This window comes from Pimelobacter simplex (genome assembly GCF_900114845.1).
In the GTDB taxonomy this organism is placed as follows: domain Bacteria; phylum Actinomycetota; class Actinomycetes; order Propionibacteriales; family Nocardioidaceae; genus Nocardioides; species Nocardioides simplex.
In genome coordinates this window covers 947193-1058433 of the sequence record NZ_FOUK01000001.1, presented here as the reverse complement: position 1 = coordinate 1058433, position 111241 = coordinate 947193, and the positions used below count along the sequence as shown (strand labels likewise).

Sequence of the window (111241 nt, the reverse complement as noted above, 5' to 3'; positions counted from 1 at the left end):
TGATGTCGGCGCCCACGCCGGACTCGACCCGCATGCCCTGCGTCAGGTCCTTCGGCGCCACGATGTAGCGCTTCTCGCCGTCGGCGTAGTGCAGCAGCGCGATGCGCGCGGTGCGGTTGGGGTCGTACTCGATGTGCGCGACCTTGGCCGGCACGCCGTCCTTGTCGTAGCGACGGAAGTCGATGACGCGGTAGGCACGCTTGTGACCGCCACCGTGGTGCCGGGTCGTGATCCGGCCCTGGTTGTTGCGGCCGCCCTTCTTGGGCAGCGGGCGGGTCAGCGACTTCTCCGGCGTGGTGCGGGTGATCTCGGCGAAGTCGGCCACCGAGGAGCCACGACGGCCCGGGGTGGTCGGCTTGTACTTGCGGATAGCCATGTCAGATTCCTCTACCTAGCCCGGTCAGGAGACCGGACCTCCGAAGATGTCGATGCGGTGACCCTCAGCCAGGCTCACGATGGCGCGCTTGGTGTCCTTGCGCTTGCCCATGCCGTGCTTGGTCCGGCGGACCTTGCCCGGGCGGTTGAGGGTGTTGACCGAGGTGACCTTGACGCCGAACACCTTCTCGACCGCGATCTTGATCTCGGTCTTGTTGGCGTCGGGGCGCACCAGGAACGTGTACTTGTTGTTGTCGAGAAGGCTGTAGCTCTTCTCGGACACCACCGGCGCGATCAGGACGTCGCGGTGGTCCTTGTGCAGGGTGCTCATCAGTTCTCCTCCTCGGCGTTGCCACCGACGAGGCGGTCGAACGCGGCCTTGCTGAACACCACGTCGTCGCTCACGAGGACGTCGCGGGTGTTGAGCTGGTCGACCGCCACGATGTGGACCTCGGGCGCGTTGCGCAGCGAGAGCCAGGTGAGGCTGTCGGCGCGCTCGAGCACGACGAGGAACTTGCGGCGGGGGGTCAGCTCGAAGAGCGAGGCGAGCGCGGCCTTGGTCGAGGGCTTGTCGCCGGCCACGAGGGCCTCGACGACGTGGATCCGCTCGTTGCGCGCCCGGTCGGAGAGGGCGGCGCGCAGGGCGGCAGCCTTCATCTTCTTGGGGGTGCGCTGGCTGTAGTCACGCGGCTGCGGGCCGTGGACGATGCCACCGCCGGCGAACTGCGGCGCGCGGGTCGAGCCCTGGCGGGCGCGGCCGGTGCCCTTCTGCTTGTAGGGCTTCTTGCCACCGCCGCGGACCTCGCCGCGACGCTTGGTGGCGTGGGTGCCCTGGCGCGCCGCGGCCTGCTGGGCGACGACGACCTGGTGGATCAGCGGGATGTTGACCTCGACGCCGAAGATCTCGGCGGGCAGGTCGACGGAAACGGTCTTGGCCATGGTGCTCAGCCCTTCTTCGCAGCCGTGCGGAGAACGACGAGGCCGCCCTTGGGGCCGGGGACGGCGCCCTTGATCAGGACGATGCCCTTCTCGACGTCGACGGCGTGGACGGTGACGTTCTGGGTGGTGACGGTGTCGGTACCCATGCGGCCGGCCATGCGCAGACCCTTGAACACGCGACCCGGCGTGGCGCAGGCGCCGATCGAGCCCGGCTTGCGGTGGTTGCGGTGGGCACCGTGCGAGGCGCTGACGCCCGCGAAGCCGTGCCGCTTCATGACACCGGCGAAGCCCTTGCCCTTGCTGGTGCCGGTCACGTCGATGGCCTGGCCGGCCTCGAACGTGTCGACGGGCAGCTCCTGGCCGACGGTGTACTCGGAGGCGTCCGCGGTGCGGATCTCGACCACGTGCCGGCGCGGCGTGGTGCCGGCCTTGGCGAAGTGGCCCGCCTGCGGCTTGTTGACCTTGCGGCCCTCGATCTCGCCGTAGCCGATCTGGATGGCGTTGTAGCCGTCCGGCTGGGGCTGGCGGACCTGGGTGACCACGTTGGTGCCCGCGGCGACCACGGTCACCGGGATGACCCGGTTGTTCTCGTCCCAGAGCTGGGTCATGCCGAGCTTGGTGCCCAGCAGGCCCTTCACGTTGCGCTCAATAGTCATGTCTCGAACCTCAGAGCTTGATCTCGATGTCGACACCGGCCGGCAGGTCGAGACGCATGAGGCTGTCGACCGTCTTCGGCGTGGGGTCGATGATGTCGATGAGACGCTTGTGCGTACGCATCTCGAAGTGCTCGCGCGAGTCCTTGTACTTGTGCGGCGAGCGAATGACACAGAAAACGTTCTTCTCCGTCGGCAGCGGCACCGGGCCAGCGACCTTCGCGCCCGTACGGGTGACCGTGTCAACGATCTTGCGCGCCGAGGTGTCGATCACCTCGTGGTCATAGGCCTTGAGCCTGATGCGGATCTTCTGTCCCGCCATAGGTCTCTCTCGTCCTTACTCGTCGTACGACTCTGGGTCCTTCAGCTCCGACCCCCGAGGTCGGGCGTGTCGCACTTGGTAGTGGGCACACACGTCTCCCTGGAGGGGAAGTGGAGCTGTTGTTCTCGGCTGCTTCGGGTCTCACCGCCGGCCTCTCGAGAGAGATCCGGTGGCGTGCGGTGCGACTGGAACATCGACGACCGAGCACGCTCGCCGCGGCGCGGATCCGGGCGAACCCGAACGCTCCGCGGGGGAGACACGATTCAGTAGTCAAGGTCTAGCGCGCACCCCGACGACACGTCGGAGCAACCGGAACATCTTGGCAGAGTTCCGGGCGGCCACCAAATTGCCAACGCGGTTCGTCCCCGAGGGCGGGATGCAAGGATGGGCGCACCCCCGAGCCAGACCCGTCCGACCCGAGGAGAACGATGACCGACGGCGCCTCCCCGCAGTTCCCGCCGCCGGGCGCCCCGCCCCCGCAGGAACCCGCGCGAGGAGGCTTCGCGCCGCCCGGTGCGCCGCCTCCGCCGGGCACGCCGGGTACGCCGGGGGCTCCTCCCCTGCCGCCGCCCGGCTGGGCGGCGTACGGTCCTGGCCCGGGGCCGGGACAGGCACCGCGACCGGGCCTCATGCTCGGGGCCGCGCACAAGCCCGGCGCGCTGCCGCTGCGGCCGCTCACCCTCGGCAACATGTACGACGGCGCCTTCCGGATCATCCGGTTCAACCCGAAGGCGACGGTCGGCGCGGCGGTGATGGTGACCGCCGTGGCGATGCTGATCCCGGTGGTGGTGACCACCGTCCTCACCTTCACCGCGGGGCTCGCGGTCGACAGCTCCGGTGAGCTGCCCGCCGACGCCACCCTCGGCGACGCCCTGGGCGCGCTCGCGGCGTACGGCTCGCTGCTCGCCTCGATGTTCCTCGCCCAGATCGGGGTGGTGTTCGTGACGGGGATGATCGCCCACGTGACCCGGGCCGCGGCGGTCGGGCGCCGGCTCAGCCTCGGCGAGGCGTGGGCCGCGACCCACGGCAAGCGCTGGCGGCTGCTCGGGCTGACCCTGCTGCTCAACGGCGCCCTCACGGCGCTCCTGGTCATCTACGTCGGCCTGTGGGTCGTGGTGGTGCTCGTGACCCAGGACCCGCTGCCCATCGTGCTCTGGGGTCTGGTCACGGTCCCGGCCGTGCTCGCCCTGTGCGCCTGGCTGTGGATCCGCCTCTACTACCTGCCCGTCCCGGCGCTCATGCTCGAGCCGGTCGGCGTCTTCGGCGCGCTGGGGCGGGGATGGACGCTGACCGCCCGGCAGTTCTGGCGCACGTTCGGCATCGCGCTGCTCACCGTGATCATCGCCAACTTCGCCGGCAGCCTGCTCTCCACGCCGTTCAGCCTGATCGGCAACCTCGGCGCGCTGGCGGTCCCCGAGTACACCACGCTCTTCCTGGTCCTCACCCAGGCGGTCGCGCTGCTGGTCAGCAATGCCTTCGCCGCGCCCTTCCAGGCCACCGTCGCCTCCGTCCAGTACGTCGACCTGCGCATGCGCAAGGAGGCCTTCGACGTGGAGCTCATGCGTGAGGCGGGGATCGTCCCCGCATGATCCTGCCGGCCACCGCGCTGACCCTCGTCGGGTCGCGCCTCGACCCACCGCTCGACCCGAGCGGCGACGAGGCGCGCGGTGAGCTGCGCCGCGAGCTGGCCCGTCCCGAGTACCACGACACCGACCTGCTCGACCGGCTCGACCGCTGGCTCGGGCGGTTGGTCGACGACACCGTCGGCGCCGCCTCCGGCTCCTCGCCGGTGATGGTCATCGTCGCGACGGTCGTGGTGCTCGCGATCGCGGGCGCCGTCGCCTTCCTGGTCAGCCGGGCCAAGGCGACCGCCCGGGGCACGGCCGAGGCCCGCCCCGCGCTGGGCGACGAGGCGATCAGCGCCGACGCGCTGCGCGCCCGTGCCGAGGCGGCGCTCGCCGCCGGGGACACCGCCGCCGCACTGGTCGACGCCTTCCGCGCGGTCGCGGTCCGCCAGGTCGAGCGGGGCCGGATCGACGACCTCCCCCAGGCCACCGCCCACGAGCTCGCCGCCGCGCTGGGCAGCGTCTTCCCCGAGCGCCGCGGAGCAGTGCTGCGCGGAGCCGATCTCTTCGACGAGGTGCTCTACGGCGAGCGGCCGGCGAGTGCCGACCAGACCCGCGACCTGCTCGCGCTCGACGACGCGCTCGGCGGACGGTCGGTGCGGCGATGAGCGCGCCCGCCCCCACCCTCGCTCCCCCGGCCGCGGGTGCCCGCCGGCGCCGGCCGCCCGCCTGGGTCGCCGTCACCGTGGCCGTCGTCCTCGCGCTCGTGGTCGGCGCCTGGCTCTCCCGCGACAGCGAGGAGTTCCCCGGCCTGGCCGACCCGCGCAACCCCAGCCCCGACGGCGCCCAGGCGCTCGCGAAGGTGCTCGCCGACCAGGGCGTCGAGGTCACGATCGTGCGCTCCGCGGACGCGCTCGACGACACCGACGTCCGGCGCCGGGCCACGGTCGTGGTCACCGCGACCGACGGGCTCACCCGAAGCACGCTCGAGCGGCTGCGCCGGCACGTGGGTCCGGCGCGCGTGGTGCTGGTCGAGCCGTCGTACGCGCTGGTGCAGGAGATCGACGCCGACCTCACCACGCTGCCGGTCCGGCCCGGCACCGGGCACGCGATCGAGGCCGACTGCGGACCGCTCACCGGGATCGATCTGGCCGGTCTGCGGCTCGAGGTCGACGGCGCCACGGCCTACAACGGCACGGGCTGCTTCACCCGCGAGCTCGGCCCGGTGCTGCGCACGGTGCGTGACGACGACGGCGAGCTCGTGCTCCTCGGCGCCGCGCAGGCACTGACCAACGACCAGATCACCCGGGCCGACAACGCCGCCATCGCGCTGCGCCTGCTCGGCCACGACCAGCAGCTCGTCTGGTACGTCCCCGACCCCGCGGACGCCGCACCAGGCGACGCGGTCACCCTCGGCTCGCTGCTGCCCGACTGGCTCGTGCCGGCGCTGTGGACCGTCCTCCTGGCCGGGATCGGGCTCGTCCTGTGGCGCTTCCGCCGGCTCGGCCCGCTGTCGACCGAGCCGCTGCCGGTCGTCGTCCGGGCCGTCGAGACCACCCGCAGCCGCGGCCGGATGTATCGCCGCAGCGGCGACCGCGCCCACGCCGCGCACGCCCTGCGCCGCGCCGCGCGCACCGACCTGGCCGGCCTGCTGCGGCTCGACCGGCGGGCCGCGCCGGCGGCCGTCGTCGAGGCCACCGCGCGCCACCTCGGCGCGCCCGTCGAGAGCGTCGCCGCGCTGCTCGACGACGACCGACCACCCCCGGCGAACGACCAGGAGCTGGTCCGGCTCGCCCAGGACCTGGCCCGACTGAGGAGAGAGGTACGACGCGCATGACCCAGACCGCCCACTACGGAGCCGTCGACCCCCAGGCTCGCGCGCGGCTGCTCGCCGTCCGCGACGAGGTCGCCAAGGCCGTCGTCGGCCAGGAGGCTGCCGTCTCCGGCCTGCTCGTCGCCCTGCTCTGCGGCGGCCACGTGCTCATGGAGGGCGTGCCCGGCACCGCCAAGACGCTCCTCGTGCGCACCCTGGCCGCGAGCCTCGACGTGCAGACCCGGCGGGTTCAGTTCACCCCCGACCTGATGCCCGGCGACATCACCGGCTCGCTCGTCATCGACTCCGCGGCCGGACGGGTCGGTGAGCTGAGCTTCCGCGAGGGGCCGATCTTCACCAACCTGCTGCTCGCCGACGAGATCAACCGGACGCCCCCCAAGACCCAGTCCGCGCTGCTCGAGGCGATGGAGGAGGGCCAGGTCTCCGCCGACGGCGTGACCCGCCCGCTCCCCCGCCCGTTCCTCGTCGCCGCCACCCAGAACCCCGTCGAGTTCGAGGGCACCTATCCCCTGCCCGAGGCCCAGCTCGACCGGTTCCTGCTCAAGGTCGTGCTCCCGGTCCCGCCGCGCGACGACGAGATCACGATCCTGACCCGGCACGCCGGCGGCTTCGACCCCCGCGACGTCGCGGGCGCCGGGGTCCGGGCCGTCGCGGCCGGGGCGGACATCGAGGCCGGGCAGGTCGCCGTGCGCGGGGTCCAGGTGTCGCCCGAGGTGGCCGGCTACATCGTCGACATCGCCCGCGCGACCCGCCAGTCGCCGTCCCTCTCGCTGGGCGTCAGCCCCCGCGGCGCGACCGCCCTGCTCCGCGCCGCCCGCGCCTGGGCCTGGCTCTCGGGCCGCGACTTCGTGACCCCCGACGACGTCAAGGCGCTCACCCAGGCGACGCTGGCCCACCGGCTCGGCGTCCGCCCGGAGGCCGAGCTCGAGGGCGTCGACGTCGCCCAGGTGCTCGCGTCGGCGGTCGCCTCCGTGCCCGTCCCCCGCTGAGGCGCCACGACCGATGACGATCTCCGGCCGGGTACCGCTGCTGCTCCTCCTCGGGGTGGCGGCGGTCGTGCTGCGCCCCTCGGGGAGCACGGTGCTGCTCTGGCTGCTGGGCGTACTCCTCCTGGCCGGGCTCGACCTGCTGCTCACGCCGTCCCCGGGCACCATCGGGCTGAGCCGGCGCCCGCCCGGCACGGTGCGTCTCGGCGATCCCGCCGCCTCCGTGCTCGTCGTCGCCAACCCCGGCCCGCGCCGGGTCCACCTCCAGGTCCGCGACGCCTGGCAGCCCTCGGCCGGCGCCGGCAGCAACCGGTTCCGGCTGCACCTGCGCGGCGGCGACCAGCGCCGGGTCACCACCCCGCTGCTCCCCCGTCGCCGCGGCGACCTGCGCGCGGCCGGCGTCACGGTGCGCTCCTGGGGGCCGCTCGGGCTCGTCGCCCGCCAGCGCACGTACGCCGTCCCGGGGTCGGTGCGGGCGCTGCCCCCCTTCGACTCCCGCAAGCACCTGCCCTCCCGCCTCGCCCGGCTGCGCGAGCTCGACGGGCGGGCCGCTGTCCGGGTGCGGGGGCAGGGCACCGAGTTCGACTCGCTGCGCGAGTACGTCCGCGGGGACGACGTCCGCTCGATCGACTGGCGGGCGTCGGCCCGGCAGTCGCACGTCGTCGTCCGGACCTGGCAGCCGGAGCGCGACCGCCGCGTCGTCCTGGTGCTCGACACGTCGCGCACCTCGGCCGGTCGGGTCGCCCGGGTGGCCGGCGAGGACGAGACCGACGGCATGCCCCGCCTCGACGCCGCCATGGACGCCGCCCTCCTCCTCGGCGCCCTCGCCTCGCGCGCCGGCGACCGGATCGACTTCGCCGCCGGCGACCGCCGGGTCCGCGCCCGCCAGCGCCTGCACGGCGTCCGCGACGTCGCGGCCCGGCTCCAGGAGCAGATGGCCGACCTCGACCCCACCCTGGTCGAGGCCGACTGGGACGTCCTGGCCGGCGCGGTCCAGGGCTTCGGGCGGCAGCGCGCGCTCGTCGTCCTGCTGACGGCGCTGGAGCCCTCCGCCATCGCCGACGGTCTCCTCCCCGTGTTGCCCGCCCTCACCCGGCACCACCGCGTCGTCCTCGCCTCGGTCCGCGACCCCGAGCTCACCCGCCTCGCCGAGGCCGCCGCCGACCCGGACGTCGTGCCGACCGCCGACACGGCGTACGACGCCGCGGCGGCCGCCCAGGAGCTGCACCGCCGCGACCGGATGCGCGAGGTCCTCCAGCGCCTCGGCGTCGACGTCGTGGACACCGACGCCGACACCCTCCCCCCGGCCCTCGCCGACCACTACCTCGCCCTCAAGGCACAGGGACTGCTCTGACCCCACGAAGTGCCCGGGTTGCGGGCGCGAAGTGGGGAGGTTGCGGGGTCGAGGTGCGGCGGATGCCGCCGCACCGGCGTACTTCGGACCCGCAAGCGGCGTACTTCGTGCCCGCAACCCGCGCACTTCGGCAGGAGGTCAGGCCTGCGTGGCGGCGCGGTCCTCGAGCAGGGTGGCGGAGACGTCGCCGGTCTCGCCGCGGGAGGCCGCGGCGCGGCCGACCACGAAGACGTAGGCGAGGAAGACCACCTCGGCGAGGACGCCGATCGCGATCCGGGCCCACGTCGGCAGGGGGGACGGCGTCACGAAGGCCTCGATCACACCACTGATCGCGAGCACCACGGCGAGGCCGAGGGCGACGGTGACGGCGGTCCGGCCGGCGCGGGCCAGGGCGGCGGCGCGGGAGAGGGCGCCGGGCTCGATCCAGGACCAGAACAGCCGCAGACCGATGCCGCCGGCGACGAAGACGCAGGTGAGCTCGAGCAGGCCGTGCGGGAGGATCAGGCCCCAGAACAGGTCGCCGCGGTCGTGGCGGACCATGATCGAGCCGACGATGGCGAGGTTGGCGACGTTCTGGAAGAGCAGCCAGAGCACGGGCAGGCCGAGGATGCCGAGGGCGATGCACAGGGCGCTCACCCAGGCGTTGTTGAGCCAGACGTGGGCGGCGAAGGCGCCGGCGGCGTTCTCGCTGTAGTAGCTCTCGAAGTCGTTGTTGACGAGCTGGTCGACCTGCTCGGGCGAGAGCAGGTTCTGCTCGACGGCCGGGTGCTGGGCGAGCCAGATCATCATGATCCCGGTGACGAGGACGTTGCCGGCCAGGCAGCCGAGCCACCACCAGCGCAGGCGGTAGAGCGCGGCGGGGAACTGCTCGGTGAAGAACCGGGCCACCCCGCGCCAGCTCGGGACCCGGGCGGCGAGCATCGAGATCCGGGCCCGGCCGAGCAGCGAGGACAGGTGCGCGACGAGCTCGCCGTCCGGCGCCGACGTCCGTACGACGGACAGGTGGGTCGCGACCTGCTGGTAGCGGTCGACGAGCTCGTCCGCCTCGGCCCCGGTGCGCCGGCGCTGCTTGACGAGCTCCTCGAGCCGCACCCACGAGCGCGCGTTGGCAGCGACGTAGGCGTCGAGATCGATCCGCGGCACGCGCACAGCGTACGGGGCGCGCGCCCGTGTGGCAGGCTGCCACCGATGCCCGCCGCCGACTTCGCCACCGTCACCGCCGATGACCTCGTCACCGGCGAGGGCGTCGCGCTCGACCTCCCGGCCGCGTCGCTGGGGCTGCGGATGGCGAGCGGGCTGATCGACGTGGTGGTCACGATGGTGACGTTCGTCGTCGCCTACCTTCTGCTCGTCATCGCCGCGGTGCTGACCAACGACGCGGCGGCCGTGGGCTTCGCGATCGTGCTGACGTCGGTGCTCGTGTTCCTCGCCCTGCCGACGGCGCTCGAGACGTTCACCCGCGGGCGCACGATCGGCAAGCTCGCGCTGGGCCTGCGCACCGTCCGCGACGACGGCGGACCGATCAGCTTCCAGCACGCGCTGGTGCGCGCGCTCATCGGGTTCGTCGAGATCTACGCGTTCTCGGGGGTTCCGGCGTTCTTCTCGATCATGCTCAGCACCCGCGGCAAGCGGCTGGGCGACTACGCCGCCGGCACGTACGTCGTCCGGGAGCGGGTGCCGCTGCGGCTGCCTCCCCCTCCGCCGATGCCGCCGCAGCTCGCGGCGTGGGCGCGCAGCACCGACCTCGCCACGCTGCCCACCGGCACCGCGCTGGCGGTGCGCCAGTACCTCGGCCGGCTCGGCACCCTCGACCCGGTCTCGCGCGAGCGGATCGGCCGCCTGCTGCTCTCCGACGTCCTCCCCTATGTCGCGCCCGCCCCGCCGCCGGGCGCGCCCGCCGAGATGGTGCTCGGCGCGATCATCGCCGAGCGGCGCGAGCGCGACCTGGTCCGGCTGCGCCGCGACGACGAGCTGAGGGCCCGGCTGCTCACCGAGGGGTGAACGCGGCCCTCCTGGGTAGATTCGGCGGCATGACCCCTGCGACCGCCGTCCGGCGCACGCCCGACGACCCGAGCACGCCCCTCACGGCGGCCGAGCTGACCCGGGCCTCTGAGGCGATCGAGAAGGTCTCCGCGTCGTTCTCCAGCCGGGTCGTCGGCCAGCGCCGGGTCCGCACGGCGCTGCTGGTGACGCTGCTGTCCGAGGGGCACATCCTGCTCGAGAGCGTCCCCGGCCTGGCCAAGACGCTGGCCGCGTCGACGCTCGCCCACGCGGTGAGCGCCCGGTTCACCCGGATCCAGTGCACGCCCGACCTGCTGCCCGCCGACATCATCGGCACCCAGGTCTACGACCCGCGCCGGCACGAGTTCGAGACCCAGCTCGGCCCGGTCCACGCCAACATCGTGCTCCTCGACGAGATCAACCGGGCCAGCGCCAAGACCCAGTCGGCACTGCTCGAGGCGATGCAGGAGCGGCAGACGTCGATCGCCGGCACCGTGCACCCGCTGCCCGACCCGTTCATGGTGATGGCCACCCAGAACCCCATCGAGGAAGAGGGCACCTACGTCCTCCCCCACGCCCAGATGGACCGCTTCCTGCTCAAGGAGGTCGTCGACTACCCCACCGAGGACGACGAGCTGATGGTCCTCGAGCGCATCGACGACGGCACGCTCGGCCAGCACATGACCGACGTCGAGCCCGTCGTCACCACCGCCGAGGTCGCCGAGCTCCAGGAGCTCGTCCGCCGCGTGTACGTCGACCCGGCGATCCGCCGCTACGTCGTGTCCCTGGTCCGCGCGACCCGCGACGTGACCGGCGTCCTCGGCGCCGAGCTCGGCAACTACGTCGAGATCGGGGCGAGCCCGCGCGGCTCGATCGCGTTCTTCCAGGCGGCGCGCGCCATGGCCGTCGTCCAGGGCCGTCACTACGTCATCCCCGAGGACATCCGCGAGCTGCGCCACAGCGTCCTGCGCCACCGGATCCACCTCAGCTTCGAGGCGCTCGCCGACCGGGTCCGGCCGGAGACCGTCATCGACGCGGTGTTCCGGGCGGTCCCCACCCCGTGAGTCCCGCATGACGGCCCACCTCACCCGCATCCGCAGCCGGCTCGCGATCCACGCGCACCGCAAGGTCCGCGGCCTGCTCGAGGGCGAGTACGCCGCCATCCACGCCGGGCGCGGCATCGACTTCAACGACCTGCGCGAGTACGTGCGCGGCGACGACGTCAAGGACATCGACTGGAAGGCCTCGGCCCGCAGCCGCCAGCTCCTGGTCAAGCGCTACGTCGCCGAGCGCAAGCACACCGTGCTCCTCTGCGTCTCGACCGGACGCAGCATGGCGGCGATGAACGACGCCGCGGTCGCCAAGCGCGAGCTCGCCGTGACGGTGGCCGGCGTGATGGGCCACCTCGCCGTCCAGCACGGCGACCTGGTCGCGCTCGTCCACGGCAACGCGGAGTCCTGCCACTCCGAGCGGCCCGGCGGTGGCGACCTCCACCTCGAGCGGCTGCTCGGCTCGGCGTACGACGCGATCCGGCCCGACGGCCCGCCGGGCGACCTGGCCACGCTGCTGCGCCACGTCGTGCGGACCGTGCGCCGCCGCACGATCCTGGTCGTCGTCACCGACGAGACCGCGCTGGCCGACGACGCGATCGCGCTGCTGCGCCGGCTGACCGTCCAGCACGAGGTGCTCTTCGTGACCCTCGGCGACCTCGACCCGACCCTGCCCGCCGTCGCCGACCGGCGCCTGGTCGACATCGACGCCGGCTCCGAGGTGCCCGGCTGGCTCCGTCGCGACGAGCGGCTGCGCCGCGAGTACGCCGCCCTGGTCGACGACGAGGCCCAGAAGCTGCGGCGCCGGCTCGACCAGCTCGGCATCGCCCAGGAGATGGTCCGCGACCACGACGACGCGATCACCGCCGTGTTCCGGCTGCTCGAGAGGCACAGGCATGCTCGCCGCCGCTGAGCTCCCCGACGAGTTCACCGGCCCCGTCGCGTACGACGACCGCTGGCTCTGGATCGCGGTCGCGCTCGGCGCCGCGGTGGTCCTCTACTACCTGCTCGTCTGGTGGCTCACCCGACGCCCGCGGGTGCCGCGGCTGGAGCGCGTGGCCGCCGACGTGCCTGACGTGCGCCGGACCCACCTCGACCTGATCGACCGGATCGACGCCCGGGTGCGCGCCGGCGAGCTGGAGCCGCGGGCGGGCCACCAGCAGCTGAGCGAGGTGGTGCGCTCCTACGTCGCCGCGGTGACCACGCTGCCGGCGCGGACCATGGCGCTGGCCGACTTCCGGGCCCGCGCGCCCCACGAGCTGGTCGCGGTGATCGAGCTCGTCTACCCGCCGGAGTTCGCCCCCGACGACGCGATCGCGCGCGAGCTGTTCGACACCGCCGTGGTCCGGGCCCGCGGGCTCGTGGCCGACTGGAGCGCGGCCTGATGTGGACGCGTGAGGACACCGGCTTCCAGTGGCCCTGGCTCGTGGTGGCGCTCGCCGCCGCGGTCGTGGTGCTGCTCGTCGTGTGGCTGGCCCTCTGGCGCGGACGGCGCCCTGCCGCCGGCAGCGCGTCGTACGTCGCCCATGCCGGCCGGCTGCGCGCCCTGCCCCGCTACCGCACGCTCGTCCGGCGCCAGGTCGCGCTGGGCGCGTGCCTCACCCTGGCCGCCCTGGTCGCGGCGAGCGGGGCGATCGTCGTCGCCGGCCGGGTCCAGGAGCGGCAGACGCTCGTCCAGTCCGACCGGACCCGCGACATCGTGCTGTGCCTCGACGCTTCGGGGTCGATGGCGGAGGTCGACCGCCAGGTGCTGCGCGAGTTCCGCACGATCGTCGACGGCCTGCAGGGCGAGCGGGTGGGGCTGACGATCTGGAGCGGTGCGGCCATCACGATCTTCCCCCTCACCGACGACTACCAGTACGTCGTCGACCAGCTCTACGAGGCCGAGAAGGCGTTCCGCGACGGCACCGTGATCAGCGACGACTACGCGGTGTTCACCGCCGGCACGGTCGTCGACTGGGACATCCAGTCGCAGCTCGGCGACGGCCTCGCCTCGTGCGTCCAGCGGTTCGACCGCCGCGACGAGGACCGGACCCGCGCGATCGTGCTCGCCTCCGACAACGAGCCGGTCGGCACGGGCATCTACAGCGTCCCCGAGGCCGCGCAGTACGCCGCCGACGAGAACGTCGTCGTGCACGGCATCGCCGCGCCGCGGACCGCCGACCGGCCGCCCGCCGTCCGGGAGTTCCGGTCCGCGATGGCCAGAACCGGGGGCACCTTCTCGCTGCTCGGCGACGACAGCAGCGCCGGCGCCGTGGTCCGCGCGATCGACAGCCTGGAGGCGACGCCCATCGACCGTCCGCCCGTGGTGCAGGTCTTCGACCGGCCCCGGCTCGGGACGACGCTCGCCGGGATCGGCCTGGCCGGCCTGGCGCTGGTGTGGGCGGTCCAGGGCGGGCTCGCCCTGCGCGACCGGCGCGGAGGTGCCCGGTGAGCCCCGCGACCGCCGGCGTCCTCGTCGTCCTGCGGCGGGTCGGGATCGCGCTGGCGTTCGTCGCCGTGCTGCTGCGCCCCGACGTCGGCCAGACGTCGGTGAGCGAGCAGCTCTCCGACCTCGACGTGCTGGTCGTCGTCGACCGGACCCGCTCGATGGCCGCCCTCGACTACGACGGCCGCACGCCGCGGATCACCGGCGTCCAGGCCGATCTCACCGCGCTCGCCAAGGCACTGCCCGGCGCCCGCTTCGGGCTGCTCGCGTTCGGCGCCGAGACCCGGCTGGTGATGCCGTTCAGCTCCGACACCACCGCCTTCGACGCCGCCGTCGAGACGCTCTACCTCGAGGGCCCCAAGGACGGCGCCGGCTCGGCCGCCGACCGACCGGTGCCCGAGCTGACCGCGGTGCTCGAGCGGGCCGAGGACCAGAGCCCCGACCGGCGCCGGATCGTGGTCTACGCCGGCGACGGCGAGAACACCACCGGCTCCGACGAGGACCCGCAGTCGTTCGAGGACGTCCGCGACCTCGTCGCCGGCGGCGCCGTGCTCGGCTACGGCACCTCCGAGGGCGGCCCGATGCCCGAGTCCGACGACCTCGACGGCGCGCTGGGCTACGTGCGCGACCCCGAGACCGCCGAGACCGCGATCTCCCGTGCCGACCTCGGCAACCTCGAGAAGATCGCCGACCAGCTCGACGTCCCGTTCGAGCACCGCACCGCGCCGGGCGGCCTCGCGCCGCTGGCGAAGTCGTTCGCGGCGTCGTACTCCGACGGGCAGGGCGGCCACGAGCGGCCCGCGAAGCACGACCTGACCTGGTTGGCCGCCCTGGTGCTGCTCGGCCTGGTGCTGCTCGAGCTGCGCGCCGGCTGGCGCGCGGTGTGGACCTCGCGCGACGCGCTGCTCCCCGCGCGGCCGAAGGGAGCCCGCCGATGAGCGCCGGACGTCCTCCGCACCCGCGGGCCCGGCTGCGCCGGGTGCTGCTGCTCGCCGGCCTGCTGCCCGCCCTCCTCGTCGCGGCGTACGCCGTCAAGGTGGGCCTGATGCTCCACGACAACGCCGCCGGGCGCGACGCCTTCGTGCGCGGCGACACCGACGGTGCGGCCGCGGAGTTCGGGGGGACCCGCTCGCTCAACTGGTTCGAGCCCTGGATCGCCCCCTTCGACGAGGGCGCCTCCTGGCACGCCGAGGGCAACTACCCGGCGGCCGTCTCGTCGTACCTCGCGGCGCTGGACCACGTGCCCGAGCGCGAGGAGTGCACGGTCCGGATCAACCTGGCGCTCGCCTACGAGGCGATCGGCGACCAGGCCCAGGAGGCCGGGGCGGCCACCCGCGCCGACGAGGCCTGGCAGGCCGGCATCGACGCGCTCGCCGCGGGCGACTGCCCCACCGACGCCGGCCGCGGGGCCGAGCAGCGCGCCGACGCGGGCGCGGTCGACGAGCGGCTCAAGGCCAAGCAGCAGCAGAACCAGCAGCAGCCCCAGCCGGAGCCCCAGCAGAAGCCCGAGGACAAGCCGAAGGACGAGCCCGACCCCAAGCGCGAGCGGCTCGAGGACAACAACCAGCGCGGGCTCGGGCAGCGCCACGAGGACCAGGACCTCTACCAGGACGACGACGTCACCAAGCCCGACACCTGGTAGCCCTCCTCAGCCGGGCTCAGCGGCGACGCCTCCGCCGCCGGCGCAGCGCGGCCAGGCCGACGAGGACGGCGAGCGCCGCCGCGATCTGCTTCCCGTAGCTCTTCAGCAGCACCGGCAGCACCGCCGCGCCGAGGTCGAGCGCACCGTCGTCGGCCGCGGGTGCCGGCGCGGGTGCCGGCGCCGGGGCCCGCTCCGGTGCCGGTGCGGCGGCCGGATCGGCCGCGGGCTCGGGCCCGGGCTCCGGTGCGGGCGCGCTCTCGGCCGCGAGCCGCTGCTCCAGGCAGGCGACGAACTGCCCGAGCAGCTTGTCCGAGACGTCCTGCATCACTCCGCGGCCGAACTGCGCCGGCTTGCCGGTGATGGCCAGGTCGGTCACCACGTCGACCTGCGTCGCGCCGTCGCCGGCGTCCGCCATGGTCACGGTGACCGTGGCGCCCGCCGTCCCGTTGCCGCGCTTGTCGCGGCCCTTGGCGTCGACGACGAAGCGCCGGCCGGCCTCGTCGCGCTCGACGAACTTGCCGGAGCCGGCGTAGACGAGGGCGATCGGGCCGAGCTTGACCTTGCAGGTCCCCTCGAAGGTCGGCGCGCCGTCGTCGTCGGTGCCGACCGCGGTGACCTGGGCGCCCGGGAAGCACTCGGCGAGCGCGCCGATGTCCTGGAAGTGGTCCCAGGTGGCCGCGACCGAGGTCGGGACGGTGAAGGAGTGGGAGAGGTCCATCGGCGCCCGTCAGCTCCTTCCGGCGGCGGCGAGCACGGCCCGCCGGGTGAGGACGGTGGCGAGGTGCCGGCGGTAGTCGGCGTCGCCGTTGAGGTCGCTGGGCGGAGTGGTGCCGTCGGCGGCGAGGGCCGCGGCGGCGGCCACGCCCTCCTCGGTCGCCGGCTGCCCGGCCAGCATCTGCTCGGTCGCTCGCGCCCGGACCGGGGTCGAGCCCATGTTGGTCAGCCCGATCCGGGCCTCGGCGATGGTGTCGCCCTCCATCCGGACGGTCGCGGCGACCGCCACGATCGGCCACTGGTGGGCGATCCGCACGAACTTCTCGTACGACGCACCCCAGCCGGCCCGCTTCGGGAGGCACACCTCGACGAGGATCTCGTCGTCGGAGATCGCCGTCTCGAAGAGGTCGACGAAGAAGTCGGCCGCGGCGACCTCGCGCGTCCCCCCAGGCCCCTGGACGACGAACGTCGCGTCGAGCGCGAGCGCCGGCGCCCCGAGGTCGCCAGCCGGGTCGGCGTGGGCGAGCGCACCGCCGAACGTGCCGCGGTGCCGGACCTGGGCGTCGGCGAGGTGCGTGATCGCCTTGCTGACCAGCAGCGCGTGCTCGTGCACGAGCGGGTCCTGGCCGACGTCGTGGTGGGTGGTCATCGCGCCGATGGCGAGGTGGTCGCCGCCGTCGCGCACGCCGCGCAGGCTGTCGATCCGGCCCAGGTCGATCACCCACTCGGGGGCGTTGAGCCGCATCCGGAGCACCGGCAGCAGGCTCTGGCCGCCGGCGATGATCTTCGCGTCGTCGCCGTGCTCGGCGAGCGCTGCCAGCGCCTCCTCGACCGAGGCCGGGGCGACGTACTCGAAGGCTGCGGGGATCACTGGACCCCTCCTTCCGTCTCGTCGAAGTGGGGCATGGCGGCCTCCGTGGTCGCGCCTCCCGAGGAGCCGTCGGCGATCGCGCGCCAGACCCGCTCGGGGGTGCAGGGCATCGTGATGTCGGAGACGCCGAGGTGGCGGACCGCGTCGACGACCGCGTTGACCACGGCCGGCGTCGAGGCGATGGTGCCGGCCTCGCCGACCCCCTTGGTGCCGAGCGAGTTGGTGGTCGCCGGCGAGGTGGTGTGGTCGATCTCGAAGCTGATCGTGTCGGCCGCGGTGGGCAGCAGGTAGTCGACGAACGACCCGGTGACGAGGGTGCCGTTCTCGTCGTAGACCGCCTCCTCCCAGAGCGCCTGCGCGATGCCCTGGACCAGGCCGCCGTGCACCTGCCCGGAGACGATCAGCGGGTTGATGACGACGCCGATGTCGTCGCAGCAGACGTACTTGCGGAGCTTGACCTGGCCGGTCTCGGTGTCGACCTCGACCGCGCACAGGTGCGTGCCGTGGGGGTAGTTGAAGTTGACCGGGTCGTAGGTCGCCTCGGAGTCGAGCGAGGGCTCCATGCCGTCGGGCAGGTTGTGCGCGGCGAAGACGGCGGTGGCGATCTCGGTGATCGCCATCCCCTGGTCGGTCCCCTTGACGGTGAACCGGCCGCCGCTGAACTCCAGGTCGTCGGCGGAGGCCTCGAGCAGGTGGGCCGCGACCGGCCGCGCCTTCTCGATCACCTTGTCGAGAGCCCGCACCAGGGCCTCTCCGCCGACGACCAGGCTGCGGGAGCCGTAGGTGTCGAGGCCCTTGTGGGAGATCTGGGTGTCGCCGTGGAGCACCTCGATGTCCTCGAACGGGACGCCGAGCCGGTCGGCCGCGATCTGGCTGAACGCGGTCTCGTGGCCCTGGCCGTGGGCGGACGCCCCGGTGACGATCTCGACCTTGCCGGTCGCGAGCATCCGCACCTCGGCGTGCTCCCAGCCGCCCGCGCCGTAGTTGAGCGAGCCGAGCACCCGCGAGGGCGCCAGGCCGCACATCTCGGTGAAGGTCGAGACGCCGAGCCCGAGCTGCACCTTGTCGCCACGGGCCCGCCGCTCGGCCTGCTCGGCGCGGAGCTCGTCGTACCCGAACATCTCCTTGGCGCGCGCGGTGGCGGCCTCGTAGTTGCCGGAGTCGTACTCGAGGCCGGCCACCGTGGTGAACGGAAACTCCTCGTGCTTGATCCAGTTCATCTCGCGGACCTCGAGCGGGTCCTTGCCGAGCTCGGTGGCGAGCTCGTCCATCAGCCGCTCGATCGCGAACGTCGCCTCGGGCCGGCCGGCGCCGCGGTAGGCGTCGGTCCAGGTCTTGTTGGTGAGCACGTTAGTGGTCTGGAACTGGTAGGCGGGGAACTTGTAGATCGCGTTGAACATGAACGCCCCGAGCACCGGGACGCCACCGCCGACGATGGCGACGTACGCGCCGAGGTCGGCGAGCAGGTCGACCTTGAGGCCGGTGACGTGACCGTCCTTGGTCGCGGCGAGCGTCAGCCGCTGCCACTGGTCGCGGCCGTGGTGGGCGGTGAGGAGCGACTCGCTCCGGGTCTCGGTGAACTTGACCGGCTTGCCGAGCTTGCGGGCGACCGCGAAGGCGATCATCTCCTCGGGCGTCTGCTGCAGCTTGCCGCCGAAGCCGCCGCCCACGTCGGGCGCGATCACCCGGATCTTGGACTCGGGCACGCCGGTGGTGGCCGCCATCGCGAACCGCAGGATGTGGGGCACCTGGGTCGCCGACCACACGGTGATCTGCTCGCCGGTGGGGTCGACGACGACGCTGCGCGGCTCCATGAACGCCGGGATCAGCCGCTGCTGGCGGTACTCCCGCTCGATCACGATGCCGTTCTCGCGCGCCTCGGCGATGGCCTGCTCGACGTCCCCGCCGGTGCCGGCCTCGGCGGAGTCGAAGCGCCACACGGCACTGACGTTGGTGCCGAGGTCGGGGTGCGCGAGGACCGTGTTCTCGGCCGCCTCCTTGAGGTCGAGCGCGGCCGGCAGCTCCTCGTAGTCGACCTCGACCAGCTCGGCGGCGTCGCGGGCCTCGGCGGCGCTGCGCGCCACCACGACGGCGACGGTCTCGCCCGCGAAGGCGACCCGGTCGGTCGGCATCGGCAGGTGCGCCGGCGTCACCTGGTCGGTGACGACCGGCCAGGCGTTGATGCAGGCCCCCTGGCCCTCGCCGAGGTCGGCACCGGTCAGCACCGCGACCACGTTGGTCGCGCTCCTGGCGGCCTCGGTGTCGATGCCGGTGATCCGCGCGTGCGGGAACGGGCTGCGCACCATCGCGAGGTGCAGCATCCCGGGCAGCGTGATGTTGTCGGTCCACCGGGTGCGGCCGGTGATGAGGCGCTGGTCCTCCTTGCGCCGGCGGTCGCGACCGATCTCGGCGCCGGCCGTGGGCTCCTGGGTCGCGGTCATGCCGGTGCCCCCTCGGTCGCGTCCGTCGTACCAGCGGCGTGCTGCACGGCCCGCACGATGTTGTGGTAGCCGGTGCACCGGCAGAGGTTGCCCTCGAGGCCGAGCCGGATCGCCTCCTCGGACGGGCTGGGGTTCTCGTTGAGGAGGTCGACGGTCTGCATGATCATGCCGGGGGTGCAGAACCCGCACTGCAGGCCGTGGCACTCCCGGAAGGCCTCCTGCACCCGGTGCAGCTGACCGTCGTCGCCGGCCAGCCCCTCGATCGTCGTGACCTCGCTGCCGTCGGCCTGGACCGCCAGCACGTTGCAGGACTTCACGCTCCTGCCGTCGAGGTGGACGGTGCACGCACCGCAGCTGCTGGTGTCGCAGCCGACGACGGTGCCGGTCTTGCCGAGCTTCTCGCGCAGGTACTGCACCAGCAGCATCCGCGGTTCGACGTCGTCGGCGACCTGCTGGCCGTCGACGTTGAGACTGATCCGGGTCATGACTCTCCCAAGGGCGCGTGCGGGAACGTGACCTGGCTCACGCTAGGAGGGGGTGGTTGGTGAGTGGTTGGCGCGCGGAACACCGGGGTTGCCCACTACTGCGCATGGGAGATCGGGGCCGGCTGATGTGCGCCAGGTGAGCAGTGAAGCGGCTCGCGTCCCACCGGGACCTCGCGGCGCTCGCCATCGCGATCGCCCTCGCGGTGGGCTTCTTCGCCTGGCGGTGCTGGCCGGCGAGCGTGTTCGGCACGGCCGACCCGGACGACGGCGAGGGTGATAGGTGCGGGTTCGGCATCGTCGCCGAGACCGCCGACCCTGACGCGCTCGTGGCGACCCCGGGCGCGCTCGAGCCCGGCCAGTACTTCGACGTACGACGGGCCGACGGACGGGTCAGCGACCTCGGCGACCTCCTGCTCCACGGCGACGAGGAGTCGGGTTGTCTCACCTACTCGCTGATCGCCGGCGGCAGCGGGCCGACCTGGATCGACGTCACGGGACAGACCCAGATCTTCACGGTGCGCGAGGTCGAGCCGCCGATCCGGACCGTTGAGCACGTGGTTCCGGAGACCGCAGGCGTGGGGCAGTACCTCGCGTGCGCGGTCTACGAGGATCGCGGTCCGGAGTGTGCAGAGGTCACCGTCAGTCGTTGACTGCCGGATGGCTCGGGGTCGTCGTCCTCACCGGAATGGTCGACGGGATGGGTGCCGCGGTGGGTCACCTGGAAGTGGAAGCCTGCTGGGCTTCGCCATAAGTAGGTCCCGATCTGCGTGATCTGGTAGCGCCACTCGCCGTGGGTCTTCGCGCGGTGGTGGCGTCGGCACAACGGGACGAGGTTGCACGAGCAGGTCGGTCGCCTCGGGCGTGGGGTCGGGCGTGGTCGAGGTCGCAACGGGTTGCTGGCCGGTTGCAGTAGGGGAAGCGGCAGGTGTGGTCCCGCATCTCAACCTGCTGCCGGTGGCGGTCGGGGATCTCGTACGCCGTCACGGGGATGTGCTCGGCGAGGTCGATGACGGGGCGGACGGTGACGCTGGTGCCGGGCTGGGCGAGCCATTCGCGGATCTGCTCACTGCTGACCGGGCTCTGGTCCCAGCGTCCGACTGGGTTGTCGCCGGTGAGGGTTGGTGTCGGTGATGTGGAGGTTGAGGACGGCTTTGCGGCCCGGCGAGCCCTCGAGGTCCAGCGTGAGGTCGTTCCTCGCGAGGTCGCCCAGGGCTTGGGAGCGGCGCACGTCGAGGGAGTTCTTGTTGCCGAGCTTTCCGAGCAGGGTCGCGCGGCGGCTCAGGGCGTCGTCGAGGTCTCGGCCGTCCGCGGCGTCGAGGACCGCGTCGAGGCGGACCAGGCCGTTGCCGTCCGGGTCGTCGATCTCCACGAACCGACCATCGGTCGCCGCCGCGCGCTCGGCCTCGGCGCGCTCGGGGTCGAACCGGATGATCGCCTCCGCGATCAGCCGCTCCAGCTGCGCCCAACCCACACCCGTCGCGCTGAACAGCTACCGGTCCACGAACGCCGCAGCATCCGCGGACAGCGGCCGGGTCGCTTCGGCGATCCGCTCAGCCCGCCAGGGAGCGAGCCGTCCAGCGACCACCGACGCGTAGACCTGGGGCAGCCGCCAAGCGCACTTCAGCACCCTACCGACGTACAGCCGCCCGCCGTCGGGCGAGCGACCCAAGACGGCGACCAGCTCCATCAGCGCGAACTCCGAGACCAACGGCGCACCCTCACCGGCAATCGGCACACCGGTGTCGACGTACCCGTCCCGGATGGTTGCGGCTCCCTCTGAACCCGCAACCGTGTTGCCGGCGGCCCACTCGACAATGCCCGCCCACTCCTCGACCACCGACTCCTCCCGCACCTGCACACCCGCACGCAAGCGCGAGAGCAACCGGGTCGAGGCGGTCCGAGAAGCCATACCCGTATTCCAACACAAGGGTCCGACACAACCCCGCGAGTTCAGCCCAGGATCCCCCGCTCGTACGCCACCGCGACCGCGGCCGCGCGATCGGTGACCCCGAGCTTGTCGTAGACGTGCGCCAGGTGTGTCTTGACCGTCGCCTCGCTGACGAACAGCTCGCGGGCGATCGCCCGGTTGGCAGCGGGCGGCGCGGGCGTCATCCGTTGGGATGATGGGCAACCCACACCGACGTGCCGATGATGACCCCGACCCAGCCTGCACCCGACCCCGCGGCCCACAGCGGCCCGTCGCCGTCCGGCACCGCCACCCGCGCCCACCCGCCGTCCTCGGCGGCGTCCGGGAACCACAGCGCGTTGCCGTCGACAGACGCGGTGACCATCGCCGGCATGTCGTCCAGCCGGTCTGGCTCGAGCAGGAGGACCCGCGGCCCCGCCGCGTCCGGGCGCAGCCTCGTCACCGGCGCGGGTACGACCTCCGGCTCGGTTCCCCGGCCGTGCCGGACCAGCACCGGACGGTCGCCGTCGGCGCCCGGCGCCCAGCCACCCAGCCAGCCCTTCATGCCGACCGCGGCGTACGTCGCGACCATGCCCGCCGGCAGGTCCACGTCGCTCCAGTGGACCTCATCCTGCATCTCGTCGAGCAGCCACGGATCGCTCCAGCAGACCCCTGCGTCGGTGACGACCCAGACCGGCTGCTTCGCGCGGTGCGCGACCACGGGCCGGCCACCGAGCAGGCCGGGCGCCGCGGGGTGCCGGTGCTGGTCGAGGACCGGCAGGTCGAGGGCGTAGAGCACCCGGACCTCGACCTGTGTCGTCTCGGCGCGACCGGTCATCGCGAGCATGAAGTCATCGCGCTCCGTCGCCACCGACGCGGCCCAGGTGTAGTGCTCCGGCAGCTCGATCTCCTCGATCAACGGCTCCTCGTCGTCCAGCTCGCCGGCCGCGAGGTCCTGCGCGTTGACGTAGAACTCCTCGACGGACCACATCCGCAGCGTCCCTTCCGGGTCGCGCCCGGTCAGGAACGTGGTCTCGATCCCGCCGACGGCGAGGACCCCGTCCGCGTCGAGCCGGATCTCGTCGAGCACGAGCGCATCGCCGGCGTCGATCAGACCCGCGATGAATCCGGATCCGTCGTCGGTCACGCCGGCCACGACGGGTCCGTTCATCGCCGTCACCCGGCCGGGATAGGTCCCTCTCCTCCACTCCATGCCGCGAGGCTAAGGGGCACCACGGCAGCGCCGCAGGACTTCAGCCGTCCGCGACCGCCAGCCGCGCCTTGAGCAGCGGGATCGCCGGGTGCTTGGCCCGGCCGTCGCGGTCGAGCTGGACGAGGCAGGCCTCGAGCACCGCCGTGTCGTACGGCGCCAGCTCGCTGTAGTGCAGGACCGCGTCGGGCTGGGGGTCGGCGAGCAGGGCCTCGCGGACGGCGACGGCGACGTACTCGCCCATCTCGACCAGGGCCGGGCTCTCGGTGCCGGGCAGCAGGTCGCCGCCGTAGGCGTCGACCGCGGCCGCGACCTGACCGCGGCGCAGGAGCCCAAGGACGTGGTCGACGTCGGTGGCGATCGGCATGAGGAGGCGGTAGGGGCGCGAGGCGAGCTGGCCGGCGAGGGCGTGGCGCAGGTGGGAGACCTCGGCCTTGAGGGTGGAGAAGGTGACCGCGTGGTCGCCGTAGAGCATCGCGTGGAGCTGGTCGAGGGACAGGCCGTCGGGGTGCAGCGCGAGCAGCGCGAGGATCTCGTTCTGGCGCCGGTTGAGCAGCAGGCGCTGGCCGTCGACCCGGGCCTCGGCGGTGCCGAGGAGGCTGAGGACGAGGCCGGGCTCGGCCAGCTCGTCGCCGAGGACGCCCGCCCCGGCGGCGGCCGCGTCGTCGGCGTGCTGGTGGGAGCGCGGCAGCGCCTGCTCGACGAGGCGGGCCAGGACCCGGGCGGTGGCCAGGCCGATGGGGTGGGTGCGGTCCCAGGTCGTGGAGAGGTCGAGGACGCCGAGCCGGGCGCCGGTCACCGGGTCGTGCACGGGCGCGGCCCAGCAGACCCAGTTGTGCACGATGGGGGCGTAGTGCTCGGCGCTGAACACCATCGCGGGCCGGTCGAGGCGGTTGGCGAGGTCGAGCGCGTTGGTGCCCACCGAGCGGTCGTCCCAGCGGCCGCCGAGCACGAAGTTGACCGACTCGGCCTTGCGGCGCATCACCCGGCCGCCGTAGGTCCACAGGACGCGGGTGTCGGGGTCGGTGACGGCGACGACGAGGTCGCCGTCCTCGGCGGTGCGGCGCAGCTCCTCCTCGACCCGCTCGACGGCGATCTGGAGCGGCGAGCCCTGCCAGAACGAGCGGGTCTCGGACTCGTCGGCGAGCGGCGCCTCGACGACGTCGCGGGCGACGGTGGCGCCGGAGCGGTTCCAGCTGTCGAGGATCTCGGGCCGGACCAGTGGCGTCGCCGGGTCACCCTCCTCGACGAAGGTGGTCCACGCGCGCAGCGCCGCGCGCCGCCGCTGGTCGAGGTCGCCCATGGCGTGCACAGTACCGCGCACTGTGACGCCGATCACCCCCGAACGGAGGTGACTCTCAGGCGTGGATCCGACCCGACCGGGTGGCGAGCGGCTCGCCCGAGCCGCCCCAGCGGCCGGCGACGATCTCGGCGGCGATGCTGATCGCGGTCTCCTCCGGCGTGCGGGCGCCGAGGTCGAGCCCGATCGGGCTGTGCAGCATCGCGAGCTCGGCCTCGGTCAGGCCGGCCTCGCGGAGCCGGTCCATCCGGTCGTCGTGGGTGCGCCGGGAGCCCATCGCGCCGACGTAGCCGACCTCGGGCAGGCGCAGGGCCACCTCGAGCAGCGGGACGTCGAACTTCGGGTCGTGCGTCAGCACGGTGATCACCGTCCGCCGGTCGACCCGGCCCGCCTCCTGCTCGGCCGCCAGGTAGCGGTGCGGCCACTCGACGACGACCTCGTCGGCGCCGGGGAACCGGCTGGTCGTGGCGAACACGGGCCGGGCGTCGCACACGGTGACGTGGTAGCCGAGGAAGCCGCCGACCCGGGCCACCGCGGCGGCGAAGTCGATGGCGCCGAACACGAGCATCCGCGGCGCCGGCGCGAACGCCCACACGAAGACGCGCATCCCCTCGCCGCGGCGCTCGCCGTCGGGGCCGTAGGAGAGCGTGCCGTTGTGGCCGGTGGCGAGGAGGCCCATCGCGTCGTCCCGGACGGCGTCGTCGATGCGCGGGCTGCCGAGCGACCCGGTCGCCGGCTCGTCGGGCCGCAGCACCACCCGGCGTCCGACGTACGACGGGTCCGGGTGGTCGACCACGGTGGCCACGGCGACCGGGCGGCCGGCCTCGATGTCGGCGGCGATCTCGCCCAGCTCGGGGAAGGTCGTCCGGCTGACCTTCTCGACGTACACGTCGAGGATGCCGCCGCAGGTGAGCCCGACCGCGAACGCGTCGTCGTCGGAGACGCCGTAGCGCTGCAGCCGCGGGGTGCCCGAGCCGGCGACCTCCTGGGCGAGGTCGTAGACGGCGCCCTCGACGCACCCGCCGGAGACCGAGCCGACGGCGGAGGCGTCCGGCCCGACCAGCATCGACGCACCCGGGGGGCGCGGGGCGGAGCGGAAGGTCGCGACGACCGTCCCCATGCCGACGGTCTCGCCGGCCTCCCACCACTGGAGCAGCTGGGTCAGCACCTCACGCATCTGGCGTCATCTCCCGATCTCTTCGAGCAGCTCGGCGAAGGTCGCCAGCGAGTGGCCGGCGACGAACGCGTCGACATGGGGCAGGACGGCGACCACCCCTTGCTGCACGGGTGCGTAGCCGTCCTTGCCGCGGTGGGGGTTCACCCAGATCACCTTGTGCGCGAGCCGCCGCAGCCGGGCGGCCTGCTCGCCGAGCAGCTGGGTGTCGCCACGCTCCCAGCCGTCGCTGAACACGACGACGACCGCGCCGCGCGCCATCCCGCGCCGCCCCCACCGGTCGAGGAAGGCCTGCAGGGTCTCCCCCAGCCGGGTGCCCCCGGACCAGTCCGGGACGGTGTCGCCGGCCGCGGCGATCGCCCGGTCGGGATCGCGGCGGCGGAGCGCGCGGGTCAGGTGGGTGAGCCGGGTGCCGAGGCTGAACACCTCGACGGAGTCGCGGCTGCCGCCGCTCGCCGCTCCCGCGACCACGATCCGGTGGGCGAGGCGGAGCAGCGCGTCGGCGTACCCGCTCATCGAGCCGGACACGTCGATCAGCAGCACCACGCGGCGCGGCCGGATGCCGCGCCGGCGGTAGTGGATCCGGGCCGGCTCGCCCATCTGGCGCAGGCTCGCCCGCAGCGTCCGGGACGCGTCGACGGCACCCCGCCGGTGCGGCGTACGACGGGCGGTCGGGCGGGTCGGCAGGCGCACGGCCAACGACGCGAACATCGCCGCCAGCCGGACCCGCTCGGCCGGGTCGAGCGTCGCCACGTCGCGGTGGCGCAGGATGTCGGCGCCGCTCGCCTTGGCCTTGACCGGGTCGTCGTCCTCGTCGGGACCGCCCGTGCCGGCGGCGTCGTCGTCGGGGAGCAGCGCGGCGGCCGGCTGCTGCTGGGCGTGCCGGGGCCGGACGACCGGCGTCGTGTTGTCGCGCGAGAACCACTCGTCGAACACCCGGTCGTGCCGCTCGAGGTCCTCGGGCGTCGCGCAGAGCGTCGCCCGCCCGGCGGTGCGGGTGGCCTCCCGGTCGCCGAGGCCGACGAGCGCGACGGCGTCGAGGTAGCTGCGGGTGCGGTCCTGGGTCACCGCCACCCCGGCCGCCCGCAGCGCGGTCGCGAAGCCGAGCAGCACCTCGTCGGGCCGGTGCAGCAGGGTGGTCATGGGCGGGTCATCTCGCGAGCATCCGGTCGAGCGCCGCGCGCACCCGCTCGGCGTCGTCACGGTACTTCACCAGTGCCCCGAGCGTGCGCGCCGCGGTCTCGACGTCCAGCTCGGTGGTGCCCAGGTGGTGCAGCGCCCGCGCCCAGTCGAGCGTCTCGGCGACTCCCGGCGGCTTGAGCAGGTCGGACCCACCCCGCAGCTGCTGGACGACGTCCACCACCTGCCGGGCGAGCGTCTCGCCCACCTCGGGTGCCCGCGAGCGGACGATCGCCACCTCGCGGTCGAGCCCCGGGTGGTCGATCCAGTGGTAGAGGCAGCGCCGCTTGAGCGCGTCGTGCAGCTCGCGGGTCCGGTTGGACGTCAGCACCACCGTCGGCGGCGTCGCCGCCTGGACCGTGCCCAGCTCGGGGATCGTCACCTGGAACGTCGACAGCACCTCGAGCAGGAACGCCTCGAACTCGTCGTCGGCCCGGTCGACCTCGTCGATGAGCAGCACCGCCGGGCTCTGCTGGAGTGCGGCCAGCACCGGCCGGGCGAGGAGGAAGCGCTCGTCGTACAGGCTCTTCTCGGCCTCCTCGACGTCCCCCTTGTTGGCGTCGGACAGCGCCTCGAGCGCCCGCAGGTGCAGGATCTGACGCGGGAAGTCCCAGTCGTAGAGCGCCTGCGTCGCGTCGATGCCCTCGTAGCACTGCAGCCGGATCAGCGGCTGGTCGAGCGCCTCGGCGATGGCCTCGGCCAGCGCGGTCTTGCCGGTGCCCGGCTCACCCTCGAGGAGCAGCGGGCGGCGCATCTCGAGCGACAGGAAGAGCACCGTCGCGAGCTCGTCGTCGCAGAGGTAGCCGGTCTCCTCGAGACGGCTGGCGAGGTCGGCGACGCGGGTGTCCATGTCACCAAGGCTAGGCCGTGGTCGTTGGCGCGAGGTTGGCAAGTCTTGCCAACGTCAGCGCGGGGCGTACAGCCGCCGCAGGACCGTCCGGCTGAGCAGGTAGCCGCCGGCCATGCCGACCACCTGGACCGGGATCGTGACCAGGCCGGGCGCGGAGGTCTCCGCGACCAGCACCGCCGCGGGGACGCCGCCCAGGAGCAGGCACGTGATGACGACCAGACCGGCCAGCCAGGGCGGCACGTTCCGGATCTCGGCGCGCGGGGAGCTCACGCCGGCATCATCGCCGATCGACGTCCGCCCCCGTGGCGAGATCGCCTCACTCGGCCGGCGCCACCCCGCTGTAACACGCTGTCCACCGTGCTGGACGGCGGTTGTCGGTGCTTCGGCCACGCTGCAACGGCGTGGAAGCAACGACAAGCGCCGCGAAGCACGGTGGACAGCGTGTTACCCCACCCGGCCGGACGGCGAGCGACCCGAGGCTCATCGCCGGTCGACGTCGGCCCCCGTGGCGAGATCGCGGCACTCGACCAGGACCACCTCGTCCGCGTGGGCGGCGAGGTAGTCCCGGGCGCCCCGGTCCCCCACCGCGGCCGCGGCGACGGCCGCCCAGTGGGCGCGGCCCAGGAGGACGGGGTGCCCCGGCTTCCCGTCGTACGCCGCCCGGGCGAGCGGCGCGCCGTCCGCCTGGGCGAGGACGCGGCGGACGACGGAGGCGGTGACGTCCGGCAGGTCGACGAGGTGGACCAGAGCCGCAGCGTCGTCCGCGGAGACAGCGGACGCCGCGGCGAGCGCCTCGAGGCCCGCGCGGAGGGAGGCGCCCATCCCGGAGGCCCAGTCGGCGCAGCGCACGACGGCGAGCGCCGGGTCGTCCGCGAGCAGGGAGGCGGCCTCGTCGGCGGAGGCGCCGAGCACGACGGTCACCTCCGAGCAGCCCCCGGCGCGCAGCACCTCGACCGACCGGGTCAGCCACGGGATGCCGGAGGCGTCGCGGACCAGCGCCTTGGGCAGGCCCATCCGGGTGCCCGCGCCGGCGGCGAGCAGCAGGCCGTGGGTGCTCACGTCGAGACGGTCAGCAGGACGGCGGCGTCGCTCATCGCCTCGAGGTCGTGGCGCTGCGGCGGGATGACGATGTGGTCGCCCGTCCGGCCGTTCCAGAGCTGGGAGCCGGCGTGGAGGGCGACGTCGCCCTCGACGACCTGGAGGGTCGCCTCCTCCGGGGCGTCGTGCTCGCCGAGGCGGGTGCCGGCGCGCAGCGCGATGAGGGTCTGGCGCAGGCGGTGCTCGTGGCCGCCGTACAGGGTGACGGCGGCGCGGCCGCTGCTGGCCTCGCGCGCCGCGTCGATCTGCTCGCGGGCCAGTGCGGTCAGGTTCGTGGACTCCATGGCGTGCTCCTTCCGGGCTGCGCGTCGCGGCTCCGGTCGACGATAGGCGGCTCCGCACGGGGACGCGAGTCGCGAGGTGGCCGGCATCTCGGCCGAAAGGACGAGGACGACCTCCTGCGAACGGCCGGTCCGGCTCCGGCCTCGCGGCCGATACGCCCTGGCCGCCGGCGCGACATCGTGGACCCATCGATCCCCACCACATCCAAGGAGTCACCCCATGAGGTCATCGCGGAGCAGCGATCGCGCGCCGGAGGCCCGGCGCGAGCGCGTCGTGGGCGCGACGGCGATCGCGTTGGCGGCGTCCGTGGCAGTCCAGAACGCCGTGGTGATCTGGACCGGAGCGCCGAGCTACGCCGACCCGATCGAGAAGGTGCTCGCCTACCACGCGGAGCACCGGGGCGCCGTCGCGATCGCCGTCGGCCTGGAGGCGCTGAACATCCCGTTGCTGCTCGGGTTCCTGACCGGTCTCCACGGACGCGTCGGGCGCCGCGGGGGCGCGGGTGCGGACTGGTCACGTCTCGCGGTCGCCGCGGGCGCCACCCTCTCGGCGGTCTTCGCGTTGTACGCCGTCTCGTGGAACGTGGTCGTGCTGTCCGCAGGCGAGCTGACCGAGCCGAGCCCCGAGCTCGAGCTCGCCTGGCAGCTGCACGCAGGAGCGTTCGCGCTGGCTCTGCCTGCGCTCGGCACCACCTTCGTCGGCGCGGCACTGGCGGCGGGCGCGAGCGGGCTGACCCGGCCGTGGCCGCGTCTGCTCGGTGTGGCCGGAGGAGTCCTGCTGATCGCCGCCGGGACGGCGAACCTCGCGATCGCGGACGGTTCGTCGCTCCTGCTCGTGGGGATGCCCGGCTACGCCGCCTGGCTCGTGTGGCTCGTGGTGACCGGCGTGGGGCTGGTGCGCGCACGACCGGCCGGCACAGCAACATAGCCCCAGCAACGCCACAGGGCCCCCGCCGAAGCGGGGGCCCTGCAGGTGGTGCTGGGTGCCGGGTGGCGCGGGACTCAGAAGTCCATGCCGCCCATGCCGCCGGTCGGGTCGCCGCCACCAGCGGCAGCCTTCTCCGGCTTGTCGGCCACGACGGCCTCGGTGGTGAGGAACAGCGCGGCGATCGACGCGGCGTTCTGCAGCGCGGAGCGCGTCACCTTGGCCGGGTCGATGATGCCCGCGGCCAGCAGGTCGACGTACTCGCCGGTCGCGGCGTTGAGGCCCTGGCCGGCCGGAAGGTTCGCGACCTTCTCGGAGACGACGCCACCCTCGAGGCCCGCGTTGACGGCGATCTGCTTGAGCGGAGCGGAGAGCGCGACCTTGACGATGTTGGCGCCGGTGGCCTCGTCACCCTCGAGCTCGAGCTTGTCGAACGCGGAGGCGCCGGCCTGGACCAGCGCGACACCGCCACCGGGGAGGATGCCCTCCTCGACGGCCGCCTTGGCGTTGCGGACGGCGTCCTCGATGCGGTGCTTGCGCTCCTTGAGCTCGACCTCGGTGGCCGCGCCGACCTTGATGACGGCCACGCCGCCGGCCAGCTTGGCGAGGCGCTCCTGGAGCTTCTCGCGGTCGTAGTCGGAGTCCGAGCTCTCGATCTCGGCGCGGATCTGGTTGACCCGGCCCTCGATCTGGGCCTGGTCGCCGGCACCCTCGACGATGGTGGTCTCGTCCTTGGTGATGACGACCTTGCGGGCCTGGCCCAGCAGCTCGACACCGGCGGTCTCGAGCTTGAGGCCGACCTCCTCGGAGATGACCTGGCCGCCGGTCAGGATCGCGATGTCCTGCAGCATGGCCTTGCGGCGGTCGCCGAAGCCCGGCGCCTTGACGGCGACGGACTTGAAGGTGCCGCGGATCTTGTTGACGACCAGGGTCGACAGCGCCTCGCCGTCGACGTCCTCGGCCAGGATGACGAGCGGCTTGCCCGACTGCATGACCTTCTCGAGCAGCGGGAGGAGGTCCTTGACGTTGCTGATCTTGGAGTTGGCGATCAGCACGTAGGCGTCCTCGAGGACGGTCTCCATGCGCTCGGGGTCGGTGACGAAGTAGGCCGAGATGTAGCCCTTGTCGAACCGCATTCCCTCGGTGAGCTCGAGGTCGATGCCGAACGTGTTCGACTCCTCGACCGTGATCACGCCCTCCTTGCCGACCTTGTCCATCGCCTCGGCGATGGCGTCGCCGACCGTGGTGTCGCCACCGGCGGAGATGGTCGCGGTCGCGGCGATCTGCTCGCGGGTCTCGACCTCCTTGGCCAGGCCGAGGAGCTGCTCGGAGACAGCCGTCACGGCGGCCTCGATGCCGCGCTTGAGACCCATCGGGTTCGCGCCGGCGGCCACGTTGCGGAGGCCCTCCTTGACGAGCGCCTGGGCGAGCACGGTGGCCGTCGTCGTGCCGTCACCGGCGACGTCGTCGGTCTTCTTCGCGACCTCCTTGACCAGCTCGGCGCCGATCTTCTCGTAGGGGTCCTCGAGGTCGATCTCCTTGGCGATGGAGACACCGTCGTTGGTGATCGTGGGGGCGCCCCACTTCTTCTCCAGGACGACGTTGCGGCCCTTGGGGCCCAGGGTGACCTTGACGGCGTCCGCGAGCGTGTTCATGCCACGCTCGAGACCGCGGCGGGCCTCCTCGTTGAAAGCAATCAGCTTCGACATAACTCCTGCGATTCCTTCGCGATGTCCGTTGTCACTCTCAAGGCGAGAGTGCCAGCATCATGTTTAGCACTCGCCCATGGCGAGTGCAAGGAGCAGCCCGGCTCCCGGCCGCCTCAGGAGCGCCCCAGCCGGCTCGCCACGAGGTCCGCGAAGCGGTCGGCGTTGGCCGGGTCGACGTCGAGGTAGAGGCCGGGCTCGATCAGCTCGAGCTCGCTGACGACCCAGGCGCCCTCCCACACCATCAGGTCGACGCGCGCGTAGGCGAGGTCGGCACCACGTCGGTCCGCCGCCGCGCGGACGGCGTCCGCGGCCACCGCGGCGCGCGCCGCGTCGAGCGGGACGGGACGGCTGGAGCCGCCGTACAGCTCGTGGACGCGGACCTCGCCGTCGGCCGCCACCTTGTCGACCTGGGCGACGGCGGCGCCGCCGAAGACGTAGACCGACGACTCGCCCGTCGTCCGCACGGACGCGACGAGCGGCTGGGCGATCCAGGGGCCGGCGACGAGTCCCTCGAGCCGCGGGTCGTCGAGGCGCTCGGCCACGACCACCCCGACGCCGCCGGCGCCGGTGCGCGGCTTGACGACCACGCTCCCCCAGCGATCGAGCGCCTCGGCCAGCCCGCCGGCCAGGTCGGTGTCGTCGAGGAGCATCGTCGGCACCACCGGTACGACGTCCGCGAGCTCGGCGAGGTAGGCCTTGTCGGCATTCCAGGCGAACACCTCGGCCCCGTTGAGCAGGCGCGTCGCGGCCTCGACCTCGCGCGCCCAGGCCAGGAAGGCGGGCAGCCGCCGGTGGTAGTCCCAGGTCGCGCGGACCGCCACGAGGTCGGCACCGGCCCAGTCGACCTGCGGGTCGTCCCAGCACACCCACCGGCTCTCGATCCCGCGCGCGTCGAGGGCCGCGGTGAGGGCGCCGGCGCCCGGCTCTCCGTCGGGCATGAGGTCGAAGGTGGCGAGGAGGACGGAGGTCATGCGCCCACGTTAGGAGGACGGTGCCCGAACGGCACCGGGAGGTCGTGCCCCAGCGCGGCGAGCACCGACGGCAGCAGAGCCTTGGCCGTGCGCTTGTAGCCGAGCGCGCTCGGGTGGAACCGGTCGAGGCTGAACATCTCGTCCGGGTTGGTGATGAAGAACGGGCCGACGACATGGGCCAGCGACACCGCGTGCGCCCCATTGCGGACGGCGACCTCCGCCTGCGCGCTCGCCAGCTGCCGCGACATCCGGGAGCCGAGCGAGCGCAGCGGCTGCGGGACCGGCCGCAGCGCACCGAGGTCCGGGCAGGTCCCGACGACGACACTGGTCCCCTGCTCCCGCAGCCGCACCACCGCGTCCTCGAGGTGCTGCGCGGACGTCGCCACCGGCACCCGGTGCGTGACGTCGTTCCCGCCGACCACGACGACGGCCACGTCGGCCCGGTAGGTCGCCGGCAGCGCGTCGAGCTGGCCGGCCAGCGCCGAGCTCTCGGACCCGACCACCGCGGCGGTCCGCAGCGCGACCGGGCGGCGCAGCTCGGCCGCGAGCCCGCGCGCGATCCGGGCCCCGAGGGTGTCCTTGGGCCGCTCGGCCCCGAGCCCGGCGGCGATCGAGTCGCCGAGGACGAGCAGACGCAGGGGCGTGCCGTCGTACGACTTGCGCTTCCAGACCTTGTCGGCGGGGATCGCCTCCTCCCCCAGCGGCTTGCCGATCCGGGCCCGGGCGATCGCCGCCTGCCGGCGCAGCAGCTCGCGCCCGCCCCCCGTCGTCACGCCGATGCCGGCGAGCGCGACGCCGGCGGCGACCAGGGCCTTGCGGGTACGACTCATGGCTGCTTTGAACCAGACCCCGCTGAACGGATCGTGGCCCCTCGCCAAACGCCGGACGACGGCGCGGGCGCGGACCTACGATGCGGCCATGCTGCTGCGTCACCTGATCACGCTCGTGGCCGGTGCCGCCCTGCTCGCCGGCTGCTCGGCCGAGCCCGTGGCCGACGAGGACAAGATCCGGATCCCGACCGTCTCCACCCCGCTCGGCCCCGAGGCCGCCGGCAACCAGCCGGCGAAGGACGCGAAGGACGGGAAGCCGGCCAAGCCGCGCAAGCGCAAGCAGCCGAGGCCCACGGTGGTGGTCGCCGACCAGTCCGGTATCCGGTTCACGCTGCCGCGGGGCTGGACGGTGCTCGGCTCGGGTCAGGTCGACTACGCCGCCGAGGGCGACCACATCGCCGGCATCGCCGCGCAGGCCGGGATGTCGACCGAGGACTTCCGCACGATGATGAAGAGCCTCGACGTGTACGCGATCGGCTTCTCCGGCAGCCTCAACGTGGTGGTGGCCGCGCACACGAGCACCCTGCCGTCGAGCGCCGAGCTGGAGTCCGCGATGTCCCAGGTGGGCGCCGTCAGCGGCGTCCGCGACGTCCGCACGCCCCTGGGGACCGGCCGGGCGATCACCTACACGCTGAACGTGTCGACCCCCGCCAACCAGGGCTCGGCGCTGTTCGTCAGCACCGGCGGCCGGATCGTCCAGATCACGGTTTCCACGACCGACGCCGGCCAGACCCGTTCGGTCGTCGACGGCGTCGCGCGCAGCCTGGGCCGCGCCTAGCCGGCGACCTCGATCACCGGCTCGTGCCCGACCGGGAAGCTCACCGACGCCGCGATGAAGCAGTTCTCGCTCGCCTCGGCGTGGATCGCGCGGGCGACGTCGACCATCGTGGCGTCGGCGACGGTGACCCGCGGGCGCAGCGTGACGGAGGTGAACCGGCCGCCCTGGCCGGACTGCGTCATGGTGCCGACCGGGCTGTCGTCGTACGCGGTGACGACGACGCCGTGGTTGACCGCCGAGTGGAGGTACGACAGCAGGTGGCACTGGGCGAGCGCGGCGAGGAGCAGCTCCTCGGGGTTCCAGCGGGCGGCGTCGCCGCGGAAGGTCGGGTCGGCGGACCCGAGGAGGTCCGGCTTGCCGGCCGCGGTGAGCAGCACGGTGCGGTCGTAGTCGCGGTAGCCGCTCGTGCCGGAGCCGCGGTTGCCCTGCCAGACGAGGTCGAGCGCGTAGTGGTGGTCGGTCACCGGACCATCATGCCGAAACGGACTGGGACGAACGCTGGCGAGAACTTGTTCTAGTTTGACACTCTTCTCCCTGTGACCCCCACCACACCGGCCACCGCCCCCACGACGCCCGACGCCCGCCCCCTCAACCTCGCCGACGTCCTCGAGGCGATGGCCGACGGGATCCCCGACCGCGCCGCCGTCCACACCGGTGACCGGGTGTGGACCTTCGCCGAGATCGACGAGCGCGCCACCCGCCTCGCCAACCACCTGATCGGGCTGGGCGTCCGGCCGGGCGAGCACGTCGCGGTCCACTCGACCAACCGGATCGAGTGGGTCGACGCCCTCTACGGCTGCCTCAAGGCGCGCGCGGTGCCGATCAACATCAACTACAAGTACCTGCGCGACGAGCTGGCGTACCTCTACGACAACGCCGACTGCGTGGCGGCGATCGTCGCGCCCGAGCACGTCGACGCGGTGGCCGAGCTCGCCGTCCCCTCGCTGCGGCACACGATCGTCCTGGGCGACGAGTACGACGCGGCGCTGGCCGCCGCGTCCACCGAGAGGCCGGTCAACGGACGCAGCGCCGACGATCACTACGTCCTCTACACCGGCGGCACGACCGGCTACCCGAAGGGCGTCGTGTGGCGCAACGAGGACCTCCTGCGCGCCGCCCTCAACGCCGCCCGGTACGGCGCCCCGCTCGACTCGATCGACCAGCTCGTCGCCGAGGCCCAGGCCGTGGAGAACCCGATGGTGCTGCTCGCCTGCGGCCCGATGATGCACGGCGGCAGCCAGTGGATCCTCGGCAACGGCCACGTCGCCGGCCAGACCGTCGCGCTCTTCACCGAGCCGCACTTCGACCCGGAGCGGATCCTCGACCTGGTCGAGAAGGCCAAGGTCGTGTCGATGACCTTCCTGGGCGACGCGATGGGCCGCCCCGTCGCCGAGGCGATCCTCGCCGAGCCGGACCGCTGGGACCTCTCCAGCCTCGCCGCCGTCTCGAACGGCGCGGCGCCCCTGTCCGACGGCGTCCGCGAGGAGATCCGCCAGGCACTGCCGGGCCGCTTCATCCTCGACTCGTACGGCGCCTCGGAGTCCGGCGCGACCGGCTCCCGCATCGACGACGGCTCCGAGGGCGGCTCCGCCGCGCCGCGCTTCACCGTCACCGACCAGGTCGAGGTCTTCGACCCCGACCTCAAGCCCTGCCCCGTCGGCGTCGACGGCATGCTCGGCCGCTCCGGCCCCGTCCCCCTCGGCTACTACAAGGACCCGGTCAAGACGGCCGCGACCTTCAAGGTGATCGACGGCGTCCGCTGGGCCATCCCCGGCGACTTCGCGCGCCGCGAGGAGGACGGCACCGTGACCGTCCTCGGCCGCGGCTCGGTGTGCATCAACACCGGCGGCGAGAAGGTGCACCCCGAGGAGGTCGAGGCCGTCCTGCTGCGCCACGAGGACGTCTTCGACGCCGTCGTCGTCGGGACGCCGCACGAGCGCTGGGGCCAGCAGGTCACCGCACTGGTGCAGCGCCGCGACGGCGTCGTCCTCACCGCGGACGACGTGCGCGAGCACTGCCGCTCGCTGATCTCCAACTACAAGGTCCCCAAGACGGTGCTGTTCGTCGACCAGGTCCCGCGGACGCCGGTGAGTAAGGTCGACTACCCTGCGAGCGCCGCGCTCGCGGCACAGCTGCTGGGCTGACCAGCCACCGTCACCCCGGAGAGCCCGTGCGCCGTCTGCTGATCCTGCTGGGCACCGCCGCGCTCGGCCTCTCCGTCCTCGGGGTGCTGCCCGCGCCGGCACTGGCCGCGACCACGTGGCTCTCCGTCTCCACCGACGATCCCCTGCTCAACGAGAACGGCGACGGGCTCTGGGAGTCCGCCACCGTCGACGTGAGGACCGACGCCGGCACGGCGCACTGGGCTCTGACGAAGGACGGCCAGGGCGCGGTCGTCGCCGAGGCCGAGCTCACGACGGCACAGCGGTCGGGCGAGCCCCTGTCGGTGAGCTCGGCGACGGCGGGTGGCCCGCTGGCGGCAGGCACCTACACGCTCACGGTGACCGCCACCGCGGTCGGCAAGGCACCGGCCACCAAGGACGCGAAGATCTACGTCAGCACGGGGCCCGCGCTGACCGCTCTCGCGCCCAGCGCCGCGATGATCTATCCGCAGGACTACTACCCCGGCGTGGCCCACGACGTGAGCTTCCGGCACGGACTCGACGCGACGATCGTCCAGCAGGCCGCACCCATGTTCGAGGTGGTGGGTGCCGGACGCACGATCGGTCCGTGGAACCTCGACCCGGGCGTGCCCCTGCTGCGCTGGGACGGGCGCGGCAACCCGTTGAACGACGTGGTGCCGGGCACCTACCGGGTGCGCCTGCTGGTGCGCGACGACGGACGGCAGACCTACGGGCCGCTGTCACAGCCGTTCCGGGTCTCCCGGGGTCACCGGGAGCTGGTGAGCGCCGGCACCTTCCAGAAGGCGAACGCCACCCGCACCGCGACCCTGACCAAGCGGCTCGCCCGGCTCCGGATCGTGAACGGCAGCCTCCGCTACCGCGCGTTCCACAGGTATGCGCTGCGTGACCCCCTGATCCGCACGGCGCACCGGGTGCGCATCCCGGTCGACCGGGCGGCCGGCGCGCCGGTCCACCTCGTGGTGAACGGTCGCCAGGAGGACGAGATCAACCTCGACCTCGAGGTCGTGCTCCCGGACGGCCGCGTCCGCAACATCGACAACTACTCCGGCGCGTCGGAGCACTCGCTCGCGTACACGATTCCGCGTCGCCTCATCCGGCCCGACGGCACCGTGCGGTTCCGCCTGCTGTGGACCCCGCACCCGGGCGAAGGTGACGGCCCCGGCGCCGGCCGGGTGGACACCGTCAGCGTGCGCGTGAACAAGTACGTCTGGCGCGACCTCGACTGAGAACTCCCCGCGGCCTGTCGAAAGGCCCGTGGCTCGCCCGTCATCGGGGTGACAGACTCACCACCACCCTGAGGAGATGCCATGACCACGTACGTCGTCCTGCTGACCGGAGACGAGCGCACCTGGGAGGACGCGAGTCCCGAGGAGCGGGCGTCGATGTACGCCCGCCACGACGAGTTCAGCCGGCTGCTCGAGGAGCGCGGTCACCAGGTGACCGGGGGCGCCGAGCTGGCGCACTCGCGGACCGCCAAGGTGGTCCGCAAGGCGGCGGCCGACGGTGACGCGATCACCGTCACCGACGGCCCGTACCTGGAGTCCGTCGAGCAGGTGGGCGGCTTCTACGTCGTGGAGAGCGACGACCTCGACGACCTGCTCGAGGTGTGCGGGGTGCTCGCCTCGCTCGAGGACGGCGTCGAGGTGCGCGCCACCGTCGCCCACGACGCCTAGCAACCGCGCGGATGGAGCCGCTCGAGCGCGTGCTGCGCGAGGAGTGGGGCCGGCTGCTGGCCCTGCTCGTCGCGTGGTGCCGCCGGGTGGACCTGGCCGAGGACGGGCTGGCCGATGCGTTCGAGGCGGCGGCCCGGACCTGGCCGGAGGCCGGCGTCCCGGCCCGTCCCGCGGCCTGGCTGCTCACCGCGGCCCGGCGGCGGATCACCGACGCGCTGCGCCACGAGGTCGTCGCGGCGGGCAAGGTGCCGCTGCTCGAGGTCGATGCGTCCGTCCAGCAGCACGCGCAGCGGGTGCTCGCCGCGCCACCGGAGGGAGAGGCCGTGACGGACGAACGGCTGCGCCTCGTGCTGCTGTGCGCGCACCCGGCGCTGTCCCGGGAGGCCGCCGCGGCGCTCACCCTGCGGCTCGTCCTGGGCGTGCCGACCGAGGACGTCGCCCGGCTGTTCCTGGTGCCGACGCCGACCATGGCGGCCCGGCTGACCCGGGCCCGGCGCAAGCTCGCGGGCGCGCGGTTCGCCGTACCGCCGCCGGACGAGCTGGCGGCGCGCATCGACGTGGTCGCGGACGTCGCCTACCTGGCGTTCACGACCGGCTACGCGCCCGGGTCGGGCTCCGACGTGCTGCGGGCCGACGTCGCGGGTGAGGCGGTCCGGTTGGTCCGGGTGCTGCGCTCGGTGCTGCCGCCGGAGGCCCGCACGACCGAGCTCGACGCGCTGCTCGCGCTCATGGTGCTGCAGCACGCGCGCCGCGACGCCCGCGTGGTCGACGGGCGGCTCGTGCTGCTCCCCGACCAGGACCGGCGCCGCTGGCACCACGACGAGGCGCTGGAGGCGCTCGACCTGCTCCGCCCGCTGGTCGGCGCTCCCCCGGCGCCGTACCTGCTGCAGGCACTGGTGGCCGCCGAGCACGCGATCGCGCCGACCGCGGCCGCCACCCGGTGGGACCGCGTCGTCGACCGGTACGACGAGCTGCTGGCCCTGCGCGACTCCCCCGTCGTCCGGCTCAACCGGGCGGTGGCCCTGGCCGAGCGGGACGGCCCGGAGGCCGGGCTCGCCGCGCTCGCCGGGGTCGCCCTGCCGGGACACCGGCTCCCCTCCGTGCGGGCCGAGCTGCTGGCCCGGCTGGAGCGGTGGGACGAGGCGCGACTGGCCTACGACACCGCGCTCGCGCTGTGCCGCAACGAGGCCGAGTCCGCGCACCTGCGGGCCCGGCGCGGGCTCACGCGTGGGGGACGATCATCGGCGTCCCCGTGATGGGGTCGGGCACCACGTCGCAGGCCAGGCCGAAGACCTGCTCGACCAGCGCCGCGTCGACGACGTCGGCAGGCGCCCCGGTCGCCACCACGGCGCCGTCGCGCATCGCGACGACGTGGTCGGCGAAGCGGCAGGCCTGGTTGAGGTCGTGGAGCACCGCGACGACGGTGCGGCCGTCGTCGACGAGCCGGCGCAGCAGCCGCAGGAGCTCGTACTGGTGGGCGATGTCGAGGAAGGTCGTCGGCTCGTCGAGCAGCAGGTAGGGCGTCTCCTGGGCGAGCACCATCGCGATCCACACCCGCTGCCGCTGACCTCCGGAGAGCGCGGAGACCCGGCGCTGGGCCAGGTCCGCGACACCGGCGGCATCGAGTGCGGCCGCCACGGCGGCGTCGTCGGCCCGGGTCCAGGTGCCGATCGCGGGCTGCCGGGCGTAGCGACCCCGCCGGACCAGGCCGACCACGCGGATGCCGTCGGGCGTCGTCGTCCCCTGGGGCAGGAAGCCCAGCTCGCGGGCGACCGCCTTGGGCCGCCAGGTCGCGATCGTCCGGCCGTCGAGGACGACGCTGCCCGCCTCGGGCCTCAGCAGCCGCACGAGCGAGCGCAGCAGCGTCGACTTGCCGCAGGCGTTGGGCCCGACGATCGCGGTGAACACGCCGTCGGGCACGGTCAGGTCGAGGTGCTCGACCACCGTGCGCTCGCCGTACCCGAGGCGCAGGCCCTCGGTCCGCAACCGGCTCATCGTCCGACCTCCTTGAACAGCAACCACAACAGGTAGACGCCGCCGATGGCGCCGGTGACCACGCCGACCGGGAGCTGCACCGGCGCGACGACCTGGGCGAGCAGGTCCGCCGTACCGAGCAGCAGGGCTCCGGTGAGCGCCGAGGGCAGGAGCGCGATGCCCGCCGTACCGGCCAGGCGTCGGCCGATCTGCGGCGCCATCAGCGCGACGAAGACGATGGGGCCCGCGGTCGCGGCGACGATCGCGGTGCAGCCGACGCCGACTGCGGCGATCGCCAGCCGGAGCCGGTCGAGCCGGATCCCGGTGGTCACCGCGACGTCGTCGCCGAGCGCGAGCTGCTGGACCGGCCGGGCGAGGCACGCGGCCGCGACCGCGAGCCCCGCGAGACCGGCGAGGGGCACCACGAGGTCCGACCAGTCGGTGCCGTTGAGGTTGCCGGCCGACCAGCTGGCAGCGGCCATCGCGACCTCCAGGTCGGCGCGCAGGATCAACCACGAGTTGGCCGCGGTGAGCACCGCGTTGACCGCGATGCCGATGACGATGAGCCGGTAGCCGGTGTAGCCGCTGCCCATCGCGAGCAGCGCCACGATGCCCGCCGCGAGCAGCCCGCCCGCCAGCGCGGCACCGGCCAGGCCGAGCGCGAAGCCCCCACCGTTGTCGGCCGCAGCCGCGAAGTGGGCGCCACCGGCGACGGTGAGGACAAGCAGGACGCCGGTGTAGGCGCCCTGGTCGAGGCCGATCACGTCGGGCGCGCCGAGAGGGTTGCGGGTGAGGTTCTGGAAGAGCGCGCCGGCCAGGCCGAGCGCCAGCCCGAAGACGACCGCCGCCGTCACCCGCGGCATCCGCCACTCCAGCACCCGTCCGGCGAGCGGCCCGTCGCCGCGCAGCCCGTCCAGGACCCGGCCCGGCGACGACCAGCCGTCGCCGTAGCAGAGCGCGACGAGCGAGACCGCGAGCGTCGCGACGGCGACGAGCACGACCGCGAGGACGGTACGCCGCTCCGGGCGCAGGAAGGTCAGGGTCGTCACGACGCCGCCTCCGCACCCTGCCGGCGCACGACCCACGCCAGCAGCGGGCCGCCCAGCACACCCGTCACGATCGCGACCGGGGCGTCCCCGACGGGCAGCACCAGGCGGCCGACGGTGTCGGCGGCGACGAGCAGCACCGGGCCTCCGGCGAGCGAGAGGACGATGAGCCAGCCGACCGAGCCGTGCGCGAACCGGCGGACCAGGTGCGGCACGATCAGGCCGGCGAAGGCGATGGGCCCGGCGATCGCGGTCGCGACCCCGGCGAGCACCGTCGCCACGACCAGGACGCCGGTGCGGGTCGCACCGACCCGGACGCCGAGCCCGTGCGCGACGTCGTCCCCCATCTCCAGCGCGGACAGCGGCCGGACCAGCACGAGCGCGACCACCACGGCGACGACGACCACGATCGTCGGCAGCGTCAGCGGCTGCTGGTCACGGCCGGCGAGCGAGCCGACCGCCCAGAACCGGTGGTCGTCGAACGCGTCGGGATCGAGCAGCCGGATGCCGAGCGAGAGGCTCGCGACGAGCGCGCTGAACGCCGTGCCCGCGAGGAGCAGGCGCAGCGGATCAGCCCGCCCGACGGCGTACACGACGGCCGTGGCGAGCGCCGCGCCCAATGTCGCGACGACCATCTGCATGCCCTGCCCGGCGGCCACACCGAGCGCGGTGGCCACGACGACGGCGAAGGAAGCGCCGAAGGTTACGCCCAGGACGCCCGGCTCGGCCAGCGGGTTGCGGGTCAGCGCCTGGACCAGGGCGCCCGCCAGCGCGAGCGCGGCGCCGACCAGGATCGCCAGCAGGGTCCGGGGCAACCGGACCTGGCGCACGATGATGTGCGCGGCGTCGTGGTCGTCGTACCGGAGCAGAGCGGGGAGCACCGACCCGGACGGCAGGTCACCCTTGCCGATGGACAGGCTCCACACGACCGCACCGAAGAGGGCCGCACCCAGCGCGACGAGCGCGACCAGGGGGCCGGGGTGACGCAGGGTCAATCGTCCAACCCCGCGACGCCGCGCTTCCAGTAGCCGGTGATGCTCGCCGGCAGGTCCCGCTGGGCCACCCAGCGGCGTACGTCCTTGAGGTCCTCGGCCTCGCCCGCACCGAAGACGAACGTGTCGTCCGGTACGTCGAGCGCCCGCACCTGCGCGCCGAGCTGCGACCCCTCGGCGCGGGAGAGCCAGCGCACCTCGACGCCGGCGCGCTGCTGCAGCGGGTAGCCGGTCTCGTCCTCGTGGTCGTGCTCGACCAGGACCTGCGCGGTCGCACCGGCGGCCTCCAGCCAGTCCGCCTCGTCCAGCCAGCGCGCGACGGCGGGCAGGCCGGTCACGTCGACGGCGAGCACGTAGTGCCGGTGGGTGTGCGCGAACGCCTTGGCTCCCGGCGGGCCGGCGATCACGGCCGGGTCGCCGATCGCGGCGGCCTCGGCCCAATCGCCGGCCAGACCGCCGGAGTGGAGCACGAAGTCGAGGTCGACCTCACGCGCGGCGAGGTCGACACGACGGATCGTGTAGGTCCGCGTCGGCGGGAGCGGCTTGGGCCAGTCGAGCAGCTGCTGATCGTTGGGCACCGGGTCGGTCCGCGTGCCGTCGGCGTGCGGGAAGACGATCTTGACGTGGTCGTCGGCGACGTAGCTGTGGAAGCCGGCGAGCTCGTCGCCGGTGAGCGTGAGCCGCAGCATCCGTGGCGTGACCAGCTCGCGCCGGGCGACCGTCGTCCGGCAGATGCCGATCGGGTAGCCGATCCGCTGCATCCCCCGCCCGGCGCCGTGGTGCTCGGCGACGCGCTCGGCAGGACGGTCGCGCTGGCCGATCACTTGAGCTCGTCCGCGAACGCCTCGGCGAACGCGCGGTCGATCTCGTCGAGCGCCCGCTCGGCGGTCGGGTAGGTCGCCGCCTCGGTGTAGCGCAGCGGGATGACCGCGCCGTCGCGCACGGCGGGCAGCGTCTTCCAGAGGTCGTGGTCGAGCACGTACTGGACCGACTCGGACGGCTTGCCCTCGTCGTCGACCGTGTAGGTGATCACGTCGGCGTCCGCCAGGCTCTGCGGGAGCTCCTCGATCGAGGGGTACTCCGAGAACGCCGCCGAGCCCTTGCCCGGCTCGACCGGTCCGCCGTAGTAGGTCGCGCCCACGTCGGTGGCGATGTTGGTGCCCCAGGCGCCGGCGTACTCGCGGTTGAAGTTGCCCGCGCTCACGTCGCCGTAGGCGCCGACGTGGCCGAAGCAGTGCTCGCCGAGGACCTTCGCGTACTTCTCGGTCAGCGCCGCCGCCTTCGCGTCGTACGACGCCTTGGCGGCCTCGTAGTAGTCGACGACGCCGGCCGCGTCGGCCTGCCGCGCGGAGAGGTTCTTCCAGCCGTCGGGCCGGTCCGGGCCGAGGACGACGACGGGCGCGATCGACTCCAGTCGCTTCAGGTCGACGTCGCCGAGCACCGGCAGCGGGACGCCGAGCATGATCAGGTCCGGCTTCAGGTTGGCGATCGCCTCGTAGTCGGTGCTCGCGGCGGTCTCGCCGGCGACCTTCTTCAGCGCCTGGTAGTCGGCGAGGTCCTCGTCGGTCATCAGCGCGGTGCCGCGGCCCCACTCGGAGATGCCCACGACGTCGGCGTCGGCCTCGAGGAGCACCGGGACGGCGTACCCGGTCGCGACGATGCGCTGCGGGTCGGTCGGGATCTCGACGGTGCCGTTGTCGGCCTCGAAGGAGCGGGTCTTCGACGCCGGGTCGAACGCCGCGACCGGCGCCGCGGCGGGCAGCGCCGGGGTGGCGGGCTCGCACGCGGCGGCGGTCGTCTTCTCCTTGCCCGCCTTGCCGTCGTCCTCGCTGCCGCACGCCGCGAACGTCGCCCCGAGCAGGGCGGTGGCGGACAGGGCGGCGAGGGCGCGGGCCGGCCGGAGGTTGAGCTGCATGGGGTGGTCCTTCACGTCGGGGAATCGGCGCGCGAGGTCACCCGAGACAGCGCGTCCGACCAAGTGAGGCTAGCCTTACCAACGAGCGTGCCGGTGTCGCGAAGGAGTCAGATGATGACGCGCAGAGGACAGGAACCCGCCGCCGCGCGGCCCGGCCCCGCGGTCACCGCGACCCAGGCCGGCGGCGCGGTGGTCGAGGAGTTCCCCTACGGACTGGGCCCGCCGGACGGCATCCTCGCCCTGCGCTACCCGCCCACCGGCGGCGTGGTCACCGACTTCCCCGAGTCGCGCAACGACTTCGTGCACCAGGTCTACTGGTCACCCGACGGCGTCCTCGCCGTCGGGCGTGGCGGCACCGCCGCCTTCGCCGGCCCCACCAGCGCGGTCTGGGTGCGCCAGGGCGTGGTCGCCGAGGTGACCGCGCTCGAGGTCCAGACCGTCGTCCGCCTGTGCGTGCGGCGCGCGCCCGACGAGCTGGTCCGGCACGAGGCGACCGTGCTGGCGATCTCGCCCGCCGCGGTCGAGGCGGTCACCCGGCTGGTCCGCCCCGGCACCGACGAGCGCGCCGGCCTCGCGGCGCGCGCCGTGCTGCTCGGCGAGCTGGCCGCCTCCCCCGCCGACCCGATCGGCTTCGGCGCGGCCGAGCTCGGCCCGGCCGGCGCGGTGGCCCGGGCCCTGACCCTCGACCCGGCCGACCGGACCAGCCTGCCCGGCTGGGCCGAGCGGCTGCACGTCAGTCCCAAGACCCTCCAGCGCGAGTTCGAGCGGGTCTACGGGATGTCCTTCTCGACCTGGCGCACCCGGACCCGGCTCCAGGCCTCGCGCGCGATGCTGAGCAGGTGGTCGGTCACCGAGACCGCCCACCGCGTGGGCTACGCGACCGCGTCGTCGTACGTCGCCGCGTTCACCCGCGAGTACGGCGAACCGCCCGGGCGCCATGCGCACCGGGCGGTCGACGCTCAGGCCAGCTGAGCCCCCTCCACGAAGTGCGCGGGTTGCGGGGTCGAAGTGCGAGGGTTGCTGGATCTCGACCCCGCAAGTGCCGCACTTCGGGGCCGCAACCGGCCCACTTCGTCGGGGGTTCAGCAGCCGCCGGCGACCGCGGGGATCACCGAGACCTCGGCGCCGTCGGGCGTCGGGGTGGCGAGGTCCTGCTCGAAGCGGACGTCGTCGTTGTTGACGTAGACGTTGACGAAGCGGCGCAGCTTGCCGTCCTCGTCGAGGATCCGGCCCTTGATGCCCGCGAAGCTCGCGTCGAGGTTGTCGAGCACCTCGGCGAGGGTGGCGCCCTCGGCGGTGACCTCGGAGTCACCACCGGTGTAGGTGCGGAGGATGGTGGGGATCCGGACGCGGACGCTCATGCGGGGCTCTCTTCTACTGCTCGGGTAGCGGTGTCGGTGGTGGTGCGGCTCAGAGGCCCGTGGCCTTGAAGGCGTCGTAGCTCGGAGCGATGGTCGCGGCCGGGCCGACCTGGCCGGAGATCGAGTCGAGGGTCTTGAGGCCGTGACCGGTGTTGATGATGACGGTCTCGAGGCTCGGGTCGAGCTGGCCGGTCTCGACGAGCTTCTTGGTGACCGCGGTCGTCGTACCGCCGGCGGTCTCGGTGAAGATGCCCTCCGTGCGGGCGAGCAGGACGATGCCCTCGCGGATCTCGTCGTCGGTGACCTCCTCGACGGAGCCGCCCGTACGACGGGCGATGTCGAGGACGTAGATGCCGTCGGCCGGGTTGCCGATCGCGAGGCTCTTGGCGATCGTGTCGGGCTTGACCGGGCGGATCGCGTCGGTGCCGGCCTTGTAGGCGGTGGCGACGGGACCGCAGCCGGTGGCCTGGGCGCCGAAGATCCGGTACGCCTTGTCCTCGACGAGGCCGAGCTTGATGAGCTCCTGGAAGGCCTTGTCGACCTTGGTCAGCTGGGAGCCGGAGGCGACCGGGATGACGACCTGGTCGGGCAGCCGCCACCCGAGCTGCTCGGCGATCTCGTAGCCCAGCGTCTTGGAGCCCTCGGCGTAGTACGGCCGGACGTTGACGTTGACGAACGCCCAGCCCTCCTCCTCGCCGGCGATCTCGGAGGCGAGCTTGTTGACGTCGTCGTAGTTGCCGTCGACGGCGACCAGGTTCTCGGTGAAGATCGCGGAGTTGACCTGCTTGGGCGTCTCGAGGTTGCTCGGGATGAAGACGACGGTCTTGATCCCGGCCCGGGCACCCGCCGCGGCGACCGCGTTGGCGAGGTTGCCGGTCGAGGGGCAGGCGAACGTCGTCGCGCCCAGCTCGCGGGCGGCGCTCAGCGCGCAGGCGACGACCCGGTCCTTGAAGGAGTTGGTCGGGTTCGTCGAGTCGTCCTTGACCCAGAGCTTGGCGATGCCCAGCTCGGCGGCGAGGTTCTTCGCCTCGAGCAGGCGGGTGAAGCCCGGCTCGGTGTTGGGGCTGGTCTCGATGTCGGTGGGGACCGGCAGCAGCGCCTTGTAGCGCCAGATGTTGCGCGGCCCGGCCTCGATCTCCTCGCGGGTCACCTGCGGGAACTCGTAGGTGATCTCCAGCGGGCCGAAGCACTCCGGACAGGCGTAGAACGGGCCCAGCGCGACCAGGTGCCCGCACTCGCGGCAGGACAGCGAGGTGGCATTGCCGAACGCGCCCTCGCGCAGTCCCGGCTGGGTCGTCGTCTCAGGTGCCTCGGTCACAACGGCGCTCATGGGTCCTCCTTCTCATCTGTCCCGGCGGCTCTCGCACGGGTCGGATTTGGCACCGTTTCCGCGACGCCGGCTCCTGCGTGATGCAGGCGCTGACGGGAGTTCGCGGCGGTTGCCGGGACTTCTCAGGGCCGTTCCCTCAGTCCCTCTGGATGAGCACGGACAGCCTAGGGGTGGGTCGGGCCCGACTCCCAATCGAGATTCCGGATGATGAGACGAATGTCCAGTTGATGAGACCTGCGCGTCTGCGGCGGAGGGCAGTTTCACCGCCTAGGCGGTGAAACTGCCGCTAGCCGAGCCGGCGGACCCGGGCGTCGCCGGCGAGTGTCCGCAGCAGGTCGAGGACGCCGTCCGGGCCGCGCACCACGACGTCCGAGAGGTCGATGAGGGCGCTCTGCTCGTTGGAGGCCGAGCAGACCCGCAGCGTGGCCAGCCCCTGCTCCCCCAGCGCGGCGACCGCTTCGAACGCCTCGACGTCGCCGAGGTCGTCGCCGGCGAACACGAAGCCCTCGGCGTCGAGCACCGCGGCCAGCCGGTCGACGACCAGTCCCTTGTGGGAGCCCGGCGAGCGCACCTCGATCACGGCCCGCCCCGGCTCCAGCACCAGCCCGTGCCGGTGCGCGAGCTCGCGCAGCGGCGGCAGCAGCCGGTCGAAGGCGCCGTCGGGATCGGCCAGCCGCCGGGTGTGCACGGCGACGGCGAGTCCCTTGTCCTCGACGTACGCGTCAGCGGCCCCGGCGGTGCGCAGCGCCCGCGGCAGGTCGCGCTCGAACGTCGCCAGCCCCCGCGGCGGCCGCCCGCCCATGATCCGGCGCCGGCCCGAACTCCACCGCTCGTTGCCGTACTGCCCGAAGACGAACAGCTCCTTGCCGGCCGCCTCCAGCGCGTCCCCGACCTCCTCGAGGCCGCCGAGGTCGAGGGCCTGCCGGGCCGGCCGCCCGGTGATCACCGCGATCGCGGCGACCTCCTGGGCCAGCTCGACCAGCACCTGCGCCGCATCGGGGTGGATGTGCGCCTGCGCCGGGTCCTCCACGATCGGCGACAGCGTGCCGTCGAAGTCGAGTCCGACGACCGTGCGTGGCGCGACGCGGACGATCGCGTCGTACCGGTCCTGGCCCTCGCGCGTCGGGAACCTCACGCCTCCATCCCATCACGCCGCCCGTGACGGCAGGTGACGGGGACGTGAACGGTCACGCTCGCGGCCGAACCCGGACCACCGGCCGGCAGCGCGGCGGGAGCCGCGTCCGGGGGCAGCTCGCTGCCTGTTCCCGCGGCGAAGACGCGCTCGGCCCAGACCACCGGCCGGCAGCGCGGCGGGAGCCGCGTCCGGGGGCAGCTTGCTGCCGGTTCCCGCGGCGAAGACGCGCTCGGCCAAACGAACTCAGTCGAGCTCGCCGGTGAGGATCAGGGTGAGGTTCGTGTCGCTCATGTCGCTGTCGGTGTCGGCCGGCAGCACCCGGGCGACGCCGAGGTCGAGCGCGAGCTGGCGCCCGGCGGCCTTCTTGCCGGCCGGGTAGTAGACGGTCGTGCCGGGCACGGTGCCGTACCAGTTGTCGGCGGCGGCGACGGTCCAGCCGGCTTCCTTGACCCGCTCGGAGACGCGGCCGGCGAGGCCGCGGATGCGGGTGTTGTTGAAGACGACGACCTGGTGGTCGGCCCGGACGACGGGCTTGGGCGTCGCCTTCTTGGTCGGCTGGTCCGAGGGGTCGGAGGCGCCCTCGGAGGCACCGGTCGAGCCGGAGGCCTGGTCGGAGGGCGTCGCGGCCGCCTTCGTGGCGGTGATGTCGCGCTCGGGCGCCTGGTCGCCGCGGGTGGCGACGAAGGCGATCGCGGCGAGCGCGACGGCGACGATGCTGAGGAGCACCACGGGCGACGGCAGGACGGCGCCGCGCTGGTTCGGGGTGCGAGCGGAGGGCCAGGTGGGGAAGGTCATGGCCGCCTCTCTCTGTGTGGGCCGGGCGGGGTCAGATCTCGAAGCCCAGGCGCCGGGCGGACCGCTGCCGCTGGCGCTGGGAACGGAGGCGGCGCAGCCGGCGGACCAGCAGCGGGTCGGCCGCGAGCGCCTCGGGACGGTCGATCAGGGCGTTGAGCACCTGGTAGTAGCGGGTGGCGCTCATGTCGAACTGCTCGCGCACCGCGCTCTCCTTGGCGCCGGCGTACTTCCACCACTGGCGCTCGAACTCGAGGATGGCGCGGTCGCGGTCGCTCAGGCTTGCGGGAGCGGCCGCGCTGGCGGTGCCCTCCTGCGGGCTGCGCTCGGCGTTCATCCGGTCTCCTCGACGCTACGGTGGCGATCTCGACATCTCTGCAGGTCACACTCTAACCCGCGAATCACATCGATGTCATTCGGCGCGCAGGAAGCGCAGCACGGCCAGCACGCGGCGGTGCGACTGGTCGTCGTCGGGCGGGAGGCCGAGCTTGGCGAAGATCCGCTGGGTGTGCTTCTCGACCGCGCCGAGGCTCACCGTCATCGCGTCGGCGACGGCGGCGTTGGAGCGTCCCTCCGCCATCAGGGTGAGGACGTCGCGCTCGCGGGGCGTCAGCGCGCGCACCGGGTCGCCGCGCCGCTCCACGAGCTGCCGGACGACGAGCGGGTCGAGCGCCGTCCCGCCGGCGGCGACCTCGGCGAGCGAGGCGAGGAACTCCCCGACCTCGCTGACCCGGTCCTTGAGCAGGTAGCCGACCCCCTCCTCGCCCGTCGCGAGCAGGTCGTCGGCGTACGACACGACGACGTACTGCGACAGGACGAGCACCCGGGCCTGCGGCCACGCCTGCCGGACGGCGACCGCGGCGCGCAGCCCCTCGTCGGTGTGGCTGGGCGGCATCCGGACGTCGACGATGCCGAGGTCCGGGCGGTGCGCCAGCATCGCCTCGACGTACGACGGCCCGTCGGCCACCGCCGCGACCACCTCGTGGCCGGCCTCGGCGAGCAGGAGCTGGAGGCCCTCGCGCAGGAGCACGGAGTCGTCGGCGACCACGATCCTCATGTCACGACAGTGGCACGGTGGCGAGCAGCCGCGTCGGACCGCCCTCCGGCGAGGCGACCTCGAGGTGTCCCTCGACACCCGCGAGCCGCTCCCGCAGCCCGGCCAGCCCGCGGCCCGGCGCCAGCGAGGCACCGCCGCGCCCGTCGTCGTCCACGGTGACCACGAGGACGCCGTCCTGCTGGTGCACCGCGACCTGCGCCCGGGTCGCCTGGCTGTGCTTCGCGACGTTCGTGAGCGCCTCGGCGACCACGAAGTAGGCCGCCGTCTCGGCCGCGACCGGCAGCTCGCGCGGGACGTCGACCGCGACGCCCACCGGGAACGCCTGCCCGGCCGCCATCTCCTCGACGGCGGCAGCGAGACGGCGGTCGACCAGCAGCGGCGGGGCGATCCCGCGGGAGAGGGCGCGCAGCTCCTCGACCGCCTCGCGGGTCTGGGCGACCGCGGAGTCGATCGTCGCGGCCGCCGTCGCGGGGTCGTCGGCGAGCTGGTGCCGGGCCCGGCCGAGGTCCATGCCGAGCCGGATCAGCCGCTGCTGCGGGCCGTCGTGGATGTCGCGCTCGAGACGGCGCAGCGACTGCGCCTCGGCCCGGTGCGCCGAGGCCCGGCTCTCCTCGATGACCTCCATCCGGTCGAGCAGCTCGGCCCGGCTGCACAGCAGCACCCGCGCCGTGCCGGCATGGACCGCCGCCCCGAGCCGCAGCACGAACGGCAGCGCGACCAGCGCCACGACCCCCAGTCCCAGGTAGAGCAGGGACTCCGGCGTCCGGCCGTGCCCGAGCCCGAGGATCTCGGCCAGCGTCACGTTGTCGGCGTCGTCGAACGGGATGTAGCGCTGCCAGAACCAGTAGGTCAGCCCACCCAGCACCGCCGCCCAGGCCGCCACCGCCAGCGCGGCCGCGAAGCACGCGGTGGCGAGGCCGACGACGGCCCACAGGATGTCCAGCCAGGACTGGGTGTCGCGCAGCGGCGCCAGGAAGCGCCGCACCCCGCCGTCGTCCGCCCGGCCCCGCAGGTACGTCGGCTGCGGGGCCTCGACCCCGAGCATCCCCACGAGCCGGACCCGCTCGACGTGCGCGAACCCGCGGGCGGCGTACGCCGTGCCGACGAGGATCGCGAGCCCGAGGCCGGCCACCACCATCGAGCCCAGGCCGGCGGCGATCCCGGCGACGACGAACGCGAAGGCGGGGATCGCGAGCAGGAACGCCGAGAGCGAGTACGCGGTGTCGACGAAGACGCGACGCAGGGGGTTCATGGCGACCACGCTAGGGAGGTGGGAGCGCCGCGGCCATCCAGCCAGCCCGACAGTCGAGAGTGCTGCGTAGTCGGGGTGGTCGGCGAGGGAGAGGGTAAGCACCTCGAACAGCTCTACTGTGTGCTCGATCGGGAACGGATGCGCGAGTTCCTCACGGAGACGGGCCGGCCGAGGTCAAATGCGAGCAGGTACGGCAGGTCTGTACTGGCCGGTCTTCTCCTCTCGGCGCCCGGGGTCGCTTCGTGCTGCAGGCCATCGCCGTCGCGGCCATCAACGAGTTCAAGGCGGGCGGCACTTCACCGGGAGCAATCTCCGCGACGATGGTGACAAAGGCGGCGCCTGCCACGGTCATGAGTCAAGCGAGACCACGGTCAGCGCCTGTTGACCGCCTCATTGAGTCGAGCGACTTGGGTGTCGAGTGTGTCCACCCGGATGTAGAGTCCGACGTCGTCTGGTTCGCATCCTCCCACGCCCGCGCTCGTGATCCCTACAAGGAGCGGCTTGGCCTGGGAGACGTCGAAAAGGCCGCCGCCGGAGTCGCCTCTGCAGGTGTTCTGGTCCGAGGTGGGAAGTGCGCAGAGCTGCCAGCGGCGTGCCTGACGGGGAAGGTGCGAGATGGCCCTCGCGCAATCAGCCGCTGGCGCGAAGGAGAGGCCGGTGGCCGAGCGCTGGCAGGGCGCGGTCGTTGCTTGCCGTCCCCATCCGACGGCCACCAGTTGTGCTCGTGCGTCGGGCAAGACCGAGGCGATACGGGCAGGGCTGGTAGTAGCGCTGCTGCGCATCACCACGACAGCCAGGTCGATATCTGCGGTCGGGCGAATTTCCCGGATCGGGCTCCGCATCTCGTTCTCAGGATCCGGCCCGCAGAGATCGACTGGATTGACGACGACGTCCAGTTGATCGGCGCTCAGTCCGGCCACGCAATGGCGCGCCGTCAAGACCACCGTTGGAGCAACCAGCACTCCTGCACAGCGAAAACCGCCAAAGAGATCCCGTGCTGGCGTGGCGTGACTGACGAGTGCGACAACTGCCGAGGAAGCCTCTGTTTCCTCGGCAGTTGTCTGGTGTCTGTTTCTGGCGGAGGTGGGATCGGATGCACAGCCTGCTAGAAGTGCGATCGAAAGGAGAGCGGTAAGAACCCGGATCTCGGTTTTCAGCATCTGCCTAGCAAGGATCTTCGACGGTGAATCCGATGTTCGTCTGCCAAGCGTGCTCCTTGCCTTCGGTGGCGTAGGTGAAGCGAATCCCTGCTGCTGCAGGGAATCGACTGGTGGCGGCCACCTGGAGGATGAGGTTGTAGCGAACGTTTGGTTCTGCGGTAGCACCCGGAAGGGCGGCGCGGCTAGCCCAGTCAAGATCGGAGGCCCTCATCGCCTTTCGGGTCGGTGGGAATCTGCTGTGGTTGCCGATTGCAGCATCCGTGACCGCGACCCATGCCTTCGTGATCGAGAGATCGTGGGCGTCGAGGAGCTCGACCTGGCCGATCTCTGCAGGCTCGGTGCCCTTGTTGATCACGATGTTGAACCCGAGTGTGAAGTCGTGCGGCTCTCCAGAGCGGACCTGAAGGCAGACAGATCCAATGTCGGGGCTCGATCCGATCGGCCCACCGATTTCGGGTGGGCCATCGGTGCTAGGCGAGGCGGAGCAGGCAACGAGGAAGGTGAGAGCGCCGATGGTGACGGCGCCCCCACGAACCGCGCGACTAGGACGGACGGTTCTTGCGAGCAATGAGAGTCCTCGGGGTGTCGCCCGGGTCGCCCTGAGTGCCACAGATCCAACCGGCCTTCGTGTACTCGAACTTGATCTTGGCGGTCTTGGAGTAGCCAGTTCGCGAGGAGAGATCGACGCCCAACACGTTCTTGAGGGCGACGCCGTTGGACCAGGTGGTCGCCGTCGAGCTGTTCCGGGAGAACCGGCTTCCGGCTTCCTGAGGTGCACAGTTGGCTCGTGGCGGCGTGGGCGGCGTCCCCACTCCCACCGTCGTCGCGCCGCCAACGAAGTTGCTGGGGCGCGCCTCGTAACGGACCGTCCGCTTGACCACACCGTAGGCGGAGTACCAACACTCGATCTTGTAGGACTTGTAGCGGAAGTACGTCTTGCGGTGCCAGTACCCGGTGCTCTTGACCGGGAAGCCCACCGTGCTCGTCGAGTCCACCTGCTTCTGCAAGGACGACGAGCCGCCAGCCGACCAACTCCCCATGGTGCCGTTCATGGAGACAGCAACTCCGAGAGTCGACGTCGCCCCGTTGGTGTACTCGAAGTCGGTCGTTGCACCCGCCCAGCCGACGCCGGCTGCGTTCACCTCGGTAACCCGCTGGCCGAGATCCTTCGCCACAGTGGTCGAACAATTCTTAGGAACGATGGCGTCCTCCTCGATCGGCACGACCTCGTCCTCGGGCAGGAGATTCTCCGGAACCGTTTCACTCGGCAGAACGTCCTGGAGCCTGCCGCCCAACGCATTCTCCCCCAAGACGAGGCCTGTCAGCGGCACAACCACTTGCTGGGTCAGATCAGCAATGAGGTCGCTGATCAGGTCCGAAGGCATCTCTGGATCGACTGCCGCCTCGATGGTGAGGCCCAAGACGTCGGTGTTCACCAGGCGCCGCGAGAAGGCGAAGCTGCTCGATGTACCGTCCGGAGTCGTAGTCGTGAGAGACATATCAACGATGTTGTCCCCGTCGGCGCCCGACTGCAGATCCGCCATGCTCGGGAGCTTCAACTTGGAAGTTGCCGACCGCGTCCGTGCTGGCCGACGCGACGGTGACCAGGTTGACCGGATCGCCTTCTCCAGCAGCTGCCAGCGTGTCATTGCTCGGCCACATCTGCAGCGCAACCTCCGCCTGCGGAACGGCGACGCCACGAGCATCCAGCACCTTGCCGGTGGCGATGACGAGACCAGGACCAGGAGCAGCTGAAGCAGGAGACACCGAGGGTGCAACCGCCAGGGTGCTCGCCACAAGGCCGATAGTTGCGGCCACCCGGCGGATCATCGGGCGCGCTCACATCGATGGCTGGAATACGTACACGGCATAGCAACTCCGAACTCTGTGGGTACCCGAAAGGGCGGCGCACCAGCACCCCCTACAGGTGATCGCCTCCGAAGGGGATCCCGGAGAAGCATCGGTCTTGGCGAGCTCTTCGCCAATGGGCGCCGCGGAGTGCGTGCGCGAAACGACGATTTCGCGCGCAGGCCCGCCGGCTGGGCGCCCGGCGGACCGAGACCGTCGTGCTCGCGAGCAACACCGACGGGGTCCGGTTCGCGCCCGACGAGGCGTGATCGCCCCGAGGTACGTCGCTTTCCGCGGCCGAGTGGGCCGGACCCCCTAGGGTGGTCTCGTGGGCCATGACCTCGTGATCGTCGCCAACCGCCTGCCCGTCGACCGCGTCACCGACGCCAGGGGGAGGAGCACCTGGCGCCGCTCCCCCGGCGGTCTCGTCTCGGCCATCGAGCCCGTGATGCGGGCCCACGACGGCGTGTGGATCGGGTGGCCGGGTGGGACCCAGAAGTTCAAGCCGTTCAAGGTCGACGGCCTCGACCTGGTGCCGCTGGCGATGTCGGCGGAGGAGATCGAGGAGCACTACGAGGGCTTCTCCAACGGAACCCTGTGGCCGCTGTACCACGACGTCGTGGCCAAGCCGGAGTTCCACCGCGAGTGGTGGGACACCTACGTCCGGGTCAACCGCCGCTTCGCCGAGCGCGCCGCCGAGCTGGCCGCCGAGGGCGCGACCGTGTGGGTGCACGACTACCAGCTGCAGCTGGTGCCCCAGATGCTGCGCGAGCTGCGCCCGGACCTGCGGATCGGCTTCTACCTGCACATCCCGTTCCCGCCGGCCGAGCTCTTCCAGCAGCTGCCGTGGCGCCGCCAGATCCTCGAGGGGCTGCTCGGTGCCGACCTGGTGGGCTTCCAGCTGCCGGGCGCGGCACAGAACTTCATCCGCCTGGTCCGCCAGCGGGTCGGCCACAAGACGCACCGCGACCTGGTCTACCTCCCGGACGGCCGGACCGTCCGGGCCGCCGCCTTCCCCATCTCGATCGACGCCGGCGGCTTCGCCGAGCTCGCGGCGTCCGACGCCGTCGCCGAGCGCGCCGCCGCGATCCGCGAGGCGCTCGGCAACCCGCGCCGGATCTTCCTCGGCATCGACCGCCTCGACTACACCAAGGGCATCTACGCGCGGTTGCGCGCGTTCGGCGAGCTCATCAGCGACGGCGCGCTCACCGTCGAGGACGCCGTGTTCGTCCAGGTCGCCGTCCCCTCCCGCGAGCGGGTCGAGCACTACCGCAACCTCCGCGACGACATCGAGCGCCTCGTCGGGCGCATCAACGGCGACCTCGGGCGGATCGGCCGGCCGGCGGTCAGCTACCTCCACACGTCGTACCCGCGCGAGGAGATGGCCGCGCTCTACCGCGCCGCCGACATCATGGTCGTCACGCCCTACCGCGACGGCATGAACCTCGTCGCCAAGGAGTACGTCGCCTGCCGCACCGACGAGGACGGCGCCCTGGTCCTCAGCGAGTTCGCCGGCGCCGCCGACGAGCTGCGCCAGGCCTGGCTGGTCAACCCCTACGACATGAACGGCATGAAGGCCGCGCTGCTCGAGGCCTACCACGCGGAGCCCAAGGAGCTCAGCCGCCGGATGCGCGCGATGCGCAAGCAGATCGCGCAGCACGACGTGAAGGCGTGGGCCGACAGCTTCATGACCGAGCTCGAGGACGACGCCGCGCACAGCCACTCCAAGACGGTGCGACCAGCAACACGCTCCTGAACCCGCTACCGCGCGGTAGCGTTCGCCCATGGATCTGGTGCCCCTGCGCTCCGTGCCCGGAGCCGGCCTGCTCCCCGCCCCGGACCAGGTCGTGGCCGCCGCGAGCAATGTCGCCCACAAGGTTCTCTACGGCGGCGTGGCCGACCTGCGGCCGATGCCGCGCACGCTCATCGACGACGGCACGCTGCGCGAGGTCTACCACTACCGCCCGGCCGGGCACGTCCAGGAGCAGGGCGACCCGGTCCTGCTGGTGACGCCGCTCGCCGCGCCGTCGAGCTGCTACGACCTGCGCCGCGGGTGCTCGCTGGTCGAGCACTTCGTGACCGAGGGCCGTCCCACCTACCTCGTCGAGTACGGCGAGGTGTCGTTCCGCGACCGCAACCTCGGCATGGAGCACTGGATCGACGAGGTCGTGCCGACCGCGATCCGCGAGGTGTCGAAGCACGCGGGCGACCGCCCGGTGCACGTGATCGGCTGGTCGCTGGGCGGCATCTTCTCGATGCTGACGCTCGCCGACAAGCGCTCCGGCGACCTGCCGGTGGCGTCGCTGACGGTGGTCGGCTCGCCGATCGACGTCGCCCTCGTGCCGCTGCTCGCGCCGTTCCGCCCGCTGCTCAACCTGTTCAACGGCAACGGCCCGATCACCAAGGGCTACCAGATGCTCGGCGGGGCGCCGAAGCCCCTGGTGAAGTGGGCCTTCCAGCTCACCGCCTTCCAGAAGCTGGTCACCAAGCCGCTGGCGCTGGCAACCCACGTCGACGACCGCGAGTTCCTCGCGCAGGTCGAGGCGGTCGACGCCTTCACGTCCAACATGATCGCCTACCCGGGCCGCACGTTCGGGCAGCTCTACCACCGCTTCGCCAAGGGCAACCAGCTCGCCACGGGCACCTTCGAGCTCGACGACCGGACCATCGACCTGGCCGACATCGCCGTCCCGGTGCTGGTCTTCGGTGGGGCTGCCGACGGCATCGCGCCCGTCCCGGCGGTCCACGCGGTCGTGCCGCTGCTGAAGGGGTCGCCCGAGGTCCGCTTCGAGGTCGTGCCGGGCGGCCACCTCGGGATGCTCACCGGCCGCGCCGCGCGTCGTACGACGTGGCTGGCGATGGACGAGTGGATCACCCAGTGGTCGGGCGGCGAGCAGCCCACCGAGGCGATCGGCACGAGCCGCAAGCGGCGACACTCCTCGGCAGCGTCCCGGGCGCTCTCCAAGTGACCCTCCCCCGCAGCGTCCGGGTCGGGTACGGCGCCGGCTCGGTCGCCACGGGCGCGTTCGGCACCGTGCCCGGGCTGATGCTGCTGCCCTACCTGACCGACACCCTGGCCGTGCCCGCCCTCGCGGCCGGCGCGATCGTCTTCCTGCCCAAGGCCTGGGACGTCGTGCTCAACCCCGTCGCCGGGCGGATCAGCGACCGCACCGTCGATCCCCGCGGACCGCGCCGTCCGTGGCTGCTGCGGGCGGGGCTCGTGCTGGCCGTCTGCTTCGCCCTGCTCTTCGCCGCGCCGGACCTGGGCTCCCAGGCGGTCGACGCCGCCTGGGTGCTCGTCGCCTTCCTCGCCTGCGCGACGGCGTACGCCTTCTTCCAGGTGCCGTACGTCGCGATGCCCGCCGAGCTGACCGACTCCTACGACGAGCGCACCCGGCTGATGACCTGGCGGGTCGCGATCCTCGCGTTCACGATCCTGCTCGCGGGCGCGAGCGCGCCGGCGATCCGGGACGCGATCGGCGGCCGCGACGGCTACCGCGTCATGGGCCTGGCGATGGCCGCGATCATCCTGACCGGTGCGCTGCTCGCCTACCGCGGCACCCGCGGCGCGCGGATCGGTGTCGTCGAGCCGAGCCCCGGCACGCTGCGCGACCAGCTCCGCCTGGTCGCCGCGGCCCGCGACTTCCGGCTGCTGCTCGTGACGTTCGTGCTCCAGGCACTGGCCACCGGCTGCATGCTCGCGGGCGTCGACTACCTGGCCGGCGACGTGCTCGAGCGCAAGGGCGCCGCCACCGTCCTGTTCGTCTGCTTCGTCGGGCCGGCGCTGCTGCTCACCCCCGCGTGGGCGGCGATCGGGCGGCGGATCGGCAAGAAGCGCGGCTACGTCGCGTCCTCGCTCGTCCTGGCGACCGGGGCGGCGCTGGCCGTGCTCGCCGGGCACGCGCCGGCTCCCGTGATGTTCGCCGCGGTCGGCCTGGTCGGCGTCGGGTACGCCGGCGTGCAGGTCTTCCCCATGGCGATGCTCCCCGACGCGGCGGCGGTCGACGCCCGTCGTACCGGCTCGTCGCGGGTCGGCGTCTACACCGGCGTGTGGACGGCCGGCGAGACGCTCGGGCTCGCCCTCGGGCCGGGCCTGTTCGCCGTCGTCCTCGCGCTCGGCTCCTACCGCTCCAGCGACTCCGGCGGCGCCGTCCAGCCGGACTCCGCGGTCACCGCGATCACCCTCGGGTTCTCGCTGCTGCCCGCCCTGCTCGTGCTCGCCAGCCTGTGGTGGCTGCGCGGCTACGCCCTCGACGAGAAGGAGGTCGATCGGCCCGATGTCGCAGCCGACGCCTGACCAGATCCGCGCGCGCCTCGCCGCGCTCCAGGCCGACGACCTGCCCGTGCACGGCGGTCGCACCCTCGCCTACGTGTACGACGCCGGCCTGGCCGACGTCGACGCGCTCGCCCGCGACGCGGTGGCCGCGTTCGCCGGCAGCAACGGCCTGGACCCCACCGCCTTCCCGAGCCTGCTGACGATGGAGAACGACCTCGTCGCGTTCGCCCGCGAGCTCGTCGACGGACCCGACTCGATGGTCGGCACGATCACCTCCGGCGGCACCGAGTCCTGCCTGCTCGCGGTGCTCGGCGCCCGGGACGCGCGGCCCGAGATCGACTCCCCCTCCATCGTGGTCGCCGACACCGTGCACGCCGCCTTCCACAAGGCCGGGCACTACTTCGGGGTGCGCGTGATCGTGGTCCCCACCGGCCCCGACCACCGCGCCGACCCGGAGGCGATGGCCGCGGCCATCGACGACACCACGGTGCTCGTCGTGGCCAGCGCGCCGTCGTACGCGCACGGGGTGGTCGACCCGGTCCCCGCCATCGCCGCGGCGGCCGCCGCCCGCGGCGTGCGCTGCCACGTCGACGCCTGCATCGGCGGCTGGATCCTCCCCTATGGCGCGCGGCTGGGCCGCCCCGTCGCCCCGTGGACGTTCGCGGTCGACGGCGTCACGTCGATCTCGACCGACCTGCACAAGTACGCCTACGCCCCCAAGGGCGCCTCGCTGCTGCTCCACCGCGACCCCGCCCTGCGCCGTCCGCAGTACTTCGCGCACGCCGGCTGGCCCGGCTACACGATGCTCAACTCGACGCTGCAGTCCACCCGCTCCGGCGGACCGGTCGCGGGCGCCTGGGCGACGGTGCGCGCGATCGGCCACGACGGCTACCTCGACCTGACCCGGCGCGCGCTCGACGCGACCGACGCCGTCGCGGCCGGGATCGAGGCCATCGACGGGCTCGCCCTGGTCGCCTTGCCGGAGTCGACGCTCGTGGCGGCCGTCGCCGACGGGCCGCTCGACGTCTTCACCGTGTGCGACGAGATGGCCGAGCGCGACTGGTTCGTCCAGCCCCAGCTCTCCTACGAGGGGCAGCCACCGTCGCTGCACGTCGCGATCAGCGCCGCGACCGACGCCGCCGCCTTCGTCGCGGCGCTCGGCGAGGCGGTCGCCGCGGCCCGCGCCGCCGGACCGGTCGTCGTCGATCCCGGCGTCGTCGACCTGCTGCGGTCCGTCGACCCTGCCACCCTGGGGGACGACGAGTTCGACATGCTGCTCGCCGCCGGCGGGCTCGCGGACGGCGAGGGCGACCTGGGCCTGCCCGACCGGATGGCGTCGGTCAACGCACTGCTCGACGTCGCTCCCCCGGCCCTGCGCGAGGCGGTGCTCGTCGCCTTCCTCGACCGGCTCGCCCGGCCCCCGGCCGAGCCGTTCGCCACCGGGACATAGTCCCAAAGGACTAGCGGGTCCCGGCCGCGTTCCCGATTCCCGGGCCTGCCCCGGCTCCGTAGATTCTTCCTCACCGACGCGGACCTCGAAGATCCGTTGGAGGGAGCCCCACCGGGACCGGCACCCCAAGCCGGGTGCCCCCGGAGGACCAGCAGGGCTCGAGATCCGCGTCGGAGCCACGCCACAGCCGGTGGTGGCGCCCCTTGGAGGGAGAGGGGCGCCCCCGGTCGGTGGCGGGCAGGGAGCAGCACCACGGCCGGCCTCTCGCACGGGAGGGTGGGTCTGGGGGGACCATGCGCCGCAGAGCGCATTAGAGTCCGGCCGTGGATGCTCTCACCAAGCTCGTCGACCAGGGCCTGATGGCCGCCGACTGGGCCGAGGCGCTCGCACCGGTCGAGGACCGCGTCGCCGCGCTCGGCCAGTTCCTCCGCGCGGAGCTCGCCGCGGGCCGGTCCTACCTGCCGGCCGGCGACCGCGTCTTCCACGCCTTCCGGCGCCCGCTCGCCGACGTGCGCGTGCTCCTCGTGGGCCAGGACCCGTACCCGACGCCCGGGCACCCCATCGGGCTGAGCTTCGCGGTCGAGCGCGACGTGCGGCCGATCCCGCGCAGCCTCGCGAACATCTACCAGGAGCTGGCCAACGACGTCGGCTTCGTCCCACCGCCCCACGGCGACCTGACGCCCTGGGCGGACCAGGGCGTGATGCTGCTCAACCGGGTGCTCACCGTGCGGCCCGGCGAGTCGGCGTCCCACCGCAACCAGGGCTGGGAGCACGTGACGGCGTGCGCGATCCAGGCCGTCGTACGGCGGGCGGAGGCGGGGGCACCCGTCGCGGCGATCCTCTGGGGCCGCGACGCGCAGACGCTCAAGGCGCACCTCGGCCCGATCCCGTGGGTGGAGTCCGCGCACCCCTCGCCGCTGTCGGCCTCGCGCGGCTTCTTCGGCTCGCGCCCCTTCAGCCGGGTCAACGCCCTGCTCGCCGAGCGCGGCGGGGAGCCGGTCGACTGGACGTTGCCTGCCTGACCCCTTCCGCTCCGGCGTTCCTCGGAATATAGTTGAACTCTCAACTATTGAGGTAGGCATGACGATGACCGACACCACCACCAGCGACCGGATGCCGGCCCTCTACATCGGGCACGGCGCTCCCCCGCTCCTCGACGACCCGCTGTGGTCGAGCCAGCTCGCCGCCTGGGCCGGCGACCTGCCACGCCCGAAGGCGATCCTCATCGTCAGCGCGCACTGGGAGTCGGCGCCCCTCTCGCTCACCGCGAGCGGCGCACCCCTGGTCTACGACTTCGGCGGCTTCGCGCCGAAGTACTACCAGATGACCTACGAGACCCCCGACGCCTCGCACCTCGCCGCCCGGGTCGCCGCGATGATGCCGCGCACCGAGCCGGTCCACCAGCACACCTCGCGCGGCCTCGACCACGGCGCCTGGGTGCCCCTCAAGATCATGTACCCCGGCGCGGACATCCCCGTGCTCCAGATGTCGATGCCGACCCACGACCCGGGCCGCCTCATGGAGATCGGCCGCCGGCTCAAGCCCCTGCGCGACGAGGGCGTCCTCATCATCGGCTCCGGCTTCCTCACCCACGGCCTGCCCTTCCTCACCTCCTGGCAGATCGACGCCGACGCCCCCGGCTGGTCCACCGACTTCGACGCCTGGGCCGGCGAGGCCATGGCCCGCGGCGACGTCGACGAGCTGGCGTCGTACCGGTCGAAGGCGCCGGGCATGCCCTACGCCCACCCGACCGTCGAGCACTACACGCCGCTCTTCGTCACGCTCGGTGCGGCCAGCGACCCGACCGAGCCGGGCGCGCAGGTCATCGACGGGTTCTGGATGGGGTTGTCGAAGCGGTCTCTTCAGGTCGCCTGAGCCAGCCGCGCCCGCAGCCGGGCCAGCTCGGCCTCCAGCTCGAGGACGCGCGCGATCCCGGCGAGGTTGAGCCCCTCGGCCAGCAGGTCGCGGATGCGGTGGAGGGTCTCGATGTCGGCGCGGCTGTAGAGGCGGGTGCCGCCCTCGCTGCGCTGCGGCGCGAGCAGTCCCCTGCGCTCGTAGACGCGCAGGTTCTGGATCTGCATCGAGGTCATCTCGGCCGCGACGGAGATCGCGAAGACCCCGCGGACCCGGTCCCGCTCTCCTTCTCGATCTCGGCCTTGATTCACGGCCACAGATTATCTATAACGGTTGATGCAGATCAATGACCGGCCCGGGCGGCCGGCACATCCCGAAGGAGGACATGTCATGTTGCTGCGCACCACCGATCCGTTCCGCGACCTCGACCGGCTCACCAGCCAGCTCCTCGGCGGCGGTGCGCCGGGCACCACCAATCGCCCGGCCGTCATGCCGATGGACGCGTGGCGCCAGGGCGACCGGTTCGTCGTCGAGTTCGACCTGCCCGGCGCCAGCTCCGAGAGCATCGACATCGACGTCGAGCGCAACGTGCTCACCGTCCGCGCCGAGCGCGTCGCCGGCAACGGCGACTGGCAGCGTCTCGCCTCCGAGCGGACGCACGGCCAGTTCTCCCGCCAGCTCGTGCTCGGGGACAACCTCGACCTCGAGCGCATCGAGGCCGGCTACGACAACGGCGTCCTGCGCCTGGTGATCCCCGTCGCCGAGAAGGCCAAGCCCCGCAAGATCCAGATCGCCGGCGGCGCGCCCGCCGTCGAGCACGAGGCCATCGAGGCGTGAGCCGAGGAGGCTCCGCGGTCCGCGGACACGCTCAGCGGACGCGGAGCCTCCGCATCAGCTTGAGCGAGCTCAGCATCTGCTTCACGTAGGCGTCGTAGCCCTGCCCGGGCCGCGGGCCCATGACCTGCTTCTTGAGCACCGCGACGTTCTTGGCGTCGGTGTACTTCAGCAGGCCCTGGTCGCCGTGCCGCGCACCGACGCCGGACTTCTTGACGCCGCCCGACGGCGACCCCTTCGAGGCGTACGCCGTCGCGAGGGCGTCGTTGATGTTGACGTTGCCGGACTCGATCCGCTCGGCGACCGCCTCGGCCCGGGCGAGATCGCCGCTCCACACCGAGGCGTTGAGGCCGTAGTCGGTGTCGTTGGCGAGGTGGATCGCCTCGTCGACGGTGCGGTACGGGTAGAGCGCGACGACCGGGCCGAACGTCTCGGTGTGGCCGGCGAGCATGTCCTTGGTGACGCCCTCGAGAACGGTCGGCTCGAAGAACGCGGGGCCGATGTCGGGGCGGGCCCGGCCACCGGTGAGCACGGTCGCGCCCTTGGCGACGGCGTCCTCGACGTGGGAGGCCACGCGGTCGCGGTGCTCGGGGCTGACCAGCGAACCGATCTCGGGCCCGAAGTCGTACGCCGCCCCGATGCTGAGGTTCGCGGCCCGCTCGACGAAGGCGGACTTGAGCTCGTCGTACCGGCTCTCGGGGAGGTAGATCCGCTCGATGTGCATGCAGATCTGGCCGGTGTTGCCGAAGACGCCGAAGGTGGTGCCCTCGACCCACTCGGCGACGTCGACGTCGTCCAGCACGATCATCGGGTTCTTGCCGCCGAGCTCGAGGCAGCAGCCGATCAGGTTGCGCCCCGCACGCTCGCCGATCACCCGTCCGGTGGCGGTGGAGCCGGTGAACATCACGTAGTCGGCGTTGTCGATCAGCGTCGGGCCGATGTCGGGCCCCTCGCCGCACACGACCTGGAAGAGGCCCTTCGGGAGGCCCGCCTCCTCGAGCAGCGAGATGCCGAAGAGCGGCGACAGCGCGGTCTTGTTGTCCGGCTTCACGACGACGGCGTTGCCCGCCATCAGCGCGGGGATCGCGTCGGAGAGTCCCGTCGCGAACGGGAAGTTCCACGGCGCGATGATGCCGACGACACCTTTGGGGACCCGCACCTCGGTGGAGCCCGACACGACCGGGACCGGGCCGCCGTGCTTCTTCGGGGCGAGCAGCTTCTTGGCGCGCTTGAGGTAGTACGACATCACCATCGGCGGGTCGCAGGTCTCCTCGATCGCCATCCGCCGGTTCTTGCCGCTCTCGACCTGGATCAGGTCGGCGGTGCGGTGCGCGTTGTCGACGAGCAGCGTGTGCGCCCGGTCGAAGACCTCGAGCCGCTTGGCGACGGGCCACTGGGCCCACAGGGCCTGGGCGGCCCGCGCCTTCGCGAAGGCGTCCTCGATGTCCTCGGGCGTCGACTGCGGCAGCTCGACGAGGACCTCGCCGGTGTAGACCTCGGTCAGCTTCCAGGTCGCGCCGGAGCGTCCCGGCACCCGCGCGACGAGACGCTCGAGCAGCTCGTCGGTGACCGAGGCGGGACGCGTCGCGCTCACCACTTCACGCCGCCCAGGATGATCTCGGCCGCCTTCTCGCCGATCATGTAGCAGGGCGCGTTGGTGTTGCCGCCGGTGATGCTCGGCATGATCGAGGCGTCCGCGACGCGCAGGCCCTCGATGCCGCGGACCTTGAGGTCCGGCGTGACGACGGCGCGCTCGTCGACGCCCATCCGGCAGGTGCCCACGCCGTGGTAGACGGACGTCGAGCGGTTCTTGAGCGCGACCCGCAGCTCCTTGCCGTTGGGGATCGACGGCCCGGGGTGGATCTCCTCCTTGACCCCGCCGCCGAAGGCGGCCGAGGCCATGATCTCGCGGATCATCTCGGTGCCCTCGGCGAGCACCTCGACGTCGGCGGGGTCCGTGAAGAAGCCGTAGTCGATGAGCGGCGCGGCCGTCGGGTCGGCCGAGGCGAGGCGGAGCGTGCCGCGGCTCTGGGGGTAGATCAGCGTCGAGAACACCGTCAGGGACGGACGCCCGTCGGGGATGTGCCGGATCGGCTCGTCCTGGTTGGGGCTCGGGTAGGCCCACGGCAGCATGTGCAGCTGGAGGTTCGGGATGTCGGTGGCGGCCGACGTGCGCACGAAGCCGACCGACTCGAAGACCGAGTTGTCGAGGAACGAGCCCCCGCGGGTGAGGTCCTTGGCCATCCCCTTGAAGAACGTCCAGGCGTTGCCGCGGTACTGGACGCTCGGCACGTGGAACGACATCGGGTGGAACAGGTGGTCGTGCAGGTTGTCGCCCACCGGCAGGTCCGCCACGCAGTCGATGCCGACGCTGGCGAGGTGGTCGGCGTGACCGACGCCCGAGAGCATGAGCAGCTGGGGGGTGTTGGCGAAGCCGGCGGAGAGCACGACCTCCTTGCCGGCCCTGATGAACCGGCGGGTGCCGCCGCCCTTGCCCTGGTCGATGACCTCGACGCCGGTGGCGCGGCCGTTCTCGATGACGACCTTCGCGACGTGGACCTCGGTCTGCAGCTCGAGCGTGCGCGGGGCGAGGTGGTGGACGTACCCGCGCGAGGACGAGTAGCGGAGCCCGTCAGCAGTGTTCTGCTGCATCCGGGCGATGCCCTCCTGCTCGGCGGCGTTGTAGTCGTCGAGGACCTTGACGCCGAGGGTGTCGGCGGTGGCCTGGATGAACTGGAGGGTGCCCTCCTGCAGCGTCTTGTTGCGGGTGATCTTGATCGGGCCGCCGGCGCCGCGGTAGGCGTTCTCGCCGTCCTCGAAGTCCTCGTAGCGCTTGAACGCGGCGTTGACGCTGTCGGCGTCCCAGCCGGTGTTGCCCTCGGCGGCCCACGAGTCGTAGTTGGCGCGGTTGCCCCGGACGTAGACCATGCCGTTGACCGAGCTCGAGCCACCGACGACCTTGCCGCGGGGGGCGGGCATCCGGCGGCCGTCGAGGCCAGGCTGCGGCACGGAGCGGTAGCCCCAGTCGAAGAGCCTCTCGAGCTTCGGCTCGGAGTGCATCGGCCCGATCATGCCGGGCTTCTTGGTGAAGTAGCCGTGCATGCCCTTGTCGTCGGACTTGCCGGCCTCGATGAGGATCACGCTCGCGCCGGACTGGGCGAGCCGCCCGGCGACGATCGACCCGGAGCTGCCCGAGCCGACCACCACGTAGTCGGCCTCGTTGCTGTACGGCGCGCGCTTCGCCATCGCTTCCCATCCTTCGTCCTCGGGGTCCGGGCGGTCAGGGGGACACCCGGCGACGTCACTGTAACGCGTTCTAGTTTCGTTACGAAAGGGTTTCGTGTTCGCTGTCTTCGTCCCTCGCTTCCCGGACTGCGAAGATGGGTCGGTGCGGATCCTCTCCATCCAGTCCTCCGTCGCGTACGGCCACGTCGGCAACTCCGCGGCGGTCTTCCCGCTGCAGCGCCTGGGCCACGAGGTGTGGCCGGTGTTCACGGTCCACTTCTCCAACCACACCGGGTACGGCGCCTGGCGCGGTCCGCTGCTCGACCCGGCCGACGTGCGCGACGTGATCACCGGGATCGAGGAGCGCGGCGTGCTCGCGACCTGCGACGCGGTGCTCTCGGGCTACCAGGGCTCCCCCGCCGTCGCGTCCGTGATCGTCGACGCCGTGCAGCGGGTCAAGGCGGCCAACCCGGCGGCGACCTACACCTGCGACCCGGTGATGGGCAACGCGAAGTCGGGCTGCTTCGTGAACCCGGAGATCCCGCCGATCATCCGCGAGCAGGTCGTGCCGGTCGCCGACATCCTCACGCCCAACCAGTTCGAGCTCGGCTTCCTCACCGGGCGCGACGCGCTCAGCGAGCCGGCGCCGCTCGACGCCATCCTCGACGCGGCCGACGCCGCCCGCGCGATGGGGCCCTCGACCGTGCTCGTCACGTCCGTCGAGCAGGCCGGCGCGCCCGACGACGTCATCGAGATGATCGCGGTCACCGGCGAGGGCGCCTGGTCGGTGCGCACGCCGCGGCTGCCGATGAAGGCCAACGGCTCCGGCGACATCACCGCGGCGCTCTTCACCGCCCACCTGCACGACTCCGGCTCGCCGGCCCTGGCGCTGGCGCGGACGACGGCGTCGGTGTTCGACGTCCTGCAGGCGACGCTCGACTCGGGCGAGCGCGAGCTGCGGCTGATCGCGGCCCAGGAGGCGATCGCGCACCCGGACGAGCGCTTCGAGGTCACCCGCCTGCGCTGAGCGGTCATCGGGACGACAGGTCACGGAATATTCTTAGAACCTTCACAGGTTCACTACGTGCCCGGTCAGGACACAATATGTTACATGGACGTCCTACCTGAACTCGCGGAGCTCAGCCGCACGATCGACCCGGTCCTCCTGGGCAGACGGATCCGGGCCGCGCGGGTCGCCGCCGGCCTGACCCAGGGGCAGCTCGCCTCGCCCGAGGCGTCGACGGCGTACCTGTCCCGGATCGAGTCCGGTGAGCGCCGGCCCGACCTCCGGCTGATCGTCGCCTTCGCCGCCAAGGTCGACGTGACGCTCGAGCAGCTGCTGCTCGGGCTGAGCCGGGACCGGTACGCCGAGCTGCGGATCCGGCTCGACCATGCCGCCTGGGAGATCCAGCACGGCGACGCCGCCACCGCGCTCGGCATGCTCGACGAGGCGGGCCAGGCGCTCGACGACAGCACCGGCTCCGAGGTCGCCGCCAAGATCCGCTACCTCACCGCGCTCGCCGAGCACGCCCGCGGCGACCTCGCCAAGGCGATCGCCGGCCTCGAGGTCATCGTCGACGGCGACGTCACCGCCCGGCGCTGGCTCGACGCCGCCGTCGCCCTCACCGGCCTGTACGTCGAGGCGGGCGACGCCGCGCGCGCCGTCGAGCTCGGCGAGAAGGCGCTCGCCGTCCTCGAGGACGACGACGTGGTCCAGGGGCACCACGCGCTCGGGCTCGCCACCTCGCTCGCCCTCGCCCACCGCGCCCGCGGCGACCAGGCCCGCGCCGTCGCCACCTGTCGCCGCGTCTCCCCCATCGCCGACGACGCCGGCATCGCCCTGGCCTCCGTCTACTACCGGGCCAGCGCCGCCGCCCTGGAGAAGAAGAACGTCAACCTCGCCGCCGCCTACGCCTCCAGCGCCCGCCGGGTCAGCGAGGCCGCCGACCAGCAGATCACCGCCGCCCGCTACCACGCCACGACCGGCCACCTCCTCCTCGCGGCCGAGCGCCCCGACCTGCCCACGGCGCGCGCCTCCCTCGAGACCGCGACCCGGATGCTCACCACCGCCGGCGCCGACCGCAACGAGGCGGCCGCCGTCCGGTTCTCGCTGGCAAGGGCCCTCCTCCTCGACGCCGAGCTCGACACCGCGCTCGCCCTCCTCGACCCCGACGAGGAGCTCGACCCGGTGCCCTCCGCGACCCGCCACCTCCTCATCGGCGAGATCCGCCTGCGCACCCAGCAGAACGACGCCGCGCACGCCGCCATCACCCGCGCCGCCGACGCCCTCCAGGCCGCGGGCGACCCGGCCGGCACCGCCCAGCTGTGGTTCGAGCTCGGCTCCATGCTCGAGGAGCTCGGCGACAGCGACGCCTCCCGCGACGCCTACCGGCACGCCGCCACCGCCACCGGGCTCGCCCCCTTCCACCACCTGCCCACCGGGCCGGTGGGGCCCACCGGGCCGCGCGCTCCGGCCTGAGCCGGCTCCGGGCCCGCGAAAATCCGGACGTACGTCCGGATCTTTGCTGAGAGGCCTCGCCACTTTCGAGATGGGCCGAAAATGGTCGGACGTACCCGGCACGATGGTGCCGTGGCGCCTGAGCAGACAGAGCTCCTCCGACTGGTCGACCCCGCAGCCCTGGGCCGGCGGGTTCGCGCTGCCCGCGAGACGGCCGGGCTCGACCTTCCGGGCCTCGCCGCCCTGGCCGGCCTGCGCGCGACGCACCTCGCCGACATCGAGGCGGGCCGCGCGCGGCCCACGCTGCTCGTGCTCAGCGCTGTCGCCGAGCACACCTGCACCTGCGCCGACGTCCTGCTCCTCGGCCTGCCCGCCGACCTGGTGCCCGAGCTCTACCGCCGGCTCGACGACGCGGCGCTCGGGCTGACGGCCGGCACCGCGGCTCCCGCGCTCCGCACCGCCGACCAGGTCCTCGACCTGCTCGCGGCCGCCTCGCTCCCCTTCCTCGAGCTGGCCGCCCGCCGGCTGCGCGCCAGCGCGCTCGAGAGCCTGGGCGACCTGGCCGGCGCGGTCGCCGAGCTGCGCCGGGCGACCGCCGTACCGGTGGCGGAGGTGGCGTGGATCCGCGACCTCATCTCGCTCAGCCGGTGCCACCGCGAGCTCGGCGAGCTCGACGAGGCGATCGCCGCCGGCGAGGACGCCACGACCACCATCCGCCAGCTGGGGCTGGCCGAGACGACCGAGGCGATCCAGCTCACCGTGACCGTCGCCGCCGCCTACCTCGTCCGCGGCGACGTGCGCCACGGCGCGCGGCTGTGCCGGCGGGCGGCCGACCGGGCCGACGCCTACGGCCTGCCGGTGGCCAAGGCCTCGGCGATGTGGAACGCCAGCTGCGCGCTCGACGCCGGTGGCGACCCGGCCGCCGGTCTCGCCCTCGCCCTCGAAGCGCTCGCGATCTACGAGCGGCTGGGCGAGACCCGGCTGGTGGCGCGGCTCCGGGTCGACGTCGTGACCCTGCAGCTCAAGACCCCGTCCCCCGACCTCGACGGCGCGCTGGCGATGCTCGACCGCGCGCGCGTCGAGCTCGAGGCGACCCCCTCGACCCACCTCGACGCCGCCCGGCACCGGCTGTGCGCCGCCCGGGTCCGGCACAGCCTCGGCGACCACGAGCGCGCCGCCGACCTGCTCCGCGAGAGCGAGGCGCTCGCCCCCGCCGGGGCCGCCGACCTGCGCGCCTGGCAGTCGGCGCTGCGCGGCCGGCTGGCCGCCGGCCGTGGCGACGCGCACCGCGCCCGCGAGCACTTCCTCACCGCCGTCCACACCCTGGTCGGCAACGGGGCCGACAAGGACGCGGCCCAGCTGTGGTTCGAGCTCGGCGACACCCTCACCACGCTCGGCGAGGACGAGCTCGCGCTCCAGGCGTTCCGCAGCGCGGGCGCCTCCCAGGGGCTGCGGGCGCCGGTCCTCACCACGCTCCCGAGGATGTCGTGACGCCCCTGCCGCCCGACCTGAGCACGCTCCTCGCCCAGGTCGGCCCCGCCGTCGTCGGCGACCGGATCCGGGCGGCGCGACGCGACGCCCGGCTCTCCCTCGACGACGTCGCCCGACTCCTGCCGGACCTCGACGTCCTGACCCGGACCGCCGCGGCGACCGGCACCACGGCCGACGTCCTGGTCACCGGCCTGAGCGGCGACCTCGCGGCCCACCTCCGCGGCGGTCTCGACCTCGCCGGGCTGGGGCTCTCGACCCACCACTCGGGGACCGCGCTCGCCACCGCGGACGACGTCCTCGACCAGCTCGCCACGACCGGCGCCACCGCACCCCACCTCGAGCGCGCCGCACGCCGGCTGCGCGCCACCGCCCGCGAGGCGGCCGGTGACCTCACCGGCGCCATCGCCGACCTGACCGACCTGACCGCCGTACCGGTGGCCGAGCTGGGGTGGGTCCAGGACCTCATCTCGCTCAGCCGGTGCCACCGCAACGCCGGCCACCTCGACCGGGCCATCGCGACCGGCGAGGACGCCCGGCCCACCATCCGCGACCTCGGGCTGGCCACCACCGACGAGGCCTTCCAGCTCACCATCACCGTCGCGGCGGCGTACCTCAGCCGCGGCGACCTGGGGCACGCGACCCGGATCTGCAAGCGCGCGGCCGACGAGGCCGCCCAGCTCGGCCTCCACCTCGCCCGCGCCTCCGCCCTGTGGAACCGCAGCCTCGCCCTCCTCGAGGACGGCGACGCCGAGGCCGCCCTCACCGACGCGCTCGAGGCGCACGCGTACTTCGCCGCCCAGGGCGACACCCGCAACCTCGGCCGGCTCCGCATCCAGATCGCGACCACCCGCCTCGCCCTCGATCCCCCCGACGCCCTCGGCGCGCTGGAGATCCTCGCCGTGGCCCGCGACGACATCGACTGGTCGACCGTCGGCGCCGTCGACCTCGCGGGCCACCGCCTGATCACCGCCCACGCCCTGCACCTGCTCGGCGACGACGAGCGCGCCGCCGACGTCCTCGCCGAGAGCGAGGCGGCCGCGCCGCCCGACACCGCCCCGGGACTGCACGCCTGGCAGCGCGCCCTCCGCGGCCGGATCCGCGCCGCCCGCGGCGACCTCACCGGCGCCCGCCGCCACTTCCAGGACGCCATCGCCCTCCTCGAGTCCATCGGCTCCCCCGCCGACGCCGGCCAGCTCTGCTACGAGCTGGGCGACCTCCTCCTCGCCGCCGACGAGCCCGAGCAGGCCATCGACGCCTACCGCCGCGCCTACGAGCTCCGCGGCATCCGCGGCCGTTCCTGACGACCCGTCGGGTTATCTTGACCACCGTGACGACCGATCTGGCCGAGCTGCTGCGGCAGGTCGATCCGTCGGTCGTCGGCCAGCGGGTGCGCGCCGCGCGTGAGGTCTTCGCGGTCCCGCTGCGCGACCTGGCGGACGCGATCGGTCTCGACTCCGCTGCGCTCGACGAGCTCGAGCGCGGCATCCGCACCCCGGACCTCGCCGTGCTCTCCGCCGTCGCCGACGCGACCGCCACCTCTGCCGAGCTGCTCGTCACCGGCCTGAGCCGCGACGTGCTGGCCGACCTCCAGGGTGACCTCGACCTCGCCGGTTTCACGCTGTCGAGCCAGGACTCCTCCGCCGCCCGGGCGACCGCCGAGCGCATCCTGGAGCAGCTCGACGCAGCAGGCGCGACCGCGCCCCACCTCGACCGCGCCGCGCGTCGCCTGCGCGCCAAGGCCCTCGAGGCGTCCGGCGACCTCGCCGAGGCGATCGACGAGCTGCGCCGGGTGACCGCCGTACCGGTGGCGGAGGTGGCGTGGGTGGAGGACCTGATCTCGCTCAGCCGGTGCTACCGGGAGACATTGCAGATCGACGAGATGATCGCCGTCGGCGAGCGCGCAAGTGGCCCGATGCAAGAGCTTGGCCTCGCGGACACGACCGTGGCGATCCAGCTGACGGTGACAGGGGCTGTCGCTCACATGCTCCGGGGTGACCTGGGCCAGTGTGCGCGCGTGTGCCTCCGGGCGGCCGCTCACGCCGAGCGCCTGGGCCTCGCCGCTGCGAAGGGCTCCGCCCTGTGGAACGCCGGCGTGGCCAAGCAGGCCGCTGGCGACCTCCCCGCGGCGCTCGAGCTCGTCACCGCCGCGCTCGAGCTCCTGGAGCCGGACGGCGACTCCCGGCGCATCGGCATGCTGCGTGCCCAGGTTGCGAGCATCCAGCTCGACCTGGAGGAGGCCGACCCTCGGATCGCGCTCGACCTGCTCGCGCTGGCCGGTCAGGAGCTCGACTGGGCGGGCGCCGGTGCCATTCAGCTCGCCCGGCACCGGCTCAACACAGCTCGCGCCCACCACGCGCTCGGCGATGACGAAGAGGCTCTGCGCGTGCTCCACGAGAGCGAGGACTTCGCCCCGGCCGACGCGATCGACATCCGCGCGTGGCAGCTCATGCTGCGCGCTCGGATCGCAGCCCGCCTCCGCGACGTCGACGGTGCGCTGGCGTCCCTGCACGCGGCGACCCACCTCCTCACGACCTGTCAGGCGGACGACGTCATCGCCTTGGCCTGGTTCCGGCTCGGCGCCGCCTTCGAGGAGCTGGACGAGCTCGGCCTCGCCGCCGACGCCTTCCACCGCGCCTGCATCGCCCAGGGACTCCGCCCGCAGCGCTAGCCGGGTCGGCTCCGCCCACCCGGGCGGAGCCGACCTCGCCGATCAGCTCAGCAGCAGGTCCCGCGGTCCGCCGACGCCGGCGCCGCCGGGCTGGCCACCACCCCGAACACCGTCATCCCGGCAACCACACCGACGACCAGAGCCTTCTTCAGACGCGACATTTCCGTTCCTCTCGTCGCGGGGCGTGCGCCTTTCGCACTCCCCGTGACTCGGGACGGTAAATATTGGGCAAGTCTCAAATCCAGACAATGCCTAGTTTTGATGTCTAGAGTTGTCAATGAGGCAGATGAGACGGCCCGATCCCGCCTATCGAGACGCACACCCCCACGACTGAGCGCAAGATCGCGACACCAAGCGGGCAACTCTGGGCATGCGCTCGCACCGCGAGGCGGCAGCGCCGAGGCCGTCCGGCTCGACCGGCGGCGGGCTTGAGGGGCCGGGAGCGGGGCTGACTAGGATTGCGCGGTGCCCGGACACCGGGCGCCGGCCGGTGTAGCTCAGTTGGTAGAGCGTCTTACTTGTAATAAGAGGGTCGCGGGTTCAAATCCTGTCACCGGCTCCACCGATGAATCGCGCGCCGGGGCCTAGTCTCTGCAGCGTGGACCTCCCCGTGCTGCCGCCCGTCCTGCCGATGCTCGCCAAGGCCGTGTCCGGCGTCCCCGACCCGGCCAAGTACGACGCGCAGGGACTCAGCTTCGAGCCCAAGTGGGACGGCTTCCGCTGCATCGTGTTCCGCGACGGCGACGAGGTGGAGCTGGCGAGCCGGAACACCAAGCCGCTGACGCGCTACTTCCCCGAGCTGGTGGCGGCGATGAGGGCCGAGCTGCCCGAGCGGTGCGTGCTCGACGGTGAGATCTTCGTGGCGCAGGCGGGGGCGGACGGCAAGGGACGGCTGCAGTTCGAGGTGCTGCAGGAGCGGATCCACCCGGCGGCGTCGCGGATCAACCTCCTGGCCGAGCAGACGCCGGCGGACTTCGTCGCGTTCGACCTGCTGGCCCTCGGCGACGAGTCGTACGTCGACCGCCCGTTCGCCGAGCGCCGCGCTGCGCTCGAGGAGGCCCTCGGCCACCTGGGCGCCGCCACCGGCGGCCGGTGCCACCTGACCCGCACGAGCACCGATCCCGCGGTGGCCGAGGAGTGGTTCCACCAGTTCGAGGGCGCCGGGCTCGACGGGGTGGTGGCGAAGCCGCTGAGCGCGCCGTACGCCCCCAATGCCCGGACGATGCTCAAGATCAAGCACGAGCGGACGGCGGACGTGGTGCTCGCCGGCTTCCGCGAGCACAAGACGAGCACGCCGGAGAACCCGCTGATCGGCAGCCTCCTCCTCGGCCTGTACGACGGCGGCGAGCTGCAGCACATCGGTGTCAGCGCGTCCTTCACCGCCCAGCGCCGCGCCGAGCTGTGGCACGAGCTGCAGTCGCTCGTCGTCCCCATCGAGGAGCACCCGTGGGGCCGCTGGCAGGAGTTCCTGGTGGCCAACCCGGGCCGCCAGCCGGGCACCCAGAGCCGGTGGAGCCAGGGCAAGGACCTGTCGTTCACGCCGCTGCGGCCCGACCGCGTCATCGAGGTCAAGTACGACGCCATGGAGGGCCGCCGCTTCCGGCACACGGCCCACTTCAAGCGGTGGCGCGACGACCGCGACCCCGAGTCGTGCGGGTACGACCAGCTGGAGCAGCCGGTGCGCTACGACCTGGCGGACGTCCTCGGGGGGTGAGCCTCGACCGGTGACCTGCCTCGGGGCAGGATGGGGCCATGACCAGCGAGCCCGCTCCCCGCGAGGAGCCGTACGACGTCGTCCTGCTCATCGAGAAGGCACTCACCCCCGCCGACGCCGCCCAGGTCCGCTCGCTCCACGTGGAGCTCGACGACGACCCCACCATCGAGGTGATCTATCACGTGCTGCTGCCGATGGCCGACGCCGCCGCAGCGGTCGAGGCCTCGCTGGGGGTGATCGGCGGCGCCGACCTCATCGCTCCCCCCATCACGCCCTCGCCCGACGAGATCGACGCCCTGCGCGAGGAGTACCGCGAGCAGGCCGACCGCGAGCTCGCCGCCACCCGCGAGGAGATGCTCGCCACCGGCGCCCACCTGGGCTCGGCTGTCGTCGTCACCGAGGCGCCGGTCGACGCGCTCATCGCGAAGGTCAAGGAGGTCGACGGCCGGGAGTCGATCATCCTGACCCGGCCGCACCTGGTCGCGGAGTTCTTCCACGTCGACTGGACGTCGCGGGCCCGGCGCAAGCTCGGCGTCCCGGTGCTGCACCTGCTGGAGCACGAGACCGCCTGACCGCCTGACCGGCTGACCGGCTGACCGCGTGACGGGGGGCGGGCTCAGGTCCCCTCGACCCGGTTGCCCTCCGCGTCCCAGTGCTCGGCGACCTTCTTGCTGGGCTGCACCCGCGGCGGCTCCCCCGGCATCTTCGGGTAGTCGGGCGGGAAGTTGAGCTCGCCGTCGCCGTCGGCGACCTGCTGGTCCCACAGGTCCAGCAGCGGCTGCAGCGAGTACGTCGTGTCGTCGATCGACGCCCACGGGTCGCCGTCGGCGAGGCGCTCGGGGACGGTGAACAGGTTGAACTCGCGCGGATCGGTGACGTCGGCGAGCTCGGCCCACGTCATCGGCGTCGAGACCGGTGCGCCGGGCAGCGGCCGCAGCGAGTACGCCGAGGCGATCGTGCGGTCGCGGTTGTTCTGGTTGTAGTCGATGAAGATGCGCTCGCCCCGCTCCTCCTTCCACCAGGCGGTGGTGACCTGCTCGTCGCGGCGGGCGAGCTCGCGGCCGAAGGCGATGGCGGCGTGGCGGACGTCGGTGAACTCCCAGCGGGGCTCGATCCGGACGTAGACGTGGACGCCGCGGTTGCCGGAGGTCTTGGGGAAGCCGACCAGACCGAGCTCGGTCAGCAGCTCGTTGGCGACGCCGGCGACGCGGACGGCGTCGGAGAAGGTCGTCCCAGGCTGGGGGTCGAAGTCGATGCGCAGCTCGTCGGGGTGGTCGACGTCCGCGCGCCGGACCGGCCAGGGGTGGAAGGTGAGCGCGCCCATCTGGGCGCACCAGACGGGGACGGCGATCTCGGTCGGGCAGATCTCCTCGGCGGTGCGGCCGGAGGGGAAGGTGATCTCGACGGCCTCGAGGTAGTCGGGAGCCCCCTTGGGGACCCGCTTCTGGTAGAAGCCCTCCGCGTCGTTGTCGCGCGGACCGGTGGCCAGCCGGAAGCCCTCGCGGACTCCCGACGGCCACCGCTCCAGCGCGGTGGGCCGCTCCCGCAGCGCGCGCATGAGGCCGTCCTCGGCCGCGGCGACGTACTCGGCGACCATGAGCTTGGTGACCTCGGGAGTCCGCTCGGTCGCCTCGTAGATCACGCGGTCCGGGCTCGACACCCGGACCTCGCGGTCACCTGCCTGGACCATCGCCGCCGGGGTCTTCGCCATGCGCCGACCCTAGTCGGGATCAGGCCTGGTCGGCGGGCTCCAGGGTCAGGCTGATCGAGTTGATGCAGTAGCGGTCACCGGTGGGCGTGCCGTAGCCGTCGGGGAACACGTGCCCGAGGTGCGACCCGCAGTTGGCGCAGCGGACCTCGACCCGCTTCATGCCGTGCGAGTTGTCCTCGATGTACTCGATCGTGTCGCTGATCGGCTGGTAGAAGCTCGGCCAGCCGCAGCCGGAGTGGAACTTCGTGTCGGACTCGAACAGCTTGGCCTGGCAGGCCTTGCAGCGGTAGACGCCGGTGGTCTCGGTGTCGGTGTACTCGCCGGTGAACGCGCGCTCGGTGCCCGCCTGGCGCAGCACCTGGAACTCCTCGGGAGTCAGCTCGGCGCGCCACTCCTCGTCCGTCTTGTCGACCTCGTATCCCATGACACCGAGCGTACTCAGCAGGTCACGCGGCGACGCCCGCGACGGGCATCCCGGCCGCGCGCCAGGCCGCGAACCCGCCGATCACGTCGGTGGCGCCGTGGATGCCGAGGCTCCGCAGGGCGTCCGCGGCGAGCGAGGAGGTGTAGCCCTCCTGGCACAGCACCAGCACCCGCAGGTCGTACGACGCCTCGGGCAGCCGCGCGTCGCTGCGCGGGTCGAAGCGCCACTCGAGCACGTTGCGCTCGACCACGAGGGCCGGCAACCACGCGGCGACCTCGCCCTCGGCCGCGCGCTGGGCGGCGGGCCGGATGTCGACGAGGACGACGGCCTGGTCGTGGTCGTGGACGCGGGCGACGAGCTCCTGGAAGGCCGCGCGCGGGCTGATCCGGTCGAGCCGGGAGCGCGCGTCGGCGAGGAGGGCGTCGACGCCGTCGTACCGGACCGGCGCGGGGGCGGGAGCTGCGGCGAGGGTGCTCACCACTCCTCCCCGGCCTTCTCGACACCGAGCGCCTCGAGCCGGTCGCCGTGGAACTTGAACCGGGTCATCGTGTGCAGCCGCGGGGAGTACGCGTGGAGCGAGAGCGCCGGGGCGTCCGTGGCGTTGCGGACGTCGTGCGCGTAGCCGGCGCCGAACGCCTTGCCGTCGCCGGGAGCGAGGTCGACGAGCCGGAGACCGCCGTCGAAGGTGTGCTCGGTGAGCCGGCCCTCGAGGACGGTGAACGCGCCGGACGACGAGCCGTGGTCGTGCCAGTCGGTGGCGGCACCCGCGGGCCACGAGATGAGCCAGAGCTCGTAGTCCTCGGTGGTGAGCAGGCGGATCCACGAGCGCTCGTAGGGGTCGTGGTCGAGCAGGTGGTGCAGGTCGGGGTCGGCCGCGTGGTTGCGGACGACCTCGAGGAGGGGCAGGACGGCGAGCTGGGTCATGGCAGGTTCCTCGGGGTGTGGGAGTGGTCGGTGCTGGATCGGGTCGGGATCAACAGCAGCGACAACACCCGCGCGGGTCACGGAGAGTGACGAGCGAGGCGAGGGGGAGTCCGGTCATGACTCAATAGTGCATTAAGTCGATAGACTTTGCAAACGACATGCGGAACGGGCGCGGCGGATCGCCACCGCGTCGGAGAGTGCCGGTGAGCGCCGGCGCCTCCTCAGGTCAGGGGATCGGGCCGCCGGACGAGTGCGAGGCGCGCCAGCTCTCGGCCTCACCGTTCGCCCTTCGGCGGCCCTGCTCGATGCCGGCACCGCGACGGGCGGCGGGCCGGCCGTTGAGCCACCAGCTCAGGGCGAAGAGGATCACGACGGCGGCGAGGACCACGAGAAGAATGACCATGCCTCATCATGCCTGATCCGGGCCCGGGCCGCACCCGGCCACGGCTCCCTAGCGCTTCACGTCAAGCGACTTCTCAGCTCTCTCGCCTTCCCGAGCGCGGCGGACTTCCCCGGCCGGGCCGCCAGGACGGCGAGGCCGGGCCACCCGTCCGGTCCGCTCAGGTCGGCCGGCAGCCGGCCGGTCCGGGCGGCGACCCGCAGCGCCGGGGCGTGGACGAGCGCGACGACGAGCACCTGGTTGAGCCAGCGCGGCGGCGGTCCGTCCGTGCTGCCGGCCGCGCGGACCGGCTCGGTCAGGAGCGGCCAGAGCAGGGGCAGGAGGTGCCGCCGCTTCTCGAGGACCCGGACCAGCCGGGCCGGGCTGACGTCCGGCTGGGTGAGGAGCAGTCGCGTCGCCGACCGCACGACGGCGCTGCCGATCCGCTCGCGGGCGGCCAGGACGTCGAGGAGGTGCTCGCCGGCCAGCCCGCGCTCGCCGTCCTGGCCGACCATGCCGAGCGCGACGGCGACCATGCCCGTCGTCAGCGGCCGGACCGGGCCGTCGTGCTGCAGCGGCCCGGACCGGCCGTTGACCCGGTCGCGGTGGGGCGAGACCGTCATCCGCGTGCCGTCCCACGAGAGCCAGGCCGCCGCCCCGGTGCCGCGCTCCGTGGCGGCGCACTGGCCCTCGCTCTCGAGGTCGTAGGTCCAGCCCTTGACCACGCGGTAGACCTCGCCCGGACGGTCGGGCAGGACCAGGTCGAAGGCGAGCATCTTGGTCGTGGCGGCCGGGTCCTCCCACTGCGCCGTGAGCGCGATGCCGTCGGCGACCTCGGCGAGGGAGCCGGCACCGGCCGGCCAGTCGGCATCGAGGCTCGGATCGGCCGGCGGGGCCGGCTCCGGCGCCGGGACCGGGATGTCCGGTACGACCGGAGCGGGGAGCAGGGCGACGGCGGCCCGGGCGGCGACGACCGCGCGGGACGAGCCGCTGCGGGCGGCGAGAGCGCGCAGGCCCGGCACCTCGAGGACCTCCTGCGGCGCCCGGCCGTCGGCGACCGCGGCGACGGCTCCCGGGGCGAGCGCGAGGAGCGCCTCGGCGAGCTCAGCCGTCCCGGAGAGCAGCCGTGGGGCGTCGACCGCGATCGCGACCAGGTCTGCGAGGACCGGCCAGACCACGGCCGCGAGCCCGTCGTCGGCATGGTCGAGCAGCACCGGGGCCAGTGCGGCGAGCTGGCCGGGCACCACGTTCCAGTCGAGGTAGCGGGCGTCGGCGACCCCGGGACGCAGAAGCCCGCGCGCCCACGCCTCGGTGACGGCGCGGGCGGCGTCCTCGGCGGCAACGGGGTGGGCGCCACGCGGGCCGGCGAGCAGGTTGACGGTCGCGCCGGGGCCGAGCGGCGCCGCGCGACGGGCGAGCTGGCGCGCGCCGATGCCGAAGCCCGCGTCGGGATAGCCCCCGCCGAGCTGACGGGCCGTCGCCTCACCCCAGCCGGGCCAGAGCGCGAGCGCCCGGCCGCCCATCCAGCGGGCCCGGCCGAGCAGCCCGGCGAACAGGGCGAGCGAGGCGGGGACGACCGGCTCGTCGATGTCCCAGTAGCGAGCCCGGGGTGCGACCCGGACCTCGGGCTCGACCACCGGGTCGGCCAGGTAGCCGGCCGCGAGCGGGCCGGCAGCCACGGGGAGCGCAGCGCCTGCTGCGTCCAGGACCGGGACGTCGAGCGTCGCCAGCTCGGCGCGCACGGCGGCGCCGCCGTCGCCACCGGCGAGGTCGAGGTCGAGGCGCAGCAGGGCGACGAGCAGGTCGGCCCCGGCCGCCGCCACCCCGGCGGCGCGGTAGGCCCGCAGCCGGTCGGCGAGGTCGGCCGGGTCGATCCGCAGGTCGTCGGAGGAGGGAGTCGAGAGGAGTGCCGGGACGGCTCCGAGCCGGGCGACGACGGCGGCGTCCCGCGCGACGAGCGGGTTGACCGAGGACGGGTCCGGGCCCGGCTCCCCCGCGACCCAGGCCGCGACCGGCCACAGCCCGCAGCGCCAGGTCTCCGGTACGCCGCGCAGTGCCTGCCGGACGCCGTCCGGATCGGTGCGGGCGAGCGCGTTGGCCAGCGCGAGGAAGCGCTCGGTCTCGACGTCGACGACCTCCTCGGGCCGGCCGAGCAGGAGTCCGGCGAGATCGGTGAGGTCGGTGAGCCGGTCCGGTCCCACGGCACCCAGCGTGAACGCCGGCACGGGGGCGAGCGGTGGCGCCGGCAGCCAGCGGCCGCGCTCGGCCGGCGCCTCGTCGGGCTCGGGGGCGAGCGCCTCGGGCGGGAGCCGGCGGGCGGCCGCCGCGGTGACCGCACGGCGCGCCTTCTTGGTCCGCACGGTCGACGCGGCCGCGAGCACGTCGGGCACCAGGTCGTCCGGCACGGCCGCGAGCAGCCGCGGGGCGAACGCCTCGACGACCGGCCCCTCACCGGTGGCGAGCACGACGACCAGCGCGTCGGCGCGCTCGACCAGCTCGGCGTCGGTGACGTCGAGGTCGTCGACGAGGATGCGGGTCCACACCTTGCGATCGCCCGGGCGTACGGCGGTGTCGAGGCCGGTGAACGCCAGCCGGAGCGCCTCGGGCCGGGTCAGCCGGCCCTGCCCGACGGCCGCGCCGAACAGCGGCCCGAAGGGACCGGTCAGCGGGAGACCGGCGTCGACGGCGACCCGGGCGTGCTCGGCGAAGCGGTCGTCGGGCGCCTCCTTCTCGGCGACGAGGGCGGCCCAGTCCTTGAGGTAGCTCACCTCGGCGGGCACCGGCAGGCCGAGCTCGTGGACCAGCCGGACCACGACGCGTCCCAGCCGGCTGACGGCGTGCTCGTGGAAGCGGTTGGCGGTGCGGACCGCCTCGGCCACGAACCGGGCGGCGTCGTCGGAACCCCGCGCGGCGACCGCGTCACCGAACGCGTCGCCGGGCACGCCCGCGAACCGGAGCAGCGTGACGATCCGGCGCGCGTCGACCCCCACCCGCACGGCGAGCACGGCGAGGGCGGCGCGCTCGGCGTGGGTCAGGGACAGCTCCTCCCACCCGCTGCGGCTCAGCCCGTCGCGCAGCACGCGCTGCTGCTCGGGGGTGCCGATCGGGTGGCCGGCGGCCTGCTCGGCGGTGACCTCGGTCCAGCCGAGCTCGCGGCACAGCTCGAGCGCGCGATCGCGAGCGGTGGTGCTGGTGGTCATCGATCCTCCGTGATCCGGACGGCCAGGACGTGCTTGCAGGGGCCGCGGTCGGCACCGTGCGTGAGGTACCACCGGCAGGTGCAGCGGGCGGGCGGGTCGCCGGTGACGCGGTGGTCGGTCCCGCCGCTGGACACGGTCCACCCGCCGTCGTCGCGGACGACGGCACCGGCCGCCACGAGCGCGCGTGCCCCCGCCAGCCGCGGGTGGTCGCGCTCGACGCGGTCCGGGTCGTCGGGCAGCTCGCGGTGGAACCAGGCGGCGTCGTGGAGGTCCCAGCCGACCCGGCCCGACGAGGCGAGGACGGCGAGCGCGCCGCGGACCCGCTCCTCGGACAGGGCCGTCGCGCGCGCCAGCCGCGGCACGTCGATCACCGGCTCGAACGACAGCAGCGCGGAGACCAGCCGGGCGTCCGCTCCCGTGGTCGTCACGGCCAGACCGGTCAGCAGCGAGCCCTCGCCGGAGTGGCCGCGCCAGGCCTCGGCGGTGAGTCCGACGACGAGCCGGGCCGCGGGCAGGGCGACCTCGACGACGACGGCCTCGGCGTCGCCGGCACCGCCGTGGTGGAAGGTCATGCCCTCGACGTGGGTGAGCATCCGGCGCAGCGCGCTGAGCCGGTGCAGCCCGGCGACCGCGACGGCCGAGCCGGCAGCCGGACCGGGGCGGGCGGCGAGCCGGACGCCGCGCCGGTCCGGCACCAGCCAGCCGCTCCCCCGCGTCGTCGCGGTCGCGGCCGGCACCGTGGCCAGGAACGCACGGGCCCCCGCGGCGTCGACGGAGAAGGCGGGGACCAGCCCGTGGTGGAGCTCGGCGACGTTGCCGAGCGCGCGGATCCAGCGCGTCGGCATCGCGACGGGACGCTCGACGACGGTCGCGTCGAGGGTGGCGAGGCGGACCTCGTCGAGACCGACGGCGAGGTGGAGCAGGTCGGCGCGGCCGACCTGGGCGAGCAGCGCGCGGGTCGCCGTACCGAGGTCGACGTTGGTGGTGCCGTGGGCGATCTCGCCGCCGTCGAGACCGGCCGCCAACAGGTCGAGCCGGGCGTAGACGCTGTTGCACGCCGAGAAGCACTCGGCGCGCAGCCGGTCGCCCTGGGCGGTCAGGACCGGGTCGCGCTGGGTGGTCGGCGTGTAGTGGAAGTAGCGGGTCGCGGTGATCTCGGCGAGCACCCCGAGGCCGCGCGCGAGCACCTGCGGGTGGGTCGCGAAGCCGTGGAAGAACCGCGGGCTCGCCTCGACCCCGTCCGGCGTCAGCGCCGGGGCGAGCGCGAGGGCGAGCCCGTCGTCGCCCAGCCCCGACGCGCCGGCGAAGGCGCGCGGACCGGCCACCTCAGATCAGGGCAGCGTCGCCAGCAGCTCGGCGACCTCGACCCGCCGTCCGGTGTAGAACGGCACCTCCTCGCGCACGTGGCGCCGGGTCTCGGAGCCGCGCAGGTGGCGCATCAGGTCGACGATCCGGGTGAGGTCGTCGGCCTCGAAGGCGAGGATCCACTCGTAGTCGCCGAGTGCGAAGCTCGGCACCGTGTTGGCCCGGACGTCGGGGTAGCCGCGGGCCATCTGGCCGTGCTCGGCCAGGAGGCGGCGGCGCTCGCCGTCCTCGAGGAGGTACCACTCGTAGGAGCGCACGAAGGGGTAGACGGCGGCGTAGGCGTGGGCGCGCTCGTCGGCGAGGAAGGCCGGCAGGTGGCTGCGGTTGAACTCGGCCGGGCGGTGCAGCGCCATCTGTGACCAGACCGGGGCGAGCCGCGAGCCGAAGGCGGACCGGCGCAGCCGGTGGTAGGCGGCCTGGAGCTGGTCGCTGGTGGTCGCGTGCCACCAGACCATCAGGTCGGCGTCGGCGCGCAGGCCGGCCACGTCGTAGATGCCGCGGACGACGACGTCCTCGGCCGCGAGGTCGGCCAGGAGGGTCTCGAGCTCGGCGGTCTCCTGCTTGCGGACGACGTCGTCGGCACCGAGCGTCTGCTCGAGCCGGAACACCGACCACATGGTGAAGCGGATGGTGTCGTTGAGCTCGTTGATCTTCGCGGCGTTGGTCTTGAGGTGCGCCTGCGGGTCCTGGTCCGACATGACCCCATTGTGCCGGGCGGTCAGTCGCGGCCGTAGCCCGCCTCCCGGGCCTTGACGATGGCGTCGGCGCGACCGGTCGCGTGGAGCTTGGCGTAGATCGCCGAGACCGTGTTGCGCACGGTCTTGTTGGAGACGTAGAGCTGGGCGGCGATCTCGTCGTTGGTGCGGCCCGCGGCGATCCGCTGGAGGACGTCGCGCTCGCGCTCGGTCAGCTCGGGGAAGGGCTCGTCGGCAGGGGTGGTGGCGGGTGTGGCGCCGGCGAAGAGGGCGGCGATCCGGGCGGCCAGGCTGGCACCGAAGACCATGCCGCCGGAGGCGGCGGAGCGGATCGCGTGCTGGACCTCGTCGGCACCCGCGCCCTTGAGCAGGTAGCCGCACGCGCCGGCCCGGATCGCGCTGAGGATCGTGTCGTCGTCCTCGTTCATGGTGAGCATGACGACGCGCAGCGCGGGGTCGCGGCCGGTGAGGAAGCGCGTGGCCTCGATGCCGTCGAGGTGCGGCATCTGGATGTCCATGACGACGAGGTCCGGGGCGGTGTCCGCGACGACGTGCAGGGCCTCGCGGCCGTCGCTGGCCGAGCCGACGACCTCGATCCCGTCGAGGGCGGCGAGGAGGGCGGTGAGGCCGTCGCGGACGATCTGGTGGTCGTCGACCACGACGACGCGGACCGGGCTGTTCATGCGGGGCTCCTCAGCGGAAGTCGGGCGCGGACGACGGTGCCGCCGTCCGGGGGTGAGCTGATCGTGGTGGTGCCGCCGAGCTCCGCGGCCCGCTCGCGCAGGCTGACCAGGCCGACGCCGGCGGCACGGTCGGCGGGGATCCCGCGGCCGTCGTCGGCGAGCTCGACGACGAGCGTGTCGTCGCGGACCGCGAGGTCGAGCCGGGCCCGGGAGGCGTCCGCGTGGCGGGCGACGTTGGTCAGGGCCTCCCCCACGATCCGGAAGGCGGCGACCTCGACGGCAGCGGGCAGCCGGCCGGCCAGGTCGGTGTCGCCGACCACGTCGAGCGCGACGTCGAGCGCCTCGGCCTGCTGGCGCAGCGCACCGACCAGGCCGCGGTCGTCGAGGGCGGGCGGGCGCAGGTCGTGGACGAGCCGCCGCACGTCGGCGACGACCTCCTGGACCTGGGCGCTCACCGTCTCGACCTGGTCGCGGGCGCGCTGGGGATCGCGCTCGACGGTCATCCGGGCGGCCTCGAGCTGGAAGACGATGCCGCTCAGCGCCGGGCCCAGGCCGTCGTGCAGGTCGCGGCGGATCCGGCGTCGCTCCTCCTCGCGCGCGGTGACGAGCCGCTCGCGGCTGCGCTGGACCTCCTCGGCGAGCTGGCTGGTCCGGGCGGCCGTGGCGGCCTGGCGGACGAGGTCGCCGAGCAGCTCCTCGTCGCGCACGCTCAGCCGGCTGCGCAGGCCGCGCGCGGGCAGCACGAGCCGGCCGATGGTGATGTCGCGGTAGGTGATCGGGAGGGTGCGCACCTGCGCGGGGCGCTCGCCGTACGTCGTGACGAGGCGCTCGCCGTGACCGCGGTCGACCTCGACGCTGACGAACGGGACGCCGAACGCCGACGCCACCGCGCGGGCGACGGCTCCCAGCTGCTCGGCGCTGTCGTCGGTGGTCTCCAGGGTCGAGGCGAGGCCGGCGACGGCGTCGTACCGGTTGCCGCGCTCGCCGAGCATGAGACGTCGTACGAAGGAGGAGAGGCGGTGCCGCAGCGGGCCGTACAGGAAGACGGCGACCAGCAGCACCACGGTGACGACCTGTGCCTGGGTGAGCGCGTCGTCGAGCACGAGCGTGAGCAGGCCGAGGACGGCGGCGTCGGCGACGACGAGAACGACGAGCACCGCGGCGAGGACGAGGGTGCGGCTGAGCAGGTCCTGGATGGAGACCAGCTGGGGCCGCACGATCGCGATCGTCATCGCGGCGGGCGGCAGGACGGTGGCGAGGAAGGCCCCCGTGTAGTCGGCGCCCGGCAGCTCCGCGACGGCGAACACGGCGATGCCCGCGACGATGACCAGGACGCTCCACACCAGCCAGCGCATCCGGTCGCGCATCAGGCCCTCGGAGCGGCGGTAGCGCACGACCACGGTGAGCAGGGCGAAGAAGAAGCCGGTGGCGCCGAGCGCGATCCCGAGCGAGACCACCTGCTGGCCGTGGCCCACGAGGGCGGGGATCGTGGTCGGGTTCTGGTCGACCGAGGAGGGCAGCATCCCGGCGTACCGCTCGTCCTCGGCGGGCGCCACGATGATCAGCAGCCCGCTCAGCGCCAGCACGCCGACCGCGCACCAGGACGCCGGGCGCCAGCGGCCGGGCAGGAAGCGACCGGTCGGGAAGACGAGCAGCAGGACCGCGACCACCGACGTCAGGTACGACGCGAACCGGTCGAGGAACCACAGCGCGAACGTCGTCCCGGGCCAGGCGCCGTCGTCGGTCAGCCCGGTGTTGATGTAGCTCTGGGACAGCCCGTCGAGCGCCCAGAACAGGCCGAAGAAGGCGAGCCCCCAGCCGAAGCGCTGGGTGCGGTCGTGGCACAGGACCACCACGGCGAGCGCGGCGAGCACGACGCCGTCCACGACCCACGGCCAGCCCGGGCCACCCGCGATCCGGACGCCGGGGCTGCTCTGCGGCGCGCTCATGTCGATCCACGCGGCGACCGGGAGGATCACCGCGCACAGGACCGGGACGAGGAGCACACCGACGACCTGCCAGCCCCGGGGCCGCAGGTCGCCGTCGCGCCGGGGCTCGTTCTGCACCGGCACATTGTGCCGCCGGTCCGGCCCCCCACAGGCCGGACCGGCAGATTTGGTCGCTCGGCTCACGCGCGGCCGCGGTGGACCTTGTCGCCGGCGAGGAAGCCGAGCGCGATCACGATCAGGCCGAGCGGGCCGGTCATCCCGGCCATGTACTGCAGCGGCGAGATGCCGAGCAGCAGCGTCAGGCCGCCACCGAGCAGCCCGACCAGACCCATCCAGCGCGGCAGGCCACCCTGGCGCGCGGCGCCGAACAGGGCGATCCCGGACAGCCCGAGCATCCCCCAGCACCACGGGATCGTGCCGATCCAGTGGTTGAACATGACGGCGGTCTCGGGGACGAGGATGTCGGGGTCGTTCACCGCGAAGATGAACTCGGTGTCGAGGCCCGCCCCGACGAACATCATCATCGCGGTGACCAGGGCCCCGGTGAAGGCGACCAGCGGCAGCACGCTGTCCGGCCCGGTCGCCGCCCGGAGCCGGCGGTGCAGCCCGGCGGCGAACACGACGAGCAGCACCGAGCCGACGATGGCGAACAGGTGGAAGGCGAGCATCTGCGGGACCTCGTTGCCGAGCTCCTCGACGATCCCCGGGGCGTTGCCGGAGAGCTTCTCGTCGTACGCCGCATGCACCAGCCCGCTCGAGACGACGACGCCGACACCGGCGATCCCGGCCCCGAGCCCGGCCAGCGCCCACCTCGTCGGCGGCGAGGCGGCCGGCCGGTCGCCGGGCTCGGCACGGTCGAGGGCGGTCGGGGGAACATGTGTCTGAGCGGTCATGGGAGCACCGTGCCGGGCCGCTTGTCCCGCCCGACAGGGACAACCCGGCACACCTCCCAGGACGCGCGAAGGGGCACGTTCCGGCGGCCGAAGTCGCACAGTTCGCCCGTCGAAGTTGCAGGGTTGGCCCCTCGAGGTTGCCGGATGCGTCCTCTGGCAGGCTGGACCCGTGAGCCGAGCGGTGGTCGTGGGTGCCGGGATCGCAGGTCTGACGGCGGCGCGCGAGCTCGCCGAGGCGGGCCACGACGTCCTGGTGCTCGAGGCGTCCGACCGGGCCGGCGGCAAGCTGCGCTCCGCCGAGGTCGCCGGTACGACGGTCGACGTCGGCGCGGAGGCGATGCTGCACCGGCGTCCCGAGGGGATCGCCCTGGCGTCGGCGGTCGACCTGCCGCTGGTCCACCCGACCAGCGCGAGCTCCCGGGTGTGGACCCGCGACGCGCTGCGCCCGCTCCCCCGGACCGTGATGGGCGCGCCGCTCGACCTCGACGGGCTGGCGGCGTCCGGGATCCTCTCCCCAGCCGGCATGACGCGCGCCTCGAACCCGCAACCGGCGCACTTCGGCGCGGGGGGTGACATCTCGGTCGGTGACCTCGTCGCCCAGCGGTACGGCGACGAGGTGGTCGACCGTCTCGTGGAGCCCCTCCTCGGCGGCGTGTACGCCGGCCAGGCGCGCCGGATCTCGACCCGCTCCGCCGCCCCCCAGCTGCTCGACCTGCTCACCCGCGACGAGGTCGTCGTGCCGCCGCCGCCCGCCGACGCGCCGCCGGTCTTCGCCGCGGTCGACGGCGGCATGTGGCGGCTGCCCGCCGCACTCGCCGAGGACGTCGCCGGGCGGCCCGGCTGCGCGATCCGGTACGACGCCCCGGTGACCGCGATCCGCCGTACCGGCACGGGTTTCGTGGTCGCCACCCCCGACGGCGACGAGGCCGCCGACCTGCTCGTGCTGGCCACGCCCGCCGCACCGACCGCTCGCCTGCTCGGTGACATCGCGCCCGCCGCGGCGGAGGAGCTGGCGGCGATCGAGTACGCGTCGGTCGCGCTCGCGACGTTCGCCTTCCGCGCCGACGACCCCGCGGTCGCGGAGGCCCTCGAGTTGGGCGCGTCGGGCTTCCTCGTCCCGCCGGTCGACGGGCGCCGGGTCAAGGCCGCGACGTTCTCGTTCGCCAAGTGGGAGTGGGTACGCCGGGCCGGCGACGGCCTCCTCGTGCTCCGCACCTCCCTCGGCCGGTACGGCGAGGCGGACTCCCTGCAGGTCCCCGACGCGGCGCTCGTCGAGGCCTCGCGTGCCGACCTCGCCACCGCGACAGGGCTGCCCCTCGCCGTCCCGGCGGAGGACGTCGTGGTGCAGCGCTGGGGCGGCGGGCTGCCGCAGTACTGGGTCGGCCACACCGACCGCGTCGCCCGGATCCGCGCGGCGGTCGCCGCCGTCCCGGGGCTCGCCGTGTGCGGCGCCGCGTACGACGGCGTGGGCATCCCGGCCACCATCGCCTCGGCCCGCGCGGCCGCGGCCCTGCTGCAGTAGGGAACCGCACCACCGGCGCGCGCGTCGGACCCGCATGAAGCAGACCCGCTCCCGACTTACCCTCGCCCTCGCCGGTGCGGCCGCCGTGGTCTCGCTGGCCGCCTGCGCCGGTTCCGGCGGCGAATCCGACAGCGCCGACGCCGACGGGTCCAGCGGCGGCCACGCCGCGGTCGCCGCGACCCGTGACGCGCCGGAGGCCGGCGACCTGGGCACGATGAGCAAGCAGGAGTCCGCCGCCGACGCCGATCCTGCGGCCGGCGCCCCCGCGAGCCCCGGTCAGCAGGACGGGGCCACGACGCCCGCCGTGATCTCGACCGGCACCGTGTCACTGGAGGACGAGGACGTCGCCCGGACCCGGTTGGAGGTCCACAAGATCGTCGACCGCTTCCGCGGAACCGTGAGCGAGCAGGAGACCGTCACCGGCGACAAGGGCGAGGTCGCCTCGGCGCGGTTGGTGCTGCGGGTGCCGGCCGACCGGTTCGACGAGGTCGTCGGTGCGCTCGAGGGCGTCGCCACGCTGACCGACTCGAGCACGAGCTCGGAGGACGTCACCGGCGAGGTGGTCGACGTCGAGGCCCGGATCCGGGCGCAGCGCAAGAGTGTCGAGCGGATCGAGGCCCTCCTGGCCCGGGCCGAGACGATCGAGCAGGTGGTCGCCGTCGAGACCCAGCTCGCCCGCCGCCAGGCCGACCTCGACGCGCTCGTGTCGCGCCAGAAGTGGCTGGCCGACCAGACCGGGATGTCGACGATCAGCGTCTACGTCGAGCAGCCGCCGAAGAAGGACGCCGGGCGCGACGACGACAAGGGCGGCTTCCTGGGCGGCCTCGAGCGCGGCTGGGACAGCTTCGTCGACGGGCTCGGCGGCGCCGCGCTGGTGCTGGGCTTCGCGCTGCCGTGGCTCATCGTGCTCGCACTGCTGGGCGCTCCGCTGGCGTGGCTGCTGCGGCGGCGTGCCGCCCGGCGGCCGGCCGCGAGCCCGACCCCTCCGGCGCCGGCGACACCGTGAGGTCGCGGCCGCGGGTCTCGGGCAGCAGGGCCATGCAGGTCAGGCTGAGCACCGCGATCGCCACGTTGTACGACGCCACGAGCCACAGCGAGTCGCTGCCCAGGGTGACGAGCCAGGCCGCGATCAGCGGCGTCAGCCCGGACGCGACGACCCCGGAGAGCTGGTAGAGCGCGCTCAGCGCGGAGTAGCGGTAGCGGGTGTCGAACAGCTCGCTCCAGAAGGCCGCGAGCGGCCCGTAGACGGTGCCGTAGACCAGGCCGAGCCCGCCGATGAACGCCGCGCTGACGGCGAGCCCGCCGCCCGACTGCACGGCCGCGGCGACCGGGAACGCCAGGGCCAGCCCGAGCAGAGCACCGACGCGGTAGACCGGCTTGCGGCCGAACCGGTCGCTCAGCGCGCCGGACAGCAGCGTCAGCACGACGCCGAGCACGGCGCCGACCATGATCGCGTTGAGCACGAGCGACTTCGCGACGCCGACGGTGTTGACCGCGTAGGCCAGCAGGAAGACCGAGTAGAGGTTGAACGTGAACCCCTCGATGAAGCGGGTGCCCATGCCGAGCAGCAGGGTGCGCGGCTGGTTGCGGAAGAGCTCGCGCACGGGCATCGCGCTGACCTCCTTGCGCTGCTGCACCTCGCGGAAGGCGGGCGTCTCCATGACCGAGAGCCGGATCCACGCGCCGATCGCGAGGAGCACGATGCTCAGCAGGAAGCAGGCCCGCCAGCCCCACGCGAGGAACTGGTCCTCGGGCAGCCGGCTGGCCAGCGCGAACGCACCGGAGGCGAGGAAGAGCCCGCCGGGGACGCCGATGTGCGCGAAGCTGCCGAAGAAGCCGCGCCGCTCCGGTGGGGCGAACTCGACGGCCAGGAGCACCGCGCCGCCGTACTCGCCGCCGACGCCGATGCCCTGCAGGATCCGCAGCACGACGAGGAGCACGGGCGCGAGCACTCCGATGCTGTCGTACGACGGCAGCAGGCCGATGAGGGCGGTCCCGGCGCCCATGATGCCGAGCGTCCAGATCAGCATCGCCTTGCGGCCGATCCGGTCGCCGAAGTGCCCGAAGATCAGTCCGCCGACCGGACGGGCGAGGAAGCCGACAGCGAACGTGCCGAACGCCGCGAAGGTCGCCGCCGTCCCGCTGAGGCCGTTGAAGTAGAGCTTGTCGAAGACCAGTCCCGCGGCGGTGCCGTAGAGGAAGAAGTCGTACCACTCGATGGTCGCGCCGACGGCCGCCGCCAGCGCGACCCGGCGCGGGGAGGGACCGGCCGCGCTCATGCGGCGAGGAGGCGGTCGACGACGGGACGGGCGCGGTCGAGCCAGTCGGTGTAGGCGGCCGGGTCGTCGTGCGCCTTGTCGAGCACGTAGAGCCCGCCCGCCGGGACGACGGCGCCCAGGTGCGTGAGCAGCGGCGCCAGCCCGAGCTCGGGCGCGAGCGCGTGCGCCGGCCCGGCGCCGAGCATCAGCGGGACGGCGACGCCGCCGAGCTGGCCGACCGCGAACCGGTCGAGGAACAGCTTGAGCAGCCCCGTGTACGTCGCCTTGTAGGTCGGGCACGCGACGACGACGAGCTGCGCCCGCCCCACCTGGGCGACGAGGTCGTCGACCGCCGGGTCGGCCCAGTCGACGAGCGCGGGCCCGTGGGTGGCGAGGTCGACGACGAGGTCGGGCTCGGTGCCGACGAGCTCGCGGTGCAGGTGCAGCGCCGCGGACAGCGTGCGGCTGCCCGGCTTCGGGTTGCCCACGAGCACGGCGGTGCTCATCGGCCGACCGCCCCGAACGGCACGGAGGCGCTCACCCGGCGGCGCGGGCCGTCGTACTTCCACAGGCCGCGCTCGGCGAGGATCGGGAGCACGCCCTCGCCGAACCAGTAGGCACCCTCGAGGTGGGGGTAGGCCGACAGCACGAACTCGGACAGCCCGAGGTCGGCGTACTCGGCGATCCGGTCGGCGACCTGCTCGTGGCTGCCCACGAGCGCGGTGCCGGCGCCGCCGCGGACCAGGCCGACGCCGGCCCAGACGTTGGGGTAGATCTCCAGGTCGTCGGTGCTGCCGCTGTGCAGGTCGAGCATCCGGCGCTGGCCCTCGGACTCGCTGCGGCGCAGGCCCTCCTGGACCTTCTTGATCGCCGCGGGGTCGATGCCCTGGAGCAGCCGGTCGGCCTCGGCCCACGCCTCCTCGGCGGTGTCGCGGGTGATCACGTGCATCCGGATGCCGAACCGGATCGGCCGGGCGTCGAGGTCGCGGCCGGACTCCTCGGCCAGCCTGCGGACCCACGCGATCTTCTCGGCGACGGCCTGCGGCGGCTCGCCCCAGGTGAGGTAGACGTCGGCGTGCTCGGCCGCGACCAGGCCGGCCGCCGGCGAGGAGCCGCCGAAGTAGATGTCCGGCACCGGGTCGGGGATCTGGCCGAGCTTGGCGGCCTCGACGGCGAGGTGCTTGCCGGTGAAGTCGACGGTCTCGCCGGTCCAGAGCCGGCGCACGATCTCGAGGAACTCGCCACAGCGCTCGTAGCGCTCGTCCTTGTCGAGGAAGTCGCCGAACATCCGCTGCTCGTGGCTCTCGCCGCCCGTCACGACGTTGAGCAGCAGCCGGCCGTCGGTGAGGTTCTGGAAGGTCGCCGCCATCTGGGCCGCGAGGTAGGGCGCGACGATGCCGGGCCGGAAGGCGACCAGGAACTTGAGCCGCTCGCTGGTCTGGCTGAGCATCGCCGTGGTCAGCCACGCGTCCTCGCACCAGGCACCGGTCGGGGTGAGCGCCGCCTCGAAGCCGTTGTCCTCGGCCGCCCGGGCGACCTGGGTCAGGTACGCCACGTCGGCGGGACGCCCGGCCTGGCCGGGGTTGACGCCGTGGCCGCCGCCGACGACGTGCCGGCCGTCGCCGCCGTTGGTGGGCAGGAACCAGTGGAACTTCAGGGACATGCGCTCTCTTCCTCAGGGATCAGATCTGGCCGTGGTTGGGCGGCAGGGTGCCGTCGACGGCGTACCGGCCGAGGTGGTGGACCTTCCAGGCGGCCGGGTCGTGCAGCGTGTGGGTACGGGCGTTGCGCCAGTGCCGGTCGAGGTCGAGCGAGGCGATCGCCGAGCGGGTGCCGGCCACCTCGAAGAGGCGGCTGCCGGCGTCGACCGCGGCGCTCGTGGTGGCCGCGCGGGCCGCGGCGACGGCGAGGCTGGCCTCGGCGGCGCTCTCGGCGGTGAGGCCCGCCCGGGCCCGGTCGACGGCCTGGCCGGCCACGGCCACGAGCGCCTCGGCGGCCCGGACCTGGAGCTCGATCTCGCCGAACGCCTGGACGACGAGCGGGTCGTCGGCCGCGCGCTCGGTGCCGTAGGAGGCCATCGCGTCGGGGTACGGCCGGCTCTTGGTCGTCACGAACACCCCCGCCTCGCGGACGGCGGCGCGGGCGATGCCGGCGTCGATCGCCGCGTGCAGCAGCTGGGCGAAGGCGCCGTAGACCTGGGGGCGCTCGAAGGTCAGGTGATAGGGCATCACCCGGTCGGCGCTGACCCGGACCCGGCGCAGCCGGACCGTGCCGCTGGCGGTCACCCGCTGGCCGAGGCCGTCCCAGTCGTCGACGACGGCGACGCCGTCGGCGTCCCGCTCGACCCAGGCGACGTGGAGCGGTCCGTCGTCGCCGAGGTGCGCCAGGACCGGGATCCAGTGCGCGAAGAGCGCGCCGGTCGCGTAGCCCTTGTCGCCGTCGAGCAGCCAGTCGCCGCGGCGCTCGGGGTCGGGCCGCAGCGTGGTGGCGTGGTCACGCACGTGACGGCTGCGGATCTCGGACTGGGCGTTGCCGAACCGCTTGCCGGCCAGCACCTCGGCGAGGAGGTGCTCCTGCAGGGCCGGGCTGCCCTGCTCGACGAGCGCGGCCACGTAGACGAAGTGGCTGTGCGGGATCTGCGCGAGATTGGGGTCGCCGGTCGCGACCAGCCGCACCACCTCCGCGAGCACCTCGGCCCCGAGCCCCGCGCCGCCGTGCTCGGCCGGCACGGTGATCGCGAGCAGCCCGGACGCCGACAGCTCCTCGACCTCCGCGACCGGGAGGATCCGCTCCCGGTCGCGGACGGCGGCGCCCCGGGCGAAGCGCGCGGCCAGGTCGGTGGCCGTGGCGATCGCCGAGTCGGCGGTGTGCACGGTGCCGCGGGCGGGTGCGGCGATGGTCATCCGACCCGCTCCAGCTCGGCCGCCTCCAGCTCGCGCACCAGCGGGAGCACCTCGCGGCCGAAGTACTCGACGTCCTCGAGGTAGTGCAGGAAGCCGAGCAGGAAGAGGTTCACGCCGCGCTTCTTGTACTCGATCATCCGGGTGGCGATCTGCTCGGGCGTGCCGATCAGTCCGGTCCGGAAGCCGTCGTTGTACTGCACGAGGTCGGCGAACTCGGAGTCCTGCCACATGCCCTTCTTGTCACCGGCGGACTGACCGGCCTGCTTGACCGCGGCACCGAAGCCCTCGACCGCCTCGCGGTCGGCCTTGTCGACGATCTCGCGCAGCACGTCGCGGGCCTCGGCCTCGGTGTCGCGGCCGATGAGGAAGCCGTTGACGCCGAAGCGGACCTTGCGGCCGTGCACGGTCGCCACGTCGGTGACGTCCTGGATCTGCTCGGAGATGCCGTCGGGGGTGTTGCCGTTGGCGAAGTACCAGTCGGAGACCCGGCCGGCCATGCCGCGGGCGTCGGTGGAGTTGCCGCCCTGGAAGATCTCCGGGTGCGGACGGCCCTCGACGGCGACCGGCTTGGGCTTGAGGTCGAAGTCGTGGAGCCGGTAGAAGTCGCCGTTGAGCTCGGCGTGCTCGGAGGTCCAGATCTCGCGGACGTAGCGGATGAACTCCTCGGCCCGGCGGTAGCGCTCGCCGTGCTCGAGCCAGGGCTCGCCCAGCTTGGTGAACTCGTCCTTGAACCAGCCGCTGACGACGTTGATCGCGGCCCGGCCACCGGAGATCTGGTCGGCGGTGGCGACGAGCTTGGCGAGCACGCCCGGCTGCCACAGGCCGGGGTGGACGGCGGCGATCACCTTGAGGCGCTCGGTGGCGAGGAGGAGCGCGAGGCTGAAGCTGGTCGACTCGTGCTGGTACGCCGCGCCGTACGACGCGATGTAGCGCACCTGCGTGAGGGCGTACTCGAAGCCGTTGTTCTCGGCGAGACGCGCGAGCTGGACGTTGTAGTCGTAGCTCCAGTCGGTGCGCTGCTCGATCTTGCTCACCACCAGTCCCCCGCTGACGTTGGGGACCCAGTAGGCGAACTTGAGCGGCTCGGCGAAGGCCTCGAGGTCGAAGGGCTGCTGGTCGGTCATGGCTGTCTCCGGGGATAAGTCGAGTAGTTCAATAGACATTAGCGGATAGATGTGGGGGCGCAAGACGAAGCGGGGCCGCCGGTCCCGTGGAACCGACGACCCCGCGATAGGCAGGACCTCTCACCCTGCGCTCGCACCCGCCTCCGCGCCGGGCCGTACGGTGCGGCCGATCGCCCAGGCGTACGGCGGCGGGGTGCCGTTGACGAGGTGCCCGCCGACCACGCGGGCCTTGAGGATCCGCGGGTTGTGCGAGGCGACCGTGCGCGCGTTGCGCCAGTGCCGGTCGAGGCCCGTCGACCGCGCGATGCCCGAGGCGCCGAGGGTGTCGAAGAGCGCGGTCGTCAGCCCGAGCACGAGGTCGGTGACCACGACCTGCGCCTGGGACGACTCGATCTCGGCGGCCTCGTTCGCGGCGGCGACCCGCTCCGGCTGGCCGGCTGCGACCGGCGCCAGGTCGGCGACGGCCTGCACGGCGCCGGCCACCCGCAGCGTGGCCGCCTCGGCGGCGTACACGGCGGCGGAGGCCTCGCCGATCCGGGCCAGCACCTGCGGGTCGTCGCGCACCCGCGCCGCGTTGGCGTGGGAGTAGTTGCGCTCCCGCTCGCGCACCCGGCCGGCGAAGTCGTGCAGCGCGGCCTTGCCGATGCCGGTCAGCACCGCGAGCAGGTTGAGCTGGTAGAGCGCGGTCTGGAACGGGAACCGCTCGCCGAAGGGCAGCACGTGGTCGGCCGGCACCGGCGCGGCGGCGAAGGTCGTCGTCCCGCTGCCGGAGCCACGCTGCCCGAAGCCGTCCCAGTCGTCGGAGACGGTGACCTCCGGGTCGCGGGTGTCGACGAGCGCGATCGCGAAGTCGGGCTCGTGGCCGGGCCGCTCGCGGCGGACGTAGACGTCGGCCCACTCGGCGTAGATCGTGCCCGTCGTGTAGAACTTGCTGCCGCTCAGCAGGTAGCTGCCGTCGGGCTGCCCGGCGAGGACGGTCTGCTGGGTGTCGATCGCGGTCGCCCCCACCTCGGACCAGGCGTTGCCCGCGATCTCGCCGGCCGCGAACCGCTCGAACCACACCCGCTGGTCGGCGCCCTGGGCGTGCTGCCAGAGCCGGTCCTCGACCAGCGCGGCGTGCCCGCGCAGGGCCTGCGGCAGGTTGCTGTCCGCGGCCGCGAGGTCGATCCAGAGCTGCGTGAGCTCGGGTATCGATACCCCGCGGCCGCCGTACTGGGTGGGGACGCGCAGCGCCCCGAAGCCGGCCTCCTTGAGCCGGCGCACCTCCTGGTCGGGCAGCACGTCGTCCAGCTCGCGCTGGAGCGCACCGGCGCCGATCTCGGCGAAGAGGTCGTGGAAGGTCATCGCGGCCTCCTCACGTGTACCAGGACGGCGCGGGCAGCTCGCCGAGCAGCGCGTAGCGGCCCACCTCGGCCCGCTTGTGCGCGACCGGGTCGTGCAGGCTGTGCGTGCGCAGGTTGCGCCAGTGGATGTCGAGGCCGACGCTGGTCGCCGTCGCGCGGGCGCCCGTGACGTCGTACACCCGGGTGGCGACCTCGAGGCCGACGTCGATGGCGACCTGCTTGGCGGCCGCGATGACCACCTCGGCCTCGCCGCGCTCCTGCTCGGTGACCGTGTCGGCGTGCGCGTTGATCGCCTCGATCAGCGTGGCCGCCCGCTCGGCGAGCGCCTCGGCGGCCCAGAGCTTCGAGCGCAGGTCGCCGTAGGTCTCGAGGATGTAGAACTCCTCGGTCGCCGACTCCTTGAGGTCGGGCGTGTAGGGCCAGGGCCGCGTCTTGTCCCGGGTGTACGTCGCCGCGGTGGCCAGCGCGCCCTCGGCGATCCCGAGGTAGAGGTTGACGAAGATCAGCTGGATCAGCGGCACGTTGAGGGTGTTGTAGACGCGCGGGCGGAACTCCCAGCCGGCGTCCGTGCGGACGTAGCCGGCCGCCGCCTCCCACGGCACGCGGACGCCGTCGACGACGACGCCGCCGCTCTCGGTGAGCCGCTGGCCGAGCGTGTCCCAGTCGCCCTTGAACCGGATCGCCGGCTGGTCGGTCGGGACGATCGCGAACACGTGCTTCTCGGTGCCCTCGATGACGCCCTCGAGCACGGTGACGTCGGAGACCCGGCCGCCGGTCGAGAACGACTTCTCGCCGCGGAAGACCAGCTCGTCCCCCTCGTCGGCGATCACCAGGTCGGCGTCGCGCGGGTTGACCGCACCGCCGAAGAACCACTCCTCGCGGGTGGCCTGCTCCTCGACCGCGGCGATCTGCTCGGGCGTGCCGACCAGCCGGACCGCCCAGAACCACAGGTAGTGGTAGCCGAGCAGCTGGCCGATCGAGCCGTCGCCGGCGCTCACCGCGCGGATCACGCGCAGCGCCGTCGTCCAGTCCTGGCCGGCCCCGCCGTGCGCGACCGGGCCGAGCAGGGTGACCAGGCCGGACTCCTTGAGCAGCCGCACCTCCGCCGTCGGGACCGCGAGCGCCCGGTCCCGCTCGACGGCGTCGGCCGCGAGCGTGGTGGCCACCTGGCGGGCCCGGTCGAGCCAGCCCTCGGGGGTCGTGGGGCGGTCGGTCCACCCGCCGGCAGCGGTGCCGGCCGGGGCGGTGAGATCAGCTGTCATGAGGGGGCTCCTGAGACGTGAGGGCGGGGCGGGCGGGTCCGTGTTACTGTTTGTCTACAGACTTACTGCACTATCGATGGTGTTCAAGGCCCCCGGCCCACGGCGTCACCGATGGACGTGAAAGGGAGCACCGATGCGGATCGAACAGCTGGAGTACCTGGCCGCCGTCACCCAGCACGGCTCGCTGCGCCGCGCGAGCGAGAAGCTCCACCTCTCCCAGCCCGCGCTGAGCGAGGCGCTGACCAAGCTCGAGCGCGAGCTGCGGGTCACCCTGCTCGACCGCCGCCGCTCCGGCGCGCGGATCAGCCGCGAGGGCCGCGAGCTGCTCCCCTACATGGTCGAGGTGCTCGCCGCCGTCGACCGGCTCAAGATCGCGGCCGGCGACCAGCGCACCGACACCCGGGTGATCCGGGTCGGCACCGTCCACGCCGCCACGTCGACCCTCCTCGTCCCCGCCGTCCGCTCCTTCCAGGAGCGCCATCCCGGGACGACGGTCGAGGTGCTCACGCTCCAGCAGGCGCAGATCGACGAGGGGCTCGCCGAGGGCACCATCGACCTCGGCCTGGTCAACGTCCTCGACGGTGACGACCCGCCGATCGGGCTCGACGGCATCGACCTCCTGCACGGCCGGCCGGTCGCCGTCCTGCCGGCGGGGCACACGCTGCTCGCGCGCCCGCAGGTCACGCTCGACGAGCTGCGCCAGGAGCGCTTCGTGATGATGCGCGCCGGCTACGTCATGCACCGCTTCGTGCACCGCGCGTTCGGCCCGGAGGTCCCGCCGGCCGCGCACAGCACCGACGGCGCCGAGATGGGCAAGGCGCTGGTCGCCGAGGGGGTCGGCGTGACCGTGCTGCCCGACTACTCGGTGCTCGGCGACCCGCTGCACCGGGTCGGCATGATCGAGGCCCGCCCGATCGCCGGCGACAACACGTTCGTCACGCTGCAGCTGCGCCAGCGCAAGACGCTCCAGCAGCCGCTCCCCGTACGCGAGCTGCAGAACGCGCTGGCCGCCCGGGCCGCGGAGTACCGCGCGAGCCGGGCGGCCTCGTAGCCGCGGTGGTGCCGAGGTCTAGCGAGCGACCTTCTTGGTCGCCGCCGACGTCTTGACCACGGTGACGTAGCCGGTCCGCGTACCGGTCACCCGCACGCTGACCCGCTTGCCGCGGTCGGCCTTCGCGAGCCTGTACGTCGCCCGCGTGGCGCCCTTGATGACCTTGCCGTTGCGCAGCCACTGGTAGCGGACGGTCGCCGTCGGCGCCCAGGCGCCGGGCTTCGCGGTCAGCTTCTTGCCGACCTTCGCCTTACCCGAGATCCTCGGCACCGGGGCGCTGGTGAACGTGCCGGTGACCGTCGCGGTGGGCGCGGACGTCATCGCCGTCGTGACGTAGCCGTCGAGCGTCCCCGTCACCCGCACGCTGATCCGCGTGCCCGCGTCGGCAGCGCTCAGGCGGTAGGTCGCGCCCGTGGCGCCCGCGATGGGGCTGCCGGAGCGGAGCCACTGGTAGCCGAAGGCGGGCGCCGGGTCCCAGGAGCCGGTGCCGGCGGTCAGCGTCTGGCCGACCGTCGTCCGGCCGGAGACCGTGGGGGCCGGCGCGGCCGCGAACGGGGCGAGCACCGCACCCGCGGCGAGGGACGTCCTCGACGTCGTGACGTAGCCGGAGAGCGTCCCGGTGACCTTGACCGTGACGGCCTTGCCGGCGTCGGCGTCGGTCAGGACGTACGTCGGGGCGGTGGCGCCGCCGATCGGGGCGTCGTCGCGCAGCCACTGGTAGGTGAGCGCGACCCCCGTGGGACCCCAGGCGCCGGCGTTCGCGGTGAGCGTGCCGCCGACGACGACGTCGCCCGAGATGGTCGGCGTCGCCGAGGTGAGCACACCCTGGACCAGGCCCGTGGCGGCCGAGGTCCTCGACGCGGACTGGTAGCCCGACAGCGTGCCGGTCACCGTGACCGTGATCGCCTTGCCGCGGTCAGCGGCGACGGGCTGGTAGGTGGCGCCGGTCGCTCCGGTGATCTTGGTGCCGCCGGCGAACCACTCGTAGGCGAACGCGGGGGTCGGCGTCCAGGTGCCCGGCGTCGCGGTGAGGGTCTGGCCGACGACGGGCTGGCCCGCGATGGTCGGCGTCCCCTGGGCGAGCACGCCCTGGACGGTCGCGGTGGGGTCGGAGGTCCGGGCCACCGGCGGGTAGCCGCCGGCCAGCGTGCCGGTCACCTTGACGGTGATCTTCTTGCCGCGGTCGGCCTCGGCCAGCGCATAGGTCGCGCTGGTGGCATTGGCGATCGGCGCGCCGTCGCGCAGCCACTGGTAGGCCAGCGTCACGCCGCCGGGGGCCCAGGTGCCCGCCTGCGCGGTCAGGGTGGAGCCGACGACGGCGGACCCGGACACGGTCGGCTTCGGGCTGGTGGTCACGCCGCCGCCGATGGTGGTCTGCGCCGAGGCGTAGAGCTGGCTGTCGCAGCAGTCCCAGTTGTAGGCGATCACCCGGAGCTCGACCGGCGCACCCGCCATGGCGTTGGTGACCACGAGGCTGCTGTTGGCGAGGTCGGTGGAGCCCCCGACCGGCTTGCCGTTGACGTACCAGGTGGCCATCGGGTCGGTCCCGGCCGGCGCGAACGACAACCCGGGCTTGATCGTCAGCGTGTTACCCGGCATCGGGGTGCCCTGGATGGCGAGCGTCCCGGTCATCGTCGGCGTGGTGCCCCCGACCTTGCCGACGAGCCGGCGGCTCATGGCGGTGCGGTAGCCCGCGAGCGTGCCGGTGACGTCGACCATGACCGTCTTGCCGGCCTGGGCGGCGGTCGGAGTGAACGTGGTGCCGGTCGCTCCGGCGATCGGCGTGCGGACGCCGCCGTCGAGCGTGATCCACTGGTAGGTCAGCGCGACCCCCTCGGGCCCCCACACCCCCGGCCGCACGGTGAGCGGCACGCCCACCTTGGCCGAGCCGTCGACCCACGGGTGCCCGACCGTCAGCGAGCTGCCGGCCGACGGCAGCGTGACCGAGCCCGTGAGCGTCGGCTGCTGCGCGGTCGGCGTCCACTCGGTCGCCGTGGCCTGCGTCGCCGCGCCGTCCCAGCAGCGGTCGGCATAGCGGACCGCGCGGGTGTTGTAGTCGTAGTCGTCGTCGTAGAAGCACACCTTGTAGGTGGCGCCGGCCGCGACGTTCCAGCTCATCGAGCCGTCGGGACCGGTGAGCAGCGGGCCCGCCTGGATCCCCTGGTCCCAGGTGCCGCTGACCGGGTCCTTCTTGAAGATGTTCCAGCGGACGTTCTCGAGCGGCACGTTGCCGGCCGCGACCGCCTTGAGCTGGATCGACGGCTCGGCCGTCGGTGCCGCGGGAGCCGCCTGGGCTGCCGACGGCGGGAGGAGGAGCGCCGAGGCGCCCAGGGCGAGCGCCACCAGGGCGCGCGACATCAGCTTCATGTTCATCCCTCGAGAGAGCGCGGCCGCCACCCACCGGGCGACCTCACTTCACTCCTACCAACGCGCCGGGGGCCTCCAACGCGCGGAATCCGCGGATCTCACCCGTCGCCCCTACGACAACACTTCGCCGAAGCAGGTCAGCGCACTGCTCGAGGAGCTGGCGACCTACGGCGTCGCCACGGTCAAGCGCGCCTACGGCGACTGGACCACACCCAGCTCGGCGGCTGGAAGGCCGAGCTCAACCGGCACGCCATCGTGCCGGTCCAGCAGTTCGCCTACACGAGCGACAGCGACTTCACGCGGCTCGCGACCCGGCTGCGCGAGTCGGGCAAGACGGTCTACGGGCTCGGCCTGCGCAAGACGCCGCAGTCGCTGGTGGCGGCGTGCGACATCTTCATCTACCTCGAGGTGCTGGGCGAGCGCGACGAGCCCAGCCAGCCGGACGAGCCCGACGACGCCGGCGAGGCGCACCTCAGCGCGATCGGCAGCTACCTGCGCTCGGCCGACTCGTCGTTCGACCCGCGCCTGCACGGCTTCCCCAAGCTGGTCGCCCTCGTCGAGGCGCAGCCCTACCTGACGACGACCGGGTCGGGCAGCGGCGTGCGGGTCGGCCTCAAGGGCAAGGCGACGCCCGCGAGCGCGCCGACCCGCAAGACGGCCGCCAAGAAGTCCCGGGCTCAGCCCAGCGGGTAGCCCTGGACGAACTCGGTGAGCCGCGCGAGCTGGTCCGGGTCGGTGCTCGGGATGACGCCGTGACCCAGGTTGAAGATGTGGCCGCGGGCGGCCCGGCCGGCCTCGATGACCTCGCCCGCGCGGGCGGTCATCACCTCGGTCGGCGCGAAGACGAGCGTCGGGTCGAGGTTGCCCTGCACGGCCCGGTCGCCGACGAGCGGGATCGCGCGCTCGAGCGGCGTGCGCCAGTCGACGCCGACCACGTCGGCACCGGCCTCGCCCATCAGGTCGAGGAGGTTCGACGTACCGACGCCGAAGTGGATGCGGGGCACCCCCAGCTCGCCGACGCGGGCGAGCACGCGCGCCGAGTGGGGCTGGACGTAGCGGACGTAGTCGGCCGGGGTCAGCGCGCCGGCCCACGAGTCGAAGAGCTGGACGGCGGACGCGCCCGCCGCGACCTGGGTCTCGAGGAAGACGGCGGAGATGTCGGCGATCTTGCGCATCAGGGCGTCCCACACGTCGGGCTGGCCGAACATGAGCGCCTTGGTCTTCGCGTGCTCCTTGGACGGCCCGCCCTCGACCAGGTACGACGCCACGGTGAACGGCGCGCCGGCGAAGCCGATGAGCGGCGTCCCGCCGTTGATCCCGGCCAGCTCGGAGGTCAGCCCCTGGACGGCCTCGGTGACGAACCCGATGTGCTCGGGGGTGAGGTCGGGGATCGCCGCGACGTCGTCGAGGGTGCGCACCGGGTTGGCCACGACCGGGCCCACGCCGGGGACGATGTCGAGGTCGACGCCGACCGCCTTGAGCGGCAGCACGATGTCGGAGAAGAAGATCGCGCCGTCGACGCCGTACCGGCGCACGGGCTGGAGCGTGATCTCGACGATCAGCTCCGGGTCGGCGCACGCGTCGAGCATGGCGACGCCCTCGCGCACCCGGAGGTACTCGGGCAGCGAGCGGCCGGCCTGCCGCATGAACCACACCGGGGTGTGGCTCACCTCCTCACCTCGGGCGGCCCGGAGGAGGGCGCTGTCGGCGAGCGGGCGGGGGGCAACGGCGTCGGTCACGGGGTCCAGGGTCGCAGGTGTCCGGCGTGGGACGCACATCGATCGCCTCCTTCGCCCTAGGGTGAGGCCATGGTCGCCCGGCAGGAGACGAGCCAGGGGTCCGGCACGGCCGGTACGCCCCCGGAGTTCGCTGCTGCCGTCGAGAGCCTCCGGGCGGCCACCTTCCGGCCCGAGGTCTTCTGCGAGGAGATGCCGGCCCCCCAGCGGATCGCCCCCTTCGCGACCGCGCTCTCGGCCGACGTCACCGTCGACGACGAGGAGGTCGCCACCGGGCGACTCGTCGTCCTCCACGACCCGGCGGGCAACGACGCGTGGGAGGGCACCTTCCGCTGCGTGGCCTATTGCCGGGCCGAGATCGACCACGACCTGGCCACCGACCCGATGCTCGCCGACGTGGGCTGGACCTGGCTCACCGACGCCCTCGACGCCCACGGCGCCGAGAACGTCGCCGTGTCGGGCACGGTCACCCGGGTCGCGACCGAGAGCTTCGGCACCATGGCCGGCGAGCCGGGCAGCGCCCAGCTCGAGATCCGCGCGTCCTGGACGCCGGTCGACCCGGCCGACCTGGCCACCCATGCCGAGGCGTGGGGCGAGCTCCTCTGCACGGCCGGCGGCCTCGAGCCGGTGCCCGAGGGTGTCGCCGTGATGCCCTCGCGCCGCGGCCAGCGAGGTGGCGCCGGCTGATGGCCGACGAGTCCACCGACCAGCCGAGCGCCTCCCCCGAGGCCGCGCCGGTCGAGCTGCTGACCCTCTCCGAGGGACTGCCGCCCGTCATCGACACGCCCGAGGCGCTCGCGGCGTACTGCACGGCGCTCGCGGCCGGCTCCGGCCCGGTCGCGATCGACGCCGAGCGGGCTTCCGGCTACCGCTACTCCAACCGCGCCTACCTGATCCAGATCAAGCGCGAGGGCGCGGGCATCGGCCTGATCGACCCCATCGCGTTCCCCGACCTGGCGCCGCTCGCCGAGGCCATCGGCGACAACGAGTGGATCCTCCACGCGGCCACCCAGGACCTCCCCTGCCTGGCCGAGGTCGGCCTCTACCCGACCGCGCTCTTCGACACCGAGCTCGCCGGGCGACTGCTCAACTACCCGCGCGTCGGGCTCGCCACCCTGGTCGAGGTGCTGCTCGAGCGGCACCTGCGCAAGGAGCACTCCGCCGTCGACTGGTCGACCCGGCCGCTGCCCGACCCGTGGCTCGAGTACGCCGCGCTCGACGTCGAGGTCCTCGTCGAGCTCCGCGACCTGCTGAGCCGGCAGCTCGACGAGGCCGGCAAGGCCGACTGGGCGCGCCAGGAGTTCGAGCACCTGCGCGGCTTCCAGCCGACCGTCCGGGTCGACGCGTGGCGCCGTACATCAGGGCTGCACAAGGTCCGCGGCCGCCGTACCCTCGGCGCGGTGCGGGCCCTGTGGGAGGCCCGCGACCGGATCGCCCGCGAGCGCGACGTGACGCCGGGCCGGCTGATCCCCGACGCCGCCATCGTCGCCGCCGCCACCGCCATGCCGACCAGCCGCGGCGCGCTGCTCTCGACCCAGGGCTTCCACGGCCGGGGCGCGTCGCGCTACGCCAACGAGTGGCTGGCCGCGCTGCGCACGGCCGCCGAGCTGCCCGAGGACGAGCTGCCCACCCGGGTCTCCCACGGCGACGGCCCGCCCGCACCGCGGACCTGGGCCGACAAGGACCCCGTCGCCGCCCGCCGGCTCGAGCTGGCGCGCGCCGCCGTGGCCACGATCTCCGAGGGGCGGCAGGTCCCGCTCGAGAACCTGCTCACCCCCGACAGCCTGCGCCGGGTGATGTGGGCGCCGCCGAGCACCCGCGACCCCGTCGAGCTGCTCGAGGCGGTGATCGACCAGCTCCACGGCCTCGGTGCCCGCAGCTGGCAGGTCGGCCTCACCGCACCCGCGCTGAGCCGGGCGATCCTCGACGCCGAGGCGCCGAAGAAGAAGCGTCAGTCGCGCTCGGCGTCGTCCGAGGCCGAGCCCGACGGAGTGCCGGTCGACGAGGGATCGCCCGAGGGCGACGTCCCGTCAGACGGCGCCTCCGACGAGTAGTCCGGGTCGAGCAGGATCCGCGACTTCTCGTCGATCGCCCGCAGCGACTCCTGCAGGTCCTGCAGGTCGGGCGTGGTGAACAGCAGCGCCTCGAGGTCGGGCGCGACCAGCGTCGCCAGCTCGCTGCCGTTCTCGATGAGCGGCGGGAGCACGATCGCGCGCACCGCGTTGGTGAACACGGCGGCGTGCGCGGGCTGCTGGTCGGGCTGCTGGAAGTCGGACGACAGCGCGACGGTCAGCTTCGCGGGCTGCAGGTAGCCGGTCTCGGAGACCCGGGCCACCGCCTCGTCGCTGACCAGGTAGGTCATGAAGTTCGCCGAGGCCTCCGCGCGCGCAGGGCGGCCGTGGGCCAGGCAGATGCCGTTGATCTCGCCGACCGTCTGGTTCGAGCCGAGCGACGGCATCGGCATGACGTCGAAGTTCAGGCCGTCGGTGGCCCGCAGCTCGGGGGTCAGCGAGCGGAAGCCCGGCAGCATGGCCAGCTTGCCGCGCTTGAACCACTCGACCGCCGTCCGCTGCGCGAGCTGGCGCGAGCTGAGCGTCAGCCGCGGGTCGCGGAGCAGCTCAAGCGTCTGGCGCAGGGCGTCGGTGGAGCTGTCGTCGCTCAGCGCGAGGCTCGTGGGCTCGGTCTCGTCGTCGTACATCTTGCCGCCGCCGGAGTAGACGAACGGCGCGAGCCCGCGCAGCGACGGGTCGATGTAGACGCCGCGCGTCTTGCGGCGCGGCCGGCTCGCGAACTCCGCGGCCGCGCGGAACTGCGCGAAGTTCCAGCCCGAGTGGTCGTCCTTGGGCGTCGGCAGGCCGTCGGCCGCCATCGCCTCGAAGTCGACGAGGTCGGAGTTGTAGTACATGACCATCGGGGAGATCGTGTAGGGCAGGCACTGCAGGTCGTTCTCGACCGAGAACGCCGCGACCGCCTCGCGGGCGAAGTCGTCGCCGATCGGGATCTCGCGCTCGGTGACCAGGTCGAGCAGCGGCCGGTTGCGCTTCTCGGCCATCACCTCGGCCAGGTCGTTGCGCGGCAGCAGGTAGAGGTCCGGGGTGTCCTCGCCGGTGCGGACGGCCTCGAGCATCGCGGCCGCGCTCGGCCACGAGCGCACCTCGACCCGGGTGTCCTTGCTGCTGGCGTTGTAGTCGTCGACGACCGCCTGGTACGCCGCGATCTCGGCCTTGTTGCCCCAGACCCCGAACTCCAGGTCGGTGCGCTTGACCACCGGCGGGTGCTCGACGCGCGGCTTCTCGCGCTCGCTGACGTCGGCCAGCACGATCATCCCGATCAGCACGACCATCGCCACCGCGGTGACGACCGCGCCCGTCCGCCAGGTGAAGCCACGCACGCCCGTTGTTCCTCCAGCTCCTCGCGGCCGCTCGGGACCGACTCCCCCGACTCGCCAAACCGTCGCCACCCTACCCGTGGGTTCGGCATCGCCGACGTGTCGGTGGACACTGGACGACATGTCCGAGCCCCGCCGCCACCACCGGCCCGCACCCCGCGAGGCGCGGTTCTTCGACGAGTACGCCGACGGCATCGATCCCGCCCTCCTCACCGAGGCGGCCGAGCGGGCCGCCGTCCTCCTGGTGCGCGGGGCGCACTCCAGCACCGACACCGGCATCGCCGAGCGCCTCGTCCACCTCGCCGACACCGAGGGGATCGAGGCCCTCGCCGACCTCTGGTCGCACGCCCCCGCCGAGACCCTCGCCGGCTGCCTGTGGCGCCTCTACCTGCTCCGCTCCTGGGTCTACGCCGACCCCACCGGTGTCGCCCGTCAGTTCGAGTCCGGCCGTCAGCACGCCGAGTTCGCGCGCGTCGTCGCCGGCGTCGCCGACCCGCCCGGCCCCGACGAGCTCCGCCGGATGGTCGACGAGGTCCTCCGGGGCATCGCCGAGGGCGACTTCGCCGACGTCCTCTTCCGCGCGGCCGCCTTCGCCCGCGTCGTCGCCGCCGGCCGCGCCACCCTTCCCGACGTCCCGGACGCCGACGTCCGGCGGATGCTCGCGCTCGCCGAGCAGCTCGAGGCCGCCGGTCACCTGGAGCTTTCGCGCCGCCTGGGCTGAGGCCCTACACTGGGGCACGAGCACGCCGGGCCGCGGCAGCCCCGGGTCCCAAATTCAGCCGCTACGAGCGGCCCTGCGCCGTGAGGCGCTCCCGGTCCGGCGTGCTCCACATATATGGGGCGAGCGCGTCTCCGTGCTGGCCACCGTCGTACCGGACGAAATGGTCGTGATCTCTGCGTTTTCGCAGCCATTTTGTCCGGTACGACGGTCAGAGCGCGTCGAACGCCTTGCGGATGCGGACGTCCGACACCGGCCCGTCGGTGCCGAGGTGCTGGGCCCACAGCGAGACGCGGTACTCCTCGAGCATCCACCGCAGCGCCCACAGGGCCGCGCCCGGCGGGCGGCCCTCGGGCAGGGCCGCGACGCGGGCGAGGTAGGCCTCGACGAGGGGCTGGACGACGTCCATCCGCTGGCGGTCCTTGACCAGGGCCGGCTGACCGCCGTTCTCGAGGGCCTGGCGGCGCTCCCGCATGGCCAGCAGCCACACCCGCAGCCGGCGCAGGCGCGCGGCGCCGAGCTCGCCGACGAAGCCGTCGTGGACGAGCCGGCCGAGCTGGGCCTGGAGGTCGGCGAGGGCGGGCAGCAGGGGGAGGTCGGCGCGGCCGCTGAGGAGGCGGTCGACCTCGCGCCAGGTCTCCAGGACGCGCAGCAGCTCGGCGAGCGTGTCGCGCACCGCGCCCGCGGCGGCCGGGCGCAGGGCCGCCAGCAGTGCGTCGAAGTCGGCGGCGGTGAAGACCGGGGGCCGGGCGTCGACCGCGTCGACGACGACGGCGCGCAGGCAGTCGGCGACCAGGTCCGCGGTCGAGGCGTAGGGGGTGCCGGCCAGGCCGAGCTTCTGGGCGTTGGTGAGTCCGTCGACGACGCCCGCGAGGGGTGCGGAGCCGAGCCCCAGCAACGCCAGCCGGACGACGCCCAGCCGGTGCCGCGCGTCCCGCTCGTCGGCCGACCCGGACACCTGCAGGCCCACCGTGGTGCCCTCGTCGACCAGGCCCGGGTAGGCCTCGACCTCGTGGCCGGCGCGGGTCCAGGTGGCGGTCACCGGGATCTCGCCGAAGACCCACGCGGTCTCGCCGGTGCGGGCGACGCCCGAGTCGGAGGCGACGGCGGCCATCGCCTTGTCGAACTCGCCGGCCAGCGGGGCCTTGAGCTCGGTCAGCGACTTGCCGCGGCCCTGGACCTTGCCGCGCTCGTCGACCACGCGGTAGGTCGGCTTGAGGTGCTCGGGCAGGGCGGTGAGGTCCCAGGCCTCGCGCGGGACGTGCACGCCGGTGGTCGAGCGGAGGTACCGCTCGAGCGCGGTGAGGAGCGGCTCCTCCCCCGGCGGGACGGCGGCCAGGAACTCCCGCGCCGTGTTCGGCGCCGGGACGAAGCTGACCCGCAGCGCCTTGGGCAGGCTGCGGATCAGCTCGGTGACGAGCTCCTCGCGCAGTCCCGGCACGATCCACGAGAAGTCGTCGTCGTCCACGCGGTTGAGCGTCGCCACCGGGATGTCGATGGTCAGGCCGTCGTCACGGGCCCCCGGCTCGAAGTGGTAGCTGATCGGGAAGGTGAGCCCACCCGACACCGACCACGCCTCCGGGTAGTCCGCCTCGCGCACCTCGTCGGCGCGGTCGTGGGTGAGCATCGCGGGGTCGAAGGTCAGCAGGTCCGGCGTGGCCCGGCGGGCATCGCGCCACCAGCGGTCGAAGTGGGCGCCGCTGACGATGCCCTCGGGCACCCGGGCGTCGTAGAAGTCGAACAGCGTGTGCTCGTCGACGACGAGGTCGCGGCGGCGGGCGCGGTGCTCGAGCTCCTCGGCCTGCTCCAGCAGGCGCTTGTTGTCGCGCAGGAAGTGGTGCCGGGTGTCCCACTCGCCGTAGACGAGCGCGTGCCGGATGAAGAGCTCGCGCGAGAGCTCGGGATCGACCTTGCCGTAGGTGACGGCGCGGTCGGCGGCCAGCGGTACGCCGTACAGCGTGACGCGCTCCTTGGCCATCACCGCCTGCCGCTTGCGGGACCAGTGCGGCTCGGAGTAGGTGCGCTTCACCAGGTGCGCGCCGAGCCGCTCGGCCCAGCGCGGGTCGATCGCCGCGTTCTGCCGGGCCCAGAGCCGCCCGGTCTCGACGAGCTCGCCGGCCATCACGAACGGCGGGTTCTTCCGGGCCAGCCCGGAGCCGGGGAAGATCGCGAAGCGGGTGCCGCGGGCGCCGAGGTACTCGCGCGGCCCGGGCCTGCGGCCGTCCTTGCGGGTGGCGCCGGGCTTGGGCTTCTCGCGCTCCTCGAGCACGCCGACGTGCGAGAGCAGGCCGGACAGGAGGGCCTGGTGAATGCCGTCGGCGTCGGGGACGTCGGCCGGCGCCTCCATCCGGACGCCCATCTCCTTGGTCACCTGGCGCAGCTGGGCGACGAACTCCTGCCACTCGCGCACCCGCAGGTAGTTGAGGAACTCGCGCTTGCACATCCGGCGGAACGCGCTGCCGGACAGCTCCTTCTGCTGCTCGCGCAGGTGCCGCCACAGGTTGAGCCAGGTCAGGAAGTCCGAGCCCTCGGCCTTGAAGCGCGCGTGGAGCTGGTCGGCCTGCGCCTGCTCGGCCGGACGGTCGGCACCGGGCCGCTCGCGCGGGTCCTGCAGCGACAGCGCGGCGACGATGACGAGGACGTCGCGCACGCAGCCGAGCCGCTCGGCCTCGAGCAGCATCCGGCCCAGCCGCGGGTCGATCGGCAGCCGGGCCAGCCGCTGGCCGACCTTGGTCAGCTCGCCCTCGCGGCCCGCGGTCGCGACCGCGCCGAGCTCCTCGAGCAGCTGGACGCCGGCCTGCACGTTGCGCCGGTCCGGCGGCTCGACGAACGGGAAGCGCGCGATGTCGCCCAGCCCCAGCGAGGTCATCTGCAGGATGACCGAGGCCAGGTTGGTCCGCAGGATCTCCGGGTCGGTGAACTCAGGACGGGCCTCGAAGTCCTCCTCGGAGTAGAGCCGGACGGCGATGCCCGCCGCGACCCGGCCGCAGCGCCCGGAGCGCTGGTTGGCCGAGGCCTGGCTGATCGGCTCGATGGGCAGCCGCTGGACCTTGGTCCGCGCGGAGTACCGCGAGATCCGGGCGACGCCGGTGTCGATGACGTAGCGGATGCCGGGCACGGTCAGCGAGGTCTCGGCGACATTGGTCGCCAGGACGACGCGCCGGCGCGAGCCCTTCGCCGGCGCGAAGACCCGGTGCTGGTCGGCGGCGGAGAGCCGCGAGAACAGCGGCAGCACGTCGACCCCGCGGATCCCGTCGCCCAAGGGCGCCAGCGCCTCGGCGGTGTCGCGGATCTCGCGCTCGCCGGGCAGGAACACGAGGATGTCGCCGGGCCCCTCGGCGGAGAGCTCCTTGACCGCGTCGACGATCGCCTCGGTCTGGTCCCGGACGATCGGCTCGCCCTCGTCGTCGTCCTCGGCGAGCTCCATGAGCGGGCGGTAGCGGATCTCGACCGGGTAGGTGCGGCCGGACACCTCGATGATCGGCGCCGGCTCTCCGGTGCGCACGTCAGCGAAGTGCTCCGCGAACCGCTCGGGGTCGATGGTCGCCGAGGTGATGACGAGCTTGAGGTCGGGCCGCTTCGGCAGCAGCTGGCGCAGGTAGCCCAGCAGGAAGTCGATGTTGAGGCTGCGCTCGTGCGCCTCGTCGATGATGATCGTGTCGTAGCGGCGCAGCAGCCGGTCGCGCTGGAGCTCGGCCAGCAGGATGCCGTCGGTCATCAGCTTGACCCGGCTCTGCTTCGACGTCCGGTCGGTGAACCGGACCTGGTAGCCGACCAGGTCGCCGAGCTCGGTGCCCAGCTCGGAGGCGATCCGCTCGGCCACCGAGCGGGCCGCGATCCGGCGCGGCTGGGTGTGGCCGATCATCCGCGCCCGGCCGTCGGGTCCGGGCGCGCCGCGACCCAGCTCCAGGCAGATCTTCGGGAGCTGGGTCGTCTTGCCGGAGCCGGTCTCGCCCGCGACGATCACGACCTGGTGGTCGCGGATCGCGGCGGCGATGTCGTCGCGTCGGGCACTGACCGGAAGGTCGGGCGGGTAGGTGATGTCCACAGCGGGACCCATCCTCCCATCCGCCCGACCACGGCGGCCACGGAGTTGTGCCGGGGGCCGGTCAGCTCCCCCCGCCGGCGGGTCCCTGCGGCTTGCCCATGGCGCCGGCGTACGGCAGCACGGCCGGGAAGTGGGCCGCGTCGGTCAGCGTCAGGATCGCCACCCCGGAGGGGAACTGGGCGACGGCCTGGGTGGTCGTGCCGTCGGTCGCGCGGCGCGCGCGCTGGGCACCCTCGACGTCGATCGGCGTGCAGGTCCAGCCCGTGGGGCACGTGTTCGCCCTGGCTGCGGCCCAGGTGTCGGCCTGGCCGATGGCGAGCAGGCCGTAGACGCGCTTGCCCTCGGTCTCCTCGAGGGCGCTCGAGAGCGCGAGCAGGTCCTGGAGCGTGGTCGCGCGGCCGGCCTGGGCGCCCACCTTCACCCCGCCGATCCGCACCGACGGCGCCTTGCCGGGCTGCGCCACCGGGTCGTGGGCGGCGCGCGGGGCGGACGGCTGCTGGGCGACGGGAGCGGTCGCCGGGTCGACCCGGGTGCGGGGGTCCGCACCGGGACCCGCGGCGAGCGCGACGCCCCCGACCGCGACGGCGACCGCCGCGGTGCCGGCCACGGCCGCGAGCCGGCGCCGGCGCAGCCGCCCGCGCCCTCGTCGTACGTCGTCGGTGGTGGGCACGTCGGGCACGGGGGCCCGGTCGCCCAGGTGGTGCAGCCGGTCGGTCAGCAGGTCGGTGTCGTTCATGTGCTCTCCTTGGTCAGGTCGTCGGCCAGCACCTCGCGCAGGGTCGCCAGCGCGACGGAGGTCTGGCTCTTCACGGTTCCGGTGCTGACGTTCAGGTCGGCGGCGGTCTCCTCGACGGAGAGCCCCCACCAGTGCCGCAGGACCACGACCCGGCGCTGGCCGGCCGGCAGCCGCCGGAGCGCGGACCAGAGCGCGTCGTGCTCCTCGACCGCCGCGCCGGGCGCGGCGACCGCCGTCTCGGGCAGGGCGTCCCCCACGGATGCCTCGCGCCGCCACGGCCGGCGTCCCTCGTCCACGTGGGCGTTGACGATCGCCCGGCGCACGTAGGCGTCGACCGAGTCGGCGCGCTGCACCCGCGGCCACGCGACGTAGAGCCGGGTCAGCGCGGCCTGGACGACGTCCTCGGCCCGGTGCGGGTCACCGGTCAGCAGCCAGGCCGCCCGGAACAGCTGGGGCCGGCGCGCGGCGACGTACGTCGCGAACGCCTCGTCCCGCGTGGTCATCAGGCTCCTCTCGTCGTTGTCACCTGCCTTGTTGACGTAACGAGCCGGCGATCGGTTGGGGCGGGCACGGCCCCGATTCGCGCGCCGCGGTGTGGCCGGGGTTACAGTGGTCTTGATTGTCAGACAATCACTGGTTTTCCGAAGATCTTTTCGTCGATAGGTTGATAGAACGGAGGAAATCGCGATGAGCAGCACTGCAGACCGGACGATCACCCCGCGGCTGACCGCCGAGGAGGTCGCGCGCGCCGAGGCGCGCACCGCCCACAACTACCATCCGCTGCCCGTCGTGATCACCCACGGCGAGGGCGCCTGGGTCACCGACGTCGACGGCCGCCGGTTCCTCGACATGCTCGCCGGCTACTCCGCGCTCAACTTCGGCCACGCCAACCCGCGGCTGGTCGCCGCCGCCCACGCCCAGCTCGACCGGCTCACGCTCACCAGCCGCGCCTTCGTCCACGACCGCTTCGCCGACTTCTGCGCCGGCCTGGCCGACCTGTGCGGCAAGGAGCTCGTGCTGCCGATGAACACCGGCGCCGAGGC

109 protein-coding genes, 1 tRNA gene, 1 pseudogene and 1 riboswitch (2 of these 112 only partly in view) are annotated in these 111241 nt (G+C 73.3%); of the genes and pseudogenes, 43 read left to right on the top strand and 68 right to left on the bottom strand.

Annotated features, from left to right (window positions below; translation table 11 throughout):
- The 5 genes in view from rplB to rpsJ are tightly spaced (at most 24 nt apart) and all read right to left on the bottom strand, a layout consistent with a single transcriptional unit that may run on beyond the window.
- Window positions 1-376: the beginning of a 50S ribosomal protein L2 gene (gene rplB / locus BM223_RS05070; RefSeq protein WP_038681132.1), read on the bottom strand. 461 nt of this gene lie to the left of the window's left edge; 376 of the gene's 837 nt are visible here — the first part of the coding sequence; it begins with the start codon at window positions 374-376; the stop codon falls past the left edge of the window.
- Window positions 377-400: 24 nt separating this feature from the next.
- Window positions 401-706, bottom strand: coding sequence for a 50S ribosomal protein L23 (rplW, locus tag BM223_RS05065; protein ID WP_038681133.1), 306 nt, complete (start codon window positions 704-706; stop codon window positions 401-403).
- On the bottom strand, window positions 706-1314 hold the full coding sequence (gene rplD / locus BM223_RS05060; RefSeq protein WP_038681135.1) for a 50S ribosomal protein L4: 609 nt from the start codon (window positions 1312-1314) through the stop codon (window positions 706-708). The genes rplW and rplD overlap by 1 nt, the downstream gene beginning before the upstream one ends.
- Window positions 1315-1319: 5 nt before the next feature.
- Window positions 1320-1970: a 50S ribosomal protein L3 gene (rplC, locus tag BM223_RS05055; protein ID WP_038681137.1), complete on the bottom strand. Its 651-nt coding sequence runs from the start codon at window positions 1968-1970 to the stop codon at window positions 1320-1322.
- Between the two features lie 10 nt (window positions 1971-1980).
- Window positions 1981-2289 carry a 30S ribosomal protein S10 gene (rpsJ, locus tag BM223_RS05050; protein ID WP_007078637.1) on the bottom strand — a complete coding sequence of 103 codons (309 nt, stop codon included), beginning with the start codon at window positions 2287-2289 and terminating at the stop codon, window positions 1981-1983.
- Between the two features lie 629 nt (window positions 2290-2918).
- Here rpsJ and BM223_RS05045 point away from each other — a divergent pair.
- The 5 genes from BM223_RS05045 to BM223_RS05025 are packed head-to-tail and all read left to right on the top strand — an operon-like array spanning window position 2919 to window position 8028.
- The gene (locus BM223_RS05045; RefSeq protein WP_038681141.1) at window positions 2919-3878 is read left to right on the top strand and encodes a hypothetical protein; all 960 of its coding nucleotides are present in this window, start codon (window positions 2919-2921) and stop codon (window positions 3876-3878) included.
- The gene (locus tag BM223_RS05040) at window positions 3875-4522 is read left to right on the top strand and encodes a DUF4129 domain-containing protein (protein ID WP_052138949.1); all 648 of its coding nucleotides are present in this window, start codon (window positions 3875-3877) and stop codon (window positions 4520-4522) included. Before BM223_RS05045 ends, BM223_RS05040 begins: the two co-directional genes overlap by 4 nt.
- Window positions 4519-5691 (top strand): DUF4350 domain-containing protein, encoded by a 1173-nt coding sequence (locus BM223_RS05035; protein ID WP_038681143.1) that lies wholly within the window; start codon window positions 4519-4521, stop codon window positions 5689-5691. Before BM223_RS05040 ends, BM223_RS05035 begins: the two co-directional genes overlap by 4 nt.
- A complete protein-coding gene (locus BM223_RS05030) occupies window positions 5688-6677 on the top strand; it encodes an AAA family ATPase (RefSeq protein ID WP_038681145.1) in 990 nt (329 codons plus the stop codon). Before BM223_RS05035 ends, BM223_RS05030 begins: the two co-directional genes overlap by 4 nt.
- A 13-nt stretch (window positions 6678-6690) precedes the next feature.
- The gene (locus tag BM223_RS05025; protein ID WP_038681147.1) at window positions 6691-8028 is read left to right on the top strand and encodes a DUF58 domain-containing protein; all 1338 of its coding nucleotides are present in this window, start codon (window positions 6691-6693) and stop codon (window positions 8026-8028) included.
- Between the two features lie 138 nt (window positions 8029-8166).
- Here BM223_RS05025 and BM223_RS05020 read toward each other — a convergent pair whose 3' ends face one another.
- Window positions 8167-9171 (bottom strand): stage II sporulation protein M, encoded by a 1005-nt coding sequence (locus BM223_RS05020; protein WP_235318995.1) that lies wholly within the window; start codon window positions 9169-9171, stop codon window positions 8167-8169.
- Between the two features lie 45 nt (window positions 9172-9216).
- Here BM223_RS05020 and BM223_RS05015 point away from each other — a divergent pair, with 45 nt between their 5' ends.
- Genes BM223_RS05015 through BM223_RS04985 form a run of 7 tightly spaced genes read left to right on the top strand, consistent with a single transcriptional unit; the run spans window position 9217 to window position 15148 of the window.
- The gene (locus BM223_RS05015; RefSeq protein WP_038681149.1) at window positions 9217-10029 is read left to right on the top strand and encodes an RDD family protein; all 813 of its coding nucleotides are present in this window, start codon (window positions 9217-9219) and stop codon (window positions 10027-10029) included.
- A gap of 29 nt (window positions 10030-10058) precedes the next feature.
- Window positions 10059-11093 (top strand): AAA family ATPase, encoded by a 1035-nt coding sequence (locus BM223_RS05010; RefSeq protein ID WP_038681151.1) that lies wholly within the window; start codon window positions 10059-10061, stop codon window positions 11091-11093.
- Between the two features lie 7 nt (window positions 11094-11100).
- Entirely contained in the window at window positions 11101-11991 is an 891-nt protein-coding gene (locus tag BM223_RS05005; RefSeq protein WP_038681153.1) for a DUF58 domain-containing protein, read from the top strand.
- Window positions 11975-12463, top strand: a complete 489-nt coding sequence (locus tag BM223_RS05000) for a hypothetical protein (RefSeq protein ID WP_038681155.1) — start codon at window positions 11975-11977, stop codon at window positions 12461-12463. The genes BM223_RS05005 and BM223_RS05000 overlap by 17 nt, the downstream gene beginning before the upstream one ends.
- On the top strand, window positions 12463-13512 hold the full coding sequence (locus BM223_RS04995; RefSeq protein WP_052138950.1) for a vWA domain-containing protein: 1050 nt from the start codon (window positions 12463-12465) through the stop codon (window positions 13510-13512). Before BM223_RS05000 ends, BM223_RS04995 begins: the two co-directional genes overlap by 1 nt.
- On the top strand, window positions 13509-14444 hold the full coding sequence (locus BM223_RS04990) for a vWA domain-containing protein (protein WP_052138951.1): 936 nt from the start codon (window positions 13509-13511) through the stop codon (window positions 14442-14444). Before BM223_RS04995 ends, BM223_RS04990 begins: the two co-directional genes overlap by 4 nt.
- Complete coding sequence (locus BM223_RS04985; protein WP_052138952.1) at window positions 14441-15148, top strand: hypothetical protein; 708 nt, start codon at window positions 14441-14443, stop codon at window positions 15146-15148. Before BM223_RS04990 ends, BM223_RS04985 begins: the two co-directional genes overlap by 4 nt.
- Before the next feature lie 16 nt (window positions 15149-15164).
- Here the strand turns inward: BM223_RS04985 and BM223_RS04980 are convergent, their stop codons facing one another.
- The 4 genes from BM223_RS04980 to BM223_RS04965 are packed head-to-tail and all read right to left on the bottom strand — an operon-like array spanning window position 15165 to window position 19659.
- A complete protein-coding gene (locus tag BM223_RS04980) occupies window positions 15165-15866 on the bottom strand; it encodes an SRPBCC family protein (protein WP_038681157.1) in 702 nt (233 codons plus the stop codon).
- 9 nt (window positions 15867-15875) lie between these two features.
- Window positions 15876-16733, bottom strand: a complete 858-nt coding sequence (locus BM223_RS04975; protein ID WP_038681159.1) for an FAD binding domain-containing protein — start codon at window positions 16731-16733, stop codon at window positions 15876-15878.
- Window positions 16730-19174 carry a xanthine dehydrogenase family protein molybdopterin-binding subunit gene (locus tag BM223_RS04970; RefSeq protein ID WP_038681161.1) on the bottom strand — a complete coding sequence of 815 codons (2445 nt, stop codon included), beginning with the start codon at window positions 19172-19174 and terminating at the stop codon, window positions 16730-16732. Before BM223_RS04970 ends, BM223_RS04975 begins: the two co-directional genes overlap by 4 nt.
- Complete coding sequence (locus BM223_RS04965; RefSeq protein ID WP_038681163.1) at window positions 19171-19659, bottom strand: (2Fe-2S)-binding protein; 489 nt, start codon at window positions 19657-19659, stop codon at window positions 19171-19173. Before BM223_RS04965 ends, BM223_RS04970 begins: the two co-directional genes overlap by 4 nt.
- Window positions 19660-19802: 143 nt before the next feature.
- On the opposite strand from BM223_RS04965, the gene BM223_RS04960 reads away from it, so the two are divergent.
- Entirely contained in the window at window positions 19803-20309 is a 507-nt protein-coding gene (locus BM223_RS04960) for a hypothetical protein (RefSeq protein ID WP_038681165.1), read from the top strand.
- 413 nt (window positions 20310-20722) lie between these two features.
- On the opposite strand, the gene BM223_RS04955 is transcribed toward BM223_RS04960, so the two are convergent.
- The 11 genes and pseudogenes from BM223_RS04955 to BM223_RS29675 all read right to left on the bottom strand — a co-directional run bounded on the left by BM223_RS04955 (window position 20723) and on the right by BM223_RS29675 (window position 28660).
- On the bottom strand, window positions 20723-21130 hold the full coding sequence (locus tag BM223_RS04955) for a hypothetical protein (RefSeq protein ID WP_038681167.1): 408 nt from the start codon (window positions 21128-21130) through the stop codon (window positions 20723-20725).
- A gap of 18 nt (window positions 21131-21148) precedes the next feature.
- Window positions 21149-21568, bottom strand: a complete 420-nt coding sequence (locus tag BM223_RS04950; RefSeq protein WP_038681169.1) for a hypothetical protein — start codon at window positions 21566-21568, stop codon at window positions 21149-21151.
- 41 nt (window positions 21569-21609) lie between these two features.
- A pseudogene (locus BM223_RS04945) lies at window positions 21610-21750 on the bottom strand (response regulator transcription factor); the annotation flags it as partial.
- 17 nt (window positions 21751-21767) lie between these two features.
- The gene (locus BM223_RS04940; protein WP_141267347.1) at window positions 21768-22778 is read right to left on the bottom strand and encodes a hypothetical protein; all 1011 of its coding nucleotides are present in this window, start codon (window positions 22776-22778) and stop codon (window positions 21768-21770) included.
- Between the two features lie 40 nt (window positions 22779-22818).
- Window positions 22819-24078, bottom strand: a complete 1260-nt coding sequence (locus BM223_RS04935) for a sigma-54-dependent transcriptional regulator family protein (RefSeq protein ID WP_038681174.1) — start codon at window positions 24076-24078, stop codon at window positions 22819-22821.
- 55 nt (window positions 24079-24133) lie between these two features.
- Complete coding sequence (locus BM223_RS04930) at window positions 24134-25252, bottom strand: XdhC family protein (RefSeq protein ID WP_038681176.1); 1119 nt, start codon at window positions 25250-25252, stop codon at window positions 24134-24136.
- Window positions 25253-25258: 6 nt separating this feature from the next.
- Window positions 25259-26392 (bottom strand): vWA domain-containing protein, encoded by a 1134-nt coding sequence (locus BM223_RS04925; RefSeq protein ID WP_038681178.1) that lies wholly within the window; start codon window positions 26390-26392, stop codon window positions 25259-25261.
- A gap of 7 nt (window positions 26393-26399) precedes the next feature.
- On the bottom strand, window positions 26400-27278 hold the full coding sequence (locus tag BM223_RS04920; protein ID WP_038681180.1) for an AAA family ATPase: 879 nt from the start codon (window positions 27276-27278) through the stop codon (window positions 26400-26402).
- A 54-nt stretch (window positions 27279-27332) separates the two neighbouring features.
- Complete coding sequence (locus tag BM223_RS04915) at window positions 27333-27548, bottom strand: hypothetical protein (RefSeq protein ID WP_038681182.1); 216 nt, start codon at window positions 27546-27548, stop codon at window positions 27333-27335.
- 210 nt (window positions 27549-27758) lie between these two features.
- Window positions 27759-28337, bottom strand: a complete 579-nt coding sequence (locus BM223_RS29680; RefSeq protein ID WP_038681184.1) for a nucleotidyltransferase family protein — start codon at window positions 28335-28337, stop codon at window positions 27759-27761.
- A complete protein-coding gene (locus BM223_RS29675) occupies window positions 28334-28660 on the bottom strand; it encodes a cupin domain-containing protein (RefSeq protein WP_038681186.1) in 327 nt (108 codons plus the stop codon). The genes BM223_RS29680 and BM223_RS29675 overlap by 4 nt, the downstream gene beginning before the upstream one ends.
- Before the next feature lie 217 nt (window positions 28661-28877).
- On the opposite strand from BM223_RS29675, the gene BM223_RS04900 reads away from it, so the two are divergent.
- Window positions 28878-29585 carry a hypothetical protein gene (locus BM223_RS04900; RefSeq protein WP_038681189.1) on the top strand — a complete coding sequence of 236 codons (708 nt, stop codon included), beginning with the start codon at window positions 28878-28880 and terminating at the stop codon, window positions 29583-29585.
- Between the two features lie 74 nt (window positions 29586-29659).
- On the opposite strand, the gene groL is transcribed toward BM223_RS04900, so the two are convergent.
- The 3 genes from groL to BM223_RS04885 form a co-directional block, all read right to left on the bottom strand.
- Complete coding sequence (groL, locus tag BM223_RS04895; protein WP_038681190.1) at window positions 29660-31291, bottom strand: chaperonin GroEL; 1632 nt, start codon at window positions 31289-31291, stop codon at window positions 29660-29662.
- Between the two features lie 113 nt (window positions 31292-31404).
- Window positions 31405-32262, bottom strand: a complete 858-nt coding sequence (locus BM223_RS04890; protein WP_038681193.1) for an ATP-grasp domain-containing protein — start codon at window positions 32260-32262, stop codon at window positions 31405-31407.
- The gene (locus tag BM223_RS04885; protein WP_082003764.1) at window positions 32259-33092 is read right to left on the bottom strand and encodes an SGNH/GDSL hydrolase family protein; all 834 of its coding nucleotides are present in this window, start codon (window positions 33090-33092) and stop codon (window positions 32259-32261) included. The genes BM223_RS04890 and BM223_RS04885 overlap by 4 nt, the downstream gene beginning before the upstream one ends.
- Window positions 33093-33180: 88 nt before the next feature.
- On the opposite strand from BM223_RS04885, the gene BM223_RS04880 reads away from it, so the two are divergent.
- Window positions 33181-33870, top strand: a complete 690-nt coding sequence (locus BM223_RS04880) for a hypothetical protein (protein WP_038681195.1) — start codon at window positions 33181-33183, stop codon at window positions 33868-33870.
- Here BM223_RS04880 and BM223_RS04875 read toward each other — a convergent pair.
- Entirely contained in the window at window positions 33867-34334 is a 468-nt protein-coding gene (locus BM223_RS04875; RefSeq protein WP_038681197.1) for an OsmC family protein, read from the bottom strand. The genes BM223_RS04880 and BM223_RS04875 overlap by 4 nt on opposite strands.
- A gap of 72 nt (window positions 34335-34406) precedes the next feature.
- Between BM223_RS04875 and BM223_RS04870 the strand changes: the two genes are divergently transcribed.
- The 4 genes from BM223_RS04870 to BM223_RS04855 all read left to right on the top strand — a co-directional run bounded on the left by BM223_RS04870 (window position 34407) and on the right by BM223_RS04855 (window position 38943).
- Window positions 34407-36014, top strand: coding sequence for an acyl-CoA synthetase (locus BM223_RS04870; RefSeq protein WP_052138953.1), 1608 nt, complete (start codon window positions 34407-34409; stop codon window positions 36012-36014).
- A 26-nt stretch (window positions 36015-36040) separates the two neighbouring features.
- Entirely contained in the window at window positions 36041-37240 is a 1200-nt protein-coding gene (locus BM223_RS04865; RefSeq protein ID WP_038681199.1) for a hypothetical protein, read from the top strand.
- Window positions 37241-37321: 81 nt separating this feature from the next.
- Window positions 37322-37687, top strand: coding sequence for a YciI family protein (locus BM223_RS04860; protein ID WP_038681202.1), 366 nt, complete (start codon window positions 37322-37324; stop codon window positions 37685-37687).
- Window positions 37688-37698: 11 nt separating this feature from the next.
- Window positions 37699-38943: an RNA polymerase sigma factor gene (locus tag BM223_RS04855; protein ID WP_038681204.1), complete on the top strand. Its 1245-nt coding sequence runs from the start codon at window positions 37699-37701 to the stop codon at window positions 38941-38943.
- Here BM223_RS04855 and BM223_RS04850 read toward each other — a convergent pair.
- The 5 genes from BM223_RS04850 to BM223_RS04830 are packed head-to-tail and all read right to left on the bottom strand — an operon-like array spanning window position 38909 to window position 43614.
- Window positions 38909-39682 carry an ABC transporter ATP-binding protein gene (locus BM223_RS04850; protein WP_038681205.1) on the bottom strand — a complete coding sequence of 258 codons (774 nt, stop codon included), beginning with the start codon at window positions 39680-39682 and terminating at the stop codon, window positions 38909-38911. The genes BM223_RS04855 and BM223_RS04850 overlap by 35 nt on opposite strands.
- Window positions 39679-40710, bottom strand: coding sequence for a FecCD family ABC transporter permease (locus BM223_RS04845; RefSeq protein ID WP_038681207.1), 1032 nt, complete (start codon window positions 40708-40710; stop codon window positions 39679-39681). Before BM223_RS04845 ends, BM223_RS04850 begins: the two co-directional genes overlap by 4 nt.
- Window positions 40707-41702, bottom strand: a complete 996-nt coding sequence (locus BM223_RS04840) for a FecCD family ABC transporter permease (RefSeq protein ID WP_038681209.1) — start codon at window positions 41700-41702, stop codon at window positions 40707-40709. Before BM223_RS04840 ends, BM223_RS04845 begins: the two co-directional genes overlap by 4 nt.
- Window positions 41699-42523 (bottom strand): siderophore-interacting protein, encoded by an 825-nt coding sequence (locus tag BM223_RS04835; RefSeq protein ID WP_038681211.1) that lies wholly within the window; start codon window positions 42521-42523, stop codon window positions 41699-41701. The genes BM223_RS04840 and BM223_RS04835 overlap by 4 nt, the downstream gene beginning before the upstream one ends.
- Entirely contained in the window at window positions 42520-43614 is a 1095-nt protein-coding gene (locus tag BM223_RS04830; protein WP_075018466.1) for an ABC transporter substrate-binding protein, read from the bottom strand. The genes BM223_RS04835 and BM223_RS04830 overlap by 4 nt, the downstream gene beginning before the upstream one ends.
- 114 nt (window positions 43615-43728) lie before the next feature.
- Here BM223_RS04830 and BM223_RS04825 point away from each other — a divergent pair, with 114 nt between their 5' ends.
- Window positions 43729-44586: a helix-turn-helix transcriptional regulator gene (locus tag BM223_RS04825; RefSeq protein WP_158510223.1), complete on the top strand. Its 858-nt coding sequence runs from the start codon at window positions 43729-43731 to the stop codon at window positions 44584-44586.
- Window positions 44587-44696: 110 nt separating this feature from the next.
- Here the strand turns inward: BM223_RS04825 and BM223_RS04820 are convergent, their stop codons facing one another.
- The 11 genes from BM223_RS04820 to BM223_RS28255 all read right to left on the bottom strand — a co-directional run bounded on the left by BM223_RS04820 (window position 44697) and on the right by BM223_RS28255 (window position 53498).
- Window positions 44697-44975: a MoaD/ThiS family protein gene (locus BM223_RS04820; protein ID WP_038681213.1), complete on the bottom strand. Its 279-nt coding sequence runs from the start codon at window positions 44973-44975 to the stop codon at window positions 44697-44699.
- A gap of 49 nt (window positions 44976-45024) precedes the next feature.
- Window positions 45025-46305 (bottom strand): threonine synthase, encoded by a 1281-nt coding sequence (gene thrC, locus BM223_RS04815; RefSeq protein ID WP_038681214.1) that lies wholly within the window; start codon window positions 46303-46305, stop codon window positions 45025-45027.
- Window positions 46306-46314: 9 nt separating this feature from the next.
- Window positions 46315-46461: riboswitch (SAM riboswitch) on the bottom strand.
- 130 nt (window positions 46462-46591) lie between these two features.
- A complete protein-coding gene (gene otsB / locus BM223_RS04810; protein ID WP_038681216.1) occupies window positions 46592-47440 on the bottom strand; it encodes a trehalose-phosphatase in 849 nt (282 codons plus the stop codon).
- Window positions 47441-47683: 243 nt separating this feature from the next.
- Window positions 47684-48235 (bottom strand): LytR C-terminal domain-containing protein, encoded by a 552-nt coding sequence (locus BM223_RS04805; RefSeq protein WP_038681218.1) that lies wholly within the window; start codon window positions 48233-48235, stop codon window positions 47684-47686.
- A gap of 31 nt (window positions 48236-48266) precedes the next feature.
- Window positions 48267-48569 carry a nucleoid-associated protein NapA gene (locus BM223_RS04800; RefSeq protein ID WP_038681220.1) on the bottom strand — a complete coding sequence of 101 codons (303 nt, stop codon included), beginning with the start codon at window positions 48567-48569 and terminating at the stop codon, window positions 48267-48269.
- Between the two features lie 75 nt (window positions 48570-48644).
- Window positions 48645-49289: a response regulator gene (locus tag BM223_RS04795; RefSeq protein ID WP_038681222.1), complete on the bottom strand. Its 645-nt coding sequence runs from the start codon at window positions 49287-49289 to the stop codon at window positions 48645-48647.
- Between the two features lies 1 nt (window position 49290).
- Window positions 49291-50541, bottom strand: a complete 1251-nt coding sequence (locus tag BM223_RS04790; RefSeq protein WP_038685174.1) for a sensor histidine kinase — start codon at window positions 50539-50541, stop codon at window positions 49291-49293.
- Window positions 50542-50912: 371 nt separating this feature from the next.
- On the bottom strand, window positions 50913-51701 hold the full coding sequence (locus BM223_RS04785) for a S1 family peptidase (RefSeq protein WP_075018465.1): 789 nt from the start codon (window positions 51699-51701) through the stop codon (window positions 50913-50915).
- A 4-nt stretch (window positions 51702-51705) separates the two neighbouring features.
- On the bottom strand, window positions 51706-52056 hold the full coding sequence (locus BM223_RS28260; protein WP_141267348.1) for a hypothetical protein: 351 nt from the start codon (window positions 52054-52056) through the stop codon (window positions 51706-51708).
- Between the two features lie 187 nt (window positions 52057-52243).
- On the bottom strand, window positions 52244-53245 hold the full coding sequence (locus BM223_RS04780; protein WP_038681225.1) for a hypothetical protein: 1002 nt from the start codon (window positions 53243-53245) through the stop codon (window positions 52244-52246).
- Window positions 53202-53498, bottom strand: coding sequence for a hypothetical protein (locus BM223_RS28255; protein WP_143128548.1), 297 nt, complete (start codon window positions 53496-53498; stop codon window positions 53202-53204). Before BM223_RS28255 ends, BM223_RS04780 begins: the two co-directional genes overlap by 44 nt.
- A gap of 379 nt (window positions 53499-53877) precedes the next feature.
- On the opposite strand from BM223_RS28255, the gene BM223_RS04770 reads away from it, so the two are divergent.
- The 6 genes from BM223_RS04770 (at window position 53878) to BM223_RS04745 (ending at window position 61150) form a co-directional block, all read left to right on the top strand.
- Window positions 53878-55305: an alpha,alpha-trehalose-phosphate synthase (UDP-forming) gene (locus BM223_RS04770; protein WP_038681230.1), complete on the top strand. Its 1428-nt coding sequence runs from the start codon at window positions 53878-53880 to the stop codon at window positions 55303-55305.
- Between the two features lie 28 nt (window positions 55306-55333).
- Window positions 55334-56518, top strand: coding sequence for an alpha/beta fold hydrolase (locus BM223_RS04765; protein ID WP_141267349.1), 1185 nt, complete (start codon window positions 55334-55336; stop codon window positions 56516-56518).
- Window positions 56515-57846, top strand: coding sequence for an MFS transporter (locus tag BM223_RS04760; protein WP_038681231.1), 1332 nt, complete (start codon window positions 56515-56517; stop codon window positions 57844-57846). Before BM223_RS04765 ends, BM223_RS04760 begins: the two co-directional genes overlap by 4 nt.
- Complete coding sequence (locus tag BM223_RS04755; RefSeq protein WP_038681234.1) at window positions 57827-59275, top strand: pyridoxal phosphate-dependent decarboxylase family protein; 1449 nt, start codon at window positions 57827-57829, stop codon at window positions 59273-59275. The genes BM223_RS04760 and BM223_RS04755 overlap by 20 nt, the downstream gene beginning before the upstream one ends.
- Before the next feature lie 323 nt (window positions 59276-59598).
- A complete protein-coding gene (locus BM223_RS04750; RefSeq protein WP_038681236.1) occupies window positions 59599-60297 on the top strand; it encodes a uracil-DNA glycosylase in 699 nt (232 codons plus the stop codon).
- 64 nt (window positions 60298-60361) lie between these two features.
- The gene (locus BM223_RS04745) at window positions 60362-61150 is read left to right on the top strand and encodes a dioxygenase family protein (RefSeq protein ID WP_038685178.1); all 789 of its coding nucleotides are present in this window, start codon (window positions 60362-60364) and stop codon (window positions 61148-61150) included.
- On the opposite strand, the gene BM223_RS04740 is transcribed toward BM223_RS04745, so the two are convergent.
- Window positions 61138-61440: a MerR family transcriptional regulator gene (locus BM223_RS04740; protein WP_038685180.1), complete on the bottom strand. Its 303-nt coding sequence runs from the start codon at window positions 61438-61440 to the stop codon at window positions 61138-61140. The two genes, BM223_RS04745 and BM223_RS04740, sit on opposite strands and share 13 nt — an antisense overlap.
- Before the next feature lie 79 nt (window positions 61441-61519).
- Here BM223_RS04740 and BM223_RS04735 point away from each other — a divergent pair, with 79 nt between their 5' ends.
- Entirely contained in the window at window positions 61520-61966 is a 447-nt protein-coding gene (locus BM223_RS04735; RefSeq protein ID WP_038681238.1) for an Hsp20/alpha crystallin family protein, read from the top strand.
- A gap of 31 nt (window positions 61967-61997) precedes the next feature.
- Here the strand turns inward: BM223_RS04735 and BM223_RS04730 are convergent, their stop codons facing one another.
- On the bottom strand, window positions 61998-63557 hold the full coding sequence (locus BM223_RS04730; protein ID WP_082004013.1) for a succinic semialdehyde dehydrogenase: 1560 nt from the start codon (window positions 63555-63557) through the stop codon (window positions 61998-62000).
- Window positions 63554-65209 (bottom strand): GMC family oxidoreductase, encoded by a 1656-nt coding sequence (locus tag BM223_RS04725; protein ID WP_038681242.1) that lies wholly within the window; start codon window positions 65207-65209, stop codon window positions 63554-63556. Before BM223_RS04725 ends, BM223_RS04730 begins: the two co-directional genes overlap by 4 nt.
- Window positions 65210-65351: 142 nt before the next feature.
- Between BM223_RS04725 and pdxY the strand changes: the two genes are divergently transcribed.
- The 8 genes from pdxY to BM223_RS04685 all read left to right on the top strand — a co-directional run bounded on the left by pdxY (window position 65352) and on the right by BM223_RS04685 (window position 74091).
- A complete protein-coding gene (pdxY, locus tag BM223_RS04720; protein ID WP_038681244.1) occupies window positions 65352-66215 on the top strand; it encodes a pyridoxal kinase PdxY in 864 nt (287 codons plus the stop codon).
- Between the two features lie 84 nt (window positions 66216-66299).
- The gene (locus BM223_RS04715; RefSeq protein ID WP_038681246.1) at window positions 66300-67667 is read left to right on the top strand and encodes a helix-turn-helix domain-containing protein; all 1368 of its coding nucleotides are present in this window, start codon (window positions 66300-66302) and stop codon (window positions 67665-67667) included.
- Between the two features lie 111 nt (window positions 67668-67778).
- On the top strand, window positions 67779-69137 hold the full coding sequence (locus tag BM223_RS04710) for a helix-turn-helix domain-containing protein (RefSeq protein WP_038681247.1): 1359 nt from the start codon (window positions 67779-67781) through the stop codon (window positions 69135-69137).
- Entirely contained in the window at window positions 69134-70438 is a 1305-nt protein-coding gene (locus BM223_RS04705; RefSeq protein WP_038681249.1) for a tetratricopeptide repeat protein, read from the top strand. Before BM223_RS04710 ends, BM223_RS04705 begins: the two co-directional genes overlap by 4 nt.
- A gap of 26 nt (window positions 70439-70464) precedes the next feature.
- Window positions 70465-71805: a helix-turn-helix domain-containing protein gene (locus tag BM223_RS04700; protein ID WP_038681251.1), complete on the top strand. Its 1341-nt coding sequence runs from the start codon at window positions 70465-70467 to the stop codon at window positions 71803-71805.
- Window positions 71806-72291: 486 nt separating this feature from the next.
- Window positions 72292-72367, top strand: a tRNA-Thr gene (locus tag BM223_RS04695).
- A 36-nt stretch (window positions 72368-72403) separates the two neighbouring features.
- Window positions 72404-73519, top strand: coding sequence for an ATP-dependent DNA ligase (locus BM223_RS04690; protein WP_038681253.1), 1116 nt, complete (start codon window positions 72404-72406; stop codon window positions 73517-73519).
- A 38-nt stretch (window positions 73520-73557) separates the two neighbouring features.
- Window positions 73558-74091, top strand: a complete 534-nt coding sequence (locus tag BM223_RS04685; RefSeq protein ID WP_052138957.1) for a hypothetical protein — start codon at window positions 73558-73560, stop codon at window positions 74089-74091.
- 44 nt (window positions 74092-74135) lie between these two features.
- Here BM223_RS04685 and BM223_RS04680 read toward each other — a convergent pair whose 3' ends face one another.
- The 11 genes from BM223_RS04680 to BM223_RS04635 all read right to left on the bottom strand — a co-directional run bounded on the left by BM223_RS04680 (window position 74136) and on the right by BM223_RS04635 (window position 85742).
- A complete protein-coding gene (locus BM223_RS04680; RefSeq protein WP_038681255.1) occupies window positions 74136-75230 on the bottom strand; it encodes a DNA polymerase domain-containing protein in 1095 nt (364 codons plus the stop codon).
- A 19-nt stretch (window positions 75231-75249) separates the two neighbouring features.
- Entirely contained in the window at window positions 75250-75654 is a 405-nt protein-coding gene (gene msrB / locus BM223_RS04675) for a peptide-methionine (R)-S-oxide reductase MsrB (protein WP_038681257.1), read from the bottom strand.
- 22 nt (window positions 75655-75676) lie between these two features.
- Window positions 75677-76132, bottom strand: a complete 456-nt coding sequence (locus tag BM223_RS04670; RefSeq protein ID WP_052138958.1) for a rhodanese-like domain-containing protein — start codon at window positions 76130-76132, stop codon at window positions 75677-75679.
- Entirely contained in the window at window positions 76129-76578 is a 450-nt protein-coding gene (locus BM223_RS04665; RefSeq protein ID WP_038681259.1) for a cysteine dioxygenase, read from the bottom strand. The genes BM223_RS04670 and BM223_RS04665 overlap by 4 nt, the downstream gene beginning before the upstream one ends.
- A 226-nt stretch (window positions 76579-76804) precedes the next feature.
- A complete protein-coding gene (locus BM223_RS28840) occupies window positions 76805-76981 on the bottom strand; it encodes a hypothetical protein (RefSeq protein ID WP_158510224.1) in 177 nt (58 codons plus the stop codon).
- Window positions 76982-77037: 56 nt separating this feature from the next.
- On the bottom strand, window positions 77038-80157 hold the full coding sequence (locus BM223_RS04660) for a hypothetical protein (protein ID WP_038681262.1): 3120 nt from the start codon (window positions 80155-80157) through the stop codon (window positions 77038-77040).
- Window positions 80154-81482, bottom strand: a complete 1329-nt coding sequence (locus BM223_RS04655) for an SWIM zinc finger family protein (RefSeq protein ID WP_038681264.1) — start codon at window positions 81480-81482, stop codon at window positions 80154-80156. Before BM223_RS04655 ends, BM223_RS04660 begins: the two co-directional genes overlap by 4 nt.
- Window positions 81483-81488: 6 nt before the next feature.
- On the bottom strand, window positions 81489-82220 hold the full coding sequence (hemQ, locus tag BM223_RS04650) for a hydrogen peroxide-dependent heme synthase (protein ID WP_038681267.1): 732 nt from the start codon (window positions 82218-82220) through the stop codon (window positions 81489-81491).
- Window positions 82221-82240: 20 nt separating this feature from the next.
- Entirely contained in the window at window positions 82241-82900 is a 660-nt protein-coding gene (locus BM223_RS04645; protein ID WP_038681269.1) for a response regulator transcription factor, read from the bottom strand.
- Window positions 82897-84966, bottom strand: coding sequence for a sensor histidine kinase (locus BM223_RS04640; protein WP_075018464.1), 2070 nt, complete (start codon window positions 84964-84966; stop codon window positions 82897-82899). The genes BM223_RS04645 and BM223_RS04640 overlap by 4 nt, the downstream gene beginning before the upstream one ends.
- A gap of 62 nt (window positions 84967-85028) precedes the next feature.
- A complete protein-coding gene (locus BM223_RS04635; protein WP_038681271.1) occupies window positions 85029-85742 on the bottom strand; it encodes a hypothetical protein in 714 nt (237 codons plus the stop codon).
- Window positions 85743-85911: 169 nt separating this feature from the next.
- Between BM223_RS04635 and BM223_RS04630 the strand changes: the two genes are divergently transcribed.
- Both BM223_RS04630 and BM223_RS04625 read left to right on the top strand, forming a co-directional pair.
- On the top strand, window positions 85912-87264 hold the full coding sequence (locus BM223_RS04630) for a protoporphyrinogen/coproporphyrinogen oxidase (RefSeq protein ID WP_038681273.1): 1353 nt from the start codon (window positions 85912-85914) through the stop codon (window positions 87262-87264).
- A gap of 34 nt (window positions 87265-87298) precedes the next feature.
- The gene (locus BM223_RS04625; protein ID WP_038681276.1) at window positions 87299-88270 is read left to right on the top strand and encodes a DUF4349 domain-containing protein; all 972 of its coding nucleotides are present in this window, start codon (window positions 87299-87301) and stop codon (window positions 88268-88270) included.
- On the opposite strand, the gene BM223_RS04620 is transcribed toward BM223_RS04625, so the two are convergent.
- From BM223_RS04620 to BM223_RS04590, 7 genes are all read right to left on the bottom strand, one after another.
- Complete coding sequence (locus BM223_RS04620; protein ID WP_075018463.1) at window positions 88164-89543, bottom strand: MFS transporter; 1380 nt, start codon at window positions 89541-89543, stop codon at window positions 88164-88166. The two genes, BM223_RS04625 and BM223_RS04620, sit on opposite strands and share 107 nt — an antisense overlap.
- Window positions 89540-90028: an NADPH-dependent FMN reductase gene (locus tag BM223_RS04615; protein ID WP_038681278.1), complete on the bottom strand. Its 489-nt coding sequence runs from the start codon at window positions 90026-90028 to the stop codon at window positions 89540-89542. Before BM223_RS04615 ends, BM223_RS04620 begins: the two co-directional genes overlap by 4 nt.
- The gene (locus BM223_RS04610) at window positions 90025-91185 is read right to left on the bottom strand and encodes an LLM class flavin-dependent oxidoreductase (protein WP_038681280.1); all 1161 of its coding nucleotides are present in this window, start codon (window positions 91183-91185) and stop codon (window positions 90025-90027) included. Before BM223_RS04610 ends, BM223_RS04615 begins: the two co-directional genes overlap by 4 nt.
- A gap of 19 nt (window positions 91186-91204) precedes the next feature.
- Window positions 91205-92425 carry an SfnB family sulfur acquisition oxidoreductase gene (locus BM223_RS04605; RefSeq protein WP_038681282.1) on the bottom strand — a complete coding sequence of 407 codons (1221 nt, stop codon included), beginning with the start codon at window positions 92423-92425 and terminating at the stop codon, window positions 91205-91207.
- On the bottom strand, window positions 92422-93549 hold the full coding sequence (gene sfnG / locus BM223_RS04600) for a dimethylsulfone monooxygenase SfnG (RefSeq protein WP_038681284.1): 1128 nt from the start codon (window positions 93547-93549) through the stop codon (window positions 92422-92424). The genes BM223_RS04605 and sfnG overlap by 4 nt, the downstream gene beginning before the upstream one ends.
- A gap of 120 nt (window positions 93550-93669) precedes the next feature.
- A complete protein-coding gene (locus BM223_RS04595) occupies window positions 93670-94893 on the bottom strand; it encodes an acyl-CoA dehydrogenase family protein (RefSeq protein WP_052138960.1) in 1224 nt (407 codons plus the stop codon).
- A gap of 10 nt (window positions 94894-94903) precedes the next feature.
- Window positions 94904-96154, bottom strand: a complete 1251-nt coding sequence (locus BM223_RS04590) for an acyl-CoA dehydrogenase family protein (RefSeq protein ID WP_038681285.1) — start codon at window positions 96152-96154, stop codon at window positions 94904-94906.
- A gap of 133 nt (window positions 96155-96287) precedes the next feature.
- Between BM223_RS04590 and BM223_RS04585 the strand changes: the two genes are divergently transcribed.
- On the top strand, window positions 96288-97205 hold the full coding sequence (locus BM223_RS04585; protein WP_038681287.1) for a LysR family transcriptional regulator: 918 nt from the start codon (window positions 96288-96290) through the stop codon (window positions 97203-97205).
- A gap of 18 nt (window positions 97206-97223) precedes the next feature.
- Here BM223_RS04585 and BM223_RS04580 read toward each other — a convergent pair whose 3' ends face one another.
- Complete coding sequence (locus BM223_RS04580; RefSeq protein WP_052138961.1) at window positions 97224-99578, bottom strand: hypothetical protein; 2355 nt, start codon at window positions 99576-99578, stop codon at window positions 97224-97226.
- 249 nt (window positions 99579-99827) lie between these two features.
- Between BM223_RS04580 and BM223_RS29475 the strand changes: the two genes are divergently transcribed.
- On the top strand, window positions 99828-100265 hold the full coding sequence (locus tag BM223_RS29475; RefSeq protein WP_052138962.1) for an NYN domain-containing protein: 438 nt from the start codon (window positions 99828-99830) through the stop codon (window positions 100263-100265).
- Here the strand turns inward: BM223_RS29475 and hemE are convergent.
- Entirely contained in the window at window positions 100250-101350 is a 1101-nt protein-coding gene (hemE, locus tag BM223_RS04570; RefSeq protein WP_082003771.1) for a uroporphyrinogen decarboxylase, read from the bottom strand. The two genes, BM223_RS29475 and hemE, sit on opposite strands and share 16 nt — an antisense overlap.
- A gap of 30 nt (window positions 101351-101380) precedes the next feature.
- Between hemE and BM223_RS04565 the strand changes: the two genes are divergently transcribed.
- A complete protein-coding gene (locus BM223_RS04565; protein ID WP_038681291.1) occupies window positions 101381-101995 on the top strand; it encodes a DUF3000 domain-containing protein in 615 nt (204 codons plus the stop codon).
- The gene (locus BM223_RS04560; protein ID WP_082003772.1) at window positions 101995-103362 is read left to right on the top strand and encodes an HRDC domain-containing protein; all 1368 of its coding nucleotides are present in this window, start codon (window positions 101995-101997) and stop codon (window positions 103360-103362) included. Before BM223_RS04565 ends, BM223_RS04560 begins: the two co-directional genes overlap by 1 nt.
- Here BM223_RS04560 and BM223_RS04555 read toward each other — a convergent pair.
- Complete coding sequence (locus tag BM223_RS04555) at window positions 103260-104699, bottom strand: extracellular solute-binding protein (RefSeq protein WP_038681293.1); 1440 nt, start codon at window positions 104697-104699, stop codon at window positions 103260-103262. The genes BM223_RS04560 and BM223_RS04555 overlap by 103 nt on opposite strands.
- Window positions 104700-104817: 118 nt before the next feature.
- On the opposite strand from BM223_RS04555, the gene BM223_RS04550 reads away from it, so the two are divergent.
- The gene (locus BM223_RS04550) at window positions 104818-105417 is read left to right on the top strand and encodes a hypothetical protein (RefSeq protein ID WP_038681296.1); all 600 of its coding nucleotides are present in this window, start codon (window positions 104818-104820) and stop codon (window positions 105415-105417) included.
- A 208-nt stretch (window positions 105418-105625) separates the two neighbouring features.
- On the opposite strand, the gene hrpA is transcribed toward BM223_RS04550, so the two are convergent.
- Genes hrpA through BM223_RS04535 form a run of 3 tightly spaced genes read right to left on the bottom strand, consistent with a single transcriptional unit; the run spans window position 105626 to window position 110701 of the window.
- Window positions 105626-109474, bottom strand: coding sequence for an ATP-dependent RNA helicase HrpA (gene hrpA / locus BM223_RS04545; protein ID WP_038681298.1), 3849 nt, complete (start codon window positions 109472-109474; stop codon window positions 105626-105628).
- A gap of 49 nt (window positions 109475-109523) precedes the next feature.
- Window positions 109524-110198, bottom strand: coding sequence for a hypothetical protein (locus BM223_RS04540; RefSeq protein WP_038681300.1), 675 nt, complete (start codon window positions 110196-110198; stop codon window positions 109524-109526).
- Entirely contained in the window at window positions 110195-110701 is a 507-nt protein-coding gene (locus BM223_RS04535) for a SigE family RNA polymerase sigma factor (protein ID WP_038681302.1), read from the bottom strand. Before BM223_RS04535 ends, BM223_RS04540 begins: the two co-directional genes overlap by 4 nt.
- Before the next feature lie 184 nt (window positions 110702-110885).
- Here BM223_RS04535 and rocD point away from each other — a divergent pair, with 184 nt between their 5' ends.
- On the top strand, window positions 110886-111241 hold the 5' end (the start) of the coding sequence (rocD, locus tag BM223_RS04530) for an ornithine--oxo-acid transaminase (RefSeq protein ID WP_052138963.1). 874 nt of this gene lie beyond the right edge of the window; only the first 356 of its 1230 coding nucleotides appear in the window; the start codon lies at window positions 110886-110888; its stop codon lies off the right edge, out of view.

Bases quoted from the DNA above. Each gene is read 5' to 3' on its own strand.
- BM223_RS29675 (WP_038681186.1), bottom strand. From the start codon at position 28,660: ATGGAGTCCACGAACCTGACCGCACTGGCCCGCGAGCAGATCGACGCG.
- BM223_RS05000 (WP_038681155.1), top strand. From the start codon at position 11,975: ATGCTCGCCGCCGCTGAGCTCCCCGACGAGTTCACCGGCCCCGTCGCG.
- BM223_RS04665 (WP_038681259.1), bottom strand. From the start codon at position 76,578: ATGACCCAGCTCGCCGTCCTGCCCCTCCTCGAGGTCGTCCGCAACCAC.
- BM223_RS04890 (WP_038681193.1), bottom strand. From the start codon at position 32,262: ATGACCTCCGTCCTCCTCGCCACCTTCGACCTCATGCCCGACGGAGAG.
- BM223_RS05010 (WP_038681151.1), top strand. From the start codon at position 10,059: ATGACCCCTGCGACCGCCGTCCGGCGCACGCCCGACGACCCGAGCACG.
- BM223_RS04950 (WP_038681169.1), bottom strand. From the start codon at position 21,568: ATGGCTTCTCGGACCGCCTCGACCCGGTTGCTCTCGCGCTTGCGTGCG.
- BM223_RS04965 (WP_038681163.1), bottom strand. From the start codon at position 19,659: ATGACCCGGATCAGTCTCAACGTCGACGGCCAGCAGGTCGCCGACGAC.
- rplW (WP_038681133.1), bottom strand. From the start codon at position 706: ATGAGCACCCTGCACAAGGACCACCGCGACGTCCTGATCGCGCCGGTG.
- BM223_RS04635 (WP_038681271.1), bottom strand. From the start codon at position 85,742: ATGACCGCTCAGACACATGTTCCCCCGACCGCCCTCGACCGTGCCGAG.
- BM223_RS04790 (WP_038685174.1), bottom strand. From the start codon at position 50,541: ATGAACCCCCTGCGTCGCGTCTTCGTCGACACCGCGTACTCGCTCTCG.
- BM223_RS04830 (WP_075018466.1), bottom strand. From the start codon at position 43,614: ATGCAGCTCAACCTCCGGCCGGCCCGCGCCCTCGCCGCCCTGTCCGCC.
- BM223_RS04825 (WP_158510223.1), top strand. From the start codon at position 43,729: ATGACGCGCAGAGGACAGGAACCCGCCGCCGCGCGGCCCGGCCCCGCG.
- BM223_RS04735 (WP_038681238.1), top strand. From the start codon at position 61,520: ATGTTGCTGCGCACCACCGATCCGTTCCGCGACCTCGACCGGCTCACC.
- BM223_RS04540 (WP_038681300.1), bottom strand. From the start codon at position 110,198: ATGAACGACACCGACCTGCTGACCGACCGGCTGCACCACCTGGGCGAC.
- BM223_RS04610 (WP_038681280.1), bottom strand. From the start codon at position 91,185: ATGTCCCTGAAGTTCCACTGGTTCCTGCCCACCAACGGCGGCGACGGC.
- BM223_RS04565 (WP_038681291.1), top strand. From the start codon at position 101,381: ATGGTCGCCCGGCAGGAGACGAGCCAGGGGTCCGGCACGGCCGGTACG.
- hemQ (WP_038681267.1), bottom strand. From the start codon at position 82,220: ATGTCGGACCAGGACCCGCAGGCGCACCTCAAGACCAACGCCGCGAAG.
- BM223_RS05025 (WP_038681147.1), top strand. From the start codon at position 6,691: ATGACGATCTCCGGCCGGGTACCGCTGCTGCTCCTCCTCGGGGTGGCG.
- BM223_RS04625 (WP_038681276.1), top strand. From the start codon at position 87,299: ATGAAGCAGACCCGCTCCCGACTTACCCTCGCCCTCGCCGGTGCGGCC.
- BM223_RS04535 (WP_038681302.1), bottom strand. From the start codon at position 110,701: ATGACCACGCGGGACGAGGCGTTCGCGACGTACGTCGCCGCGCGCCGG.
- thrC (WP_038681214.1), bottom strand. From the start codon at position 46,305: ATGAGCGCCGTTGTGACCGAGGCACCTGAGACGACGACCCAGCCGGGA.
- BM223_RS04715 (WP_038681246.1), top strand. From the start codon at position 66,300: ATGGACGTCCTACCTGAACTCGCGGAGCTCAGCCGCACGATCGACCCG.
- BM223_RS04930 (WP_038681176.1), bottom strand. From the start codon at position 25,252: ATGCGTGAGGTGCTGACCCAGCTGCTCCAGTGGTGGGAGGCCGGCGAG.
- BM223_RS04725 (WP_038681242.1), bottom strand. From the start codon at position 65,209: ATGGCGAAGCGCGCGCCGTACAGCAACGAGGCCGACTACGTGGTGGTC.
- BM223_RS04900 (WP_038681189.1), top strand. From the start codon at position 28,878: ATGAGGTCATCGCGGAGCAGCGATCGCGCGCCGGAGGCCCGGCGCGAG.
- sfnG (WP_038681284.1), bottom strand. From the start codon at position 93,549: ATGACCGACCAGCAGCCCTTCGACCTCGAGGCCTTCGCCGAGCCGCTC.
- BM223_RS04645 (WP_038681269.1), bottom strand. From the start codon at position 82,900: ATGAACAGCCCGGTCCGCGTCGTCGTGGTCGACGACCACCAGATCGTC.
- BM223_RS04850 (WP_038681205.1), bottom strand. From the start codon at position 39,682: ATGAGCCGGTTGCGGACCGAGGGCCTGCGCCTCGGGTACGGCGAGCGC.
- BM223_RS04820 (WP_038681213.1), bottom strand. From the start codon at position 44,975: ATGAGCGTCCGCGTCCGGATCCCCACCATCCTCCGCACCTACACCGGT.
- BM223_RS05040 (WP_052138949.1), top strand. From the start codon at position 3,875: ATGATCCTGCCGGCCACCGCGCTGACCCTCGTCGGGTCGCGCCTCGAC.
- groL (WP_038681190.1), bottom strand. From the start codon at position 31,291: ATGTCGAAGCTGATTGCTTTCAACGAGGAGGCCCGCCGCGGTCTCGAG.
- BM223_RS04985 (WP_052138952.1), top strand. From the start codon at position 14,441: ATGAGCGCCGGACGTCCTCCGCACCCGCGGGCCCGGCTGCGCCGGGTG.
- BM223_RS04925 (WP_038681178.1), bottom strand. From the start codon at position 26,392: ATGACCACCCTGCTGCACCGGCCCGACGAGGTGCTGCTCGGCTTCGCG.
- BM223_RS04935 (WP_038681174.1), bottom strand. From the start codon at position 24,078: ATGGGCGACCTCGACCAGCGGCGGCGCGCGGCGCTGCGCGCGTGGACC.
- BM223_RS04685 (WP_052138957.1), top strand. From the start codon at position 73,558: ATGACCAGCGAGCCCGCTCCCCGCGAGGAGCCGTACGACGTCGTCCTG.
- BM223_RS04995 (WP_052138950.1), top strand. From the start codon at position 12,463: ATGTGGACGCGTGAGGACACCGGCTTCCAGTGGCCCTGGCTCGTGGTG.
- BM223_RS04780 (WP_038681225.1), bottom strand. From the start codon at position 53,245: ATGGCGGATCTGCAGTCGGGCGCCGACGGGGACAACATCGTTGATATG.
- BM223_RS04970 (WP_038681161.1), bottom strand. From the start codon at position 19,174: ATGACCGCGACCCAGGAGCCCACGGCCGGCGCCGAGATCGGTCGCGAC.
- rplD (WP_038681135.1), bottom strand. From the start codon at position 1,314: ATGGCCAAGACCGTTTCCGTCGACCTGCCCGCCGAGATCTTCGGCGTC.
- rpsJ (WP_007078637.1), bottom strand. From the start codon at position 2,289: ATGGCGGGACAGAAGATCCGCATCAGGCTCAAGGCCTATGACCACGAG.
- BM223_RS04940 (WP_141267347.1), bottom strand. From the start codon at position 22,778: ATGGAGTGGAGGAGAGGGACCTATCCCGGCCGGGTGACGGCGATGAAC.
- BM223_RS05035 (WP_038681143.1), top strand. From the start codon at position 4,519: ATGAGCGCGCCCGCCCCCACCCTCGCTCCCCCGGCCGCGGGTGCCCGC.
- BM223_RS04855 (WP_038681204.1), top strand. From the start codon at position 37,699: ATGGAGCCGCTCGAGCGCGTGCTGCGCGAGGAGTGGGGCCGGCTGCTG.
- BM223_RS05030 (WP_038681145.1), top strand. From the start codon at position 5,688: ATGACCCAGACCGCCCACTACGGAGCCGTCGACCCCCAGGCTCGCGCG.
- BM223_RS05005 (WP_038681153.1), top strand. From the start codon at position 11,101: ATGACGGCCCACCTCACCCGCATCCGCAGCCGGCTCGCGATCCACGCG.
- BM223_RS04980 (WP_038681157.1), bottom strand. From the start codon at position 15,866: ATGGACCTCTCCCACTCCTTCACCGTCCCGACCTCGGTCGCGGCCACC.
- BM223_RS28840 (WP_158510224.1), bottom strand. From the start codon at position 76,981: ATGGTCATTCTTCTCGTGGTCCTCGCCGCCGTCGTGATCCTCTTCGCC.
- BM223_RS04660 (WP_038681262.1), bottom strand. From the start codon at position 80,157: ATGACCACCAGCACCACCGCTCGCGATCGCGCGCTCGAGCTGTGCCGC.
- BM223_RS04805 (WP_038681218.1), bottom strand. From the start codon at position 48,235: ATGACCTTCCCCACCTGGCCCTCCGCTCGCACCCCGAACCAGCGCGGC.
- BM223_RS04765 (WP_141267349.1), top strand. From the start codon at position 55,334: ATGGATCTGGTGCCCCTGCGCTCCGTGCCCGGAGCCGGCCTGCTCCCC.
- BM223_RS04885 (WP_082003764.1), bottom strand. From the start codon at position 33,092: ATGAGTCGTACCCGCAAGGCCCTGGTCGCCGCCGGCGTCGCGCTCGCC.
- BM223_RS04585 (WP_038681287.1), top strand. From the start codon at position 96,288: ATGCGGATCGAACAGCTGGAGTACCTGGCCGCCGTCACCCAGCACGGC.
- hrpA (WP_038681298.1), bottom strand. From the start codon at position 109,474: ATGGGTCCCGCTGTGGACATCACCTACCCGCCCGACCTTCCGGTCAGT.
- BM223_RS04595 (WP_052138960.1), bottom strand. From the start codon at position 94,893: ATGACCTTCCACGACCTCTTCGCCGAGATCGGCGCCGGTGCGCTCCAG.
- BM223_RS04680 (WP_038681255.1), bottom strand. From the start codon at position 75,230: ATGGCGAAGACCCCGGCGGCGATGGTCCAGGCAGGTGACCGCGAGGTC.
- BM223_RS04920 (WP_038681180.1), bottom strand. From the start codon at position 27,278: ATGGACACCCGCGTCGCCGACCTCGCCAGCCGTCTCGAGGAGACCGGC.
- BM223_RS04620 (WP_075018463.1), bottom strand. From the start codon at position 89,543: ATGAGCGCGGCCGGTCCCTCCCCGCGCCGGGTCGCGCTGGCGGCGGCC.
- BM223_RS04785 (WP_075018465.1), bottom strand. From the start codon at position 51,701: ATGCTGAAAACCGAGATCCGGGTTCTTACCGCTCTCCTTTCGATCGCA.
- BM223_RS04745 (WP_038685178.1), top strand. From the start codon at position 60,362: ATGACCGACACCACCACCAGCGACCGGATGCCGGCCCTCTACATCGGG.
- BM223_RS04795 (WP_038681222.1), bottom strand. From the start codon at position 49,289: ATGAGGATCGTGGTCGCCGACGACTCCGTGCTCCTGCGCGAGGGCCTC.
- BM223_RS04860 (WP_038681202.1), top strand. From the start codon at position 37,322: ATGACCACGTACGTCGTCCTGCTGACCGGAGACGAGCGCACCTGGGAG.
- BM223_RS04550 (WP_038681296.1), top strand. From the start codon at position 104,818: ATGTCCGAGCCCCGCCGCCACCACCGGCCCGCACCCCGCGAGGCGCGG.
- msrB (WP_038681257.1), bottom strand. From the start codon at position 75,654: ATGGGATACGAGGTCGACAAGACGGACGAGGAGTGGCGCGCCGAGCTG.
- BM223_RS05015 (WP_038681149.1), top strand. From the start codon at position 9,217: ATGCCCGCCGCCGACTTCGCCACCGTCACCGCCGATGACCTCGTCACC.
- rplC (WP_038681137.1), bottom strand. From the start codon at position 1,970: ATGACTATTGAGCGCAACGTGAAGGGCCTGCTGGGCACCAAGCTCGGC.
- BM223_RS04560 (WP_082003772.1), top strand. From the start codon at position 101,995: ATGGCCGACGAGTCCACCGACCAGCCGAGCGCCTCCCCCGAGGCCGCG.
- BM223_RS04800 (WP_038681220.1), bottom strand. From the start codon at position 48,569: ATGAACGCCGAGCGCAGCCCGCAGGAGGGCACCGCCAGCGCGGCCGCT.
- BM223_RS04605 (WP_038681282.1), bottom strand. From the start codon at position 92,425: ATGACCATCGCCGCACCCGCCCGCGGCACCGTGCACACCGCCGACTCG.
- hemE (WP_082003771.1), bottom strand. From the start codon at position 101,350: ATGTGCGTCCCACGCCGGACACCTGCGACCCTGGACCCCGTGACCGAC.
- BM223_RS04880 (WP_038681195.1), top strand. From the start codon at position 33,181: ATGCTGCTGCGTCACCTGATCACGCTCGTGGCCGGTGCCGCCCTGCTC.
- BM223_RS05045 (WP_038681141.1), top strand. From the start codon at position 2,919: ATGCTCGGGGCCGCGCACAAGCCCGGCGCGCTGCCGCTGCGGCCGCTC.
- BM223_RS04755 (WP_038681234.1), top strand. From the start codon at position 57,827: ATGTCGCAGCCGACGCCTGACCAGATCCGCGCGCGCCTCGCCGCGCTC.
- BM223_RS04615 (WP_038681278.1), bottom strand. From the start codon at position 90,028: ATGAGCACCGCCGTGCTCGTGGGCAACCCGAAGCCGGGCAGCCGCACG.
- BM223_RS04580 (WP_052138961.1), bottom strand. From the start codon at position 99,578: ATGAACATGAAGCTGATGTCGCGCGCCCTGGTGGCGCTCGCCCTGGGC.
- BM223_RS04590 (WP_038681285.1), bottom strand. From the start codon at position 96,154: ATGACAGCTGATCTCACCGCCCCGGCCGGCACCGCTGCCGGCGGGTGG.